A 115,343-nucleotide genomic window follows, 5' to 3' on the forward strand; every position below is an offset into this window, starting at 1 on the left:
AACTGATGTGATATATGGCCCCATATTTGATCGACCCTCCTCTCCCAGCCGTAGTATCCAATACCCGTTCTGCACACATTTTCATCATCTTTTGTGTAGCGCTGATTTTGCGCTACATGGATGGCTAACGGGTGCGTTAGTTGAACTAGAAATAAGTGGTTTTTAAGAACGAAGATAAATCTAAGTTATTCCATTAAAGGACGCTTTAATGGAATAACTTAGATTTTTTTATTTTAGGTCTTAATAATGTTTGGCTTCCTGTTTTTATTTGCGTGTTCTTGATCAAACTGAGTAACGTGCCAGAAAGCTGATTAACGCGCTGAGAAACTGAGTAACACACCAGGAAATCGGAGTAGTACTTAACAAAAAACGGGCTTAATTCCGTCTGCGATCGCCCGGGCACATGTTTGCCGATACTGACTGGTTTTTAACAATGCAGCTTCTTCCCGGTTGGTCATAAAGCCGGCTTCAATTAAAATCGCGGGCATGTTTGTTTTACGTAATACGTAAAAATTAGATGCTTTGACACCTCGATCCCGTCTGCCTGTAGCGGCTACGAGCTCGTGTTGAACAGACTGTGCGATTTTCAGTGCAGCAGCAGGACGAGATGTGTACACATATGTTTCGATGCCGTGAGCGCTCGTCCATCCTTCACCGTACGCATTCGCATGGATAGAAACATACAGATCGGCTCTTGCTTCATTTGCTTTTTGTACCCGCTTGGCAAGTGGAATATCATAGCTGTCGTGATGCACAAATAAAGTGTCCGCATTTATGTTTTCTCGCAAAAATAGTGCTGTTTCCCGGTTAAATTCATATTCACGCATTCCGTCTGGTGTCCTCTTGCCTGGCGTATTCCATCCATGTCCTGCATCGATGGCTATTTTCATCTTCAATCCATCCTCCTTTCACCGTCTATATACAGTGAAATCGCGAAAATCGAAACGGAAAGAATCGATTTTCTTAAAAACATGATACAATAATAACAATTCGTTTTGTGTGAAGAAGGAGGGGAACCACCAAATGGTAAAAGTGCGTACAGTGGATATAGTAGAAAAGTTTAATCTAGAATTAGTGAGCGGAGAAGAAGGTCTTCACCGTCCAATAAAAATGAGTGACCTGTCACGTCCGGGTTTAGAGATCGCTGGTTTTTTTGATTATTATCCAGCGGATCGTATTCAGCTGATCGGCATGACTGAACTGTCTTTTTTTCAGCGGCTTAGCTCGGAAGAAAAAAAGGAACGAATGGATAAGTTATGTGACTATGAAACTCCGGCCATTATTATCTCCCGTAATTTAAGCGTACCGATTGAATTGATTGAAGCATCTGAAATGTTTTCTGTTCCGGTGATGCGTACCAAAATGACGACGACAAAGTTTACTAGTCAATTGACGAATTATTTGGAGTCGATGCTCGCACCGACAACAGCCGTTCATGGGGTACTCGTTGATATTTATGGTATTGGAGTACTTATTACCGGCCAAAGTGGCGTCGGGAAAAGTGAGACAGCGCTTGAACTTATAAAACGGGGACACCGTCTTATTGCGGATGATTGTGTGGAGATTCGTCAGGAGGACATTGATACATTGATTGGCCAATCTCCGGAACTGATTGAGCATTTGTTGGAAATTCGCGGTCTTGGTATTATTAATGTGATGACATTGTTTGGTGCGGGAGCTGTTCTTTCGCATAAGCGCATTTCGCTCAACGTGTACCTTGAACAGTGGCACCCGAAAAAGCAATACGATCGTCTAGGTATTGAAGATGATAAGTTGAAAATTATTGATTCTGAAATTACGAAATTAACATTGCCCGTTCGTCCTGGCCGAAATTTAGCCGTTATCATTGAAGTAGCCGCGATGAACTTCCGTTTGAAGCGAATGGGTGTCAATGCAGCACAAGAATTTTCTGACAAACTGGCCGGCGTTATTAGCGAGGCCGGCATTGATGAAGAAAACTAAGGAGTGAAAAGATGGACGGGTATCCGTTAAATCCCATTGCGCTCGATCTCGGTCCGATTCAAGTACACTGGTATGGCATTATTATCGGTATCGGCATCGCGTTTGGTTTTTATTTAGCATCAAAGGAAGCTGATCGACTCGGTCTTCAGAAAGACACATTCGCTGACTTGTTAATATGGGCGATTCCCATTGCCCTTATATCAGCACGGCTTTATTATGTTTTTTTTCAATGGGAATACTATTCAGCAAACCCGGGCGCCATCATTCAAATTTGGAACGGCGGCATTGCCATTCACGGGGCACTTATCGGGTCAGTAATTACGACGATTATTTTTGCTCGAAAACGAAATATTTCATTTTGGAAAATTGTCGATATTGCGGCGCCGTCGATTATTCTTGGTCAAGCAATTGGTCGGTGGGGCAACTTTATGAATCAGGAAGCACATGGCGGTGAAGTGACAAGAAGTTTTCTTGAAAATATGCATTTGCCGGAATTTATTGTGAATCAAATGTACATTGACGGGTCTTACTATCATCCGACCTTTTTATATGAATCTGTTTGGAACATCATTGGTTTTGTGCTTCTCTTGCTTTTGCGAAAAGTGAATTTGAAACGCGGTGAACTGTTTTTAACATATGTCATCTGGTATTCAATCGGCCGCTTGTTTATTGAAGGACTGCGGACGGATAGCTTAATGCTGACGGACTTTTTACGTATTGCTCAAGTGCTCTCGCTTTCGTTAATTGTAATCGCAATAGTGCTGCTCATTTACCGCCGCTTTACATATAATCTTCCACGTTATAATGATCCATCGAATGAAGGGAAGATTGCATCTTGAAACAAACGATTATAAAAGGATTAATGACGGGATTAAAGACAACATGGACGCTCGGGAAAGTCATTTTTTCCGTTACATTGATCGTGACAATTTTACAATTTACACCGGTTTTGCCATGGATTATTCAATTAATTAGCCCGATTATGGGTATTTTTGGTTTGTCGGGCAATGCAGCCATTCCGCTCGTTCTCGGCAATGTGCTGAACTTATATGCAGCTATTGGTGCAATTTTATCGCTTGATTTAACTGTAAAAGAAGTCTTTATATTAGCGATGATGCTTTCATTTTCACACAATTTATTTATTGAATCGACGGTAGCATTAAAAGTCGGTGTGAAAATATGGATAGTACTGGCCGTTCGTCTTGGTCTCGCGTTCCTGGCAGGTGTGGTCATTAACTTTATCTGGCACGGCGGAAGTGAACTGGCCCAGTATGGCATGGTGCCAGCAGTAGAAAGTCAGCCTGAAACATGGAGTGCGATTTTTCTTCTTGGAGTGGAGAAAGCAAGCTTCGGCGTCTTGCAGCTGGCGATCATTGTTATTCCGTTGATGATCATGATACAAATGGCAAAAGATTTAAAATGGCTTGATTCGTTTTCAAGGGCAATGGCACCTGTTACACGTTTTCTTGGCATGAAAGAGAATACGTCGATGACACTCGCATCCGGCTTGTTGTTTGGACTTGCGATGGGGTCAGCAGTCATGATTCAAGCGGTGGAAGAAGATGGTGTCAGCCGGAAAGATGTAACGATTGCGTTTATTTTTCTTGTCGCTTGCCATGCTGTAATAGAAGATACTCTTATTTTTATTCCGCTCGGGATTCCGGTGCTGCCGCTCTTTTTCATCCGGATTGTGACGGCGGTTATGTTAACGCTTATCATCGCACGGCTTTGGGAGCGATCTGAAAATGTGCGGAGAAAGGAAGCTACTTATATATGAAAAATATTACAACGCTTTTGTTTGATTTAGATGGAACATTAATTAATACAAATGAATTAATCGTGGAGTCGTTTTTACATACGCTCAATCATTATTATCCAGGGCAGTACAAACGAGAAGATGTTTATCCGTTTATGGGTCCGCCGCTTATCGACACGTTTGAACAAATCGATAAAGAACGGACAATGGAAATGGTCGCACACTACCGAAAATTCAACTTGGATCAGCACGATATACTCGTTACGGAATTTCAAGGTGTATATGAAACGATTCGTATTCTTCATGAAAACAACTACAAACTGGCGATTGTGTCAACGAAAATACACGATACGATTATTAAAGGCTTAAAGCTAACGCATCTTGATCCGTTTTTTGATGTGATCATTGGACTTGATGATGTAGAAAACCCAAAACCACATCCAGAGCCTGTTGAAAAAGCGCTGGCTGCACTCGGATCAAAACCGGAAGAAGCAATCATGGTCGGTGACAACTATCACGATATTGAAGGCGGTCAAAATGCGGGTACGATGACGGCAGGTGTTGCCTGGTCATTAAAAGGACGCAACTTCTTAAACGAGTACAACCCGAATTTTATGCTTGAATCAATGACAGACTTGCTTCATATTTTGAAAGTTGGAGCAGAAAATAAATGAGACGAACGAAGCGGTACAGACTGGAAGGCGACAAAAATCCGCTGTTCCATATATACGAAACCGTTTCGTTCTGGAAAACGTTTAAAAACACAGTCGTGATTGAAATCGGCCGTTTTACGCCGACGGCACGTCTGAAAAACGAGTTGTACCGCTCCTTGCTCAGGATGAATATCGGTGAAGGCAGTGCGCTTGCTTATAAAGTGGTGCCAGATATTATGTTTCCAGAGCACATTGTGATTGGCAATAATACGATTATTGGCTATAACACGACGATTCTCGCGCATGAATATTTAACGAATGAATACCGGATTGGGCCGGTTGTCATCGGTGACAATGTGATGATCGGCGCCAATTGTACTGTATTGCCTGGTATCGAAATTGGCGACGGAGCGGTTGTGTCGGCGATGACACTTGTGAATCGTGATGTGCCAGCTGGTGCGTTTGTTGGTGGGAATCCGATGGTTATTAAACCCGTTTCAACGAAAAGTTGAAACGGGTTTTTTCATACGTTTATTGTGTGCTTTTGAAACTTATGATGATTGTATATCGTAATAAAAGGGATAATGAAAAGGGAGGAATGGATGTGGATGGAAATCTGATAGAAGAAAATGTGGCCATTTTGCGCAAAACAGCAGGGAAATGGATGGATAAACGTCTTGTTTTACTGACGGCTGCACAATTCGCCGCAAGACAAGAACAAATCGACGGACAGACGTTCACGTCTTTATCGAATAAAATTAGAAAAACAGGTTCTATTTTTTCACCGCTCAGAACGATTTATTTTCCAATGACAGGACTCCTCATGACAAAAGAGGGAGACCCGAATGAATCATTAGAAAAGCTGCTTATTTCTTATGAAACACTTCGATCAGCTGGTCTGCGATCCTCGGCCTACACGTACATTGCTGCTTTTTTGGTAGAGGATTCGATGAGACCTGAGCGCATAAAAGAGATTTTTGAGGAAATGAAACGATATCACCGTTTCTTGACTTCGTATGAAGATTATCCGGCGGCCGTTATTATGGCAAAGCGGCCAGAAAGCGCGGTGGAACTTGTTGATTCATCTGAAATGTATTACCGTTTTTTGAATGAAAAAGGTTTTTGGAAAGGAAATGACCTTCAGTTTTTGGCGAATATGCTTGTGATGGATGGCATGTTTCGCGACCAGTCGGCGGAAGCGGTCCTTCAGGCAAAAAGAGAACTGGAAATACACGGATTGAAGGTAAAAGCGATGCATTATCCGGCAATTGGCATAATCGCGCTCTCAGGGAAAATAGAGGAGACCGTGCAGATTGCCCAGGAATTAATCGACATGAAAATATTCAAATGGTCGAAGGAAATGGCGATTACTGTGGCGGCGATATTTGCTTCACAAGCATACATCGATTCTTCAGCGGGACTTACAGCAGCTGTTCAAGCGATGATTCAGGCACAACAGGCAGCGATGGCAGCTGCCACAGCTGGAGCTGTTGTGGCATCTACTTCCAGTAATTAGGATTGTAGAAATCCAATTTTTCGCCTTGACGTGAATTGTCAGAACCGTTAAAATACAGATAATGAATCTTTAGTGTATTAGCGAACTAAAGCGAAAAAATGGAAAATAATGATGGGTTGGGTGATAAAATGTCGAAGCTGTTAATGTTTGAAAAGCCTGTTGGAATGCGGGATACGTTGCCGCACATTTATGAAACGAGACGAAAATTAAAAGAAGCTGCGGAACAGGAAATGAGAAGCTGGGGCTATCGTTTTATTGAAACACCTGCGCTTGAATATCATGAAACAGTTGGCGATGCGTCAGCCATTTTAGACCGCCAGCTTTTTAAATTGCTTGATCAGCAAGGCAATACGCTCGTGCTGCGTCCAGATATGACAGCACCGATTGCGCGTGTTGCCGCGTCAAAACTGTTAAAAGAGCGTATTCCATTACGTCTTGCCTATTCAGCGAGTGTATACCGGGCGCAGCAGCGTGAAGGCGGCCGGGCAGCTGAATTTGAGCAAATTGGTGTGGAATTGATCGGTGACAATACGATTAGCGCGGATGCTGAAGTGATTGCGCTACTTGTATCCGTTATGAAAAAATCAGGCTTGGAAAATTTCCAAATTTCACTTGGACATATTCGTTTTATAGATGAATTATTCCGGCAAATTCTCGGCACAGAAGAGCGCTCTGAACAGCTGCGCCGCTTCCTTTATGAGAAAAATTATGTTGGCTATCGTGAGCACATCACAAGTTTGCCGCTTTCATCGATTGATAAACAGCGACTTTTGCAATTTTTAAACTTGTCCGGCGGCATTGATTGCCTAGATGAAGCAATAAAATTAGTCGAAGGAAGCGCAGGAAGCGAAGCGCTTAATGAATTAAAAACGGTGTATGACCGGTTAAAAGAATATAATGTTGATCAATATGTGACGTTTGATTTACCGCTCGTCAGTCATATGAGCTACTATACAGGACTTGTGTTTGAAGTATATGCAGACGGTGTAGGTGCCCCTGTCGGAAACGGCGGCCGCTACGATAATTTATTAGGGAAGTTTGGTCAACCAGCTGGTGCGACAGGATTCGGTCTTCGTGTAGACTTTTTGCTTGAGGCGTTGGAGCAATTGGAAGAAGAGGAAGGCGTTCATTGCATTTTGTTTAGCAATGAACGACGCGTTGAAGCCATTGAAGAAGCACAAAAACGCCGTGCAAATGGAGAATATGTCCTTTTACAGGATGTTGCTGGTGTGAAAGATGTGGATACATTCACACAAACGAGCAAAAATGTAACGTTTTTTGTCGGGAAATCAAGTAATGGAGGTAAAGTTTGATGTCAATGTTAACGATTGCGATGCCAAAAGGACGTATATTTGAAGAAGCAGCGGCGCTTTTACAGGAAGCAGGCTATCAGCTTCCCCCAGAACTTGATGAATCGCGAAAACTGATTATTGAAGTACCGGAAGAAAATATGCGTTTTTTCCTTGCAAAGCCAATGGATGTGGCAACCTATGTCGAACATGGCGTCGCGGATGTCGGCATTGCCGGTAAAGATGTGCTATTAGAAGAAGAACGTGATGTATATGAGTTGCTTGATTTGAAAATCAGTCCGTGCTACTTAGCTGTTGCCGGTCTTCCGAATACATCGTTAAACGAAGTCGCGCCGAAAATTGCGACGAAATATCCGAATGTAGCATCGACGTATTTTCGCGGAAAAGGTGAACAAGTCGAAATTATTAAGTTAAACGGTTCAATTGAATTAGCGCCATTAATTGGCCTATCAGACCGCATTGTCGATATTGTCTCAACGGGTCAAACGTTAAAAGAAAACGGTCTCGTTGAGTATGAAACGATCGTTGGCATTACGTCGCGTCTTATTGTGAATCCGGTCAGCTACCGGATGAAAAATGCCGACATTTCAAAGCTTGTCACCCGCTTAACGGATACGATTGCAGAAACGGCGGTGCAGTAATAGATGATTAAGCCAGAGCGGATCACAGCGGGATTGTCCATTAAACGTTCCGTCGATGCGGGAACAGAAGATCAGCAGCAGATCGTTCGTGCTATTATTAATGAGGTAAAAGAGAATGGCGACCGTGCACTTTTCGCGTATACAGAAAAATTTGACGGCGCAAAATTAACCGGCTTAAAAGTGACACAGGAAGAAATCAATGAAGCATACGAGACGCTTGATGATGAGATGATCAACATCATTCGTGAGGCAGCGGACAATATTGCGTCTTTTCATGCGAAGCAAAAACGGGAAACATGGCTATATACAAATGCGGACGGTTCTATTCTCGGACAGAAAATGACGCCGCTTGATTCAGCGGGTGTTTACGTTCCAGGCGGTACAGCAGCGTATCCATCTTCCGTTTTGATGAACGTCATGCCGGCGAAAACAGCCGGCGTTGAGCGAATTGTTATGGTGTCCCCACCAGGGCCAAACGGGAAACTTCCAGCAGGTGTGCTTGTGGCGGCTGACATTGCTGGCGTGAAAGAGATGTATAAAGTCGGCGGTGCGCAGGCGGTAGCTGCTCTTGCCTATGGAACGGAAACCATTAAAGCTGTTGACAAAATTACTGGGCCGGGCAACATATTCGTAGCACTTGCAAAACGGGAAGTGTTCGGCGATGTAGATATTGACATGATTGCGGGACCTAGTGAAATTGCGGTACTCGCTGATGAGACGGCTTCTGCGAAAGAAGTGGCAGCGGATATGCTGTCACAGGCGGAACATGACAAGAGAGCGTCTGCTGTACTCGTGACGACTTCACAAGAATTGGCGCAGGCTGTTGCGCGCGAGATTGATGAGCAGCTCGTGTCGTTGCCGCGTTCGGAAATAGCGCGTGCGTCGATTGAAGATTACGGAGCGATTTATGTAGCGGAAACAATGACAGAAGCGGTTCAAACGATTAATGAACTGGCACCGGAGCATCTTGAAATCATAACAGATGCTGCTCTTAATCTTGTGAAAGATATTAAACATGCCGGAGCGATCTTTATCGGTCGTTATTCATCGGAGCCGGTTGGCGATTATTTTGCGGGTCCGAATCATGTATTGCCAACGAACGGTACGGCTCGCTTTTCTGGTCCGTTGTCCGTCGATGACTTTATGAAAAAATCGAGTATTATTATGTACAGCAAGCAGGCATTTGATCAACATGGTGCGAAAATTGCTGCATTTGCCCGGCTTGAAGGGTTAGAAGCACATGCCCGCGCAATTGAAGCGCGTAACGATTAAAAAGAAAGAGGGTTCATAATGGGAAATCGCTATGCAGAACTGCAACGTTATACAGGTGAAACGAAAATTGACCTCGCATTTGAGGTGGACGGTGAAGGAAAGTCAACTATTGACACTGGTGTGCCATTTATGAACCATATGCTGGACCTTTTCACGAAGCACGGTCATTTTGATCTGACAGTGAAAGCAGACGGAGACGTTGATGTGGATGATCATCATACGACAGAAGATCTTGGCATTGTTCTCGGCACGGCACTTAAGAATGCGCTTGGAGATAAAAAAGGCATTAAGCGATATGGCAGCTTTTTTGTGCCGATGGATGATACGCTTGCACAGGTCGTTGTAGATCTGAGCAACCGTCCTCATTTTGAAATGCGCGGCGAATTTCCGGCGCAAAAAGTCGGCACATTTGATACGGAACTCGTGTATGAGTTTTTGTGGAAATTTGCTTTAGAAGCACGTATTAATTTACACGTCATTATTCATTATGGTCAAAATACGCACCATATGATTGAAGCGGTGTTTAAAGCGATGGCGCGCGCAATTGACGAAGCGACGACGATTGACCCGCGTGTGAAAGGTGTACCATCGACGAAAGGGCTCCTGCTGCCAGGTGTTGGTGCTTTTAAAGATGCGATGGCCAGTCTGCAGGAAAAAAAGCTCGATCAATTTATTCATAGTTATGTGGATAGCGGCCGTCCACTTCTTGGTATTTGTCTTGGCATGCAGCTTTTATTTGAAGAAAGCGAAGAAAATGGCCATTTTAAAGGGCTTGGATTGTTAAATGGGCGCGTTGTGCGTATTCCGGATCGGGATGTGGATGGTGAAAGGCTGAAAGTGCCGCATATGGGCTGGAATAAGCTTCATTTTCATCAAGAAGCACCCGTGCTGCAAGACATGGAAGAAGGGTTTGTTTACTTCGTCCACTCGTATTACGTAGACAGTATCGATGAGGCGTCACTGCTTGCGAGCGCTACTTACGGTGTTCAAGTACCTGCAGTTGTCGGCCGTGACAACGTATTTGGTATGCAGTTTCACCCGGAAAAAAGCAGTGAAACAGGCATGCAACTGCTTGCCAATTTTGCAAAAGCGATGGAACGATCGGAGGAAATGATATGAGTTTTACCATTTACCCGGCCATTGATATGCGCGGCGGCAAATGTGTCCGTCTCGTACAGGGCGATTATAATCAGGAAACGATATATGGTGATTCGCCGTTTGATATGGCAAAATCATTTGTGGAGCAGGGCGCAGAATGGATTCACATGGTAGATCTTGATGGCGCAAAAGATGGACAGCGTGTCAATGATAAGTTCGTCATTGAAGCGGCACAAAAACTCTCTGCCCGTGTTCAAATTGGCGGTGGTATCCGGACAGAGGAAGATGTCCGTCATTATCTTGATAACGGTGTCGATCGAGTCATTATTGGCAGCCTTGCTGTAAAAGAACCGGAACTCGTAAAGCAATGGCTCGGTACATATGGAGATAAAATTGCGATTGGTCTTGATGCGAAAAATGGCTATGTAGCAACACATGGCTGGTTGGAAACATCGTCTATGAAAGCAGTGGATCTTGCAAAAGAATTTGCGGATGCAGGTGCAGAAACGTTTATTTTCACCGACATTGCAAATGATGGGATGCTGTCTGGTCCAAATACAGAAGCAACAGCAGAACTTGCACGTGTGACAGGGAAAAGTGTTATTGCATCAGGCGGTGTTAGTTCTCTTGATGATTTGCGTGAACTAGCAAAATTTGAAGCAGATGGCTTATCCGGTGCCATTTGCGGAAAAGCCATTTACACGGGCCGTTTTAGTGTGAAAGAAGCGCTGGAGGTGGCGAAATGATGACAAAACGTATTATCCCATGTCTCGATGTAAAAGAAGGCCGCGTCGTAAAAGGCATTCAATTCGTTGAATTACGCGATGCAGGCGACCCGGTTGAACTGGCTCGTGTATATGATGAACAAGGAGCAGACGAACTTGTTTTCCTCGATATCTCCGCGTCAGTTGAAGGACGGAAGACGATGGTTGACGTTGTGCAGGCCGTGGCGTCGGAACTGGCGATTCCATTTACAGTCGGTGGCGGGATTAACGCACTCGATGATATGAAACGGATTTTACGTGCAGGAGCAGATAAAGTATCATTAAATACAGCCGCTGTGAACAATCCGGATCTGATCAACGAGGGAGCTGCTTTTTTCGGCTCACAATGTATCGTCATTGCGATCGATGCAAAATACGACGATGAAATGGGTACGTGGCGCGTGTATACGCACGGCGGCCGGACACCGACAGAACGAAATGTCATTGACTGGGCGAAAGAAGCGGTGGAACGGGGCGCTGGTGAAATTTTGCTGACGAGCATGGACGAAGATGGAAGCAAAAAAGGCTTTGATATTGAGCTCACAAAAGCCGTTGGCGATGCAGTTTCTGTTCCGGTCATTGCATCCGGCGGCGCCGGCAATGCGGAGCACTTCTTTGATGTATTTAAAGAAGCGAAGGCAGATGCGGCGCTGGCAGCATCGATTTTTCATTATAAAGAAACAGGTGTCGGAGAAGTTAAACAATTTTTAAGAAACATGGGGGTAAACGTCAGATGATTGAAGAAGTGAAATTTGATGAAAAAGGGCTCGTGCCTGCGATTGTGCAGGATGCGACAACGTACGAAGTATTGACGCTTGCCTATATGAATAAAGAGTCACTTGAGAAAACGATGGAAACAGGCGAAACGTGGTTTTACAGCCGTTCACGCGAGGAATTATGGAATAAAGGGGCAACAAGCGGCAATACGCAAAAAGTCGTATCAATGCAATTTGACTGCGATAAAGATGCGATCGTTGTCAAAGTAGAGCCTGCAGGGCCAGCTTGTCACCGCGGCACGACAAGCTGCTTTGATGAACCATTTTATGGCGATGAAAGCGGCTCGTTGCCCTATTCGATTTTGCAGCAGCTTGAGCAGGTAATTGCTGACCGTGAGCAAAATCGTCCAGAAGGCGCGTATACGACGTATTTATTTGAAAAAGGCGTCGATAAAATATTGAAAAAAGTTGGCGAAGAAGCATCGGAAGTCATTATTGCGGCGAAAAACCGTGATAAAGAAGAATTGCAGTGGGAAGCAGCCGATCTAATATATCACTTGCTTGTTCTGCTCCGTGAGCAAGATCTGGCGCTTGATGATGTATTATCTGTGCTGGCACGGCGACATGAAGGTAAAGGAAAAGAATAAGATCAAGCCGGCCCAGTTTAGGGGCCGGCTTTTTCTCTCTATTCTTTCAGCGTGTACCTATGATATAATGCATAAGTTAATCATATAGAACGTACGGAGGATTTTCATGGGAAATGACTCAATGAGCTGGAAAGAAAATAGGAATATTGTTCCTTTTTTTCCGACGGGAGAGTTTTACTATTCAAAAGGAATGAAAGCGCTCGAAAAACGGGAGCTGGCAAAAGCAAAAAAATACTTTTCACGGGCGATGGATTTAGAACCGCTTGAGCCGGTCATTGCCTGCCAGCTAGCCATTGTGGAAACAGAACTTGGTCATTATGAACAGTCGAATGGTCTGCTCCATTTCGTGCTCGATGATCTGGATCCGAATATGAGCGAGTGCCACTATTTTTTAGCCAATAATTATGTGCATATAGGATCGTTTAAAGACGCGTTTCGTCATGCACAAGCATATTTAGATATGAATGAAGACGGCGAGTATAGCGACGACGCAGAAGATTTGCTTGATATAATTACGCTAGACAGTGAAGAAGCTTTTGACGATTTGTACGAGCAGGATGAGATGATGGAGCTGCAAGAAGAAGCACGCTTTTTGCTTGAAAGCGGTCATTTTGCGAAAGCGGCTGCTCACCTTGAAGAATCGGTAAAAAAGTATCCTGATTTTTGGGCAGCATACAATAACTTGGCGCTCGCTTATTTTTATCTCGGACAAACTGAAAAAGCGCATCACATGTTGGATGATGTGCTAGAGAAAAATCCGGGCAACTTGCATGCGATCTGTAATAAAATCGTGTTTTATTTTTATGAAAAAAAGCAGGAACCACTTGATTATTTGGCTGATCAGCTGGCAAAAGTACAGCCGCTTATTCCCGATCAGCAGTTTAAAATCGGTGCGACGTTCGCACTTATTGGCCGTTATCAAGATGCCTACAGATGGCTGAAAAAGCTTTATAAAAATGGATTTGAAGGCGAAGCAGGCTTTTATTATTGGCTCGCCTATGCTGCACATTTTACTGGGCATCATGAAACAGCGCGCAAAATATGGAAAAAAGTCATCCGTGGCAATCCAGAAAAAGAAGGGCTCGAACCATGGAATGGCCCCCAAGAAGAAGGGGAAATACAGCGCAATCCGGAAGAGATTGTCCGTTATTTGAATGGAGAACGGGATGAAGAACGGTTATTTGGTATTTTCTTATTATCGCTTGCTGGTGATCAAAAAGAAGTCATGACTCATCCTGGATTTTGCGATATCGATCATTTGCAGCCGCATGAGAAAATTTATATGGCGGATGTGCTCGGGATGCCGGTGGACAGTTCGCTCTTTATTGAAATGAACACGCGTCTGGCGCATGATACAGCTCTTATATTATATCGCCATTTCCGACCGCTTAAGAAGGAGGAAGCGGGTCTGTTTATGATCTGGTTTTCGATCTTTTTAGAGCTTCAGTATCATAATGCAAAACTGTCGAAGCCTGACGCATTGGCAGCAGCTGTAGAATATGTCTGGCGAAAATTGCGAAGTGAATCCGTTAGCCAGTCGGATATGGCTAATCAGTATGGTGTCTCTGTTTCAACTGTACAGAAATACGCTAAATTTATTCGCGAGCACCTTCTGTGAGCATAATAATAGACGTAAATACTGAAATTCAGTACGATGAAAATATAATCTGAAAAATATGTTTATGAGTATAAATTAAAAAGCGAAGGAGAGTTGATTATGACTGCTACTGAAGAGAAAATTTATGACGTGATCATTATCGGTGCCGGTCCTGCGGGAATGACGGCGGCTGTTTATACATCACGTGCAAATCTTTCTACACTTATGATTGAGCGCGGCGTCCCTGGCGGACAGATGGCGAATACGGAAGATGTTGAAAACTACCCAGGCTATGAGCACATTCTTGGCCCTGAACTGTCAACAAAAATGTTCGATCATGCAAAGAAATTCGGTGCGGAATATGCATACGGTGATATTAAAAAAATTATCGATGGCAAAGAATATAAAACGGTTGATGCAGGCTCAAAACAATATAAAGCACGTACAATCATCATTACGACAGGTGCGCAGTACAAAAAAATTGGTGTACCTGGTGAAAATGAACTTGGCGGCCGAGGCGTATCATATTGTGCGGTGTGCGACGGTGCATTTTTTAAAGAAAAAGACCTTGTTGTGATCGGCGGCGGAGATTCTGCTGTTGAAGAAGGCGTTTATTTGACACGTTTTGCGAAAAAAGTGACAATCGTGCATCGCCGTGATGAACTGCGTGCACAAAAGATTTTGCAAGACCGTGCATTCGCAAATGAAAAAGTGGACTTCATCTGGAGTCATACGTTGAAAGAAATTCATGATAAAGACGGTAAAGTTGGCAGCGTGTCACTTGTTTCGACAGAAAATGGGGAAGAGCAAGAACTTCCAGTGGACGGTGTTTTCATTTATATTGGTATGCTGCCGCTCACGAAGCCATTCCTTGACCTCGGCATTACAAATGAAGAGGGCTACATCGTGACGAATGAAAAAATGGAAACGAATGTTCCTGGCATTTATGCAGCGGGAGATGTTCGTGAAAAAATGCTTCGTCAAATTGTGACAGCAACCGGTGATGGAAGCATCGCGGCACAAGCTGCTCAGCACTATATTGAAGAATTGAAAGAAGAAATAGGCGTTAAAGCGTAATCCGTTTTTTACACGAGCGTAATCCTTCTGAAATATGTAATTGATATAATGAACATGTAATTAGACTGCCCCCCCTGCAGATTTTTTTACATTGCGCCCGGCATTGCCCGGGCGCTTTTTGCATGTGTGAAATTACTCGCATGCAAGATCCAGTTGCTTGTCGCACCGGATCAGCCGCTCTCCGCTTTTCAAATAAACACCCGGCAGCGTTGAAGTTCTTAGAGTGTGCATATATAATAAAGGAAAGAAGTATTGGACTGACTTTGTGTGGGGGGTGTTATTGTGCAGCGTGTCACAAATTGTGTGTTAATGAAAGATGGACAAGTGCTCTTAATGCAAAAACCGCGCCGGGGCTGGTGGGTGGCACCCGGTGGGAAAATGGAGCCTGGCGAATCTGTCCGAGATGCGGTCATTCGTGAGTATCGTGAAGAAACGGGACTTTATTTACGTAATCCAAACGTAAAAGGTATATTCACCTTTATTATTAAAGACGAGGATAAAGTGCTGTCTGAGTGGATGATGTTTACCTTTTTTGCTGAGCAGGCGGATGGCTTCGCGCTGTCAGAAACGAGAGAAGGGACCCTTCACTGGAAGTCGGTTGAGGAATTGAAGGACCTTCCAATGGCAGAAGGAGATCGTCATTTGCTGGAGTATATGGTACATGGAACCGGACTGTTATATGGAGCGTTTACGTATACACCCGATTTCGAATTGATTTCATACCGTCTCGACCCAAGTTGATGAATAGAAAGGGGAATGACCATGGCAAATGATGTACAGCTTGTCATTATTACAGGAATGTCAGGTGCTGGTAAAACGGTTGCTGTCCAAAGTTTTGAAGACCTTGGTTTTTATTGCATGGATAACTTGCCGCCCACGCTTCTCCAGCCTTTTTTAACATTAATAAAAGATTCCGGACAGCAGTTGAAAAAAGTAGCCATTGTTATGGATATGCGCGGACGTGAATTTTTTGATCATTTATCGACGGCGCTTGATGAAGCAGCAGAAACACTCAATGCAGCACCAAAAGTGCTTTTTTTAGACGCTGAAGATGAAGTTCTTGTCAGCCGTTATAAAGAAACACGCCGGACACATCCACTTTCACGTGATGATCGCCCACTTGACGGCATTCATCAGGAGCGCGAACTGTTAAATGATTTGCGCGGCCGAGCACACATGATTTTGAATACATCAAAAATGAAACCAAAAGATTTACGCGAAACCATTATGCGTGAATTTTCGCCGGATAAGGAAGCATCATTTACAGTAAATGTGATGTCATTTGGATTTAAACATGGCTTGCCAATTGATGCGGATCTTGTTTTTGATGTGCGGTTTTTGCCGAATCCGCACTATATTGAGCATATGAGACCACGTACAGGGCTTGATGCAGATGTAGCAGAATACGTAATGAAATGGACGGATACGCAAAAGTTTCTTGAAAAAGTGTCCGATCTCCTCACGTTTATGATGCCACATTATAAAATAGAAGGAAAGTCACAGCTTGTCATTGCGATCGGCTGTACGGGCGGTCAGCATCGTTCAGTTGCTCTTTCTGAATACTTGGCAAACTATTTTGCGGATAATTACACGACACGGGTTACCCACCGCGATATTGATAAGCGAAAGGCTGCAAAGTCATGATGAACATGATGAACGATCCGCAGCCAAAAGTTGTTATTATTGGCGGTGGAACGGGACTGTCTGTACTACTCCGGGGACTGAAGCGCCATCCGATTGACTTGACAGCGATTGTCACAGTGGCGGATGATGGCGGCAGCTCCGGACGGCTGCGAAATGAGTTGAATATTCCGCCGCCAGGAGATATTCGTAATGTACTCGCCGCATTATCAGATGTGGAGCCGCTTGTCGAATCCCTTTTCCAGCATCGATTTTCAACAGAAAATGAACTGTACGGCCATGCGCTCGGCAATTTAATGATTGCGGCTCTTTCATCTATTACCGGTGACTTTGGCCATGCGATTCAAGAAATGAGCCGCGTATTAAATGTGCGGGGCAAAGTACTGCCAGCCGCGAATGAAAGTGTTATTCTTCATGCGGAAATGGATGATCAATCGATTGTATCAGGAGAATCGAAAATCCCTTATTCTGAAAAGAAAATCCATCGTGTATTTTTAACACCAGAGGAAATTAAACCACTCCCAGAAACGATTCGTGCGATTCAGGAAGCCGATTTAATTATCATTGGTCCAGGCAGTTTGTACACGAGTATATTGCCGAATTTATTAGTACCGGAAATCGGTGAAGAAGTATGTACCGCAAAGGCAAAAAAAGTGTATATTTGCAATTTGATGACCCAGGCGGGGGAAACGCTTGATTTTACAGCAGCCGATCATGTCAGAGCGATTTACGATCATATGAAATGTTCGTTTATTGACACGATTCTTGTTAATAAAGAACCAATCCCTGATCGTATTCAAGAGATTTATAAAGAGGAAATGGCTAAACCAGTCGTGTATGATGTGACTAAACTGGAATCAATGGGGCTTAATACCATCATTGATGACATTGTCACGTACGAAGACAGCATTATCCGACATGATACAGCGAAAGTAGCCGAAATATTAGTGCGTCTCATCCCGAAACGGTAAGTGGACATCACGAGAGGAGTGGTGATGTTGTCTTTTGCATCAGAAACGAAAAAAGAACTGACCACCATTGAAACGAGTGGATGTTGTGCGAAGGCAGAATTGTCTGCGCTCATTCGTATGAATGGCTCGCTGTCTTTTTCCAACAAACAGCTTGTCGTCAATATACAAACGGAAAATGCGGCGATTGCCCGTCGTATTTACGTGTTAATTAAACGAAACTATGAAGCGGTAGTAGAGCTTCTCGTCCGTAAAAAAATGAGATTGAAAAAAAATAATGTCTATATTGTCCGGTTAAAAGAAGCGTCAAAAGAAATACTCGATGATCTTGCCATTGTTGAAAAAGGTTTTTCATTTGTTCATCACATTTCTCATAAAATTATTGACAAAGATTGCTGCCGCCGTGCCTATTTGCGTGGTGCCTTTTTAGCAGGTGGATCCGTGAATAATCCGGAAACATCCTCTTATCATTTAGAAGTATTTTCTCTTTATCAGGAGCATAATGAAGCACTTTGTGAGTTGATGAATGCATTTCATTTAAATGCTAAACCGCTTGAACGAAAAAAGGGATTCATCACGTATTTGAAAGAGGCAGAAAAAATATCTGACTTCTTTAGTGTTATTGGGGCGCATAACGCATTAATGCGTTTTGAAGATGTACGTATTATCCGGGATATGCGCAATTCCGTAAACCGTCTTGTAAACTGTGAAACAGCAAATTTGAATAAAACGATAGGTGCTGCTTTGCGCCAGGTCGAAAATATAAAATATATTGATAAAACGGTCGGACTTGGTATATTGCCAGACCGGCTTCGCGAAATTGCAGAGCTGCGCGTTCTTCATCAAGATGTGACGTTAAAAGAGCTCGGAGAAATGGTGTCGGGAACGGCGATTAGTAAATCAGGTATCAATCATCGTCTGCGTAAAATAGATGAAATTGCCAATAAAATTCGAGCTGGAGAGCTTACATCAGCGGAAAAATAAAAAAAGGAGTGGATAAAATGGTTGATAAAAAAGTAAGCGTCCAGTTAAAATCCGGACTGCAAGCAAGACCGGCTGCCTTATTTGTACAGGAAGCGAATCGATTCAGTGCCGAAATTTTTCTTGAAAAAGACGGAAAAAAAATTAACGCCAAAAGTATTATGGGCATTATGAGCCTTGCGCTAGGACGTGGTGCAACTGTTACGATCAGCGCTGAAGGACGAGAAGAAGAAATAGCCGTCGAAACATTAGCATCTCTTGTTGAACGGGAAGAGTGGATATAAAAAAAGCTTAAAACCCTTCTGCACGGATGGATGAATGGAATAAAAGAATGGGCGCCTTGTAACACGCAAGGCGTCTTTTATCGTTCATTATTTGCAAATATAGAAAGAGCAAGCGTATACGCATGTTTCTAAAGGTTTTTGGTTAAATTAAAAACTATTCTTAATCAACAAGGAGGGAAAAATGATGGAAAAAGAGAGCACACATGATTTTGTAGAGAAATTAAATGATACAAAGCAAAAAGACGAACGGAATAAAAAGAGACAAGGTAACGGTCATCCTGATAAAAAGTTGCCGACCAAACAGCAATAACTAACTTCTGACAAATAGTAAAAACAACCACCCTATACAAAAATGAAGGGTGGTTGTTTTTGTTTAATTTTATTTGTTCCGGTATTTACTTGAATTCGTTCGCCCTCGTTCTTTTTTCAGGCTATCGAGTTCAGCTATTTCACGGGCATACTCTTCATTGACTGTATTTGATTTTGTTTTTAAATTTTTTGCTGTATGGGCTAAATGATTTCCATTGTTACTGCCTGTTTTATAATCGTTTCTTCTCATGGTCAAGCCTCCATTCAAATATTTCGTTCTTTTTAATTGAAGAAGAACTTTCTTTTACTTATGCGTCCGTTGTTCTTTGATTCGAAGCTCTCATGCGTTCTTGAGGATGTGTATTAATGGTGCCGTCTGCTCGTTTGGAAGCAAATTCTGGCTTAGCCCGTGCTTTTCCCGCTTCTCCTTTCATCGAGGTAATCGGGAAGTTTTTCGCTTTATTTCTCATTATTTCCCCTCCAGACACGTATTAGATGCACGCGTTTCCGCGTATGACTAGTATAGGTAAAAGAAATAGAATTATCATGGGACTCTTCATAAAAATCATGGGAAAAGTTCCGTGAACTAGCAGCACTTATTAAAAATGAACATAAAAAATCCCATTGTGTCGTAAAAACACAATGGGATTTGTAAACATTGACGCCCTCGGCAGGAATCGAACCTGCATTTCAAGCTTCGGAGGCTTGCGTGCTATCCGTTGACCACCGGTACATAACGATAGGAATTCGCCTACTGTCCGCAGGCCTCCACGTTGTTTTATCCACAGGCGTTTCGCGGTATTCGTTCCGAACGCCTTTTTTCCGTATCATAATAACTGATAAGGCGCATGCTGTCAATGAAGATATAAACGTTTGTTTTATACGCATATGTGCAAAATTGCGTGAAGTCAAGAAGACGTTGATGGCAGAACGTGAGCAGCGTGATCAGGCGGAAGCAAAATTAAAAGAAGCGCAGGACAAGCCGCCCAACAAAATTGAACGCAAACTCGACGCAATTACGCGGCATCCAACGTCAGCCACCGAGCCGAAAACACAGTATTGGCGCGGGTTCAAGGCGCGTTTACCATTTGCGTAAACCTTTTGCGGAATGATATTGTTACCGTATCAAAACGCGAGGGGAAGAACGCCATTATGAGTAAAAAGAAAAAACTCATCCAAAAAGAGCAGAAAACGCCAGAATCGATTCACGACATCCTAGAAAAGAAAGCCGCACGTCTTAAGCTAGAAGATACGCATGAGCGCTCCACATATCACACGGAGAAAATCTTTAGGCCGATCCTCGATCAGCTCGAAGCCAATTCGCCAGCACGCGGATTCAAGAAGGAGTTCATTAACAATGCGATCCGAAAGTCGCTGCGTGAGGATTACGGGATTGATGTTTGACGAAGGGGGCAGCCGTCAATACTCCGCATATGCCTACGTTATGGGATAGTAAGGAAAGTACATCGGCGAAACGCGCTGGCAGGACGACCGCTTAAAAAAGTTAGGAGTGCGCCATTTATCCGTAAATCCAGCTGTTAATGTACGAATTGATATATTTTCGTACATGTGAAACGTTGACATAACGCCATTGTTCGTTTGTGATTACATTAAATGTACGAAAACATATCGAATGATAATGAAATCATACTCGTAAAAGGGGCGGTTTAAATGACGAAAACTACATACAACGTTGAGCCATTACGGAAGGCCGAGGACATTGTGGAAATGAAGACGGCGCTGCTCGAAGTAGGAAATCGAAGTAAAGGCCATACAGGTGATCGTGATCGGTTTCTGTTTACTATCGGAATTAACACAGGGCTGCGCATCAGCGACATTGTAACGCTAAAGGTTGGTGACCTCCGAGGCAAGTCATACGCCACTATTATTGAGCAAAAGACCAGCAAGGCCCGCCGTCTCCCTCTAACGGCCATCAGCGCTGTTATTAACGAATACTGTGACGGCATGAACGATGATGACTGGTTGTTCCCTTCTAACCGTACAGGCGGCACGCATATCAGCACCACGCAGGCATACCGTATACTGACACGGGCAGGGAAATGGCTAGGCCTAGGCCGCGAGGACATCGGCACACATACGATGCGCAAGACGTTCGGCTACCACTATTACAAGCGCACTAAGGACGCAGCCACACTGACGGAGATATTCGGACACGCAGCGCCAAGCATAACGAAACGATACATCGGTATCAATGACGATGAGATTGCGGATTCATTAAAAGACTTCCGTTTATAATAAATATGAAGAAGCCGAACGGTTCATGCCGCTGGCTTTTTTGTGTAATTCGCTGACTCCCCAAGCTCGGCCAGCGATATGCCCTACAACTCCGTCACAAACTTAATAAATTTCAAAATTGAAGCGGGTAGTGTGGTTAGTTTCGGTGTACTTACCGCGGTAGCTGCCGGTCTCGGAGAATCGACCGCGGATGCATTACCGCATTATACAGCCGTTCAGTGGCGTTACAGCGACTATTATTACAATTGTTTAATACACGATAAAATTAAATTATTCCGTCGGGACTACTCTATGCGAGTTTCTGCTGCGTCGATGCAATTAGCCGGTGTTGCCTTATTAGCCTTCGCAATTAAGTTTATTAAATAGCCGCGATCAATGAGCTTAACGCTGGTTCTCTCCGCAAGGTTGCAGGCGTTTTTTGTGAACGTATTATTCGTTACGACCCAAGCTTCGTTTGTGCTATAGTAACCTCTGGCGCCGCTGACTTCTTGTATAGCTGAAACTCCAACCGTACTTTTGTATCGTTTAGCCTGGACAGCGATGGCCCTGACATCTTTCCGTATTATTAAATCAGTGCCGTAATCGCCACTTGCGGGGGTGTATTGAACCTTGTAGCCCATTTTCTCAAACAATACCCCTAAGTAATTCTCGAAATCGGTTCCTTTCATGACATCAATTTCTTTAATACCTAATTCAAGTATTTTTTCCCTTGCTAATTCTTTTGCGTACCAACGGAAACCAAAATACAATGCAGCAATGGCAAGGATAAACATTATAGGCTTGATAAAAACTTCTACATATTCCAGAAGCGCTAGCGCCATCACTATACCGATAATAGATATTGCAGTCTTATCGTTAAATCCGAATACCCGCCTTCTCCTAGCCAAATTGTCAGCTCCTTTGAAATTCGTTTAACCTGTATTCTTCACGCTTTTATACGGGTTTATTCTGAAAATCAAAGCAGGTAGTCCTGCTGTAGATGTCAAATATATACGATGTGTAGCAGAATGGGGGAGTTAGATAATGTTTGACATGTTGAATCTGGCAATAAATACCATGAGGAGGAGGCTGATAGACGAAGAAAGAATTTACTTTTACGAAACAGACGACGGAAAATACGAAGTACGTGACATAAGAGTGGTTCTTGGTGAAGTGCTTTCCGAACCAAGTCTAGTCAATCGTTACATGCGGTTTACAGTCGATGGTGGCCTTGTTTTTAAGTATCATCATAACGTGAAAAAATCTAATAATCTCCCTACCCAAATGACAGCACAAGAAGCTAGAAAAGTGATTGTAATGTACGCTCTGGCGGAAGTCGAATACATAGAGGAGACGAATAATATCACTTCTCATTTAGTCAGAACCAGGCCGCGAATCTAAAATAAAGACAAAAACGCCCCGCTCGAGTAGAGTAGGGGCTTTCGTTATGTATATAGTGTTTACTCGTTTTCCTTCTCATCTTCCACCAGTATCAACAAGTCGCCGATTCTGATACCCAACACCTTGCATATCTTGCCGATCGCGTCCCGATGGTACTGGACTGTTGTGTCATTATACAAGCGGCGGACAGTTTCAAATTGTAATAAGATCAGTCGCGAATATTTGCACGTACCGGCGCAACATATCAAGCGTTGAATGACCGGTTAAGCGCTGCAATAAGAAAAGATTCGTGCTGGCTTCGACTTTCAAGCGGCAAAATGTGCGACGGAAAGCGTGCGGGCTGACGCTGACATAGTTGCCAACGCCGCTGATCTTTCCGTAATACTTCAATTGATACTGAATCGAGCGCTCTGCAAATGGCGCATTATCCATACTAACGAACAAAATATCGGTATCGAGAGTCCCTCTTTCTTCTATATATAAGGCAAGCACACGGCGGAGCTGTTTTGTCATTGGAATACGGCGGGCATAACGATTCTTTGTGCGCGAACAGTAATCGCACCTATTCCGTCAAAGCTAATGTCAGGCAGTCGCAACGACGTTAATTCTTTCAGCCGGATACCTGTATGTGCCAGCGTTGTCATAATCGCAAGGTCACGCAGACCGGAAAAGGTATCCGTCTTAGGAGCGTCAAGTAAACGTTGTAATTGCTGACGGCTGAACGTGGCACCGACCTCATGACGTACCTTTAAGTTCGAGATATTCTGAACGGGATTAGTCACGGTGATGCCTTTACTTACGCAGTAGGCGAAAAACGTGCGCAATGCCCGCAGCCGAGAATTGATCGTCCGGGGCGCCCGGTGAATCCGCTGATAATATTAGATTAGCTGTTCGATGTGCTCCGCGGTCATGAGGCGTATGTTTTCAACTGGTGCGCCTAGTCCCGTGAAGGCTCGTCCGTTCTGTTTTAGTTCCTTCTCGTAATAACGGAGTGTATCGGGCGATAGCCCTTTAAGGCGGGAATGTTTATAAAACGACTCGGCAACGTCCCAATATTTCAACGGCTGCTTGGTCGTGCGGTTGGGTTTATGGAGTGCTGCGGTGGTCTTTTCATTGCGGGTGGCCTCCTCGCGGTTTTAGCGGAGGCGTAACGGGGGTAGTGGAATACCGTAATAAAATGCAAAAAGTCCCTACGTTTAAATAACGTAGAGACCGACTATCCTTATCGTATGACGCCCTCGGCAGGAATCGAACCTGCATTTCAAGCTTCGGAGGCTTGCGTGCTATCCGTTGCACCACGAGGGCATTAACAGTACATTTCAAAATTATAGAGGATGGCGGCATTAAATGCAATGATTAATTGAAAAAACATTCACAAATAGAAAAAAAACCTTGTTTAGCAGGAATTTCACAAGGAAAAGAAGAAAACGTACAAAATAGAAAAGCATTATGTTTGACCTTCATTGACCTTAAATTGTATGATGGTTGTATAGAACAGCAATTAAAAGGAGGAACCATTTATGAATTTAATTCCTACAGTTATTGAACAAACGAACCGTGGTGAGCGTGCGTACGACATTTATTCCCGTCTGTTAAAAGACCGTATCATTATGCTGGGCAGCGGAATTGATGATAACGTGGCAAACTCGATTGTCGCGCAGCTTCTTTTCCTTGAAGCCGAAAACCCTGAAAAGGACATTTCAATTTACATAAACAGCCCAGGCGGCAGCATTACAGCTGGTATGGCGATTTATGACACGATGCAATTTATTAAACCGGACGTACAGACGATCTGTATTGGTATGGCTGCATCAATGGGGGCATTCCTGCTTGCAGCGGGTACGAAAGGAAAACGTTATGCACTTCCGAACAGTGAAGTCATGATCCATCAGCCGCTCGGCGGTGCACAAGGTCAGGCGACGGAAATCGAAATCGCGGCAAAACGCATTTTGTTCCTTCGTGAAAAATTGAATGGTATTTTGTCAGAGCGTACAGGCCAACCGCTTGAAGTCATTTCGCGCGATACAGACCGCGATAACTTTATGACGGCAGAGCGTGCGAAAGAATACGGTCTCGTCGATCATATCGTGACACGCAGCGAAGCAGCATCTAAAAAAGATTAAGGAAGGAAGGCCTGCATCCCAGCAGGTCTTTTTTTTCTTCGCGGCTAGCTGTATAATAGCCATGAAGGGGGAGATACAGATGAAGACTGGATTGTGGCAGCAGCAGTCACTCAAGCTTGCCATGACACAGGAATTGACACAGGCGATTGCGCTGCTTCAATATTCAACGCAAGAACTGACTGAATTTTTGGAATCAAAAGTAGTGGAAAACCCATTTATTCAGCTTGAAGCGCCTGATTTGAAAGCGCTTAATAAAAAAGGCCAGCAGCGAAGTTCAAGAAGTCAAACAGAAGATAAAAATTGGATTGAACATATACCGGATTCATCTTATACGATAACCGATCATTTGAATACTCAATTTCAACTGATCAATTTAACAAAATCTCAAAAACGAATTCTTGATTTTTTACTTTATAATATAGATGAAAACGGATACATGAAAATTGACGGTGCGGATGCTGCTAAGCTTCTTGCTGTGGAAAAAAAAGAAATCACTCATATAATGAACATGATTAAGCGGATGGAACCGGCGGGTATTGGTGCGCGGGATTTACGGGAGTGTTTATTAATGCAAATTGAAAGCCGTCTTGATGCACCCTTTCTTGCTGAAGTCATTATTCGTGATCATTTTATTGAATTTGCTAATAAAACGTGGAAACCGCTTTCTAAAAAACTCAATGTCGAGATGAAAGAAATCCAGCAGGCAGCCGATTTTATCAAAACACTGAATCCAAAGCCAGGTGCCCGTTTTTACTACGATTCATCATCGTATGTTCGCCCAGATATGGCTGTTCTAGTGGCAGATGAAACGATTGAAGTGTATCTTCTAGATGATGATTTGCCGAAAGTGGTTTTTCAGCGGGACTATTTTGATAAAATGGCTGTCCACTCTGACATAGATGTGAAAAAGTTTATAAGAGAAAAAGAAAAGGACTACCAGTGGCTGTTAAAAAGCCTGAAGCAGCGCCAGCAGACAATTCAGCGTGTCGGACTGAAGATTGTTGAAAAACAGCGGGCTTTTTTCTTTGAAGGATCCGGTTCATTACAGCCGCTGACAATGAAAGAAGTGGCAGATGAGCTACAGATTCATGAGTCGACGGTCAGCCGGACGGTGCGAGAAAAATATATGCAGACGCCCTTTGGGACGTACGAATTGAAATTTTTCTTTCCATCCGGTTTGGCGGCTGCACAATCAGATGGAGAAATAACATCATCCAATCAAGTAAAGACGCGTATTGAAACGCTTGTATCAACTGAAGATAAAAGAAAACCAATGTCTGATCAAGCAATCTGTACTATACTAGAAGAAGATGGAATGACGGTTTCAAGACGGACGGTAGCCAAATACCGAGAACAGCTTCAAATCCCGTCGTCGACGAAGCGGAAACGATATGATTGAGGTGAAAGTTCGTGGATGTTTATTTTTATACGCGACCAGATTGTCATTTATGCGAAGAGGCAAAAGTGGTTATGCACATGGTGAAAGACGAAATTGACATCACATTGTATGAGCGGAACATTGATGAGTGTGATAAGTGGACAGAGCAGTATGGGTTAATGATTCCAGTCGTGGAATGCGACGGAGAAATGATCCAATATGGACGTGTTGACTATTTCACAATCTTCACAAAATTGAAACAAAACCTTAATAAACAATTAAAAAAATAAAATGGTATCTTTCGTTGATTTTTGAATAGTACCCTGCTACAATAATTTTGTAGGCAGGGAAATTTTTTTCGGGTAAGTGGGACACATTAAGTTTTTAATGGGACGAAACAAAACCCGAAAACCGAAGAGGAGCGTCGAATATGAAACCCATCTTAAGTATTCAACAGCAGCTCGTACCGGACCTGCTTGACATAATGCAAAAACGCTACCGACTTTTGCAAGCTGTCAGGATTGCGGGAACGGCGGGACGAAGAACATTGGCCCAGTCGCTTGGCATGACTGAGCGTGTTGTAAGGAGCGAAGCGGAGTTTTTAAAAGAACGTGGACTACTTGACTTTAGTGCAGCAGGCATGAAGATGACGGAAACAGGTATGGATATTGTGCGAGAGTTGGAAGAAATGATGCTTGAATTAAAGGGAATTGATTCAATGGCAAATGAACTAAGGAACCGCTACAACCTGTCGAACGTCGTCATACTTCCAGGCGACTGCGATGAATCAACCTTTGTGAAGAAAGCAATTGGTGATGCATGCGCAAGCCGCATAAAGAGTCATCTTAGTGGAAAAACTATCATTGCTGTAACAGGTGGCTCGACGATGGCGGAAGTAGCACGGACAATGAAACCGGATTTCGCAGAAGGGAAGCAAGTATTATTTGTGCCGGCACGAGGCGGTATTGGCGACGATGTCCGCAATGAAGCAAATACGGTTGCTGCTTTAATGGCACAAAATACGAACGGTTCGCACCGCGTCTTGTACGCACCAGAGCGAATTAGCCCAGATGTGCGAGAGTCACTTCTTCAAGAGCCAGCAATTAAAGAAGCAGTTAGCATGATTCAATCAGCGGACATTGTACTTCACGGTGTCGGTGATGCTCTTGCTATGGCTAAAAGGCGTAAAACACCAGATGCTGAATTAGCTATTTTAGAAGAGAAGGAAGCAGTTGCAGAAGCATTTGGCTACTATTTCAACAAAGATGGAGATGTAATTCAGAAATTGTCGACAATCGGGTTGAAGCTAGATGATTTGCAACATGCAACAGTCGTCATTGCAGCAGCAGGCGGCACTTCAAAGGGGAGTGCGATTCGTTCTTATTTAAACGGATCACCCAAACTGGATATACTCGTCACAGACGAAGCAGCAGCACGAGTGCTGCTGGAACAATCATAATTTAAACTAATACTAACAACCGGCAATTAAAAGTTGCTAACGGTTTGATAAACAAATTTTAGGAGGAACTCACTCATGACAGTAAAAATTGGTATTAATGGCTTTGGACGTATTGGACGTGTTGTTTTTCGCGCAGCTCTTAAAAACCCGGAAGTAGAAGTAGTAGCAATCAATGACCTTACAGATGCAAACATGCTTGCACATCTTTTAAAATACGATACAGTACATGGAACTCTTGATGCAGACGTAACAGTTGACGGCGACACAATCGTTGTAAACGGAGAACGTGTAAAAGTTACAGCTGAACGTGAACCTGCGAAAATTCCTTGGGGTGCAGCTGGAGCTGACATCGTTGTAGAATCAACTGGCCGTTTTACAAAACGTGCAGACGCTGCGAAACATCTTGAAGGCGGCGCTAAAAAAGTCATTATCTCTGCTCCGGCATCAGATGAAGATATTACAATTGTTATGGGTGTGAATGAAGATAAATACGATGCAGCAAACCATGATGTTGTTTCAAATGCATCTTGTACAACAAACGGCCTTGCTCCATTTGCAAAAGTATTAAATGACAAGTTTGGTATCGTACGCGGAATGATGACAACTGTTCACTCGTACACAAATGATCAACAAGTTCTAGACTTGCCACATGCTGACTACCGTCGTGCCCGCGGAGCAGCAGTAAATGTTATCCCAACGACAACGGGTGCAGCCAAAGCCGTTGCTCTTGTAATACCTGAATTGAAAGGTAAACTAAATGGTATGTCTATGCGTGTTCCAACACCAAACGTATCTGTTGTTGACCTTGTCGCTGAACTTAAAACAGACGTTACGGCTGAACAAATAAATGAAGCCCTTAAAGCGGCATCTGAAGGCGACTTGAAAGGTATTTTAGCATACAATGAACTTCCGCTTGTGTCTTCTGATTACAACGGCACTACTGCTTCTTCTACAATCGATGCTCTTTCTACTATGGTTATAGAAGGCAACATGGTGAAAGTTCTTTCTTGGTACGATAATGAGAATGGCTACTCTAACCGCGTAGTAGACCTTGCTCAATACATCGCTTCAAAAGGTCTTTAATGAAAAGAAACGCTGTTTTTTTTAGACTAATAGTTGGAAAATAACAGTTCGCCGTCTATAATGAAGAAGGGAAACGGGGAGAGGGGTACAATCCCTGCTCCCCGTTTTTATTTAAACAAACCCTTGCTTACGCTTTTAATTACAACTGGAGGTCTTTTTAATGAACAAGAAAACGATTAAAGATCTGGATCTGAAAGGAAAGCGTGTCTTTTGCCGCGTTGATTTTAATGTGCCGATGAAAGACGGCGAAGTGACGGATGATACACGTATTCGTGCTGCCCTTCCAACGATTCAATATTTGTCAGAGAAAGGCGCAAAAGTGATTTTAGCAAGCCACCTTGGCCGTCCAAAAGGTGAAGTAAATGAAGAAATGCGTCTTACAGCTGCTGGCAAACGTCTGGAAGAATTGCTCGGGCAACCGGTTACAAAAACAGATGAGGCATATGGCGACAGTGTAAAAGAAGCTATTTCAAGTTTGAACGAGGGCGATGTTCTTCTTCTTGAAAACGTCCGTTTCTACAAAGGAGAAGAAAAGAACGACGATGAGCTTGCGAAGCAGTTTGCTGAACTTGCTGATGTATATGTCAATGATGCATTTGGTGCGGCTCACCGCGCGCATGCATCAACAGAAGGAATCGCGAAATATTTGCCGTCTGCAACCGGTTTTTTAGTACAAAAAGAATTGGATGTCCTCGGTAAAGCGTTATCTAATCCGGAGCGTCCGTTCACAGCGATTATCGGCGGGGCGAAAGTAAAAGACAAAATCGGCGTCATCGATCATTTACTTGATAAAGTGGACAACTTGATTATTGGCGGCGGACTTGCGTATACATTCGTAAAAGCGCAAGGACATGAAGTTGGTAAATCACTTCTTGAAGAAGATAAACTGGATCTTGCGAGACAATTCATGAAAAAAGCTGAAGAAAAAGGCGTGAAATTCTTAATGCCTGTTGATGTCACAGTCGCGGATGATTTTGGCGAACACGCGAACACGAAAGTCGTTCCGATTAATGAAATTCCAGCGGACTGGGAGGCGCTTGATATCGGTCCGAAAACGATTGAACTTTACAAGGAAACAATTCAACAATCAAAACTTGTCATTTGGAATGGTCCAATGGGCGTATTTGAAATTGATAAGTTTGCAACAGGTACAAAAGGGGTTGCGCAGGCGCTTGCAGATTCGGATGCCTATTCAATCATCGGCGGCGGCGACTCAGCAGCAGCTGTTGAAAAGTTTGCTCTTGCAGACAGAATGAGTCATATTTCAACAGGTGGCGGGGCAAGCCTTGAGTTTATGGAAGGAAAAAAACTTCCAGGTGTAGAGGCAATTGACGAAAAATAATTCATAGAATTTAAGGGGGATTTTTTACATGCGTAAACCGATCATTGCAGGAAATTGGAAAATGAATAAAACATTGGAAGAGGCACTTGAATTTGCAAATAGTGTAAAAGAGAAAATACCAGCGTCTGCTTCTGTTGACAGTGTTATCGGTGCACCAGCACTTTTCTTAGGACAGCTCGTTGAAGCGGTCGAAGGAACAGATGTGAAAATCAGTGCGCAAAATGCACACTTTGAAGAAAGCGGTGCATTCACAGGCGAAACAAGCTTGAAAGCACTCGCAGATCTTGGTGTTTCTTATGTGATTATTGGGCACTCTGAGCGTCGTGAAATGTTCAATGAAACAGACGAGTCTGTAAATAAAAAAGCACGTGCTGCATTTAAACACGGTGTAGTTCCAATCGTATGTTGTGGTGAAACGCTTGACCAGCGTGAAGCAGGCGAAACGAACGATTTCGTAGCCGGCCAAATTAAAACGGCTCTTGAAGGCTTAACAGAAGAGCAAGTAAGCAATACGGTTATTGCATACGAGCCAATTTGGGCAATTGGTACAGGTAAATCTTCTTCGGCGCAAGATGCAAACGAAGTATGTGCACATATTCGTGAAACAGTCCGTGGTCTTTATTCAGAAAAGTCTGCTGATTCAGTCCGCATTCAATATGGTGGCAGCGTAAAACCAGAAAACATTGCTGAATACATGGCAGAGCCGGATATTGACGGAGCACTTGTTGGCGGTGCAAGCTTGGATGCAGCTTCTTACTTGGCACTATTGGAGGCTGTTAGCAATGGCTAAAGGACCGGTCGCGCTTATTATTCTCGACGGGTTTGCCTGCCGGGAAGAAACGAGCGGAAATGCGGTCGCACAGGCGAAAAAACCAAATTTCGACCGTTACTGGAATCAATTTCCGCATGCGCAATTAACAGCAAGCGGTGAAGCAGTCGGTCTTCCGGAAGGCCAGATGGGCAACTCGGAGGTCGGCCATCTGAATATCGGTGCTGGCCGTGTTGTATATCAAAGCTTAACACGCATTAACATTGCAATTCGCGATGGTGAGTTTTTTGATAATGAGCAGTTTTTACAAGCAGCGGCATATGCAAAAGAACATGGCACAGCTCTTCACTTATTCGGTTTGCTCTCAGATGGCGGCGTACATAGCCATATTGAACATTTAAAAGCATTGCTTGAATTTGCGAAGCGTCAAGACGTTGAAAAGGTATACGTTCATGCCTTTTTAGATGGCCGTGACGTTGGACCAAAAACAGCAAAAGGGTATATTAAAGATGTACAGGCGAAAATGGATGAACTCGGTGTCGGTCAGTTTGCAACGATTTCAGGCCGCTACTATGCGATGGACCGCGATAACCGCTGGGATCGTGTTGAAAAAGTATATCAGGCAATTGCCTACAATGAAGCGCCAATGTTTGAAGATCCAATTGAAGCGGTGGATGCTTCTTATGCGGCCGGTATAAACGATGAGTTTTTTGTACCTACTGTTATTAAAGGAAAGAGCGGGGAAACGGTTGCGAAAGTGAAAGACAATGATGCGATCATTTTCTTTAACTTCCGTCCAGACCGTGCGATTCAGCTTGCTAATGTATTTACAAACGAAACGTTCCATGATTTTAACCGGGGCGATAAACAGCCGAAAGATTTATTTTTTGTTTGCATGACACCGTACAGCGAATCAGTAAAAGGTGTTATTGCGTATAATAAAACGGATTTGTCGAATACAGTTGGTGAAGTTCTTTCAAAACATAACCTCCGCCAGCTTCGTATTGCGGAGACGGAAAAATATCCACACGTCACGTTCTTTATGAGCGGTGGCCGTGAAGATGAATTTCCAGGTGAAACACGCATTTTGATCAATTCGCCGAAAGTGGCAACGTACGATTTGAAACCAGAAATGAGCGCATATGAAGTGACGGACGCGTTGCTTGCGGAAATTGAAGGGGACAAACAGGACGCGATCATTTTAAACTTTGCGAACCCGGATATGGTTGGTCATTCCGGATTGCTTGAGCCAACAATTAAAGCAATTGAAACGGTTGATGAATGTTTAGGCCGGATAGTAGACTTAATCTTGTCAAAAGGCGGAACAGCGATTATTACAGCGGATCATGGAAATGCAGATGAAGTTATGACAATTGAAGGAAATCCAATGACAGCTCACACAACAAATCCAGTGCCAGTGATCGTCACGAAAGAAGGCGTCACTTTGCGAAGCGGTGGTATTTTAGGTGACTTAGCACCGACAATGCTTGATTTATTAAACATTAAACAACCGGCTGAAATGACCGGAAAAACTATTATTGAAAATTAAAGGAGAGAAAAAATAATGCCAGTAATTACAGACGTATATGCACGCGAAGTACTTGATTCACGTGGGAATCCAACAATCGAAGTAGAAGTATATACAGAGTCCGGTGCATTCGGACGTGCGCTCGTTCCATCAGGTGCATCAACAGGTGAATATGAAGCTGTTGAACTTCGTGATGGCGACAAAAGCCGTTACCTCGGAAAAGGCGTTGAGCAAGCTGTTAAAAACGTAAATGAAACGATCGCTCCTGAAATCGTAGGCAGCTTCGTCGTAACAGATCAAATCGGCATCGATAAAGCGATGATTGAACTTGATGGTACAGAAAACAAAGGGAAACTAGGCGCCAATGCCATTCTTGGTGTGTCTATGGCCGTTGCGCATGCAGCAGCAGACTATCATGGCGTATACCTTTATGAATACCTTGGCGGTGTAAACGGCAAGCAGCTTCCAGTTCCAATGATGAACATTGTTAACGGCGGAGAACATGCGGATAACAACGTGGACATTCAAGAATTCATGGTTATGCCTGTTGGTGCGCCAACATTTAAAGAAGCCCTTCGTATGGGTGCAGAAATTTTCCACAACTTGAAAGCTGTTTTACAGGAAAAAGGCTTGAACACAGCAGTAGGTGATGAAGGTGGATTCGCGCCAAACCTTGGTTCAAACGAAGAAGCTCTTCAAACCATTATCGAAGCAATTGAAAGAGCGGGCTACAAACCAGGCGAAGAAGTGAAACTCGCTATGGATGCTGCCTCTTCTGAGTTCTATAACAAAGAAGATGGTAAATACCATCTTTCAGGTGAAGGCGTTGTGAAAACATCTGCTGAAATGGTTGACTGGTATGAAGAAATGGCAAACAAATATCCAATTATTTCAATTGAAGATGGTTTGGATGAAAATGACTGGGAAGGCCACAAATTGCTGACTGAACGCCTTGGCGATCGCGTACAGCTTGTTGGGGATGATCTTTTCGTTACAAATACGAAAAAATTGTCTGAAGGGATTGAAAATGGTGTAGGTAACTCAATCCTCATTAAAGTAAACCAAATCGGTACATTGACTGAAACATTCGATGCAATCGAAATGGCAAAACGTGCAGGCTATACAGCAGTTATCTCTCACCGTTCTGGTGAAACAGAAGATGCAACGATTGCGGACATCGCTGTTGCAACGAATGCTGGACAAATTAAAACAGGTGCTCCGTCACGTACGGACCGTGTGGCGAAATACAATCAGCTTCTTCGTATTGAAGACAATCTAGCTGATCTTGCGGAGTACCTTGGAAACGACACATTCTACAATTTGAAAAAATAAGAGTAAACAGGAAGTCCGGGCGGCCGCCCGGACTTTTTTGCTTAGATATTTTCGATATTGTATAGGTACAAGTACCCACTAAACGCATCAGTGTTTAGTGGGGGTAGTTGACGAAGAACTATGTGTGATATAATACACTTATTATTAATACGTTCGTTAATGGAGGTAAGTAAATACATGCATACGTTGATTTTAGTGCTGCTCGTAATCGTTTCAATCGCACTCATTGCTGTTGTTCTTTTACAGTCAGGAAAAAGCGGAGGATTATCCGGTGCGATTTCTGGTGGTGCGGAGCAGTTATTTGGTAAACAAAAAGTGCGCGGAATTGATCTTGTGTTTCATCGTCTAACCGTTGTACTATCCGTGCTGTTTTTTGTTTTGACTATTGCGCTCTCTTATTTTGGTTTGTAATAAAAAAGGCGATTCAGCTGAATCGCCTTTTTTTTGCGGGCCCACACGATGTGGGTCACAAAGGCGTTGCGACAGGACGTCGTGTTCTTAGCCTTTGAACCATCTATTAAAGGAAAGAAAGGAAATCATTCACATGAAACTCTCCATACCAAAACCATTTACATTTAAATCAGGAAAGCGTGCGGTTCTTTTGCTACACGGATTTACGGGAAATTCTGCTGATGTGCGCATGATCGGGCGTTTTCTTGAGAAAAATGGATATACATCACACGCGCCACATTATAAAGGACACGCTGTGCCACCGGAAGAGTTAGTAAAAACAGGCCCTGAAGACTGGTGGAAGGACGTCGTTGATGGCTACAATCATCTGTTGGATATTGGTTGTGAAGAAATTGCCGTCTGCGGGCTGTCGCTCGGCGGTGTTTTTGCACTTAAACTCGGTTATACTAAACCTATAAAGGGTATTATTTCAATGTGTGCACCAATGTCGATGGAAGATGAGGCAACCATGTATAATGGTGTTGTCGAGTACGCGCGCGGATTTAAGAAATTTGAAGGGAAATCAGAGGGAGTCATTGAAGAAGAAATAGAGGTGTTTAAACAAACACCAATGACCACGCTGAATGCTTTACGTGATTTAGTTCAAGATGTCCGGAACCACATCGACCATATTTACGCACCCACATTTATCGTGCAGGCACGTCTGGATAAAATGATTGATACGAACAGTGCAAATATCATTTTTGACAGTGTGGAAACAGATGAAAAGCAAATAAAATGGTATGAACAATCGGGTCACGTCATTACGCTGGATAAAGAAAAAGAGCAGCTGCATGAAGACATACTCAGCTTTCTTAAACGTCTTGACTGGACCGTGTAAACCGAAACGGAGGGATTTCCCAAATGGATCAGCACATACAAGAAAATGTCGACCGCTTGTTGACATACATGAAAGAAGAATCTTACAAGCCGCTCACCGTGCAGGAACTGGAAGAAGTACTCGGTATTGAAGGATCAGACGGCTTCCGCGACTTTGTGAAGTCACTTGTGTATATGGAAGAACGCGGCCTCGTCGTCAGAACACGTGCGAACCGGTATGGGTTGCCAGAGAAAATGAATCTTGTGCGCGGGAAAATTTCCGGTCATGCGAAAGGTTTTGCTTTTTTGATTCCTGATGAGCAAGGTGTTGATGACGTCTTTATTCCACCGCATGAAATAAACGGGGCGTTAAATGGCGACATCGCACTTGTAAGAGTGACGAAAGAAGATCAAAGTGGAACGCGGCGTGAAGGAACAGTCATCCGTATTTTAGAGCGAGGCCAGACAGACATCGTCGGGACGTTCATCGACAAAAAAAGCTTTGGTTTTGTGGAAGCGGATGATAAAAAATTCTCCGTTGATATTTTTATTCCGAAAGAGAAAACAGCGGGTGCGATTGATGGACATAAAGTTGTTGTCCATATTACACGTTGGCCAGAAGGCAGACAATCGGCTGAAGGGGAAGTTACGGAAATTATCGGTCATAAAAATGATCCAGGTGTCGACATTATGTCGATTATTTATAAACATGGATTGCCTCAGGAATTTCCGGAGGATGTATTAGAACAGGCAAATAGCGTGCCAGAACAAATCGATGAAAAGGATTTAAAAGGGCGGCGCGATCTTCGAGATGAAGTCATCGTGACGATTGACGGCGCTGACGCGAAAGATCTCGATGATGCGGTAACTGTAACGAAACTAAACAATGGAAATTACAAGCTCGGTGTTCACATTGCCGACGTTAGTCATTACGTAACGGAAAATTCACCAATTGACCGTGAAGGATATGAACGAGGGACAAGTGTGTACTTAGTTGACCGCGTGATTCCGATGATCCCACATCGTCTTTCAAACGGGATCTGTTCATTAAATCCGCAAGTGGACCGATTGACGTTATCATGTGAAATGGAAATTAACGCAGCAGGCGAAGTCGTCAGCCATGAAATTTTCGACAGTGTAATCCGTACGACAGAGCGGATGACGTACTCGGATGTGAACTCGATTTTGGTAGACAAAGACGAAGAACTGCGTACAAAGTATGAGCCGCTCGTACCATTATTTGAACGAATGGAAGAGTTAGCAGCAATTTTGCGGCAAAAACGGACTGACCGTGGTGCGATTGACTTTGATTTTAAAGAAGCGAAAGTGATTGTAGAGGAAGACGGACATCCACTGGACGTTATTATACGTGAGCGTTCCGTCGGCGAAAAACTGATTGAAGAATTTATGCTGGCAGCCAATGAAACGGTCGCCGAGCATTTTCACTGGATGGACGTGCCGTTTATTTACCGTATTCATGAAGATCCGAAAGAAGATAAATTACAGCGCTTTTTTGAGTTTTTAACAAACTTCGGCTTGAATGTAAAAGGAACAGCTAATTCCGTTCACCCGCGTGCGCTTCAAGCAATTATTGAAGGTGTAAAAGGGACACCGGAAGAAACCGTTATTTCAACCGTTATGCTTCGTTCTATGCAACAGGCAAAATACAATCCGAACAGCCTTGGCCATTTCGGTCTGGCAACGGAATTTTACACACATTTCACATCGCCAATCCGCCGTTATCCGGATTTAATTGTTCATCGTCTCATCCGAACGTATTTAATTAACGGGGATCTCACGCAGCAAACGAAGGAGAAATGGGATGCAAGGCTCTCGGAAATTGCGGATCATACGTCAAGTATGGAACGCCGTGCGGTTGAAGCCGAGCGTGATACAGATGAGCTGAAAAAAGCGGAGTACATGCTTGATAAAATTGGCGAAGAATACGATGGCGTTATTAGTTCCGTAACGAATTTCGGGATGTTTGTGGCGCTTGAGAATACAATTGAAGGACTTGTTCATGTGTCCTACATGACGGATGATTATTATCGGTATGATGAACGTCATTTTGCGATGATCGGCGAGCGAACTGGGAATGTCTTCCGTATCGGTGATGAAATTACAGTACGTGTTCGTGACGTGAATAAAGAAGAACAGTCAGTTGATTTTGAAATTGCCGGTATGAAAAAACAGCGTCCGCGTCCGAAGGGTGAAGATATGGCCCGCTCGAAAAAAACGCGCGGCCGTGGCAAAAAAGAACAGCCTGAACGAAAAGAAATCAAACCAGAGAAAAAACCGGCGCGTCCTGATATGAAAGGCAGCGGCGGCGAATGGTCAACACAGTCATCAGTGAAAAAGAAGAAAAAACGTAAATTTTATGAAGGTGTACCGAAGAAAAAGAAACAGAAGTAAAAAGTGAGGGGAACGAACCAATGCCAAAAGGAGAAGGAAAAGTGATTGCGCAAAATAAAAAAGCGCGTCATGACTATTTTATTGAAGAAACATATGAAGCAGGCATGGTGCTGTTAGGGACTGAAATTAAAGCAATCCGTGCGGGACGAGTGAATTTAAAAGATTCATTCGCCCGCATCCGGAATGGCGAATTATTTGTTCACAACATGCACGTTAGCCCGTATGAGCAAGGAAACATTCATAACCATGACCCAATCCGTACACGGAAGCTACTTTTGCATCGGAAGCAGATTAATACGCTGATCGGTGAAACGAAAGAAGCAGGTTACTCAATCGTACCGCTTAAAATTTATTTGAAAGACGGCTATGCAAAAATGCTGATCGGCCTTGCAAAAGGGAAAAAGAAATACGACAAACGTGAAGACTTGAAGCAGAAAGAAGCGAAGCGAGATATTGAGCGTGTATTCCGTGATCGTCAAAAAGGTTGATTAGCCATTAATTCTATGTTAGAATAGATCATGTCACAAAAAAAGCAGAACAATCAGCTACAACTTTAATCCGGGGGACGTTACGGATTCGACAGGGGTAGTTCGAGCCTGGGCTGCGGGTCAGAGGGTCGGCTCTGTCAAAACGCACTTGCCTATAATAACTGGCAAACAACAAACACAACTACAAGCTGCCTAATTAAATTTAGGTTAGCCTGTGCTCCTCCCGCTGTTGTCCGTGCAGTCGGATCAGGGGCCCACTTTAAGCGGACTACGCTCGATTCCTCCGTCTGGGGATGACAGAAGAGAACAATCAGACTGGCTGATCCAAAGGCCTGCCGTTCGGCAAATGGATCAGCGAGACTCTAAATAGTACGGCTACACCCGTAGACGCTCAGGTGCCGTTATCTTTGGACGCGGGTTCGACTCCCGCCGTCTCCATAATTAAAATTTATGGAGTTTCAAACAGTGTCAAAACCCTTGATATTCAAGGGTTTTTTCATTTTCACTTTTTCATATCATATCAACGAGCATCAACCAATAGCATTTAGTAAGGCATTTAATTTATATGTTTTTCGTTTAAAAGTTCATGTAATCTGAAAACCTTTGTATAGCTTCTTCTTTTGCTTTTTCAGTAACATGGGCATAGATGTTCATGGTTGTTTGGATGTCACTATGTACAAGTCGCTCTTGCACTTCTTTAATGGTGGCACCAGCCTCAAAAAATAAACTGCAATGCGTATGGCGAAGACCCTGGGTTGTAATCAGTTCTAAATTGTATTTCTTTTGAATCTGTAGAATCCATTTTCTCGTTTTAGTTGGTTGTAACAATTCATTGTTTGCATTGCTAAATAAAAGTTGCTGGGGCTGCAGAGTGTTAAAACCAAGTTTGAAGTAGTCTATTTTTTGTTTTGCTCTCCATTCCAGCAAAATCTCCATGGTCTTCTCATCCATCTGAATTGTTCGTACAGAGGCTTTCGTTTTCGTCGTTTTAACATAAAGCCGATTATTTTCCCCACGAGCAAGTGCCTTATTAACACGGATCTCCTTTTCTTTAAAATTTACGTCATTCCATGTCAATGCCAATGCCAATGCTTCTCTTTTACGAATGCCAGAAAAAGCTAAGAGTCGAAAAAAAGAATATATCTTAAAATTATATTCTTGTTCTAAACACTTTAGAAAGTGGATAAGTTGATCCTTTGTATAAAAATTTAGGGTTTCATCTTCTTCAGGAGCATTCATCTTTTTCGGCATGGTGACAAGTGTCATCTCCGACGTTAAAAGGTTCTTACGTTAAGCTGGTGAAGGGCTTTTTCATTGCTAGACTGATATAATAAAGGAAAAGGAGTGCGTTCCGATGAACCATTTTTTATGGTCATCTCCTGACCCCATTTGGAACTTTTGCACGTAGATGATTCGCATGATGTGATGACCTTGACTGTTAAAAGTAGCCATGAATCCGTACTCTGTCCTTCCTGCTGTCAGCCAAGCACCCGACCTCATAGCCGATATACCCGTAAAGTACAAGATCTGCCGATTAGTAACCGTCCTGTCGACCTGGTTGTTAGGACGAGAAAATGGTTCTGCGACCAACGCTACCAACCAAAGTGTCCTGTAACTATCTTCACTGAGCGGCAGGAATGGCTGCTGCCTAACAGGCGCAGAACCGTCAGGGCAAATGAGGCGAGCCAACTATGGGAGCAAATGTTTTGAGAAAAATAAAAAGTGTCAAACCTGATGGAAGTCAAGGTTGACGCTTTTTTGTCTTTTTCTGAATTTGAAAAACCCAATGAAGAAAGATTAAGGCACACAGAAAACAAACCTCTGGAGATAAGATAATGTCTTAGGAGATAAGAGCAAACATTAGGAAACGAAAATGTTAAGAAGGGTGATAACCCCTTCTTTTTTTGACTAAATCTTCTCTTCCCTCATTGTTCGACAGCATTCGACAAATAGTCTTTGTTACTATAGAATCAAGAAAAAAATCATGATTTTTTTACATATGTACACAATATGTCCATCTAGTTGGCTATAATGTCTCTATACAGTATGAAAAAAGAGGAATAAAAATGAGTCAAATAGAACGTATTTTAAAAATGTACAGCCGTTTGCAAAAAGGTCATGTACTGAACAAAGCAGAGCAAGCGGTGCATTTCAATGTAACGGAAAAAACAATTCAGCGTGATTTCGATAGCATTCGCAGCTTCCTTGAAAAAGACGTGCCAAATGAATACCTGGACTACGACAGGGAACAAAAAGGCTACAAGCTCCAACAGGGAAACAATACCCATTTGCATAATGAGGAAGTTCTCGCTATCGTCAAGATCCTTATTGAATCGCGTGCGTTTCCAAAATCCGACATGCATCGCTTGATCGATAAGCTGACTGTACTCGCTTCGCCCGCTAACCAAGACTTTATCAAAAAGTTAATGAGAAACGAAAAACACCTGTATGTAGATCTGCAACACAGAAAACCACTGTTCTCACTCATCTGGAAGCTGTCCGAAGCCGTCCATACGAAAAGGATTATCAACATCTGCTATCAGAAAGAGAATGAACAAAATGCAGGCGAACGCACACTCAAGCCTGTCGGGATCTTATTTTCCGAATATTACTTTTATCTGCTCGCCTATCAGACTACGCGCGAGCTTAGCTTCCCAACTATTTATCGGATCGATCGTATCACCAGCTGCAACGTTACAAATGAACACTTCAAGACACCATATCGCTTTGAAGAAGGCGAATTCCGAAAACGTGTACAGTTTATGCATGCCGGTGAACTTATTAACGTCAAATTCCGCTTCACCGGAGCATCTTCCCAAGCCGTACTTGACCGGCTCCCGACTGCAAAAATTGTCGGGCGGGACGAAAATAGTGTCACATTCGAGGCTGAGGTGTTTGGGGCGGGGATTAAGATGTGGCTACAGAGTCAGGGGGAGAATGTAGAGGTGTTATCATCAGAACATTTAAAAAGGTGAATTTCAGAAACAGTAGTAAGTAGCATAAAGAATAAAAGTAGAAGACAATTGCAGTGAAATTTCTTACAGCCGTATATAGGCTTTTAAATTAGACTTCGCTTTTGGCCTATAACGTTGAGAGATATTGCAAAAGAAAAAGATGTAATTGAAAGAGTCGAATTTAAAATGGACAATCGTTAAGTGTTCGTTTGAATATGAAAAAAGAGAGGGTTGAAACAACCTTGTTAAATAAAATGAAGAAACGGATTTTAGTAACAGCGACAATGAGTGCGGGGAAGTCGACTCTTGTAAATGCACTAGTGGGAAATAAAATTATGGCTACTAGGAACGAATCCTGTACGGCTAAGCGATTTACCATCATTGAAGATCCGAATACAAAGAATCAAGTAATATTTGAGTATAAAAATATTAGAATGAAATTTCAAAAAAATATAGCTACTGTAATGCATGAAGTTAAATGTGATGATCTTAAATTACGTACAAGAATGTTCCATAGAGAAGATTCGTATTTATGGGAAATTATTGATACACCGGGAGTGAATTCATCAGCAGACCCTGATCATAAACAAGTGTCTGAATCACTTATTCGATCTAATGATTTTGATATTTTGTTATATGTAATGAATGGGAATCATCTAGGTACGAATGATGACTTAATGCATCTAAGGTATATTAAAGAACACGTTGATGACGATAAAATTATTTTTGTTATAAATAAAGTTGATCAGTACAGAAAGTCACAAGATTCTATTCCAGAAAGTTATAGGAAAACAAAACATCATTTAAAGGAACTAGGCTTTGCTAATCCAAGAATACAGCCAATATCTGCTTATGCAGCTTTTTTAATGAAACAAGAATTATTGAATAAAGAATTTAATGAAGAAGAGGAAGAAGAACTGCAACTGTTTAAAAGAAAGTTTAAGAGAGAACACTACGACTTATCTCATTATCAAGAGTGGTCAAAGGAAGTTTTTACTTCTCAGGATCAAGAGCTTTTAAAAAGATGTGGGATATTAGGGTTGGAAGAACTTATTGTGAGAAAGGAAGTTGAGCATGGCTAACGTTTTTATTAAATATAATCCATATAAGTTAGAAACAGCAGTGAGAATAGATGGAGAATCAGTAGCTGAAAATAGTATTTTGAATGTTGGACAAAAACGTTTGCAGGAATGGGTCGAACAAATACCTGTTTTTTTGCAAGAAGAATGCAATGAACAGTATTTTAAACTTGATTTTATGGGAACTGAAATGGATTTTGAAGATGTTCAAGAAGCTGTTCAAAAATCAAATGAAGAAATTCAAATAGAACTTACGCATTTACCAATCAAAGAAGTTGCCTATATGGAATTAGCCATTGAAGAAGTTTTTGACGAAATTATCAACGGGCCTATTGAAGAACTGAAAACGAAAGATTTACAAGATGCTTTCAACAAGGCGCTAAATGATGAATTTGAGATCACAGTCGTAGCTACGATGAGTGCTGGTAAATCGACATTAATTAATTCACTATTACAACGCAAGATTATGCCATCTAGCCAGGAGGCTTGTACAGCGACTATCTCACGTATTAAAGATACGGATGACGAAGAGTTTTTTGCTATAGCGTATGATGAATTTGAAAATAAGGTGACGAGTGTTACAGATGTAAAATTAGAAAATATGGCAAAGTTGAATGCAGATGAGAGTGTTTCAACTATTTGCTTAGAGGGCGATATTCCATTTACATCTACTGATGAAATGTCCTTAGTTTTAATTGACACACCAGGACCAAATAACTCAAGAGATGAAAACCATTTAAAAACTACATTTAAAAATTTAGATGAGTCGTCCAAAGCATTAGTACTCTACATATTAAATGCTACTCAATTGGCAGTGAATGACGATTCTAAGTTATTAGATGCTGTGGCCAACAGTATGAAAGTTGGAGGGAAACAGTCAAAAGATCGTTATCTATTTGTTGTGAATAAGTTAGATCAATTCCGCAAAGGTGACGATGATGTAGAGGTATCATTAGAAAAAGTGAGAAAGTATTTAGCGGATCGCGATATTCATGAACCGAATATATTACCGGCAGCAGCATTAGCAGCATTAGATATTCGAGAATTATTAAATAATCCAAATGAGATCGATGAGGATTTAGAAGATGAAATTTCAATGACTGCTCGTAAATTAAATCGTAATGAACAACTGCATCTAGAAAAATACGCTACACTAACGCCAAGTATTAGACGTAAAATTCAAGAGCAGTACGATAAAGCTGACAATGGAGACATTATGAACTTGGATACAGCTTTAATTCACAGTGGTATCCCAGCGATTGAAGAAACAATTAAATTATACGTAGAAAAGTATGCCAGGACTGCGAAGATTAAAAACGTTGTAGACACATTCCAAAAAAAATTAGAAAGCTCTAAAGCATTTGAACAAACTAAAAACGCAATAGCTGAAAATACTGAGCGACACGAGCAAATAAAGATGCAAATTCAGCAAATTGAAGAAAAATTGAATTCAGGTGATGAAGCAAAAAAATTTAAGAAGAAGATTGATACAATTGACGTTATGCCGCAAGTGAAAAAAGAGTCGAAGAAGCTTTTAGCTGAGCAGCAACAGTCAATGGATAAATTTTTAACGAATAATGTTGATGAAGTTTTTACACGTGGAGAAGCAGATACTTTTATTAATAATTTAACGAACCATTCTAAACAAACGAATGCAAAATTAAGCGCAGGTTTAGAGAAAGTTATGAATGAACAGCTTGTGGATACAGCGATGAAATTATTGAACGAATACAAAGAAAAGATTGTTAAGCTTGTTGAGGGTATGAATACTGAAGATTTAATTTTTGAACCTTTCGAATTAATTGCGGCAGAAATTGATTTGCACGGTGAGCGCAATCGAATTATAGAGGCAGCTAAATTTACCGAACGTGTCAAAGTAGGCACGGAAACATATGAAAATCCAGAGCGGGAGGGTTTCTTTGGGAGACTGAAATTTTGGAAACCTAAATACATTATAGAAGATGTATACGAAAACCAAGAAAAAATCAAAGCACAAGTGATTGCAGATGAATTTCAAGCGCTTTTAGAAGGATATTCCAGAAAAATAGTTAAACAAACAGAGAATGAAGTAAAAGATAAGATGAAAAAATTAAAATTTGACTATCATCGGAAATTTGAGGCGGTAGATCAAATGTTACGTGATAAATTACACGATTTAGAAACATTTACGGCCGATGCTGAAACAATTAAACAGCTGATTCAAGAATCTAAATTGAAATTTGCTTGGTTAGAGCGAATTGAACAAAAAGTAAATAATATTATTGAAATTGAGGAGGTTGTTCATTCGTGATTTCTGAACAATTTAAAGTAGCAGTCCAATCAAAAGAAATAGAAAAAGTTAAAATCATGTTAAAAAACAGTTTGACTATGGATTTAACATTCAATCAATTTAAGGAAATGTTAGATTATGCATTGAAATATTTTCCTAATATTATTGAAAAACATGAAGGTGAAAAATTCGAATCAAAAGATAATTGGGATAAGGAATATGCTAGTTCAATAAAAGTAGACTTAGTTGACAATTTTTCTGCGGAACGTATTGAACACATTAAAGAAGTACAAACATATGTATATGCGGATGAAATTGCTCGAAAAAAACAAGCAGCGTATTCGCAAGGTTCTATCTCTTCAGCTCCTAAAGGGAGTGTTCAAACAAGACGTGAATCGGCGACAAATGCAGATAGTCAATCTATGGCTACTTTAATAGCGAGCCTTGGCGTTGGAGCTGCATCTATCTTATTCGGAGTGATCAAAGGATTAAGCATTGTGACAGTTACAACAACGGCAGTCGTTGCTTCATGTGTAATCGGAGGAGTTACCTACTATTTGGTGAAAAAATCATAATTGAATCTGCATTCCTAAAGAGGTGCTATCATGGCAAATTTACAACGTCAGAGTAAGGAACAAAGTATAGTGATTCCTCAATATGAGGGCTTCGAACAGCAGTTTGAAACTGCTTTCGAAGTTGTTGATGATGTAGTACTGAAAAACTACATTACAAAACTGGAAAATATGAATGTTATTCCGTTAAACAGTCAAGCAATTGAGAAAAATCTAGCGAAGAATGTCCGGATGTTTAAAATCAATGAAATTGTCTATTCTCGTGATGAAGATGCTACGTATAAATTAGCCAGTGTATTAAATGCTGTAGCAGTAACAGACAGTTCGGTATTTATTATGATTGACAGTGATGGTACACGTGTGGATTTTTACATGGGAATTCGCTCTTTGAATGAATCGAATAGTACAAAAACATCATATGATACGTTAAAAAATGCAATGAACGGGCACTTTTCAGGCATTAAAACAAACAATATTTTAAAAGATGATATTGAAAAATTATTAAATAAAAAAGAGTCAAGTTCAGTATCAATTGTAACAGGTGTTGCTAATTACAAGGATGATAATTTAAAGAACAATGCATCCTTTATTCAAGGTCTTGAGAAATTAGCTTTTAGTATGCAAGGTGAGGTCTTTACAGGAGTTATTTTAGCCAACCCGGCTAATGCACAGCAATTAAATGAAGTTAGAAAGCAGTATGAAAATATTTATTCCATGTTAGCACCTCTAGCATCTACTCAGGTGTCATATGGTATTAATGATTCTATTAATGAGACAAAGACTTTTACTTTTGGGAATAGTACCGGGGAAACAGATACTACCAGTACTTCTTCAACTAAAACGGTTGGTGAGTCAAATACCAAGAATACTTCAAGTGCAACTTCAAAAAATACTGCAGGAAGTAGCGCAGGTAAGGTTGCAGCTGGAGGTTTAGCAGCAGCTGGTGCTATTTTAGGAAGCGTGGTACCGGGTGCAGGAACGATGTTGGGAATGGCAGTGGGCGGTGCTTTAGGAGGGGCTGTGGCTGCAGCCACCCATAAGACTGTATCTGAAACAGAAGGTGTATCTGCAAGTAATAATGTAAGTGAGGCAGAAACAAACGGCACATCTAATGCTAAAACAAAAACAATAACAGAAAGTAATTCAGATGCAAAAGGTTTTAGCAGAGGAAACTCTGAAACAATTCAGCTTACAAGTCAAAATAAAACAATTCAAAATTATTTGCAAAGAATTGATCAACAATTAATTCGTTTGCAAGAATGTGAAAGTTTGGGTATGTGGGAGTGTGCAGCCTATTTTATGTCAGACACACCGTATGCAGCAGATATTGCTGCTGCCACGTATAAATCGTTAATGCAGGGTGAAAATACGGGTGTTGAAATTTCTAATATTTCAAGCTGGTCCGATAAAGATCGTGATATAAAGGAAATCAATAAATATATACAGAACTTTATGCACCCTACATTTACTTATAAAAATAAAGGAATGGAACTGCCTATTATTCCGACTTCTTTAGTGAGCGGAAAAGAATTGGCTATTCATATGAGTTTGCCGCGAAAATCTGTTAGCGGGTTTCCAGTAATTGAGCATATTGAATTTGCTCAAGAAGTAATTAGTCATTTAGATGAAAGCAGCCGCTTTATTAATTTAGGCGCAATATTTAATATGGGGAAATCTTTAAATAATCGCGTGAAATTAGATTTGCAAAGTTTGAGTATGCATACATTAATTACAGGTTCCACTGGTTCAGGGAAATCTAATACTATTTACGAACTGTTAAGTCAATTAGAGATGCAAGGAATTAAGTTTCTAGTTATCGAGCCAGCTAAAGGCGAATATAAGCATATTTTTGGATCGAACAGTAATGTAACAGTTTTAGGAACAAACCCTAAAAAAAATCAGTTGTTAAAAATTAATCCGTTTAAATTTCCTGAGGACACACATGTTTTAGAGCATGTTGATCGTTTAGTAGAAATCTTTAATGTATGTTGGCCAATGTATGCGGCTATGCCAGCCATTTTAAAAGAAGCAATTATACATTGTTATAGTGAATGTGGTTGGGATTTAGATAATTCGATTAATTTATACTCAGCGGAAAACTATTATCCAACGTTTAAAGATTTACTAAACAGCTTATCTGTTGTAATTAATCAGACAGCATATGATGCTGAAACAAAAGGGAACTATATCGGTTCTTTGGTAACAAGGGTTAAGTCACTGACGAATGGAATCAACGGGCAAATCTTTTGTGGTGAAGAATTAGATAATAGTTTGTTATTTGACTCGAATGTAATTGTAGATTTAAGCCGTATTGGCTCATCAGAAACAAAATCGCTTATAATGGGCATTCTGGTAATGCGTTTAAATGAGCATAGAATGGCAAATAGCGAAGAATTAAATTCACCATTGAAGCATGTAACTGTATTAGAAGAAGCCCATAATATTTTGAAAAAAACTTCTACAGAGCAATCAACTGAAGGTGCTAATATGGTTGGGAAATCAGTTGAGATGCTTTCAAATGCAATAGCTGAGATGCGTACATACGGAGAAGGGTTTATCATTGTTGATCAATCTCCAAGTATGTTAGATATGTCAGCTATTCGTAATACAAATACAAAAATTATTATGCGGTTACCTGATGAGAGTGATCGTCGTCTTGTTGGTAAAGCGGCCGGCTTAAAAGATCAACAATTGGATGAAATAATTAAACTGCCAAAGGGCGTTGCTGCCGTCTATCAAAATGACTGGTTAGAACCTGTATTATGCAAAATTAATCATTTCATTCAAACTCCGAAGTTGTATGAGTATAATGAATCAAAAGAGTCATCAATTGTTAAAAAAGAAAATATATCTTTAGTTTGCAAGTATTTATTGCATGGTAGAATTAGAAACTTTGAAGCAATTGATCCTACAGATGTAAAACTAGTATTAGAACAATTAGTCATATCAACTAAAGTAAAACTGCAGATGAACCATTATTTACAAAACGAAAATGAATTAATCAGCAAGGATCATTTCGATGTTATTGCTAGTATAGTTGCAGAATTGTTAGAGGTTGAGGATAGTTTATCTCAGCGGCTCGCTAAATTAAATAACATTGAAACTGTGAATAAAGAACTTATGGAGCATGTCGATAAGTATACGAGAAATTTAGATGATGAAGTTAAGCTTGCGATTAGACAATGTGTGTTGAGAGACTGCTCTATAAAAGATAAAAAGAATATCGAAATTTATAAAGCTTGGATAGAGGCAGTAAGAGGAGGGAGGATTAGATGAGAGAAATTATTCAACCTGTCGAAATCCCGATAGATGAAAAAGCAGAAATCACTTTTGAGAATGAAATATTTGCCGACTTAGATGCACCGTTATATGACTTATCCTCTATAGAGAGTGAAAACAAGAAATATGTTTCACTTGAAGAAAGTTTAAGCGAAGTTTCTGATGCCGAAAAAGAGATTTATGAACAAGCAAATGTAGAAGCTAATGAAGTCAACGAAAGAGAGTGTTTGACTAGAACAGATATTAATTATGATGATATAGATGGGCGTGGACGAACAAATTTAGAAAGAATGTCTGATGGAAAGCCCCCCCTTATTGATGGGAACCCTGTCGAGCTTCATCATATTGGTCAAAAACATGATGCTCCATTAGCTGAGTTAACTCTAGCGGAACATCGTGGACCAGGTAATGATGGAATTTTACATGATAAAACACAGGATTCAGAAATTGATCGTAATGAGTTTAAAAAAGAAAGAGAACAACATTGGAAGGCTAGGGCTGAAGAGATTTTAGCGGAAAGAGGAGAAGTATAATGTCGTTTATTGAAAAGATTAAAGAAAGTGATGCAGAGGTTTTTAATGGCGCAAGTGAACAGGAAATAGTGACTGCGGAGCAAAAGTTGGGTGTTACATTTCCTGAAACTTACCGCACTATTTTAGCTGAGTTTGGTTCTCTAGAAAATGGATCAGACGAAATCTTTGGTTTAGGTGTTGAAGGGTATTTAAATGTTGTTGAATCAACACTTGAAGAGCGTAAGTTAGCTAAAGGTGATTTAGACAAGTATGTTGTGATCCAAAATTTAGGTATAGATGGTTTGCTAATCGTAATCGATGAAAATGATAACGTTTATGAATATGCAAATGGTAACTTTAAAAATTTGCTTAGTACGACTGCAGAATATATCGAAAGTCAACTCCTGTGAAATTAACATAATATAAAAATAAGGTGCTTAAATTAAATATCGAAAAATGCCCCAGCAAGCTTGTTTTTGAGCCAATGGCATTTAATAAGGCATTTAGTAAGAAATAAAAATAGCTGAGAACCATTAAAAGTCTTGATATTAAGCAACTTAATGCGAGGCTGGTTCGACACCCGCCGTCTCCACCAAATACATGCTACATATGTCCTGGTGAATGTTTTGTAAAAAAAAGCATAACTTGTCTGATAAGGACAAATTATGCTTTATTTTTTTATTCTTCATTTTGCAAAATAGTATCTTCTGTCTTGTTTGCAAGTTCCACATCCGAATGATATGCTGCCCGGCAAATAAGGTGACCTGCAACGGGTGCGGTTAAATATAAGAAGACAATACCGAGAACGAGCCGAACACTTATATAATGTTCAGAGGACCAGAAAAAAATGAATACGCCTGTTAACGTGAGTAACACAGATAGTGTCGAACTTTTCGTTCCAGCATGTGAACGAGTATACACATCGGGCAAAATCACAATGCCATAAGCGCTGATGACAGCGGCAATGCTTCCGAATAATACCATCAAAGCGGCAATCAATTCAACGATTTCGTTTCCGGTCAATGATGACCCCCCTCTCAATGTATTTAGAGAAGGCGATCGTGCTAATAAACGCGAGAATAGCTATAATCAAAATAACTTCCAAATACGCTTTCGTCATTAAAACAACACTTAATACGGCGACGATAGAAATAAGATTGACGCCGATCACATCGAACGCGACAATACGATCCGGCAGCGTTGGTCCTTTTAAAACGCGGAAAAGTACAATTAGAATAGCAATGCTAAACAGAACGATTGCCGTCACGAATATAAGGTTAATCATGGACGAGACACCTCCAAAATCACTTTTTCATACATACGAATCGATTTTAATAACATTGGTTTCGAATCTTTCACGTCCATTGCATGGATTGTAAGCACATTGCCTTCCGGTGAAATGCGCAGTACGACAGAGCCAGGCGTTAAGATGATGAGAAGAGCAAGTGCCGTCACTTCCCAATCACTCCGAAGCTTTGTTTCATACAATAAGACCCCTGGTTCAAACGTCGTGCTTGGAATTAAAATTTGTTTCATAATCAATAGGCTGGAAGATAGGAGCTCATAGTTGAAAATGAAGAGCAATTGTATCATGGAAAAGACACGCTTCAAATAAAATGGCGTTCCGAAAAATCGATGCATAATAAACATGACGAAAATGCCAACTAAAAAACCGGATAAAAGAGTAGGGACTCTGAGTGTATCTTCATCTTTTAAGAAGACCCACAAAACGGCAATTAACAAGTTTAAAAGAAATTGTAGATACATCTTACTCCACCTCCATTATGAACGAACCAATTAGTCATTGTTTAGCGCCCCCTCAATGTAAAGGTTCGGATTCGTTAACACGTTTGCTGCTTCTGCCACGTAAGGAGAAACGACACTCATGCCTAAACCGAGTCCTATTGTTAACATTGCTAAAATAAGACAGGACGCTAACATCCCTTTTGATAAGTAAATTTGGTTCTTTTTAAGAATAGATGTTTCGCCCCAGAACATATTCAAAAAGATGCGCAGTAGCGAATATAGTACGAACAAGCTTGATAAAAAGGCTACGGCAACCATCACATATTCACCGGCGACAAGTGCTCCTTTTCCAATTAACAGCTTACCAGCAAAACCACTGAACGGAGGGATACCACCTAAAGATAGAAGAGTGATGAGGAAAATCCATCCGAACAGCGGATAGTTAGTAATTAAACCGCTGACTTGATCAAATCTCGTTTTCCCGGTCAGATAAATCACTGTTCCGACCATGAGGAATAACAATCCTTTCACGAGAATATCATGTACGAGGTAATAGATGGATCCTTGAATCGACTCTACGTTATTGGAAGCCAGTCCAACTAAAATAAATCCAATGGCAATAATTACGTTGTACGCCACGATTTTTCGTACATCTTTATACGCAATTGCTCCAATGCTGCCCCCGATCATCGTGATCATCGCCATCACGCCGATGATCGTATGTGTAATCGATGGCTCATGGTAAAACAATAAAGTGAAAGAGCGGAACAACGCATACACGCCTACTTTTGTCAGCAACGCTGCAAATAGGGCGGAGATAGCTGTAGGCAATGCCTCGTAAGAACCAGGGAGCCAGAAATAAAGCACTAACCCTGCTTTGAGGGAAAAGACGATCAAAAACAAAATGCTGATTGTTGTAAGCAGCGGCGGCTGTCCGACTTCTGCAATCCGCTGGGATAAATGAGCCATATTCAACGTTCCGAGCGTACCATATAAGTAAGCAATACCGAGTAAGAAAAACCAGGAAGACAAAATGTTAATTAAAATGTATTTAATTCCTTCGGTCAGCTGCTTTTTCTCGCCTCCAAGTGTCATTAATACATACGAAGCAAGAAGCATCACTTCAAAACAAACAAATAAATTGAATAAGTCGCCTGTTAAAAATGCCCCATTTACGCCTGCGATCAGCAATAATAAAAATGGATATAAAAAGAATTTTTCTCTTTTTTCATCTTTTGCAAAAGCAGCATACAATAAGCAAAGAATGGTCACGAGTGAAGACGTTGTGACGAGCAGCATCGCAAATGCATCTGCTACGAAGGTGATACCAAATGGCGGCGCCCATTCTCCAAAATCAAGACGTAAGATGCCTTCATCCATCACTTTCTCTAAAATCCAAAGACTGATCAGAAAGACGACAACCATTGTCAGAATGCTGCCCCATCGTTGAACTTTCGGATTTGAACGAAAGAAAAGTAATAAAACACCGGCAATGATCGGGAGGACCATAGGAAATACTAAAATATTATTCATCGTTCGTCCCTCTCATTTCATGCAAATTATCAGTTCCAACGCTTTGGTACGTGCGATACATAAGAACAAGGAAAAACGCAGTTACGGCAAAACTGATGACAATGGCCGTTAAGATGAGCGCTTGTGGAAGTGCGTCCACATAGGTTTCAACTTTACCCCCTAAAATAGGCACGCCCCCTTTTTTTAATCCGCCCATCGTTATGAGCAGCAGGTGGATAGCATGAGAAAGAATTGCACTGCCTAATACGACCCGAATCACATTTTTTGAGAGCAGCAAGTAAGTGGCAACAGATACAAGTACACCGATTAAAAGAGTAATTATCGTCTCCATCTTACACATCCTCACTTATGCTGACCATGATCGTTATGACAACACCAACCACACCTAAAGCGACACCTGATTCAAATAATGTGACGGTTGCAAACCCTGTCTTCCCAAAAACGGGAAGATTGAAGTAGGCAGAGGATTGGCTTAGAAAAGCACTTCCGAATAGAAGAGAACCCATTCCAGTGCATATCGCGATCAAAACACCTACAGCAGCTACCATTTTATAATTGAGTGGAATCCCTGCGTTAACAGACTCCACATCAAAGGCTATATACAAAAGGACGAAAGCAGATGATAAAGTAAGTCCACCGATAAATCCGCCGCCTGGATTGTGATGTCCTGATAAAAATAAATAAACACCAAATGTTAAAATAATGAACACAGCGACTTTTGATACGGTTTGTAAAATGATATCATTTTCTCTCAATCTTATCCCCTCCTTGTGGTGCTTTTAATTTGACGAGAGTGTAGACACCGATGCCTGCTATAAATAGAACGACTACTTCTAGCATCGTATCGAAGGCACGGAAATCCCCTAAAATAGAATTGACAATATTTCGTCCACCAGCAAGTTCATATGAATCCTCAAAATAGCTAGAGATCGATTCAAATAATTTGTTCCCTTGCACAGATAACGCAATTAATACCGTTAGCGCACCCATGCCGATGGAAATGATGATTTTAGGAAAACGGACTTTCCATGAACGATCTTCTTTTGACCACTCAGGCAAATGATAGAAGCAAAGGAGAAATAAGACGGTTGTAACGGTTTCAACGACAAGCTGCGTCAGTGCAAGGTCTGGTGCTCTAAATAGTACAAAGAACACGGCAATCGAATAACCAAGAAGACCGTTTAATAACGTAGCGGTCATGCGAGACTTCGCAAAAAGAATGCCGACTACTGCGATGCTCATGATCCCGACAAAGACCCCCTCATATAAACTGACTGACGCATCGTTAGAAGGATCAAAGGCGATGCTGCCTGATAAAAAGAGTGTACCGCCTACCATGAGCAAGAGAAAACCAAAGATATAATAGAGATAGTTCGGCAAAAAACCTGTCATATAACGATCTGTTGCTTTTTTTGATCCGCTTTCGCTTGCTGCCAATATCCACTGGTACCCGCGATCAAGACTTAGCTTCTCAGGGAACAAGTCATAAATGACATTCCAGAAACGATAGGTGTTCATTAAAACTATCCCAAGAATCACGACACCTGCAGTCATTAATAATTCTAAATTAAATCCATGCCAGGCAGAGATTTTAGGAATGAACCCTTCCATGTTTTGATAGGTAGGAAGAATCCCGTTCATTGCAGGTGCAAGCAAGTATTTACTTAACAGATTCGGGAAGAAAAACAAGAGAATGACGAACGTACATAGGACAATCGGAGATAGTAACATCCCAATTGGTGCTTCATGAGGATCTTTCTCCAGTCGTTCACGGCGATACGGTCCCAGGAATGTTCGAAAGACAATGATCATGGAATAAATGAAGGTGAAAATGCTTCCTATCCAGGCAATGATCGGAAATAAGAGACCCCACGTATCCATAGAAAAAATCGACATTTCAGGGGCATTTAATACAGCTGTAAAAAACATTTCTTTACTTAAAAAACCATTAAATGGCGGCAGTCCGGCCATTGAGAAGCTGCCAATGACCGATAATGTGAACGTAATTGGCATGAGGGAAAGTAAACCACCTAGTTTACGGACATCCCTTGTCCCTACTCCATGATCGACAATCCCGACAATCATGAAAAGTGCTCCTTTAAACGTGGCGTGATTGACAAGGTGAAAGAGAGCGGCAAAGATCGCTTGTGTATAAATGATGGAATTGGTGGAAGCGCCTCCTTGCAGCGCTGCAGATCCGAGGCCGAATAAAGACATCATTAACCCTAATTGGCTAATCGTCGAATAAGCGAGCAACGCCTTTAAATCATTTTGTCTAACGGCTGTAAAGGAGCCCCAAAACATCGTGAAAATTCCTACACCGCTCACAAGCCAGAACCAGGTCGCTTCGCCGCCAAAAACAGGTGTAAAGCGGGCAACTAAAAATAATCCTGCTTTGACCATCGTTGCAGAGTGCAAATAGGCACTGACTGGCGTTGGTGCTTCCATTGCATCCGGCAGCCAGATATGGAATGGAAATTGGGCCGATTTCGTAAAGGCGCCAAGTAAGATTAACACTAAAGAAGGAACAAATAATTCGTGATCTTGAATCGAATCTCGCATTGCAATGATTTCTTGCACACTGTTTGTCGCGGTCATCACTTGCAGCATGATGAACCCGACAAGCATGGCAATACCGCCCCCGACCGTAATTAAAAAGGATTTTTGAGCACCATAACGGGATTTTTTACGGCGGAACCAAAATGCAATGAGTAAGAAGGAAGAAATACTTGTTAATTCCCAGAATAGGTAGAGTACCATTAAGTTATCAGATAACACAACTCCGAGCATCGCTCCCATGAAGAGCAATAAGTAGGTATAGAAATGGGAAAGTGATTCCTTTTCTTTCGATAAATAAAAAATGGAATACAGAACGACTAAGCTTCCAATCCCTGTAATTAATAAGGTGAAAATGAGGCTGAGACCATCTAAATAAACAGCAAAATGGAGGTCTAATGCTCGAATCCAGGCGACAGAGCCTGTGATCGCTTTATTGGCGGAAATCACTGGGATTTTTGAAACGAAAAAACTAAATAATAAGATGGGGACCGGAAGTACTACCCACCCGAGATGCAGTTTTGGGAATTGTCTCCCGAAGATGGGGATCAGAAAAGCTGTTAAAATAGGGATGAGAATAAAAGCATGAATAGAAATCAAGCAAGTTCCTCCTTACTTTTTTTGATGTAGTTTATGTCGTGAAAGAATGTATTCAATTTTAAAAATGGGCTTGATTAAAAAACAATTATTTCTTTGTAAGCAATGTCAAATAGGGGAATATAAATAAAGTGAAACATCATTAAAAAATTTAGGGGTTGAAATTTCGACAACTCCCCTATAATCTAGTCATTTGGGGCAAGAAAAATATCTTTGTCGTATTTGTATTAATTTCTAGATTTAAACAGATGTAAAATGAACAAAATCATCAAAAAATTATATATAGAGGTGTAGTCGTTATGAAAAGATTGAGAGCTCGTATGGATGAAAGCATTTTAGTCTGTACGTATTATGGTCCAAATGGCGAGCGGCTGATCAAGCGCGGATGCAAAATTGCGAACATGCTGGATTGCCCGCTTTATATTTTGACTGTTGATTCACTTCCCCAAGAAGAACTAAGTGCGGACAAAGCCGCCTACATCGATCGATGGAAAGCCCTGGCAGAAGAGCATGGTGCGGAAGAGTTAATCATTCGCGATAATGAAAAGAGACCACCTGTGAAAGTGATTGCCGAAGTTGCCCGTGAATTAAATATCACCCAAATTATTTTGGGGCAGTCCCCTCAAAGTCGTTGGGAAGAAATTAAAAAGGGATCCTTTGTGAACACTCTATTACGTGAAATCTCGTTTGTGGATTTTCATATCGTGTCGATCGACCGCTCCGTTGAGGACGAGGACAATCTCTTTGATAACGGGACAAGAGCTTATTTAGTAAAATCCGATGAAGAATATCGTATTAGTTTTACCTACTCTGATGAAGTCATTCATGAAGGAATCTTTTACAAAGAAACCGGAACTGATTTTAATAACGGCGTCTTTAAATTTATTAAAGACAATAAAACGTGTCAACTCCATGTAACCGACGATAAGATTACGAAGCCTACTTCTATTCATGCTTCCATTAAAGAAGAGACGTTTAAACATGATCAATAGAAGAACCATTTTGTTTTAAAAGCCTGTAGAGAAAGAATCTGTTTCTCTGCAGGCTTTTTTGTACGCGTTGATAGAAGAAAGACTATAAATTCACGTCTATTTTTTGATCAGTGGCATCCATTCCAATATATCGAAATGTTTCTGATGGACTAGCGTGATGAAACCGGGCTTGAATAAGGGAAATAGCAATCCCTTTTATATAGGCATGATAGCCAAACGTTTTTCTCAGCGTATGAGTGCCAATCTGATCGCTTATCCCCGCTTTTCGTGCAGCATCATTGATGACACGATAGGCATGTTGACGCGAAATAGGTAATTCACTCTTTGGTGATTTGAACAGATAATCATCGATCGTCGTCGTATTTTGTTTCAAATGAAAAGTTAAGGCTGATTTAACTTGATCATTCAAATAAATCGTTTGATTGTCTACATGAAGAAATGAAAGGATTGTTCCGGACTCGTCCACCAATTGATTGATTTTTAAAGACAGAAGAGTGTTAATTTTAAGTCCAGTATTAATGCCTAATACAAATAAGACAAAGTCTCGACTCGATTGTTTTTTTAAAATTTCCTTGATTAATTGTATTTCATGCAGGTTTTTTATTGGGTTAACATATTCCACTGTCTTCTCTCCTTGATGTTACTTAATATAATGATATCATCCCTTTAAGTAACATTCAAATGATAAGGGTGCATACAGCCTTATCATTCCGGGGCTAGCTATCTTATTTTGTGGCTTTTTGATTTTTCGACTTGGCGCAGCTACTTGGATTCGTTTTGCTATATGGTTAGCAATCGGAGTTGTTATTTATTTTTCATACTCACAAAAACAATCAAAATTAAATAATGATAAATAAAAAAACAAAAAATCCGTGCTATTTTACGACGGGCATGGATTTTTTGAATGTACTTAAACAATTTTGACACCTGCTGTAAGGTTCGCTATATTAATAATAACTTTCGAGTAGAATAAATCACTGTGAACGATATAAAGGGGGGAAGTCCTATGGTAGGACCTGGAGGGATCATATTAATTGGTGCCGCTGCTTTATTAATATTCGGGCCTAAAAAGTTGCCGGAGATTGGACGTGCAGCCGGTAAGACATTAACGGAATTTAAAAATTCTACAAAAGGCCTTATGGAAGACGATGACAAGGAAACGAAAAAACAATCTCAAGAAAAATCGGACGATGAAGTAAAATAATCAAAAGAAAGGAGCGTTCTCCATTTATGAGGACGCTCCTTTCTTTTGATTATTTATGATTTTATTAATCGAATTCGAGTAAGCAAGGGATAAAGAATAACACCTAACAAAAACAGACCAATCCCTAAAGTAAGCGTCGTCCAATCGGCTGTCCCTGATTTGATGACCCATACTGAATATATGAAGGCAAGTGCTGCAATGATGCCATTCGATATACGTGATTTTTCTCCCGGATTGTAAGTATCGCCTTTTATGACAAGTTTTAAAAGGAAAGTTGCAGATACTAAATAAGGGATTAAGTAAGCAAGCGTAGCAGATGTTGTCAAAAACGTATAGGCTTCACTGATGGTGCCAGAAATGGTTGAGAATATAAAAATTTGTGACATCGTATTCGTGACGGTTAATGCTCTAACAGGGCTTCCTTTTTTATTTAACTTTGCAAAATAAGCAGGGAAGATGCCGGACTTAGCAGCATTATAAGGAACCTCTGAACTTAATAATATCCATCCAATGGTAGAGCCGAATAAGGAGATGGTAGCTAAAAGGGCCATAATGGTTGCGCCAGTGTCTCCAATTAAAGCAGAAAGAGCATCTACAAACGGTTTATCAGACGACTTTAATACTTCCTGAGGCAGTACACCCATAATCAGCAACGTGATCGCCATATAAATGACGAGTGCAATTAAAAGACCTGCAACAGTGGCACGGCTGACATCGCGTTGGGATTTAGCGCGTCCAGATAGGATGACGGCGGATTCAATACCTACAAATGCCCAAAGCGTTGATATTGCAGCAAGGTTTATTTGGCTGAGCAGGCCGTGGGATGTTCCCTCATTATCTATAATAGGCGTATATAAATCTCCTAAAGTAGACAGTTCAAAAACAAAAAGAGTAGCAACGATAAATAACATAAATCCAATGACTTTTGAAACGGTTGCGATAAAGTTTAATTTACCTGCACTTTTAATACTCGTGATTAAGATAAGGTGAGTGCCCCACAATAAAAGACTGCAGACGATAAACGTGACGATTCTTCCCAAAGCAATTTCTTGAGATCCCATTGAGAAAAGAATATATTCGCTTCTCATGACAGGGAAGAAGGTGGACAAGTATCCAGCAAAGCTTGTAATGATGGCTACATTGCTAATCCAATTGGCCACCCAATATCCCCAAACCATTGAAAAACCAGCTGTTTTTCCATACGCCTGTGAGGTGAACAGGGCTCGAGCGTAACTTTGAGGGCCTCCCGTTAATTCAGGTTGACGATTAGATAATGTGCTGAATACTAAAGCGATCATTAATACACCAAAACCAGTCAACAGCCAAGCAATTGTGACGCCGAGTGGACTGGCCATTTGAGCTAACGTGCTTGGCAGCATGAAAATACCTGAACCTACCATGTTTCCGACAACGATAGCGGTCAATAACCAAAACCCCCATTTTTTATCCATTAAAAATCCTCCTAAATAAAAAAAGCAAAGGAATACACCTTTGCGTTTTTAAATGATTAATTGAAACCCGCAACCTATCTCATCGTAGCTCTCCACAGAAAATATCTGTGACAGTTTTACACCTATTTGATGTAAACCCAGTAAGAAAGATGAAATGGATCTCTCGTACTTCGGCAACAATTCCTTTCAACATACCATCAACAACCCCATTAGGTTTCAAGTACATTACTATTAATTATTGCAACCTCTACCTCATCGAGATAGCGATGAGGATTTATCTATTCTATTTGCCTAGTCATGAGAGTAACAAATAAGAATTAGGCCTGTCAACACTATCATTATTTTAATTTATTATATTAAGTATATAACCTATCAGTAGAATGAAAACGAAAACAGACTTGCCAGTGCCGACAAGTCTGTTTTCGTTATTTCAATCCTTTTTGTATACCAAATTGTGCGTTCAGTTGTCCTTTAATCATACTTCGTTTCAATTTATCTTCATCTGGTTTCTTTTTCATTTCTTGCCTAATTTCAAATGTGCGTACACCATCCTCCATTTGATTAGCAATATCCATCAATGTTTCTACGTCGACAAATGAGTATTTGCGTGTGCCGCGGTCTGACCGCTCGGGGAAAATGAGCTTCCGTTCTTCGTAGTAGCGTATTTGCCGTTCGGACAACCCTGTTAGCTCGCTGACAATCCCGATCGTAATGACCTTTTTCGTTTTGTACGTTTTTTCTTCATCTGTCATACACTCACCTCGAAATGGGTTGTAAATATATTATATCGTATTCAATTAAGAAATATAATAATTACATGTTATATGATATAACTTTATGAAAAATGATGTTAGATTATATAACATTAATCATGACGATCCCTTTTTCCTTATCTATAATCAATCGTATCAACAGCCACTGAGGAGGATGTTTTTATGAATCAAGAAAAAATCGTCATGGTTGGAAATGGAATGGCCGGTGTCCGTTCGATCGAAGAAATTTTAAACGTTCGACCGGATCACTTTCATATAACAATTTTCGGAACAGAACCGTATCCAAACTACAACCGGATTCAACTGTCAAAGGTGTTGCAGGGAGATACAACCATCTCAGATATTACATTGAATGACTGGAATTGGTATGAAGATCATGATATTAAGCTTTATTCAGGTGAAACAGTCGTTCACATTAATACGAAAGAGCAATTTGTCCAAACAAACAAAGAACGCAGCGTTTCATATGATAAATTAATTATCGCGACGGGCTCGCTACCGTTTATCATTCCGGTGCCGGGATCAGATAAAGAAGGCGTGACTGCATTTCGTGATATTCAGGACTGTGAAAAAATGATTGATTGTTCAAAAGTATATAAAAAAGCAGCGGTTATAGGTGGGGGGCTGCTTGGTCTCGAAGCGGCACGTGGACTATTAAATCTTGGAATGACTGTTGATGTTATTCATCTTACTGATTGTCTAATGGATCGGCAGTTGGATGAAACAGCCAGCAAAATGCTGAAAAAAGAGCTCGAAAAACAAGGGATGAAATTCTTAATGAATAAACAGACCGCAGAAATTATTGGCGGTGACCGTGTCGAAGCAATCCGTTTTGGTGATGGGGAAGTCATTGATGCAGATCTTGTTGTGATGGCAGCCGGCATTCGTCCAAACACAGGCCTTGCGAAAGAAAGTGGTATTGAAGTAAATCGAGGAATTCTCGTTAACGATTATATGGAAACAAGTATTCCAGGTGTATATGCAGTCGGCGAATGTGCAGAACACAGAGAAGTCGTGTACGGCCTCGTTGCACCGCTCTATGAGCAAGGAAAAGCAATGGCTGCCCACATTTGTAGTGAACAGGCGCCGGGATATGAAGGTTCTGTATTATCTACTCAATTAAAAGTATCCGGTGTCGATGTGTTTTCTGCCGGTGAAATTGTAGAAGACGAAGAGACAAAAACGATTAAAATGTTCGATGACTGGAAAGGTGTTTATAAAAAAATCATCATTCGTGACGGGAAAATGACCGGCGCTGTGTTATTTGGTGATACGAGTGAAGGGTCAAAGCTGCTGCGGCTTATTAACAAGCGGGCGAATGTAGAGGAATATATGGGCACTGAAGAAGCAGCAGAAAGCATGGTGGCGACGATGGCAGACAGTGAGCTTGTCTGCGGCTGTAATGGTGTAACGAAAGGGACGATTACAGAGGCGATCAAGAAGATCGGCTTGACGACATTTGAAGAAGTGAAAGCATGTACGGGTGCATCCCGTTCATGCGGCGGCTGTAAATCACTTGTTGTCGATATTCTGGCGCATACACTCGGTGACGAGTTTGAAAAAGAGGATCAAAAAGAACCGGTTTGTGGTTGTACAACGTTGTCCCGTGATGATGTCGTAGAAGCAATTCGCGAAAAAGGGCTGACATATACGCGCGAAGTGATGAATGTACTTGGCTGGAAAACAGAAGACGGCTGTTCGAAATGCCGGCCGGCGCTCAATTATTATCTTGGCATGATCAACCCGGTTGAATATGAAGATGAGAAAGAATCGCGTTTCGTCAATGAAAGAATGCATGCAAATATTCAAAAAGACGGTACTTATTCAGTCGTTCCCCGTATGTACGGCGGTGTCACGTCAGCGGACGATCTTCGGAAGATTGCGGATGTAGCCGACAAGTATGAAGTACCGCTTATTAAAGTAACCGGCGGACAGCGGATTGATTTGTTCGGTGTGAAAAAAGAAGACTTGCCGGACGTATGGGCCGATCTCGGCATGCCATCGGGTTACGCGTATGGAAAAACATTGCGTACGGTGAAAACGTGTGTCGGTGAAAGCTTCTGCCGGTTTGGGACACAGGATTCAATCGGAATGGGTATCGCCATGGAGAAAAAATTTGAACGAATCGGTACACCGCATAAAGTGAAAATGGCCGTTTCAGCCTGCCCGCGTAACTGTGCAGAATCGGGTATTAAAGACATTGGTGTTGTTGGTGTAGACGGCGCTTGGGAAATTTATGTCGGTGGCAACGGCGGTACGCATTTGCGGGCAGCAGATTTATTTTGCAAAGTCACGACAAATGAAGAAGTAATGGAAATGATTGGCGCATTTTTGCAATATTACCGTGAAGATGCTGCCTACCTTGAGCGTACATCGGTCTGGGTGGAGCGTGTCGGACTTGACCATATTAAAGAAGTGCTTGCCGATAAAGCGACGCGCGATGCCCTAAATGCTCGCATAGCTGAAGCGTTGTCCGTTACAAAAGAGCCGTGGAAAGAAGTGATTGAGAGTGAGAAAATTCGCAAGGAACTATATGAGACAGTCCGTGTGACAAAATAAGGGACAGGGAGCAATCAAAATGGAAAAAACAAATGAGCGGATAAAGGTAGCTGTTTTGGATGAAATGCCGGAAAAAATTGGGCGGACTGTTCGAATTGGTTCACTTGAAATTGCTTTGTTTAAGCTAGCGGATGGCAATGTTCGTGCCATTGAAAACCGCTGTCCACATAAAGGCGGTGTGCTTGCAGAAGGAATCATCAGCGGCGAGCACGTTTTTTGCCCAATGCATGATTGGAAAATCTGTACGACAGATGGAAAAGTTCAGTCACCCGATGTCGGCTGTGTGAAAACATTTGCTGTGAAAATTGAAGATGGCAATGTGTTTATTTTAATTTAAATAAAGAAGGGGGCGGAATGGATGGGTAAAGTGTATCTCGTTGGGGCGGGACCAGGAGACCCGGACTTAATCACGGTAAAAGCACTAAAAGCGATTCAAGAAGCAATCAATCGGCAACCCAGCGATCATTATTGTTGGTGATATGGTGAAATGCCAAGAACTTTTACACCGACAAGAAGTAATAGAAGTGGGCTATTAATAGTGAATAATGACCTCGGCAAAGTGAATTTGTCGGGGTTTTTTTGTCTGAACGCACATACAATTGACGGATCAGCATTCATCCTGTAGAATTATCTTTAATTCGAGATAATAAAAACGGAGGAATTTAAATGAAACATATTTTTCAACAAGGAAAAAATGAGAACGTATTACTCATGCTGCATGGCACAGGCGGTACAGAGCAGGATTTACTGCCGCTTGCACAGGCCGTTGATCCGGAAGCATCTGTATTAAGCGTGCGCGGTAATGTACTGGAAAACGGAATGCCCCGGTTTTTCCGCCGTCTCGCTGAAGGTATTTTTGATGAAGAGGATTTAATTTTTCGTACGAAAGAACTGAATGAATTTCTTGATGATGCGTCAAAACAATATGGATTTAGCCGTGATTCAGTTATTGCGATCGGTTATTCAAATGGTGCGAACATTGCAGCAAGCCTGCTTTTCCATTATGAAAAATCATTAAAAGGGGCTATTTTGCATCATCCGATGGTGCCGCGCCGTGGAATAGAGCTGCCTGATTTAACGGGCACACCCGTCTTTATGGCGGCTGGAAAAAATGATCCTTTATGTTCGCCGCAGGAAACAGAAGAGCTGCAGCAACTGCTTGATCATGCAGGGGCAATGACGGCTGTCCATTGGGAACAAAATGGACATATACTGACAGGAACTGAAGTACAAGCAGCTACAGATTGGTACAAAAAGAATGCGTAATATACGCATTCTTTTTATTTTGACACAAATGAAAAATAATGTAATATTAATAGTACATATGGATCATTGGAGGCGGATGATGAAAGAAATAATTTTAAGACGAGTTGTCGATAAAGAAGGAAGAATCACCATTCCAAAATCAATGCGTACACAGTTGAGCATTCAAGGATCAGACCAGGTTGCGATGGTTTATGAACAGGAAAGCATTATCATGAGAAAATATGACTCTCATTTTGATGTGAAAGAAGAAAGAACGTGTTTTATGACAGGCATCGTATCAAAAGATCATAGGCATTTCAGTGGGGATATTGTGCTTAGTAAAGAAGGAGCGATCTGGCTGCTGGACGAAATCCAGTCTTATTGGATAAAAGTTGGCATATAATTCAAAACATGCTATTTTAAAGAGTGGAAATCAATAGAAGGAGCTATCATATGGACTTTATTACTCTTTTAAAAGCAGTTATTCTTGGCCTGGTTGAAGGATTGACAGAATTTGCGCCGGTATCATCAACTGGGCATATGATTATCGTGGATGATATGTGGCTGCAGTCACAAGCGTTTTTAGGGAAATATGCAGCAAACACGTTTAAAATCGTTATTCAACTCGGTTCCATATTAGCGGTTGTCGTCGTGTTTAGAAATCGATTTATTGATTTACTCGGGTTAAACAAAGAAACACGAGGACAAGGCGGACGGCTTCGGTTAACACATGTCATCGTCGGCTTGCTTCCAGCGGGTATTCTTGGTGTTTTGTTTGAAGACTATATTGATGAATATTTATTTTCAACCGAAACGGTGTTAATCGGCCTTGTTGTCGGTGCATTTTTAATGATTGCGGCAGATTTAATTGGTGGCCGTAAACGAGAAATAGAAACAGTCGACCAAATTACGTATGGACAAGCATTATCCGTCGGACTCATTCAATGTTTATCACTCTGGCCGGGCTTTTCCCGCTCAGGCTCGACGATTTCAGGCGGTGTTTTGCTCGGCATGAGCCATAGAGCCGCAGCTGATTTTACATTTATTATGGCTGTGCCGATTATGTTCGGCGCAAGCTTTTTGTCACTTTTGAAAAACTGGCAGTATTTCACGATGGATGCGATGCCGTTTTTCGTTGTCGGCTTTATTAGTGCATTTGTTTTCGCGCTTATATCCATTAAATTTTTCTTGAAATTAATTAACCATATTAAGCTTATTCCGTTTGCTATTTACCGGATTGTGCTGGCCGCTGTTATTTATTTCGTTTTTCTTTAAGCGGCGCTGTTTGATTTGCGCCATTAGGGCATGATAAGATAATAGAACGAATCAAAACCGCAGGCAGCCGTCTGCGGTTTTTTTACAACGGAGGAAAATAGATGAATGAAACGAAGCTGGATCAGCTAAAAGGGATCGTCGCCGGTGTGAATCTAGACAACGGGGATGATTTTGCCTATTCGATGGAAGAATTGAAAAACCTTGCAGAAGCGTGCGGTATTGATGTACGTGGTGAACTGACGCAAAACTTGCCGCGTATTCATTCGGCGCTTTACATGGGGACTGGCAAAGTAGAAGAACTGAAATCGCTTGCTGAATATGAGGAAGCAGACGTCGTCATTTTTGATGGGGAATTGTCTCCGTCGCAAATTCGGAACTTGGAAAAAGAACTCGATTGTGAAGTAATTGACCGGACGATGCTCATTCTTGATATTTTCGGACGGCGGGCAAAAACGAAAGAAGCGCAGCTGCAAGTAGAGATGGCACGTCTTCAATACATGTTGCCACGTCTTGTCGGTACGTACATTGCGCTCGGACGCCAAGGCGGCGGATCTGGTTTTAAAAACCGTGGGGCGGGTGAAACGAAGCTTGAGCTTGATCGGCGGAAAATTGAAACGAAAATTGCCTATCTCCGCAAAGAACTTGCGAAAATATCTGAACAGCGTACTGTGCAAAGGAAGCAGCGCAAGAAAAACAATATGCCGGTTGCCGCGCTTGTCGGGTATACGAATGCGGGCAAATCGACTGTCATGAATGCGATGCTGCAAACGTATGAGGGGGGCGGGTCAGAAGTATTTGAAAAAGACATGCTGTTCGCCACACTCGATACGTCTGTCCGGAGCATTACATTGCCGGATAAAAAAGAGTTTTTACTGGCGGATACAGTCGGATTCGTTAATAAACTCCCCCATCATTTAGTAAAAGCATTTCGCTCGACGCTAGAAGAAGCAGCGGCTGCGGATTTGCTTATTCATGTTATTGATGTGTCTAGCCCGCAGTACCAAACGATGATTGATATTACGGAAAAAACACTTGTTGATATCGGTGCAAAAGATATGCCAGTTATTTATGCATACAATAAAGCGGATCTTGCGGGCATTGATTACCCGGGAGCAGCCGGTAATTCGGTGTATTTATCCGCAAAAGAACGCGCAGGTATTTTGGAATTGACGGAAGTGATGAAAAGTCATTTGTTTAAAGACTACGTCCGCTGTGAATTGTTGATTCCATATGATGAAGGAGAAGTCGTCTCTTATTTCAACGAACAGGCCACGATTTTTGAAACGGCTTATGAGGAAGAAGGAACGAAACTGACCATTGAATGTCATCGATCAGATTATGAAAAATATAAGTCGTTTGTCGTAAAATAGTTGATTGTTTTGAGGAGGAAGCACTCCTGGGAAAAACGAAGTGTTTGCACTAGTCGCAGTTATCATTCCTGTTGATGGTGAAGAAGAACTTTCTGGTATTGGCCGTTATTACGGCGAGTGGGTGATTGGTGAATTTACAACTGTAAAATGGCTGTCTGTTCAAAAAAAGCCGCGTGAGTACCTATTCTCTTAATCTTAAAATAGGGAAACAGCCCGTCCATATCAGGAAGGGCTGTTTTTGTTTCGGTGACTAAAAGGCATCCACCAATTCGCTGCTCCGAGCAACTTCATTAAACTAGGGACAAGTAAAAGGCGGACAATTGTTGCGTCGATCGCAATGGCAATAGCAATGCCAATCCCGATTTGCTTAACAGGGGCTACGCCTGTAAAAGCAAATGCGCCGGTAATGACAATCATAATAAGTGCCGCAGACGTGATGATTTTACTTGTACTTGCCAATCCTTCAACGGTTGAATAGTTATTATCCCGCGTTTCTAGGTAAAACTCTCGAATGCGGGAAATAAGAAATACTTCATAGTCCATACTCAAGCCAAAGACGAGAGTAAAGACCAAGACCGGCATAATGAGTGAAATGTCCGTCGGCTCTAAGCCGAGATGTCCGCCCTGGAACAGCCAGACGAGAATCCCAAACGTGGAAGCCAGGCTGATCACATTCATTAAAATGGCCTTTAATGGAATGATAACGGAACGGAAAGCAGCCATTAAAATAAAAAACGTCGATATTAAAATGACAGCGAGCACCGGTATCACTTTATTATAAATTTCATCATACAGTTCCTGGTTAAACTTTGGATGACCACCGAATAAAACATCTATATCCCAATCAACTGAACTCCAATCTCTTACAATGGTTTGTGCAGCATCAGATGAAGCTTTTACATCAAGAGAAACAGGAATCAATAATTGATTACCTTTTATAAATTCATCGATAGCCGGCTGAAGTTGAACCGCTGTCTGGGAGTGTTCAAGCATTGCAGCAAGCTGTGAAGGGTCATCTACACCGCTTACTGAAAAAAGCGTCTCTGCGCCAGTTACATGGTGTTCCTTTTCAAAATCTCTCTGAAGTTGTTTCATTTCCTGTAAACCCTTTTCATTCAGCCATCCGCCATCGCGTTCAGCAATTGCAAAAATGGTAGAGGCGACATCCTGTCTAAATTCTTCTTCAATCGTATCGTATGCAGTGCGTGATTCAAAGGATGTGGGGAGTGCCCCGGCTTCAGGGATTGCGAGATTCATATTTTTGACCGGGATTATGCCGGCTCCGAGAAGCGCAAGTGCGGCAATGGCTATAAAAACAGGGCGCTTCATCACAAAACCGGCAAATGTTCGCCAACGGTTTGAAGCGTCCGTATTGATGCGGATAATTTTCCATTTATACACCCGGTCACCAAGCACCTTCAGCAATGCGGGCAACAATGTCATCGAACTGATAACCGCAATCGTAATAACAGTCATCCCACCGATTGCGATATTTTTGAAAATATCAATATCGATTAGTAAGACAGAACCGAGCCCAATAAACACGCATAAAGCTGAGAATAAAATTGAGTGCCCAGCTTTGGCAATGGTGACTGTCAAAGCGTCATCAATCGTTTTGCCATTCGAACGTTCTTCTTTATAGCGATTAATGAACAAAAGAGAAAAATCTATCGATAAAGCCAGACCGAGCATCGGGGTAATGTTTAAAATGAAAATGGCTAAATCAACCGAATCCGCTATAAGAGACAGGATACCAAATCCGATGACAATGGTCACTCCGCCGACGATGAGCGGCAAAATCGATGAAACAACTGTGCCTAGTGCCAGCAATAGCACAACGAGTGCAACAGGCAGACCGATTAATTCAGCACGCTTTAAGTCATCTTGGCTCGCTTTATTAATGTCTTTAGAAATAACAGGACCACCCGTTATTGAAACGCCTTCTTCATCTTTAATGATCAACTGAACTTCATCAATAATGGGATCCATCTCTAACGATTCGTCGTCATAATGAATGGCAGCATAAGCAACGTGTTCCTTCATGAATTCTTTATTTTCAAGAGGTGAATCGATTGCTGATGGGTCACCTGTTGCTTCAATATTGGATAATACTGACAAGATTTGATTTTGATATGATTCTGAAGACTCGTTTTCTGCCTTTTCAAACAAGACAAGCAACGTGTTTTCAGGGAAGTTGAATGTATCGTGCAATTCCCGTTGAACAACTTCATAGTCTCCGTCAGTCCGGAATCCGTCACCTTCGAGTTTTGATGGCAATTTTGATGCGAAAAACCCGAAAATAACAGCTGCCATAAGCCAAAATACTAGAATCAGTCGCCAGGAACGGACAATGATGGATGGTTGTTTATTCACGAATACAGCTCCTTTTTTCATCTATTTATCCATCATAACGGAAAGGAGTATTATGTGAAAATAATTAGAATAGAAATGTGTTGAAATGAAAATCATTATCATTTATAATGAAGTTTGCGAAAATTAATCTCATTTTAAAAAAAGAGGAGGATAATAAATTGAAAAAATCATTTTAACGATTTGCAGGGAATTAAGAGGCTCGTCCATATTTCTGGTTATGGGAATAAAAGGGAAGAGGTTGCACGAATAATTGGGTCAATAAACGAAACCTTTAGTTTGAAATGACTGACAAATACTTGTGCCAACAAGTTCTTTCCTTTACAATAAATATTGAGAGAAGCTGTCAAAGGAGAATGGTGATGTATAAGCTGGATGACTCGCTTGGATATAAGCTGTTTCAAAGCTCACGGGTTATGACGAATCGCCTGAACCATTATTTTCGCTTGAAAGGGTATCCGATTACGCATGAGCAGTGGCAGGTGTTAAGCCGGCTTTATGACCGTGATGGGCAGACGCAGCAATCGCTTGCAGTGTTAAACGAGAGGGATGAACCGAGCGTTTCACGGCTTGTGGCGAATATGGAACGGAACGGACTTATTGTCAGAAAGTCTCATAAAACGGATAAGCGGATAAATCTTGTTTATTTATCGGAAGAGAGCAAGCAGAGAAAGGACGTTTATACGGAAATCGCCCGCCGGACAATTGCCGATGCCTCTGCCGGCATTGATCCTGAAGAATTTGAAAGAACACTGAGGATATTGGATCAAATTCGTCGAAACTTATCTTGAAAGTACATTGCCGGTTTGCAATCGGCAACTATATTTTTTCTTTCAATTGATAATGAATCTCTCTATCACTATTTCATTGACGGCAATACGAAGGTTAGGAAATGCCATGAAAAAACGTTATTTAGTTGTAATGCTCATATTATTATCATTTGCATCGTTATTCGTCGGTGTCACAAACATTTCGCCATTTGATTTGTTCCGGTTTGATGATCACCAGACGCAAATCTTCTGGCAAAGCCGTGTACCAAGGCTGATCAGTATTTTAATTGCGGGTGTAACGCTTAGTATTAGCGGATTTATTATGCAGCAGTTAAGCCGCAATAAATTCGTGTCACCGACAACCGCAGGGACGATGGATTCAGCCCGATTCGGAATCTTAGTTTCGCTTGTTATCTTCACTTCTGCGAGTCCGATTGAAAAAATGATTGTCGCCTTTGTTTTTTCGCTTGCCGGTACATTTTTATTTATGAAAATTCTTGACCGGATCAAAATGAAAGATCCGATCTTTATCCCGCTCGTCGGATTAATGTTTGGGAATATTATCAGCTCGATTACGACATTTTTTGCGTATCAGCGTGATTTAATTCAAAATATGTCCGCATGGCTGCAGGGAGACTTTTCGATGATTACAGCTGGGCGCTACGAAATGCTTTATATTAGCATCCCGCTTGTAGTTATCGCGTACATATTTGCAGATCGGTTTACGATCGCTGGCATGGGAGAAGATTTTGCGCGCAACCTCGGCTTAAATTATAAGCAGGCGGTTAACGTTGGCCTTGTTATTGTGGCTTTATCAACAACATTGGTCGTGTTAACAGTTGGGCTCATTCCGTTCCTTGGGCTTGTCGTCCCGAATATTGTTTCGATTTATAGAGGAGACAATTTGAAAAACAGTCTATCTGACACGGCATTGCTCGGTGCGGTATTCATTTTGTTTTGTGATATTCTTGGCCGTATTCTCATCTATCCGTATGAAATTCCGATCGGCCTCACAGTCGGCGTCATCGGAAGCGGATTATTCATTTACTTGTTGATGAGGAGACGGGATTATGCGTGAAAAAAGCAAACTGATATTCTTATTGATTTTGGCAGGAGCTTCGATTGCTGGGTACATGTTCGTTGAACTAGGACCTAATTGGGATTATGCGCTGCCGCGCCGCGCGGAAAAGATTGCTGCCATTGTATTGACCGGAACGGTTATTGCGATTGCGACATTGTTATTTCAAACCGTCACGAACAACCGGATTTTAACACCGAGTATTATTGGTCTTGACTCGCTTTATATGCTTGTCCAGACAACACTTGTATTCTTTCTCGGTTCAACTAGTTTGACGGTCATGAACAAACAAATAAACTTTGCGATTTCGATCGGTTTTATGGTCGTTTTCGCACTCATACTATACCGGCTGTTATTTCGCCGTGAAGGGCAAAACATTTACTTTTTGCTGCTCTTAGGGTTAATTTTCGGTACGTTTTTTGGCAGCTTCACATCATTTATGCAAGTACTCATTGATCCGAATGAATTTCAAATTATTCAAGACCGCATGTTTGCGAGTTTTAATAATATTCAGACGGAAGTACTCATTATGGCCACTATTTTAACAGGTGCGACGCTGCTTTATTTAACGAAGTTCGTGAAATATTTGGATGTGTTGTCACTAGGAAAAGAAACAGCGATCAACCTTGGCGTTGATTACGATTACACGGTGAAACGTCTGCTCGTTATCATTGCGATTCTCATTTCTGTGGCCACTGCACTTGTCGGTCCGATCACATTTCTCGGACTGCTCGTTGTTAATGTCGCTTACGAGATGTTTAAAACATACAAGCATTCCACATTAATTGTTGCATCAGCGCTCGTGTCGATTGTTGCACTCGCTGCCGGACAGCTGCTCGTTGAACATGTGTTTACATTTTCTACACAGCTCAGCGTCATTATTAACTTTATCGGTGGCATCTATTTTATATATTTATTACTAAGGGAGAGTCGAACATAATGGTTGAAGTACAAGCGGTCTCGAAATCATACGGATTGAAAGCAGTCGTTGATAATGTGTCAGTCAATATTGAAAAAGGCAAAATTACGTCTTTTATCGGTCCGAATGGTGCCGGGAAGAGTACGCTACTCTCCATTATTAGTCGTCTCCTTTCTGCCGATACAGGGGAAGTGCTGATCGACGGGCAAAAAGTGAACGAAACGAAAAACCGTGATCTCGCGAAAAAAATAGCTATTTTAAAACAGTCGAATCATTTAAGTTTACGCCTGTCTGTCCGCGATCTCGTTTCATTCGGCCGTTTCCCATATTCACAAGGTAAGCTGACGAAAGAAGATCAAGTGTACATTGATGAAGCAATCCGCTACATGGAGCTTGAAGATATGCAGGACAAATATTTAGACCAACTATCTGGCGGGCAAAAGCAGCGTGCGTTTATCGCGATGACGATTGCCCAGGATACTGAATATATTTTGCTTGATGAACCACTTAACAATTTGGATATGAAACACTCTGTTCAAATTATGAAAGTGCTCCGCCGTCTTGCAGATGAGCTTGGCAAAACGATTTTGATCGTCATTCATGATATTAATTTTGCGTCTGTGTATTCTGATTACATCGTTGCACTGAAAGATGGCAAAATCGAAGCACAAGGAACAGTTAATGAAATTATTACAAGCCTTACATTAAAGCAAATTTACGGCATGGATATGCCGATTAAAGAAATTAATAATCAAAAAATTTGTGTTTATTTTAGCTAACAAGGAGACGAATTAAAAATGAAAAAGTATTTACTCTTGATTGTTATGGCGTTGTTCGCAATGATCGCGGCAGCCTGTAACTCCTCTACATCTAATGAAGAAAATGCAGAACCAGCTGAAAGTAATGAAAAACCGACAGAAATAACGGTTACCCATGAACTTGGTGAGACGACAGTTCCTGTTAATCCTGAAAAAGTAGTCGTGTTTGACTTTGGTTCACTGGATACGATGGCTGAGCTAGGTATTGAGCCAGTTGGTCTTCCGAAAGAAAACATTCCAGAGTACTTGTCAAAATTTGAAGATGAAACGTACGCAAATACAGGCAGCTTGAAAGAGCCTGACTTTGAAAAAATTAACGAATTGGCACCGGATTTAATCATCATTTCCGGCCGTCAAATGGACCTTTATGATCAATTTGCAGAAATCGCTCCGACGGTTTACCTCGCAGTGGATACAGCGAACTACATGAAGTCCTTTAAATCAAATGCTACGACAATTGGCGAGATCTTTGGCAAAGAAACAGAAGTAGAAGAGAAGTTAGCAGCAATCGATGAAAAAGTAGCAGCGTTGAACGAAAAAGCGTCAACGATGGAAGGAAACGGCCTTGTCATTCTGGCAAATGAAGGGAAAATCAGTGCATACGGTCCAGCATCACGTTTTGGCATCATTCATGATGTATTCGGCGTAAAACCAGCAGATGAAAACATTGAAGTATCGACTCATGGACAAAGTATCTCTTTTGAATACCTTGTTGAAACAGATCCGGATTACTTGTTCGTTGTTGACCGCGGTGCTGTTGTAACAGAAGGCGAGTCTTCTGTGAAGCAAGTGGTTGAAAATGATCTTGTGAAAAATACGAAAGCAGTAGCGAACGATAATGTGATCTATCTTGATCCTAACGTATGGTACTTGTCAGGCGGCGGACTTCAATCCGTTCTCGCGCAGGCTGATGAAATCGAAAAAGGAATTACAAAATAATGAAAACAGCGATGACATTGCCGTCATCGCTGTTTTTTTGCGGTTAATGTAAAGGTTGTGCCTAGTTGTGATGTTTCTTTCAGCATTAAGTCGCCATCCATCGCCCGTGCGAGAAGCTGGCTGAATGGGAGGCCAAGTCCAAGCCCACGCACTTTGAATTTTTTGTTTTCACCACGATAAAACCGTTCGAAAATGAGTGTTTGCTCAGATAAAGGGATCCCGATTCCAGTATCGATCACATCAATGGAAGCAAACTCTTCGTTATCATGCACTCGTATCGTCATTCCTCCAGTACCTTCAAGCGCATGAGCTGCGTTGTTCAATAAATTCATCATAATTTGCCGAAAACGAACGGGATCGGTCAAAATGTACATGTCACGGTCAGACGGATAAAAATGAACAGGAATGCCGTCCGAATTCCGCGCCAAATTCCATTCATGTACGATGTCGCGCGTTAATGTGTTTGCTTCATGAGGAGCAGTTGAAACAGGAAGAGCATTGGCTGCAAATGTATTAAATTCGAGCAGGTCGTTAATCATTGTTTGCATCCGCTCTGTTTCATTTAATGAAATGGTAATAAACTCTTGTGCCTCATCGCCGGTGACGACGCCGTCTTTCACTGCCTGTAAAAGCCCGCTTATGGATGTGACAGGTGTTTTTAGTTCATGTGTGACACCGGCAAGCAGTTCTGCTCTTATCGATTCAAGCTGTTCAAGGCGGATAGCCATATCGTTAAAGGATGTAACAAGATCGTATACTTCCTGCTCTTTCGCTTTAGATGGCATAAGTGACACGCCGTAATTGCCGTCGCGAATTTCTTTCGCAGCAGCTGCGGCTTCACTGATTGGGCGTGCGAGGCGGCGTGATAAAATGTAAATTGCTGCCCAGCCAAGCAATCCGCTTCCTAAAATAAGCAAAGCAAGAAGCCGGTATTCGTCGTTTAAATCCGCAAATTCATCTTCGGGCTGAAGCATCACGACCCATCCGAATGTGACCTCATTAACGGTAATTGGCTTTTTAATTAAATAAACAAGTGTATGGTTGTCATCGATACCGGGAAATGTCTGCACATCGTGTTTCTTTTTTAAAATAACATCTGGAAAAGCGTCTTTGCTGTATAAGTCATGATCGCTTGCCGACAAAATAGCTCCGGTTGCATCGGTAATATAGATAGAAGGCGGGGCTTTCATGTTCATCAGTTCATCACGCGCATCGATCATATTGTCATCAATGTACGTTTTGGATTTATTGCCCTCCTGCTGGCTTCCAGCAATCCTGCTGGCGAGTTCGGCGGCGAGAAATTCTGACACATCGAGCCTGTTTTCAATCGTCGTATGCCGGATCCAGACGACAGACAGCATGGCGAGTATGAGCAAGCCAAGTGCAAGCGTGATGGCATAGCGTGTCGTCCAGTAGCGGAGAAGCGAAATGCGCCGCTCTTTACTCTTCCACAACAAACTGGTACCCCAATCCACGCAGCGTTTTAATTTCCCCTTCAGTGGATGGCCATTTCGCCAGCACTTTCCGAATCCGCTTCACCGATAAATCAACGGCCCGGTCACTGCCGTCGTAATCGTGTCCCCACACTTCATCGAGCAGCTGCTCCCGCGTAAATGTCCGGTTTGGTGCAGCTGCTAAAAATAAAAATAACGATAAATCACGCGGTGTGAATGCAACTTCATTGTCGAATAACGTGATACGATGCGCCTTAAAATCAATCGTCAAGTTTCCATATGTATGGGCCGTTTCTGCTGGCTTTCCATCGTCAGACCGGCGTAAAACAGCCCGTACGCGCGCGATCATTTCATCAGCGATAAATGGCTTTGCAATGTAATCATCCGCACCGCCATCAAGACCATCCAACCGGTAATTCACGTCATTCAGCGCTGTCAGCATAATAACTGGACACGCACTCTCTGCACGAATTTCTTTTAAAACAGCCCAGCCGTCCTTTCCTGGCATCATGACGTCAAGCAGGACGAGAGACGGTGAGTTGGCATGAAATTTTTCGATCGCTTCTGTGCCGCTGTACGCCTGTATAACGTGAAAGCCCGCTTTCACGAGATATACTTTTAACACTTGGCTGATCGCCGGTTCATCTTCTGCAACTAAAATCGTTGGCATCTTTAACACCTCATTTTGATTAAATTATATAATGAAAGTCATCTGAACGTGAACAAATAAGTACAAGCGTGATGAAATCTACTTAATCGTGAGCCATTTCACTCGTACAAATAAAAAACCCGGCCATTAGCCGCCGGGTTTAATAAAATCCATTCAATTGTGCAGCCGCTTCGGGATTGATGTCTGAGATGGATGCGATAATATCTTTCAAGCGCTTTCCATCTGTCTCAACACCAAGATTGTCTGCTGCATTGTAAACATTTATTTCATGTGCTTTTTTTACTTCGAGACGGATTGTTTTTTCATCCTTTCCATCTGTTTCAATATTCAGTGCGGCCGCCTGGTTTTGCAATTTGGCAAGTCGTACTTTTTTCGCCGCTTTCTCTAGATCATCGCCTTCAATATTAATACCGAGTGCCAATGCTTGTTTCTCAATGACATCTGCAAAATTTTTCGTTCCGGTTCGTGTTACGGACGGTGCCACCTGTTCTTTTATAAGTTGTGGAGAAGCCGCTTGAGCTGGAGAAGAGGGAACACCACTTAAAATCGTAATCGATAGGGCGCCGGTCATAACATATGACATTGTCTTCTTCTTCATGATCATTCCTCCTGATTTATATGTACGCTTTCTTTGATATTCTCATTGTATTAGAGAAATGTGTCAGGTGAATGTCAAATAGGCAAATTTTATATGTTTTTTTCAACAAAAGTGTGAATGTTTCGTTTTGGAATCAAATCATACACAATGAAGGCATCGTGACGCGCAAAGTATGTGCAGAAGCGCCCATTAGGATTGAATATAGATTGATAGGAAAAGGTTGTGAATGGCAATCGATGATCGGTAAAATGGACCACTCCGGCACAGGATTAAATAGATTTGGAGAAGGAAGTTCAAAAAAATGCATCCTTTGGCTCGTTTTTCCATGTCATTAACCGGGAATAAGTCTAGTAAGAAATGATGAATGACTCATATACATAAATTCCTTTACATGTATATAATAGAATTATATACATGTAAAGGAATTTTATCTCAGAAAAGGAGAGTTCATTGAACCTATGTCCCAGGAACAGTACATATTACTTGAAATAATGCAAGAAGCATGTTCACATGGCGAGCGGAAAGATATGGACCTTACAGTATTACTCAACATGATTATCGAAAAGCTAGCGCCGGTTATGAAGCCGGAATGAAGCGGGAGACTTGTTCTCCTGCTTTTTATTTTGGTTTCTACAGGCGGTGTCTTTACGTTAAAATAAAGAATAGGATTAGATGATCAAATCGTAAATAGTGCAATTTGTGAAAGGTGTGGCGAAATGAAAACGGATTTATATATTATCGGCGGGTTTCTCGGAAGCGGAAAAACGACGCTGCTCTTGCAGTTGCTAGATAAGGAGAAAAAAGCAGGACGGAAAGTCGCAGTTTTAATGAATGAAATTGGCTCCATGTCTGTTGATTCAGCGATGCTTGGAGAAGACACTGCTGTGCGCGATATGCTGAATGGCTGCATTTGCTGCACGATCAAAGATGAAATTGAAGTAGAACTGCTGACACTTTATAAAGAGCATCATCCGGATGTGATCTATATCGAGACGACAGGTGCTGCTCATCCGATGGAAGTACTAGATGCCTGCACGTCGCCAGTCATTGCGATGCAGATTGATGTGAAGGGGATCATTACACTTGTTGACTGCGCGCGCTGGATGGAACGAAATCGTCTGCCCATTGCGCACCGGAAGCTGATGGAAGACCAGGCACGATGGAGTGATGTGGTCGCACTGACGAAAGCAGATTTAGTGTCGATTGAAGCGCTCACTAAAATAAAAGAAGAGATCCGGTCATTGAATGAAAAAGTGGTCTTGCAGGAAATGATGTTTGGAAAAATGGACGGAGAGATCGCATTTGGCGGTGGCAGCAGTGAATCAGATAGCGGCCATCATGCTCATCATCATTTGCATGTCCGGACGATGGCATATGAATTTACAAATCATGTGCCGCGCGCTGAATTCACAAAATGGGTAGCAGGTTTACCGGATTCTGTTCTAAGAATAAAAGGATTTGTGAAATTTGAAGATTCAGGTGATCGTCCGGAACTGTTTCAATATGCATACGGTGTGCCTTTTTTTCAGCCGCAGCCGCTTAAACGACCGTCTGTTATCGTCGTGATCGGTGATGAACTAAATACAGAACAGTTGCAGCAAGAGCTCGAACGGTTAGACGGCAAGCTTTTTTAAATCGGGATTGGCAACGAAAACAAGAAACTCGCGCATAAAATAAAACAAGCCAGCCCTCAAGTGGGACCGGCTTGTTTATTCTTTACGTTAGGCAGGCAAACTCTTTAAATAATCGCGTACTTCTTCGGGTGATTTTGCATTGGCGCTGTGGAGATGAGCCAATTTTTCGCCGTCTTGGAACAGCAAAAGACTCGGGATGCCCATCACATCGTACTTTTCAGCAATGTCTGAGAAATCGTCCCGGTTGATTTTCACCCATTTGTATTTTCCGTAGTCTGCGATAATATCGTCAATAAACATGTCCATGCGTGTGCAGTCCGGGCACCAGCCGGCATAAAATTTAACGATAACCGGTTCGCTGCTGGCAATCAGCTGCTCAAATTGATCGCTTGTTTTAATCTCATCCACTTAAAAACATCCTTTCTATTATGCGATATGGTTATTGTAGCACGCCTATGTCCATTTCATGTAGATTTTTGCTTTTGAACCGTTTGACTGTTGTACAATGCCGCAATAACGGTATAATAATAGTTGGTCTATTTCCAGAAGAAAGAGGAATTTATATGAATACTGAACAACAATCAAGCCGCATTGATTACGGTTTGTTTTTAATATTGTTTATGCTGTTCGTTGTTAGCTGCGTCGCGATTTACAGTGCACAGACGACCGGACAATATGATACAAACTTTGTCGTCCGGCAAGTTGTCTGGTATGTGGTCGGCCTCGGGATTATTACGTTGTTTATCCGCTTTGACTCGGATCAATATCATGGCATGTCATGGTATTTATATGGTATCGGGATTTTTCTATTAGTCTTCTTAATTATTGCACCGTCATCGATTGCACCGACGATTAACGGAGCCAAAAGCTGGTATCGGTTTCCAGGGATTGGGCAAATTCAGCCATCCGAATTTTTTAAAATATTTCTCATTTTGACGTTATCGCGTGTTATGGTGAATCATCATGTGAAAAATCCGATTAAGACCATGCAAAGTGATTTTATGCTGCTCGTAAAGCTCGGCGCGACGACAGCTGTACCGCTCCTGCTTATTATGCAGCAGCCCGATCTAGGGACGTCGCTCGTGTTGATTGCCATTTTACTCGGGATGATTTTCGTCTCTGGCATTACGTGGCGTATTTTAGTACCGCTTTTTGGCAGTGCTACGGCATTGATCACACTTATTTTTTATTTGATGCTTTGGCATCCGGCTATTTTAGAAAAATACCTCGGTGTCAAGCAATATCAGTTCGGGCGCATTTATGCGTGGCTTGACCCGTATAACTATGAAAGTTCAACCGGCTTCCATTTAACAAGGTCATTGCTTGCGATTGGATCGGGTCAGACAATGGGAAAAGGATTTGGTTTCCGTGAAGTCTATTTACCGGAAAGCCATACGGATTTTATTTTCAGTATTATCGGGGAAGAGTACGGTTTTATCGGTGCGTCGCTCGTTGTCAGCTTATTTTTCGTGCTCATTTACCACATTACGAAACTCGCACTGGCGACGAAAGTGCCGTATTATTCGTATATGTGTGCCGGCGTGATCGCGATGATTACGTTCCATGCGTTTCAAAACATCGGCATGACGATTGGTTTACTGCCCATTACCGGTATCCCATTGCCATTTATTAGCTACGGAGGCAGTTCGCTTATGGGAAATATGTTTGCACTTGCGCTCGTTTTTTCCATTACCTTTAATGAACGTCATTACATGTTTTCATCAGATAATTCGTAACCCGCCATCTGTGCGGGTTTTTTTTGCTTTCCGGGGATGCAGTAGAGGATTATAATGGAAAGAAGAAATGCGAATGGGGGAGCTAGGATGGAAGTTTTGTCGAATTCAGGCATTCGACGTCGTTATTTGCGCGTGGCGTTGTCGCTGCTTTTCGTTTTCGTTCTTGTTGGAACGGGAGCCTATTTTTATATGCAAAATAGGCAAGATGAAATGATAGAAAAGCGTGAGCAACTCTATAACAAACAGATTGTTTTAGAAGATTTACGCGATACTTTGAATGATCTGTTTTTCCGGGCACGCGGTTATTACGCTTTTCAGAATGAGCGTGAACGAACGCGCGTTTATGAGGATATAGAACAAGTAAAAGAAACACTAAAACAGTTAGAAGAATGGAAACTTACATCGCAGGAAAAGCAGCTGACAAAGGAATTGGCTGATTTTTTTGTCACGTTCGAAAATGAGACGTTTCCGGCGGGTATTGCGTTTGTTGAAGCGAATAATTACGAAGGGCTGCGCGAGCTTTCAAACAGCGGAGTGACGGATTCGGTCAATCAGTATATGGCTTATGTAAAAGAATATAAAGTAAATATTGATAATGAACTTGAGCAGCTGTCAGCAGACATGCTGAGGCAATCCAATCAGTTTACCGTTGCCATGATGGGCTTTGTTGTCCTATTGTTTGCCCTTATATCTTTCATTATTTGGCGTACGATCAATGACATTGTCAAGCCACTTGAACACATGCGACGTGTGGCGGATAATTTTGCTGATGGAAAAAGTTTCTCACTGCTCCCACTAAATCGGAACGATGAGATTGGGGTTTTAGCTTCTTCCTTTGCGACGATGATTTATACGATTCAAGATAAAGAAGAAGAGCTCACCGCCCAAAACGAAGAATTAATGATGCAGCAAGATGAGCTGCAGGAGCGGCAGTTGAAAATGGAGGAATCACTTAAGGAGACAGAGCAAACAAAAGAGCGGCTCGAACGTTACAACGAGCTTAATCATGTACTGTCTTTTTCACTTGATAAGCAAGAACTGACCGATTCCGTCCTTCGTTATTTTGATGAGGTGTATGAGATCGATCTCGGGCTGTTCTGGCTGCGAGAAAGCGGCGAGCACGCATTAAAAGGCTTTACGGCTGTTATGTTCAATGACTTTATGGAGAACCGTATCGACTATGTAGATCGACGATTGGAAGAAACACCTTATTTTACAGTGAAAAGGGAAGCTGTACATGAAAAAGGACTTGCGGAGGAGAATGTGTATGTACACGATTATTTCTCAAGTATAAGAAATCCAGCTGGCGGAGTTATCGCTTTATTTGGATGCTCAAGAATTGGCCGTTATTTTTCCGATAAGGAGCAGGAAGATTTATATGGGCTGTTAAACCGTGTTTATTTGGCGATTGAACGTATTCAGCTTTATGAACAGGCGGTACGAGAGCGGACATTGAATGAAAGTATCGTCAATAATATTCATGAAGGCATTCAGTTTATTTCCTACGAAGGAGACATGGTGCAGCATAACAAAGCTCTTTATGAATTAATTGACTTCGGTGTGATGACGGAAGAGACGCTCGTTTTAAGAGAGGAATGGCTGGATACTTTTACGAAGAAAACAGAAAATCCGGAAGAGCTCCGGGCATTCTTTGAAGGTTGTTTGGCAGATCAATCAGATGAATTGCGTCACTTTTCTTATGTTATTCATGGGAGTAAAGAGCGTGTGATTGATGTATACAGTACATCTACTATGTTAGATGGAGAGAAGACGGGAACTATTTTCGTACACCGGGACATTACGCAAGAACATGAAGTGGATAAGATGAAGACAGAGCTTGTCAGCACAGTAAGCCATGAACTGCGTACGCCGTTATCGAGTGTGCTAGGGTTTACGGAATTACTGATGACAAAGGAACTAAAGCCGCTAAAGCAAAAGCGTTATTTGGAGACGATATATAAAGAAGCGCAACGATTGACGAACTTAATTAATGATTTTCTAGATTTGCAGCGGATGGAAGCAGGCAGCCAAGTGTATAGCATGTCTGCGGTTAAAATGAATGAAGTGGCTGTTGAAACAACAGCACAGTTCCGATCAAAAACAGCCCACGATTTTACGATTGTAGATGAAGCTGCTGATGTAACGGTTTATGCAGACCGGGAACGGATCATCCAAGTGATGACAAATGTCATGAGCAACGCGGTGAAATTTTCACCAGAAGGCGGGCAAGTGACCATTTTGCTGAAAAATGAACAAGACCATTTAGCGGTATTTGTCCGCGATCAGGGGATTGGCATTCCCGCAGAGGAAGTCTCGAAGTTATTCACAAAATTTCAGCGTATTGACAATAGTGCTAGCCGAAAAATTGGCGGAACGGGCCTCGGGCTTGCCATTTGTCGTGAAATTGTTGAAAAGCATGGCGGGAAAATATCAATCGAATCGGATGAAGGGAAAGGAACAACAGTCAAGTTTACTATACCGCTCGCTCATCCGAATAAAAATGAAGCCATTGCACAGGAAACACCGGAAGGACGCAATATAGTGATGCTTGTAGAAGACGATACGAGTCTTGCGATGCTTCTTTCAGAAGAATTAAAAATGAAAGGATTCGCAGTTATCTATCATTCAAGTCCCAAATCAGCATTTGAAGAAGCGAAGCAGAGACCGCTTATCGGAATTGTGATTGATATTATGCTTGGAGAAGAACTGGATGGCTGGGATCTTGTTAACATGTTGAAAAAAGATGACCGAACGAGGAATCTTCCGATTATCATCTCATCGGCGCTTGATCGGGCGGATGAAAAAATGCACACATACGGCATTGAACATTATTTGACGAAACCGTATCCGCCTAATCGACTTTCAGAAACGGTGTTAGGCTTTTTACATACACCGGTTCAAGACGGGAGAATTTTGTATCCAGACGAGGAACAAGGTGGTGCCGATCATTAAAAAATATGTTTTGATACTGATTGGGCTGCTTGTCATCGTGCTAATCCCATGCATCATTTGGGGTTTTATTCCAAAACATGAAGGAGACATCGTCATACTTGATAAAACAGTCCCGACAGTAGACCGCCGGGAGCATCGCGGTCTATCGTGGCTTCTGAATCATTACCGGTACACGGGTGCAGGCGATGAAAATGATTATTACGGTTATGTACCTGAAAAAAAAGAAGCAAGGCCGCTGCCAGATGATCTAGGCGATACAAAATACATTTATGTGGCAGATACGTATGGTGTTTATGACGAAAGTGGAGAGCGGCCGAGGTTAGTTTATGGCGGTCTGCAAGCAGAAGAATGGAATACGATTAAACAGCATATATCAAAAAAAGAGACGACTCTTATCATGGAGTTTAATACGCTTGCCTCGCCGACTTCAAAAGATGTGCAGAAAGATGCCGCAGCATTCCTTCATGTGCAGCCGACTGGGTGGACAGGCCGTTGGTTTGATCATTTAAAAAAAGACAATCCAGAAATAAATGCGTCACTTGTCGATCAATATGAAGCGAGTGGACACGAGTGGACATTTGAAGGAAGCGGATTTGTTCTCGTTCATGAAGAGGATGCGAGAGTCATTGTTTTATCAGATGAAGCGGGTGATGTATTAGGAGAAGGTATTTCACTTTCCTTTACAGAGAACGGAGAAGCTATGACCGGTTTAAAAGAAAGTGCTGCGTACAGGTACTGGTTTGATATTACGGCACCTGTTTATCCGGAAGAAGTAATAGCAAATTACGAATGGGCTTTGTCAACAGCCGGACGTGAGAAGCTGAATGAGACGGGAATACCAGTCTCATTTCCAGCAGCTGTACATCATACGAATGGGTCTTCTCATATTTTTTATTTTGCTGGTGATTATGCAGATATTCAAAGTGTCTCATCTGTTCACCGGTACGCTGGTTTTGCAAAAATGCGTGCCGCTTTGACACCGGCTTCTGTTTATCCGGATGAAGCGTTTTATTGGAAAACATATGTGCCAATGATGAAGGCCATTATGGAACTTCAAGCACCAGAGGCACCAGATAAACAGGAAATGGCCAAAGAAAATGGACTTTCATATATATCAAAAGTCAATGGAGATCGATTCGAGGTGTACCGTGATGGGAAATGGGTATCCCTCCCGATTAAAGGTGTGAATCTTGGCATGGGCAAACCGGGGGCATTCCCTGGAGAAGCAGCAATTACGGAAGAAGAATATTATCGCTGGCTTACGAAAATCGGCGAAATGAACGCGAATACGATTCGTATTTATACGATTCACCCGCCTGGTTTTTATAACGCATTAAAGCGTTATAATGAAGAGCACTCTGACAAGCCTATTTATCTTTTTCATGGCGTCTGGATTGATGAAGGGCCGCTTGAAGAAACACTTGATGCCTTTACGCCTGAGATTACCGAAACATTCCAAAAGGAAATGAAAACCATTGCTGATGTAATCCATGGCCGGGCTAATCTCCCTAAAAAGGTTGGACATTCATCAGGCACTTACCGATCCAATGTATCCCCATATGTCATTGGCTGGATTATTGGAATCGAGTGGTATCCATATATGGTAGACAATATGGACAAAAAGCATACCGGTATGGCTGATTATAATGGCCGATTTATGAAAACGGAAAACGCGAATCCAATGGAAATTTGGCTCGCCCGTCAAATGGATCTTTTAATGGGGTATGAAGCGGATACATATGGATGGACACGACCGATGAGCTTTACAAACTGGGTCACGACGGACTTGCTTGATCATCCAGCAGAGCCGAGTGAACAAGAAGACCTTGCCTCAGTTGATCCGAATAAAATAATAGAAAAGCAAGGACCAGGCATGTATGCGTCGTACCATGTATATCCGTATTATCCTGATTTCTTAAATTTAGATGAAAAATATACAAAATATAAAGATCATCGAGGCGAGAATAACAACTATGCAGGATATTTGCATGACTTACGAGCAGCACACGATATGCCGGTTTTAATTGCCGAGTTTGGTATTCCAGGCTCGCGCGGTATGGCACATCGAAATACATATGGCTGGAATCAAGGGTTTATAAGCGAAAAGCAGCAAGGGAATATGCTCGTTCGTCTGTACGATGATATTCTTGAAGAAGGGATGATGGGCGGGCTTGTATTCACGTGGCAAGATGAATGGTTTAAACGGACTTGGAATACGATGGAACTTGATGACCCCGACCGGCGCCCGTATTGGTCAAACACGGAGACAAATGAACAACAGTTCGGATTGATGAGTTTCGATCGATTAAAGGTTAAAACAGATGGCAAAACAGAGGACTGGAAAGACGAGACACCACTGTATGAAGAAGAAAATCAGTCATTGAACAAATTGTTTGTCACGCATGATGAACGGCATTTATATGTACGGATGGATGTAAAGGATGCGTTCAACGGGCGGACGCCGATGCTTTTCTTCGACGTAAATCCACTGATCGGCAGCAAAAATCCACGTGTTGCGAACGGTGTGTCATTTAATGAATCAAATGCAGATTATGTTGTAAAGTTTGATGGCAAAGAAAGTGGTCAATTGCTCGTAGATGCCTATTATGACATTTTCTTGTATCAATATGGATTTAAACTTCATATGATGGAGCCCAAACCTGCGCAGCCCGTTAATAACGGTGGTGTGTTTAATCCGATCCGGTTTGCATTGAACAAAGAAATGATCCGGCCAGATACGAATGAAACTCTTCCATTTGAGTACTATGAAACAGGTAAACTGCGTTTTGGTAACAGTAATCCGGAAGCGAAGGAGTATGACTCACTCGCAGATTACTATTACGATGAACAGAATGGCGTGTTTGAAATTCGGATTCCATGGCTACTATTGAACGTGAAAGATCCAAGTACGCTGCTTGCAGCCGGCGACTTATTCAAAGTCGGGATGAATGCAGAAGAAACGATAAAAGGGATTGGAGTCTCGGCTGCCTTAATTGAAGACGATGGAACGATTCAAACATTGCCAAAGTCCTCTAACGGTGTCATTAAAAATGTGGAAACGTACATGTGGACGAAATGGAACGAACCGCAGTATATAGAGCGGCTGAAACAATCCTATAACATGATAAAAAAACGATTTGGGATTGAAGATAAATAAAAAAGAGGTTATCTTAGAAGAAAAAAGAATGGCGGGATTCGCATGTCTGTCGGCGAGATGTGTCATTAATTAGGGATTATCCTGCCACTAGACGTTATGTTTTAAAAAAGGGAAAGGAGCTGTCTCAACATACATACTGTTGAGACAGCTCCTTCTTTATGATTCAAGTATACTTTCAACGAGGTTTAGCAAATCCATCGGGCTGAATGGTTTTGACATAAAGTATTCAGCACCATTTTGCATCGCTCGCTCGCGATCAGTTTCCTGCGCTTTCGCTGTCAGCATTAAGACAGGGATATGAAAGGATGCAAGCTGCAGTTGTTCAAGTACTTCCATGCCGGTTAAATGAGGCATCATGTAATCAAGAATCACGAGATCGTACGAACCATTCAATATTTTATCCAGTGCTTCACGTCCGTCTTCTGCTTCATCGATTTCAAACCCCAAATCGGAATCTTCGAGCGTATCCTCAATAAGCATCCGCAGTATGTCTTCATCATCCGCAATTAAAATCTTTTTCATCTAATACCGCCCCTTTCTTTATTAGCTTGAAATTCCTTTCCGTTTCATGTCGCCCCAGTGCTGCTTTTTACGCACGGTTGCAAATAATCCTTCCACACGCCAAATAATCATTAACGGCCGGTACCAGAAAGTTTCCGATAGTGCCCATAAATAAAGTGTAATCAAATCTGAGACATTTGGATATTTGCCAAGTGTTAATTCTTCAAGTAAAACGGCAAGTGCTGAAATGAGCGACCCATAGGAAATCGTGACGAGAAACATAATACCGGCAATTTTCGGATCGACAAGTGAAAAGAACAACCCGCCGACAATGATAAAATAACCGGCCAATTCAAACACTGCACCTAAAAGTTCGACAAATAAAAAATATGGCATAGAGAGAAGTCCGATCGACCGATATGTTGGATTGAACAACATTTTTTTATGAAGGAACAGTGTCTCTGTCAAGCCGCGCTGCCAGCGAATCCGCTGTGAGCGCAGCACGGAGAGAGAATCGGGAGCTTCTGTCCAGCATACAGGATCCGGAATATATTCAATTCGCTCATTTGACTTTTCTTCCTGTAAAATGCGATGAAGGCGGACAACGAGTTCCATATCTTCACCGACTGTTTTTTTATTGTACCCGCCGGCTTGGATGACTCTTTCTTTGTTAAAGAGGCCAAATGCACCCGAGACAATGAGTAAAATATTCATTCGGCTGAAGCCGATGCGTCCAATTAAGAACGCCCGAAAATACTCAATGATTTGCATGAGCACAACCGGACTGCGCGGCAGAATAATTTGCTCTACTTTACTGCGAGAAATAACGGAACCATTCGCAATACGGACAGAGCCGCCAGTTACGATCACCTCGCCATTTGAGTCGATAATAGGCTTCATTGATTTTAAAAGTGCATCTTGTTCAAGGATGGAGTCGCCATCAATTGCACAAAAGTAAGGATAAGTGGACAAATTAATACCCGCATTCAGTGCATCTGCTTTGCCGCCATTTGCTTTTTTAATAAGACGAATGTATGGAAATAAATCAGATTGGTAGCTTGCTAAAACTTGTTCGGTCTCCAAATATTTTCTAAGTGCGAAAGGCACTTCTTTCATTTGAAATTCTTGGATCATTTTTTCCGCTGTCGCATCTTTTGATCCGTCATCGATGACGATGATTTCGAACTGGGGATATTCAAGCGCAAGCAGCGACCGTACGGTGCTGACAACACCAACTTCCTCGTTATAAGCGGGAACGAGCACAGAAACAGGAAAAGTATGTTCATTAACAGCTAAATTCTTAACCGATTCTCGTTTATCAATTTGGCCTTCATACCATACTTTGCGCAGAGCAATTAAAAAAAGAATAACGTAACTTAAACTGGAGAAAACCATATAAGCTATAACGAGCCATGATAGCAGAAGAAAAAAAGAAAGGCCAGAATCCATCACGCTTGTCCCCCCGACTTAAGTGTGATCCACTGTTTTGCCATGTCGCGTGCATACCGGTCCTCATGGTTTTCTGAAAAATAAGTGAGCAGCAGTTCACCATCTCCAAAATAAGAAAATGCTTCAGCAGCTGAATATCGTACCCACCAAACTTGATCACTGAGCAAGTTACGAAGCTTCGGTTGAAAGCGCTCAAAGGTCATCACGCCGGCAATCCGTGCAGCAAACATCCTTTCCGTCCAGTTGTCAGAATGAAAAAACGGTTCTAGAACATCCGGATTGTTCATATAATGTAGACGGAATAATGTTTTTAACGACTGAATACGTATTTCTGTTGTCGTACTTTTCAGTTCTTGTTCTACATGAGGGATGAAGGAAAAAAGTCTGGCCGTGCCGATAAACGCAATAGCGGAAGACTTGATCGGAATAAAATCTTCCGCTAATGCCTTTTCTATTTCCTGTTCTGTCAGCTTTCGATCTAGACGGCTAAATGAATCAAGGTAAAGGCGCATAGGCGCATCTGGATATTTTTTTAAGCAGTCAAGCGCACTTGTTTCATTTAATGAAGCAAGTGTACGAATCAGTTGCTGCGCTTCTACATCCAGCTTTTTGACTTTACGCAAACGTTCCAGAAGCAGCGGAGACAATGAATGCATCTTAAAATCTTCAATAAAATGAAGAGTGTTGACACGCTTTGCCCAGTTGTTTTTTTTCAATATGGCTGTGTATGGACCGCTTAAATATTTTTCGGATAACAGGTTTACTTCCTGTGAAAAAGAACTGCCTTTGATCACGGTTACATAATAAGTTAATAATTTTTCAACAAGAATAGAACGATAGCGGATCGTCTCTACTTGATCTATAAATAGATGTTGATCAATTCCAATCATATAGGAAGTAAAAGAATCAAGAAGACTGTTGTACAAATGATTGATTTCTTTTTCATCTGTATTATTTCTCCATTTACGAATAGATAAAAAAGCGAGCAGGACCATCTGAAAAAAAATTAAACTTAAGATGATATAGACAATGATTGATAAAATCATTTAATCAGTCTCTCTGTCAGCCGTTGCACACGGGCAAGCACTTCCTGAGGATGAAATGGTTTAACGATGTAGTCGTCTGCTCCTTTTTTTAGCGCTAGAATGATATCGGATTCGCTCGTTCTCCCGGTCAACATGGAGACGATGATATTGTCATCAGGATACCGTTTGCGCAAAGTGGATAGTACTTCAATTCCGTCCATTTTTGGCATAATGCCGTCAAGCAGAATCATATAGTTTTCATCTGGCTTGTACCAGTCAGATTCAAGGAAAGAATAACCATCCGGGTATTCGTGAACAACGATATCCATATCATCAGATGTCCAGTTTGAAAACTGCTTGACAAGCATTGTTCGGACGAGGAGGTCATCATCAATAATGATCACGTTGAGATGACGTTTTACATCGCCGTTATTCAACTGGTAAATAACGGTTTGATTTCGTCCATTCCGCTTCGCTTGATAAAGCGCCTGATCCGCTTCATTTAAAAATGCCTCTTGATTCACACGATATTCGGAAGCACCGGCCGAAAAAGTCACGAAAAAAGGTTCGCCAGACGGTGCAGTAAAGGTTGTATTCGCCATTTTTTCATGAATTCGTTCCAGCAAAACGATCGCTTCATTCGGCGTTGTGTCTATCAACAATAGCGCAAATTCTTCTCCGCCATAGCGGAAAAAGAAATCCGTTTCCCGCTTCATATTTAATACGATCTGGCTGAACGAACGCAGTACATCATCACCCGTTGGATGTCCATAGCGGTCATTCACCTTTTTGAAATGATCAAGATCCATCATAACGAGTGTAAATGAACGTCGTGTCCGCTCAACAAGGGCAGAAAATTGTGCGAATGTATCATTAAATTGGCGCCGGTTTCCTGCTCCCGTTAATTCGTCAATGGAGGCAGACTGCCAAATGGCTTTTTTATAATGAATCCGGTTATGGGTATAGGGAATAAAGACATTCATGTCAATAGGTTTAATGACAAAGTCCATCGCACCCATCTCATAGGCACGAATGATATTTTCCTTTGAATTGTCTACACTGACCATCGCGATCGGCACGTAGCGTGAACGGGCAATATCGCCAATTTGTGCAAGAATATCAAAGCCATTCATATCAGGAAGCTGAATATCAACAATCAACATATTGGGCAGGAGTGTGTAAAATAACTCCAATCCTTTTTTACCATCAAGTGCGACAACAACCTGTATGCCGTTTTTTTCTAAATTTTCTTTTACGTAAGAAACAAATTCCAGATCATCATCAATAATAAGTACGAATGAATCGTTGTCTTCAGCAGGTGTCAAATTGGCTGGAGCATGGACTTGAATGGGTGTGCTGTCCCGATCGAAAAAATTACGCATGAGCGAAATGAAGTTTTTTAAGGAACGGACAGGGATCGACGCATCGCTCGTTTCCGTTAATGTTTTCATTTGTTCAGAACAAAAATTAGCTAAATCTGTCATGCCGATCGTACCGGAAGTCCCTTTCATCGTATGCAAAAAACGGTATAGTTCCTGTTCCTTGATATGTTCATTGTCAGACCAAGTGGAAAACGCTTTTTCCATACGCTGAAAGAGCATGGAGCGGTAATCGTTTCGGGCCATTTTTATCTAACTCCTTGAAAGTGAAATAGTAAAAAAGTACATATTATTCTCATAATTGTCATTATACTATATCATTCATGTGAAATTGAACTAGTTTTATAATGTCATGTCTATTTTAAAAAAAGGAGGGAATGACCAGTATGAAATCAATAAAAATAGGGTTAATTGGCTACGGCTTTTCAGGGTTCACGTTCCATGCACCATTCATGAAAACAATGGACGAGTTTTCAGTTGTGAAGATTATGTCTTCGAATGAAGAAAAGGTGAAAAAAGATTTTCCGGATAAGGAAGTGACAAATGACTTCGAATCGGTCATCCGTGATGCGGACGTGGAACTTGTCATTATTACGACTCCAAATGAATTTCATTTTGACATGGCAAAACGCAGTATTGAAGCGGGCAAACATGTCATTATTGAAAAGCCGATGGTCATTGAAGCGGCTAAAGGGGACGAACTTGTGCAGCTTGCAGAGGACCACGGTGTGATGCTGAGCGTATATCAAAACCGCCGTTATGATGGGAATTTCTTGACAGTGAAAAAGTTAATAGACGACGGTGTACTTGGCGATATAAACACATATGAAGCGCGATATGAGCGATTCTGTCCAGTGCTTGTCGGCGGCTGGCGCGAGAAAGCCGAGCCGGGGGCTGGGATGTTGTATGATCTTGGTTCTCATTTAATTGACCAGGCTCTCTATTTATTTGGTATGCCAGATTCAGTGACAGCGGATGTGCAAGTGCAGCGCGAAGGTGGGGAAACGGATGATTATTTCCATATTATTTTGGCGTATGGGGAAAAGCGCGCCATTTTACATTGCGGGTTGCTGGCCTTTGAACAGGGGCCAAAGTATAAAGTACATGGTGATAAGGGGACGTTTATTAAATACGGAGAAGACGGTCAGGAAAGTGAGTTGAAAGAAGGCAAGCTGCCAGAAGGTGCGGACTGGGGCAGGGACCGGATAGAATTGTATGGAACGCTTTATACAGAAAGCGGTGAAGAAAAGATTGTTACAGTACCGGGGGCATATGCAAACTATTATAAAGGTGTTTACGACTGCATACGAAACGGAGCGGACTGCCCGGTGTCAGGAGAAGATGGTGTGAACACGATCTGTGTCATTGAAGCAGCGATAAAAAGCAGTGAAGAGCAGCGGACGGTGAATTTGTAGGGCATAATACAATGCGCCGGCAGTTGTTGTAGCCGGCGTTTTATTATGCTTTTGGAAAATCGAGATCCCAGATAACGCCGAACCTGTCCTGTACTTTGGCGAATTTCGAGTTCCAGAATGTATCTTGCAGTTCCATATGGGCGATTCCGCCTTCTCTAAGCGCGTTATACACCGATTGAATGTCTTCTTCGCTTTCAAACGTGACAGCAAGTGATACATTATTGCCGGTATTCACAGGCTGTCCTAAAAATGCATCTGATACCATGATAAGGAAATCGCCTTTACCAAAGCGGGCGTGCATAATACGGTCTGCTGCTTCAGGCGGTGTCGGAAAATCAGCTTCACCGAATTTTTGGACTCCTTGAACCTCGGCTCCAAATGCTTTTGCATAAAAATCAATGGCTTCTTTCGCGTTGCCGTCAAATGTTAAATAAGGGGTTACTTGACCTTTCAAAGAAATCACTCCTTCCTGTATATACACTCACTATAATGTACTGTTCCTTCCTGCGTCAAAATCCAAATGGAAAATCGATTGCGAAAAGTGTGCAATCGTTTGCTCATATATGCACAATTTTTGTTATGCATATATGCAAATTAAACATTGTTAAAAGGAATTAGAAAGCGCTTTAAAGATGTGCAAACGATTTCATGAAAAGTATTGACGCTTTCATAAATAGAATGGTATAGTAGTCCATAAGTTGAAAGCGATTACTAGTTTTTAACAAAGACAATTGTAAAGGGGTAGATAAGATGTTTAAGAAAAAAGCATTTATACTTTCATCCGCATTACTTCTCGGTCTCGCTGGCTGTTCAACAGCTGAAAAAGAAGAAGGATCATCAAGTGGTTCCGGCGGTGGGAGCGGGGATCAAGTAACAGTAGATATATTCCAGTTTAAAGTGGAATTTAAAGAGCAGTTTGAGGAACTCGCTGCACAATATGAAGAGGAAAATCCAGATGTTAACGTGGAGGTTCAAACGCTCGGCGGCGGAAATGACTATTCGCAAGCGTTGAAGACGAAATTTTCTTCAGGTGAAGAACCAACTATTTTTAATATTGGCGGTCCTGTCGACGTCGAGCAGTATCAAGAACGCCTTGTGAATTTGAAAGACTCCGAAGCAGCATCAAAAGCACTTAAAGGAACATTGGCAGGTGTGACAAAAGGGGAAGAAGTACTTGGTCTTCCATTCAATCAGGAAGGCTATGGCCTCATATACAACAAAGAATTGTTTAAACAGGCCGGAGTGGATCCTACATCTATTAAAACGATGGAAGATTTAACAAAAGCAGTTGAAACATTAGATAGTAAAAAAGAAGAATTGCAAATTGATGCAGTATTTGCTCTTGCGGGGAAAGAAAAATGGGTAACAGGCAATCATGCATCAAACCTCTTTCTGGCACCGGAATTTAACAATGATGTAATGGCTGCTTATGAAGGGAAAACGGTCAACTTTGACAACAGTGACGCGTTTAAGGAATATCTTGATCTTCAAAACAAGTATTCTGTTCAGCCGACTGTAAGCCTTGATTATTCACAGCAAGTAGAAGAATTATTTTCTACTGGCCGTGTGGCTATGATTCAGCAAGGGAACTGGATTTATTCAACTGTCGAACAAATGGATCCGGAATTAGCAGAGAAGGGAATGGGTATTTTACCGATTCCAGTAGGTAAAGAAATGAAAATGCCAGTGGGTGTACCATACTACTGGGCAGTCAATAAAAATGCGGATGAAGAAGTTCAACAGGCTGCAAAAGAATTTTTAGACTGGATGTATACATCTGATACTGGAAAAGAAGCAGTTTTGACTCAATTCAAATTTATCCCAGCCTATGAAGGGTATGATACAGAAAAAATCTCTGATCCCATTTCAAAAGAAATCTACAAATATGCAAAAGAAGGCAATACAACAGGATGGGTCTTCCAAAGTTATCCGGTTGGCTGGGGAGAAGGTGTTCTCGGGGCCAACATTCAAAAATACCTTGCTGGAGAAGCAAGTTGGGAAGAAATTGTGAAAGCATCCCAGGATGAATGGGCAAAAGCGCGTCAATGAGCCATTGACTGAAAACGAAAAAGATAACAGGCTCGTTTATGCTGTTATCTTTTTTTACTCAATTTATACGGAAGTGAGGTTAAACTAAATATCATGAAAAACAAAGACTTTTCGTTCTGGCTCTTTCTTTCACCCGTCATTATTGGATTAGGTCTCGTCGTTCTGATTCCCTTAATTTATGGCTTTTATTATTCCTTCACAAACTGGAATGGCGTTAATCAGGCCGAATTTATCGGGTTGAAAAACTATGTCGATATATTCAGTGATCAGGAATTCCGGCACTCGCTCTGGTTTACATTTAAATTTTCATTCGTATCGGTTATCGTCATCAATATAATGGGACTGGGGCTTGCGATGCTCGTGACCTCTTACATAAAATCAAAAAACATACTGCGGACGGTTTTCTTTATGCCAAACTTGATCGGCGGCTTGATTCTTGGTTTTATCTGGCAGTTCGTTTTCACAAAAGTATTTGATGCAATCGGTCGTATGACGGGTATTGAATGGATGCAAGGCTGGCTTTCCGACACTCAAACCGGTTTCTGGGGTTTAGTCATCTTAATGTCATGGCAAATGGCTGGCTACATTATGATCATCTATATCGCTTACCTTGAAAATGTGCCGAAAGATTTACTCGAAGCAGCTGAAATTGATGGAGCGAATGCAATGCAGCGTTTTCGCCATATCACATTCCCGCTTGTTGCACCAGCTTTTACGGTTAGTTTGTTTTTGACACTTTCACATGCATTTAAAATTTATGATCAAAATTTGTCGCTGACAAACGGTGGTCCCTTTAACTCGACAACAATGGTTTCGATGGACATTGTCAACACAGCATTCCAGATGAACCAAATGGCGTCCGCCCAGGCAAAAGCGGTTATTTTCTTCATTATTGTAGCCGTCATTTCATTGACTCAAGTTTATATTAATAAGAAAAGGGAGGTTGAGATGTAATGCAAAAGACAAGAAAGAGATATATTCTCGAAATTCTCGGGATTGTGCTGGCGCTTTTATGGGTCTCTCCTTTTTACTTAATGATTGTCAATGCATTTAAAACGAAACGCGAAATTTTCACTAATACATTAAAGCTGCCTGAAGAGCTTACATTTGAAAATTTCACTCAAGCATTTGAAGAGTTGAGCTTTTTACAGACGTTTTTCAACTCGATACTTGTGACGGTTCTTAGTGTCGCGGTTATTCTCTTTTTCTCTGCGCTTGCGGCCTACGCCTTGTCGCGAAACGGGAGCAAACTGAGCGGATTTATTTTCTTCATATTTGTTGCCGCGATGCTCATTCCATTTCAATCGGTTATGATTCCGCTTATCTCATTGTTCGGAAAAGCAGATATGCTCAACTTTTATGGGCTCATCTTCATGTATCTCGGCTTCGGGTGCAGTCTTTCCATTTTCCTTTATCACGGCGCTTTAAAAGGGATTTCGAAATCGCTCGATGAAGCAGCGACAATTGATGGATGCAATAGGCTGCAAGTGTTCTGGTACATTATTTTTCCGTTGCTTAAACCAATCTCGGTTACAGTCGGTATTTTGAATGTAATTTGGATCTGGAACGATTATCTATTGCCTTCTCTCGTTATCGGCGGAGCTGGCACAGAAACGATTCCATTAAAATTATTCGATTTCTTTGGACAATATACGAAGCAATGGCACCTTGCACTGGCAGGCCTGACCATTTCGATTATTCCGGTCATCATCGCTTATTTCTTTGCACAGAAACAAATTATTAAAGGAGTTTCTGATGGTGCAGTAAAATAATTAAGTAAGAGGAGGAATGGGGTCATGGCTGTAACCATTAAAGATGTAGCGAAAAAAGCACAGGTTGCACCGTCGACCGTCTCACGTGTTCTTTCAGATCATCCGAAAATTACGCAGGAAACGAAAGAAAAAGTACGAAAAGTGATGGAAGAGCTCGGTTATCATCCGAATCTGCTCGCCCGCAATCTCGTTCGCCAATCTTCACAGACGGTTGGTATTATCATGAAAGAATCATCTGAGCACTCGCTTTTTGATCCGTTTTTTCCAGCGGTGCTTAAAGGAATGAGTGATCTTCTTCATGATAGGGAATACAGTATATTGATGACAACGGGTGAGACGAACGAAGAAATTTATCAGGATGTCGTCAAAATGGTGCAGGGGAAAAACGTAGATGGATTAATTATGCTTTATTCTCGAGATGAGGATCCAATTCTGGAGCATTTACTTAAAAGAAAGTTCCCTTTTGTCATGATTGGCAAACCGGCTACGCACATTGATGAAATTATGTACGTCGACAATGATAACGTGAAAGCAGCGCGCGATATGACCCAATATTTACTATCAATCGGGCATAAACGTATTGCATATGTAGGTGGCAATCCAAAATTTGAAGTGCATAAAGACCGTGAGCAAGGATATAGAGAAGCGTTGCAAATATCGGGTATACAGGAAACAATCATTTTCCAGACGAGTGCTACAAGAGAAAGCGGCAAAGAACTGGTTGATAAGCTGTTAAAGATGGAAAAACGACCGACAGCGATTTTGACGACTGACGAACTTAAATGCATGAGTATTTTATCCGCACTATATGCGGAGAGTCTCCGTGTACCGGATGATATTTCAATAACGACATTTATGGATTCGCTTATTTCGGAATTGTCGAGCCCGCCTCTCACTACGATGGATATTCACCCGTTTCAGCTTGGCTATGAAGCGGCTAAGACATTAGTGGAACTGCTGGAAAATCCAAATATGATGAGAAGAAATATACTTGTCCCAACATCGCTCGTTAAAAGACAATCATGCAAAAAATTAACAATGAATGAGGAGACCTTATGAACATTACAGTATGGAATGAATACCGTCATGAAAAGAATAATCTAATTGTTGCCGAAGTTTATCCTGACGGCATCCATCAAGCCATTGCGAACTTTTTAATAGAAGACGGCATAACAGTTAAAACAGCCACATTGGACGAAGCAGAACATGGGTTAACGGAAGACGTTCTAAATAAAACGGATGTATTAATTTGGTGGGGACATAAGGCACACGATGAAGTGAGTGATGATGTTGTTCAAAAAGTGCAGCAGCGTGTCCTGGATGGAATGGGCCTTATCGTACTTCACTCCGGTCACTTTTCAAAAATTTTCAAGGTGTTAATGGGAACATCGTGTGATTTAAAATGGCGTGAAGCTGGCGAAAAAGAACGGATTTGGGTAGTGGACCCGGCGCATCCGATTGCAGAAGGCATTGGTGAATATTTTGAACTTGATCAGGAAGAAATGTACGGTGAACATTTCGATATTCCGGTGCCGGACGAGCTTCTGTTCATGAGCTGGTTTGAAGGAGGAGAAGTATTTAGAAGCGGCGTGACGTACAAGCGGGGCAACGGCAAAATCTTTTATTTCCGTCCGGGACATGAAACATACCCTACATACTATAACGAAAACGTCCAGAAGATCATTAAAAATGCGGTGAAATGGGCGGCGCCGCTAAAACGGAAGCGTGCGGTTTACGGAAATGCACAACCAATTGAAAAGTTAAAAGGGGGAATGAAGATATGACAAAGATTAAAGTAGGTGTAATCGGATGTGGAAGTATTGCAAAATACCGACACATTCCAGAGTATGCGATGAACGAAAACGTTGAGCTCGTTGCCTTTTGTGACATTGTGACAGAACGTGCCCAAGGATTTGCGGATGAATACAATGCAAAAGCATACACAGACTATAAAGAAATGCTGCAGAAAGCCGATGTGGACGCAGTCAGTGTCTGCACACCGAATTCGCTTCATGCTCCGATTTCCATTGCAGCACTTGAAGCCTTCAAACATGTTCTTTGTGAAAAACCGATGGCAACATCCGCTGAAGAAGCAGATGCGATGATTGCAGCTGCTGCATCGAGCGGTAAGAAATTGATGATCGGGCACAATCAGCGCTTCGTCCCGTCTCATTCAAAAGCGCGCAGCATAATTGAAAGCGGGAATCTCGGCAAAATTTATAGTTTCCGCACAGCATTTGGCCATGGGGGTCCAGAAAGTTGGAGTGCGGACGGATCAAACAGCTGGTTCTTTGATAAAGAACGTGCATTTATCGGTGCTATGGGCGATTTAGGCGTTCATAAAACAGACTTACTCCGCTATTTGCTCGGTGAAGAATTTGTGGAAGCGGCAGCGTTTGTTGAAACATCTGCAAAACAAAACTCAACCGTCGATGACAATGCGGTCTGCATTTTGAAAACAGAAAGTGGCATTATCGGTACACTTGCGGCAAGCTGGGCGTATAACGGTTCGGAAGACAACTCGACGGTATTTTATGCAGAAAACGGCATCATGCGTCTAGAAGATGATCCGGATTATTCGCTTATTATCGAATATAAAAATGGCAACAGCGAGCGTCACAGTTTAGGCGCCATTCAATCAAACGCCGAAGGCAAACAGACGAGTACACAAGTTATTGGACATTTCGTTGAAAGTATTTTAAATGACAGCGAGCCGCTAGTGAACGGAGAGGAAGGGAAAAAATCGTTAGCTGTCATTCTTGCCGCATTAGACTCACATGAGAAAAAACAAATTGTGCCCATTTAAGTAGAGGTGTAGAACATGACAAAGTTAAAAATTGGTATTTTAGGAACCGGTGAAATTGCGAAAGGACGACATATTCCAGCGTTCCATCATGTGAAAGAAGCGTCAATCATAGCTGTCATGGATATAAACGAAGAGCGGGCACGAGACGTAGCCAATACGTTCAATATTGAACATGTGTGCACGGATCTCGATGACATGCTGGAGAAAATTGATGCGCTTCTCATCACAACGCCGAATAAGTTTCATGCACCAGCAGCGATTCAAGCACTGAATGCCGGTGTTCATGTCATGTGTGAAAAACCAATGGCACTGAATACAAAAGAGTGTGAAGACATGATTGCAGCGGCGGAAAAGTCGTGCAAAGTGCTTACAATCGCTTACCATTACCGTTTTATGAAAGAAGCACGTGCGGCAAAACGAATTGTAGAAAGCGGTGAAATCGGCGAACCGCTCGTCATTCGTATTAAAGCAATGCGCCGCCGGAAAGTGCCAGGATGGGGCGTATTTACAAACCGAGACTTGCAAGGCGGCGGCGCATTAATTGACTACGGCTGTCACTTGCTTGACTTGGCCCTCTGGCTGACTGGCGGTTCAAAACCGACGGAAGTAAGCGGTACAACATACAATCATTTAAGTATGCAAAAAGATTTGGTGAACGAGTGGGGCACGATTAACCCGGCAACATTTGAAGTGGAAGACCATGCGACAGCATTTATTCGTCTCGAAAGCGGCGCAACGGTTATGCTCGAAACATCATGGGCCGCAAATATTTTGCAGGATGAGGAGACAATCAGTATTTCCGGAACGAAAGGTGGACTGGATGTGTTTCCGTTGCGTGTCAATAAAGCTGAAAATGGCGTTTTGCTGAACTCGGACGTCACGTGGATGCCGGAAGACAGGCCATTTGAAATTTTGCAGGCGGAGCATTTTGTACAGTGCTGCCTTGGTGACTGTGTTCCGCTCTTTGATGCGTATGAGTCGATGTTCGTTTCAAGCATCATGGAATCGGTTTATGAAAGTGCAAAAATCGGCCGTAGTATTCAAATAAAGCGATAAATGAAGGAGCGATGGACGTGAGACTTGGTGTATTTACTGTATTATTTGGAAACAAATCGTTTGAAGAGATGCTCAATCATGTAAAAGCGTCAGGCCTTGATGCTGTTGAAATTGGTACAGGCTGCTATCCAGGCAATGCACATTGTCCGCTTGATGAACTGTTAGAAGATGAACAAAAACGTCACGACTACTTAGAATCAGTCACATCACGCGGACTGTCGATCAGTGCATTTAGCTGCCATGGTAATCCGCTCACACCGGATAAAGCATTTGCAGAAGAGTCTGACACGGTGCTCCGCAAAACGATTAAGCTAGCCTCTCTTCTTGGCGTACCGGTCGTCAATGCATTTTCCGGCACAGCTGGTGATTCAGACGAAGCGAAGCAGCCGAATTGGCCGGTAGTACCGTGGCCGGCGGAATACAATGATGTATTAACGTGGCAGTGGGAAAATAAACTAATTCCATACTGGAAAGAGATCGGGGAACTGGCTAAACAGCATAATGTGAAAATCGGTTTAGAATTGCATGGCGGCTTCCTCGTACATACACCGTATACGATGTTAAAACTGCGGGAAGCGACGAATGACGCGATCGGTGCGAACCTTGACCCGAGCCATATGTGGTGGCAAGGAATTGATCCGGTTGCCGCGATTAAAATTCTTGGCGCAGCGGGTGCGATCCATCATTTTCACGCAAAAGATACGTATATCGATCAAGATAATGTCAACATGTACGGGTTGACCGACATGCAGCCCTATGGAAATGTACGAACACGCGCATGGACGTTCCGCAGCGTTGGATGCGGGCATGGTTTGCAAGAATGGTCGGATATGATGAGCACTCTTCGCATGTACAATTATGACTACGTCGTCAGCATTGAACATGAAGATCCGCTTATGTCGATTGAAGAAGGGTTTGCCCGTGCTGTGAAAAACTTAAATGACGTTTTGATCCATAATTCTGCAGGCGAGATGTGGTGGGCCTAAACGAATAAGCAAGAATAAAAAAGTCACTTGCAAGTTGCAGGTGACTTTTAGTGTTTGAAAAGAGGTGGCTGAATGGATGAATTGCAGACGATTTATAAGAGGGCATCTAGTTCTAGTACATTGGAGCGAAAAGAGAACCATCTTTATTTTTATGACAAGACCCGTAATTTATATATATCTATCCCGGAAGAAGATGTATCTGAAAAAGAACGTCAGTTACTGTCTCACTTTTATGATCAGGTGAAAAAGGGAGTCGACATCCGGCAACCATCAAATTTGGAACGGAAATGGAACGACTTTTTACATAACGATGGCTACTGTCCAAATGTGAAAACAGAACGCATTCGCGTTATGTATGTTCAATTGTCGGGAGAGGATCGGAATGGATTTTTTGAAGCGGTGGATACGTTTTTTGATCATACATTGCTTGTTGTTTGGACGGCAGGAAACAGCTGTATTTTAATAGAAGAAGAAACAGATCATATACTTGAGAAAGAGGATATATGTACGTTTCTCGATGTGCTGGCCAGTGATTTTTATATGATAGGAAGGCTTTTTATCGGCCGGTTTATAGAGGTGAATGAGCATTTGCGGGATCATTATGAACGGGAGCGCGACGTTGCGGGAAAAGCTATTGTTTTTATTCCGCAAGAGCGGATGACGACGGTGGAAAAGGTGCTCCCACATCTTTTATTAGCAGAATCAAAAACGGTGCTTTCCAACCTGTTTGCTGACGAAGTGACGATGTTTGAAGTGGACGATGATTTGCGAAAAACACTCCAGTTATTTATCCAAAACAATTCAAATGTGAGCCAGACGGCAAAGCAGCTCCATCTGCACCGCAATAGTTTGCAGTATCGGATTGATAAGTTTATGGAGCGAACCGGAATAGATGTGAAGTCGTATGAAGGGGCGCTTCTTGTGTATATGCTTTGCTTGCTGGCAGGGCAAAAAAATGAGGACAATGTGCATAAACAGGGCTGAGGATGTTTGTGCATGTTGTCCATTTTCATTTTAAGTGCAAGTGGATACAATCAAAGTAAGAAAACGTTTGCAGGAGGCAATACAAAATGGCAGAACTTCAATTAAATAATATTTATAAAATTTATGATGGCAAAGTAACAGCGGTTGAGAATTTCAACCTTCATATTCATGATAAAGAGTTTATCGTTTTTGTTGGTCCGTCGGGCTGTGGTAAATCAACGACACTTCGTATGATTGCAGGCCTTGAAGAAATTTCAAAAGGGGATTTTTACATTGATGACCGCCGTGTCAATGACGTAGCACCGAAAGACCGCGACATCGCGATGGTATTCCAGAACTACGCACTTTATCCGCATATGACAGTATATGATAACATGGCGTTCGCTTTGAAGCTTCGCAAAACGCCGAAAGATGAAATTAAGCGGCGCGTGGAAAATGCGGCACAAATTCTCGGACTTACAGATTATTTGAAACGGAAACCGAAAGCATTGTCAGGCGGGCAGCGGCAGCGTGTGGCACTTGGCCGTGCAATTGTTCGGGATGCTAAAGTATTTTTAATGGATGAGCCGCTTTCTAACCTCGATGCAAAACTTCGCGTTCAGATGCGCTCAGAAATTATTAAGCTTCATCAGCGTTTGCAGACGACAACGATTTACGTAACACATGATCAGACAGAAGCACTCACGATGGCGACCCGGATCGTGGTCATGAAAGATGGGAAAATTATGCAGGTTGGTTCGCCGAAAGAAGTATATGAAAATCCGGAAAATGCATTCGTTGCCGGTTTTATTGGCTCGCCTCCGATGAACTTTTTCAACGGAGAACTGGATGAAGGCCTTATTAAAGTTGGATCAAAATCATTTGCTGTGCCGGAAGGGAAAATGAGCTACTTGCGTGATCAAGGCTATGTAGGGAAGCAAATTATACTCGGTGTTCGTCCAGAAGATATTCATGATGAATTGATTTTTATCGAAACATCTCAACATACAGCGTTTCCGGCGAAAGTAGCGGTATCAGAGCTTCTTGGCGCTGAAATCATGGTATACTCGGACATCGAGGGCCAGACGTTTGTGGCGCGGATTGACTCCCGCTTGGATATTAAGGCCGGTGAAGAATTGCAGCTCGCCTTTGATATGAACAAAGCACATTTCTTTGATGCAACATCTGAAGTGCGGATTAAAAAAGACGCGGAGTAATCAAAAAATGATCCGCGTTTATTTTAAAAATGGAAAAAATTCTTTTATCATGGAAGCCTGACGGAGTCGTTTTTTAACGATTGATCGTTATAGCCTATTCATTATGGGGTATATTATAAAAAAATGAAGGGGTGTTAACGTGGAAAATAAAAGGGATTATAAAGAGTTATCGAACGTAGAAAAACAAAGAAATTTCTTAACGGCTGAGGAATTACCTGAAGGAGCATATGGTGCCCCACAGGGTAAAAACGAACCGGTTGAAAATAAGAGCACTCCATGGAAGGATGGCCAACAATATGTGAGTGCTTTTACGTATGAATACCGAAATCTTCATGAAAACCTCCCGAGGAAATACCCTGGAGCACATCCGACACACGATGAAAAAGATAAAGATGAAGAAAAGCGTAATACCAGCTCAAAAGAAAAGCCCTGGATTTAACGAATTCCAGGGCTTTTACTTCGACTCCTAGTGCTATTTACAAGTACTGTTTCGCCATTACTGTTGATCCATTTATACGTATTCACGCCAGAGCTCTGCATCCGGCGATATTTTCTCGTTATAATTGGTTTTTCCCATTTATCCCCTTACTCTTGTCTTTTCGGGCTGCATCTGCTTTTTTAAATTCATGATTATACAAAACCTCTTGTGTATCAGTCAGTGTATTATTTTTGCCAGTCATCCGATCTTTCGGCGCTTTTTTTTCATCCATTTTCCCATTCTCCTTTCCAAATTCAATCATAACGTACTTGTTTTTCTTTCTTTTGTTCGGTATTACTATTTGTCTTAGGAAAAGTATTAATTCAAAAAAACCGATAGCAAATGCTGTTGGTACTGGCGTAAGTTACCTTGAAAATTATTTTCTCTGTTAGAGAACAATACTTTGAAAGGGGAGTTGAAGAATCCTTTGAAAGAGGTATTTCTATGTTGAAAGAAGCGATCTACCACCGACCGAAGAATAATTTTGCCTATTTGTATGATGAGGAGGCCGTGCACATTCGAATAAGGTCCAAAAAGAATGATCTTAGGCATGTTATTTTACTATATGGGGATCCTTATAATTGGAAAGATGAAGCGTGGCAGTATAAAACAAAAGAGATGAAACACGCGGGATCAGATGAGCTTTTTGATTATTGGTTCGCAGCATTTAAGCCATCTTGCCGGCGTATTCGTTACGGTTTTAAATGTGTAGACGATGAGAGATCGGTCTTCTATACAGAAAGAGGATTTTACAATGAAGCGCCTAAAGATTGCGCCATTTATTTCAGTTTTCCATTTTTGCATGCTGTCGATATATTTAGGGCGCCAGATTGGGTGAAAAAAACAGTCTGGTATCAAATTTTCCCGGAGCGTTTTGAAGATGGTGAGCCAAGCATAAATCACCGAGATACACAGCCATGGGGAGCAGATCCGAAAAAGGAAAGCTATTTCGGCGGTGACTTTCAAGGTATTATCAAACGCCTCGACTACTTAGAAAATCTAGGGATAAATGGTATTTATTTTACACCTATTTTCAGGGCGGAAACAAATCATAAATATGATACAACGAATTATTTAGAAATTGATCCTCAGTTTGGTGATAAGAGGCTGTTGAAGAAACTCGTTCAAGAATGTCATAAAAGAGGAATAAGGGTAATGCTCGATGCTGTATTTAATCATAGCGGCTACTGTTTTGCACCATTTCAAGATGTTGTAAAAAATCAAGAAAAGTCTTCTTATAAAGATTGGTTTCACATTCGTAAATTTCCACTTAAAGAAGATGGGAATTTGAATTATGATGCCTTTGGTTTTGAGGAAGCAATGCCGAAGCTAAATACAGAACACCCTGAGGTGAAAAAGTACTTGCTCAATGTAGCCAAGTATTGGATAGAAGAATTTGATATCGATGCATGGCGTCTTGACGTTGCGAATGAAGTGAGTCACCATTTTTGGCGGGAATTCAGGCAGACGGTAAAAACGTTGAAGCCCGATGTCTATCTAGTAGGCGAAATTTGGCATGATTCAATGCCATGGCTTCAAGGAGATCAATTTGATGCGGTGATGAATTATCGCTTTTCCGATACGATGATTGATTTTTTTGCAAGAGAAAAACGGACAGTCGATCAATTTAAACATGAAGTCGTACATATAATGCAGTCTTATCCATTGTCCGTTAATGAAGTTGCATTCAATTTATTAGGCAGTCATGACACACCAAGGATTCTTACAATTGCAAATGAAAGTAAGGAACGATTGAAATTAACGTACCTATTCCAATTTTCCGTTTTAGGAACACCGTGTATTTACTACGGAGATGAAATTGGGATGACGGGAGAACAAGATCCTGATTGCCGTAAATGCATGATTTGGAATGAGGAAGAGCAAGACCTTGATTTATTTAACTTTGTAAAAAAGCTAATCGCGTTCCGGAAAGAAATACGTGCGTTTGGCAATGAAGGGGATTTTACTTTCATCAATATTCATCCATCTGTTATTAGTTATGTAAGAAAAAACGAAAATGAGCAGCTGTTATTTATGATTAACCCTATAGATCAACCGGTTGAAGTGCATATTCCTATAGAATTCCGGGGAGCGACTGAAATCTGGACAAATTCATTCCTAACAGAATATACATCAACGATCAATCAAAAAGGCTTCATCATTCTTTATTCCAGCTCACGCAACTAGATTCGATTCATCATTCGTTGAATATAGTATTTAGTCACTGTATTTTTTCGGCATGATCGGAAAAATAGTTAAACAATATTCATAAAAGCGGTTTCATCGTTTACATAGCGGGTAAATAGTAAATACAGACATACAAAAAAGAAATGAGTGATCATTTCAACATTGTATGAACTGTACAGGAAGAACGATTTGCTTGAACGAACGAAGAACATTGTCGTCGATCGGTATATTTGGCGGTGGCTGCTGAGTAAAGCAGCGTAAGACTGCTGGATATAAAGAACAGATCTTCTCCACGAAGTCCCGCAATATGTGGGAATGAGAGAAGCCTATACCGAAGCCGGTGCAGGCCTTTTTCATGTGTTCTTTTAAAAATAAAATGGCTGTGCAATTTCAATTCATATGAGATAATAGTCACAGAATCTTATATGGGAGGGTACGATGCGTGTATTCTTATAAGAAGATCGGTGCTGTTGTTCTTTTTCTCTTCTTCGCTGTACTCGGTGTTAATCTGTATGCGACACAGGATAAAAAAATTCAAATTGTACAAGTAGCAGAGGGAGAGAAGAAAGAACCGGAACAAAAACTGGAAGCTGTTCAAATGAGAAAGAAAGAACAAGCACTTTTGGACGTTCCGCTGATCGAGCAGCTACCGGAGCTTCCAAGAGGATGTGAAGTGACCGGCCTGGCAATGCTTTTGCAGCATGCGGGTGTTTCAACGGATAAAATGGAACTTGCCAAGCGGATCAAACGAGATCCGACTGTGTATGAAGAGCAAAATGGAGTAATTTATTTCGGCCATCCGAATACGGGGTTTGTTGGTGATATGTATAGTTTTGACAATCCGGGTTTAGGCGTGTATCATGCTCCGATTAAAGAGTTAGCTGAACAATATTTACCAGGCCGGATCATTGATATGACCGGTGGAGAGTTTAGTGAAATTGAAACATCCATCTCAAACGGGAAGCCAGTCTGGATCATTACGAACTCACGATACAAGACATTGCCAGCGGAAGAATTCGAAACGTGGCAAACCCCGTCAGGAGAAGTTGATATTACGTACCGGGAACATTCTGTCGTTGTGACGGGTTATGATGCGGACTATGTTTTCTTTAATGATCCATTAACCGGAGCGAAAAATAAAAAAGTAGCGAAACAAGATTTCATCGACGCCTGGGTACAAATGGGCAGGCAAGCGATTACGTATGTGCAATGAATAAAACAGGTTATTTTTAATTTAGACAGGTATGTATAAGGCATTCACGGGAATATTTTTGAAAGGAAATATCATAAAAAGCCTATTTTTGAACAATTCGTTCAAAAATAGGCTTTTTTTATCCACTTTACAAACCGTTTATTCAGACCGTCTATGGAAGGGTGATATGATGGACAAAATGTGAAAATGGATATGAAAATCGGAAAATCCGCTCCTTAGAATGAGTATTTTTCAATCGTATCTATTATAATAAATAGAGATTGTGAAGTTATTCACTATTATTAATAACAATAAGGTGGGAGCATTTACATGGATATGCTTCGGAAATGGGCATTTGAGCAAAGGGCGATGACGGCCTTTTTATTCGTTTCATCTGTTTTAACAGGTGCGATGATGATTGGTCAAGCTTACTTTTTTGTAACGATCGTCGATGGCGTGTTTTTAAAAGAACAGTCATTTGAGGATATTAAGCCGCTTTTATGGGGCTTGCTTGCGGTCATGCTGCTGCGTGCAGTGCTCTCCTATTTAAACGGACGGACCGGGGTGAAAATGGCCTCGAACGTAAAGCGGAAAGTGCGAAGAATGCTTCTGGAAAAGATGACGCGAAATCCGATTCAATCGGCACTTGCGGGACAGTCGGGCGGCAAAGTGAGTGTTATGATGGATGCGGTTGATGAGATCGATAGCTATTACAGCAAATACATTCCGCAAGTCATTCAAACATCCATTGTGCCGCTCATGATTTTGGCTGTCGTGTTGTACGAGCATGTGTACAGCGGATTAATTATGATCATTACAGCACCGTTTATTCCACTGTTTTTTATCATTGTGGGTATGAAAACGAAGGCAAAATCAGAAGAACAGCTCGATAAATTAGCTGCGTTTTCAGGCCGCTTTTTAGATACATTGCAAGGACTGACGACGTTGAAATTGTTTGGCCGCGCCGCAAAACAGCGCGACTTAATTGAACAGAGCAGCCTTGATTTTCGTGATGCAACGATGACCATTTTAAAAATTGCATTCGTTTCGACGTTAATGCTTGAGTTTATTTCTACACTAAGCATCGGCTTAATTGCGCTTGAAGTAGGGCTCCGGCTCGTTGTTTTTGAAAGCATAGCTTTTTCAACCGCCTTTTTTGTGCTTGTGCTGGCGCCGGAGTTTTATTTGTCGCTGAAAGAACTAGGCAGTGCGTTTCATACAGGACGAGGCAGCATGGGTGCGGCGAAAAAAGTGATGGATGAGCTAGAGGAAACGGAACAGCCGGTCAAATGGGGCACAGCGGAAGTATCCATTCCTTCGATTGAACTGCGTAATGCTTCTTTTCAATATAGAGATGGTTTTTCATTGAAAAATATAAAAGCCACGATTCCACCAAATGCGCAAATGGCGATTGTCGGGCAGACTGGTTCAGGGAAAACGACACTTCTTCATTTAATTGCGGGTTTGTTTGATCCATCTGAAGGCGATGTTCTCGTGAATGGGCGGCCGCGGTCAGATTACAGCGAAACAGCATGGTTCGATCAGCTAAGCTACATTTCGCAGCACCCGTATTTATTTTCCGGAACGATCGCGGATAATATTGCGATCGGCGGTGCCAAGGGAGCATCACGAGCAGATATTGAAATGGCTGCGAAAAAAGCAGGCATTTCCGATTTAATTAAATCACTTGAAAACGGCTATGACACGCCAATTGGTGAAGCGGGACGCGGCCTTTCTGGCGGGGAAAAACAGAGGATAGCGCTGGCACGTGCTTTTTTAAAACAGCCGTCCATCATTTTATTTGATGAGCCGACGACTGGTTTGGATTTGAAAACGGAGCGCATCCTGCAGCAGTCAATGGCCGAACTGGCCAAACATTCGACCGTCATCACTGTGGCGCATAGGCTGCATACAATCAAGAATGCAGATCAGATTCTTTTCTTGAAAAAGGGAGAGATCGTCGCTTCAGGACCACATACTGAATTGATGAAGACGAGCATGGAGTATCGAGAAATGGTATTGCAGCAAGGGGGTACGGTTATATGAAGGATGTAATGGTCGTTATCAAGCTGATGATGGCAGAGAAACGAGATATTCTATATTCGATCTTGTTTGGCGTTCTTGCTGGGCTAACATCTGTCGGGTTGTTCGCGATGAGCGGGTATATGATATCTAAATCAGCCCTTGCCCCGCCGCTTTATATCATTACGATCATGACGGCGACGCTGAAAATGTTCGGAGTGGCGAAATCAATTAGCCGCTACGCGGAGCGCTATTTTTCCCATCGGGCGACATTTACGATTTTAAGTAATTTGCGAGTGTCGTTTTATGAAAAATTGGTGCCCCTTGCACCGGGTATTTTTCAGAAATACCGGAGCGGCGACTTGCTGGCGCGAATTGTCGGTGACGTGGAGAGTTTGCAAAATTTCTTTTTACGTGTCTTTTATCCGCCGATTGTACTTGTTATCGTCTTTTTAAGTACGATTTTCTTTACGACGTATTATTCCATTTACGTAGCGTTGACGTTGTTTGCAGGACTCATTTTAACCGGTTTTATTGTGCCGGCTCTCTTTGCGTTAAGACAGGGGAAAATAGATAGCCAGGTACGTGAAGAGCGAGGTGCCTTATCAACAGACGTTACGGAGCTTTTGTACGGGTTTCGTGATTTGAAAATTTACCAGAAGCTTGATGGGAAAGAAAAGCAATTGGGGAAGTCAGCCGATTTGTATGTGGACGGGCAGGAGAGAGAAGGAATTCATGCAGTGTTTAACCAGTCGGTCAATGCACTGGTGGCACTCATGATTTCTTGGTTTGTGCTCGCTCTCGGCGCCTATCTTGTCACAGAAGGGGAGCTTGCCGGACTGTTTTTGGCGATGCTTGTAATGATTTCGCTCACTGTGTTTGAAAATGCGACGCCAATGGCTTTATTTCCAGCCCATTTAGAAGAGAGCAGACATGCGGCGGCCCGATTGTTTTCGATAGTAGAAGGCAAATCCGAAGAAGAAGGATCTTCTGATCAGCTTTCTAAGGAAAAAGCGTATTCAATGGAAATGGACGGTGTGTCCTATACGTTTCTAGGGGAAAAAAGGCTGACGCTTGAAAACATTCAGCTGAACATTGTGGCCGGATCGAAAACAGCGATTGTCGGGCCAAGTGGGTCAGGAAAATCGACGGTGCTACAGCTTTTGTTAAACATGTATTTGGCTGATCAAGGGGACATTCGTTTGGATGGCAGCCCAATTGATTCATTGGCGCAGGAAAGTATTTGGGAACGCACGAATGTCGTTTTGCAGGAAAACCACTTTTTCTTCGGTACAATCAGGGAAAATTTGATGATCGCAAAAGATGGACTAACCGATCAAGAAATGGAAACAGCGCTTTTAAATGTAAGGCTTGACTCGTTTTCATTAGAGGATCCGGTCTTTGAAAAAGGAGAGAATCTATCTGGCGGGGAGAAGCAGCGGATGGCCATTGCTCGGGCTATGTTGAAAGGCGCTCATGTCTGGCTGCTTGATGAACCGACGTCTTCCATTGATGCAGTAACAGAGAAACAAATATATGATCAGCTTTTCGAGGCTGCCAAAGATGATACACTCATTCTCGTCAGCCATCGATTGACAGGGCTTGAGACAATGGATCAAATCATTGTCATGGAAAAAGGATCTGTTATTGAATCGGGAACGTTTGATGAATTAATGAATAAAAAAGGCTATTTTTATGAGATGAAGCAAATTGAAAAAAGTGTGCTTCTGTAACATCTTTTATAAAAGGCAGAACTGGGTCGTATTGCAGCGATCTAGTTGTGACTTTTAGGGGTATCAACGGCATGAAATTTTTGAAAAAAGAAGGGATATGTACACCATGACGAGGTGCTTTGAATAAGGTATGAGGGAAGTGAAAAATCTTAGGGAGGCTTTTATCTTGAACGATCATCATGTACATCCTGAAGACGAGTTCGCGCTGCCAGCCCAACAGGACTATCCGGATTATGGAGATTTTGAAGAACAGGCAATTGAAACACAACAGCCGTATTATTATCCTTATCGATACCCGAGAACACCCTATTATCCGTACTTTCCATTTTTCCCTTATCCGCCGTACTATCCATATTACCCGAGATATAGGGATCACAGACGGGACGATCGACATGATCGACATGATGACAGAGACAGATATTGGGGTAACGATTAATTAAAAATAGCTTTAATGGAAGGACTGCCGGCATTTTCCTGGCAGTCTTTTTTGCATGCGAGAAAATCTTCGTCACAATAAGTAAAATATTGATATAATTATTCTGACTGATCAGAATAATTCATTATCATCAACGTACAGCGAAAAAAGGGGATGTTCAAATGAGTAAACCGTTTAACGCATTAATGGTCGATAAAACGGAAAATAATTTTTCGGTTAACGTCAAAAAACTGATGGTAGATGAGTTGCCACATGGGGAAGTACTCATTAAAGTAGCGTATTCCGGTGTTAATTACAAAGATGGACTAGCCAGCATTCCAAATGGAAAAATCGTTCAATCCTATCCAATGGTCCCGGGAATTGATTTAGCGGGTGTCGTTGTCTCATCGGAAGATCCTCGTTTTCATAAAGGCGACGAAGTGATTGCCACAAGCTATGAAATTGGCGTATCTCATTTTGGGGGATATAGTGAATACGCTCGAATCCCTGCTGACTGGGTCGTTCCTTTGCCAAAAGGGTTGTCATTAAAAGAGGCAATGATTTTTGGTACAGCCGGGTTTACAGCGGCTTTATCTGTGCAGCGGTTAGAAGATAACGGACTATCACCTGATCAAGGAAAGGTGCTTGTGACGGGTGCAACTGGTGGAGTAGGCAGCTTTGCCGTATCCATGTTGGCAGGCCGGGGCTATGAAGTTGTAGCAAGTACGGGAAAAGAAGCGGAAAAAGAGTACTTGATTAAACTTGGCGCAAAAGAAATCATCTCCCGCGATGACGTGTATAACGGAAATGTGAAAGCGCTGGATAAAAAACAATGGGCGGGTGCGGTCGATCCGGTTGGCGGCGATACGCTAGCGGCTATTTTAAGCAAAATAAGTGAACAAGGGTCTGTTGCTGTGAGTGGGTTAACAGGCGGAACGAGTGTCCCAACGAGCGTATTTCCTTTTATTCTTCGCGGTGTTAATTTACTCGGAATTGATTCAGTGCATTGCCCGATGGATACGCGGCAGGCAATTTGGAGCCGTCTGGCGACAGATTTAAAGCCGGATGATCTTTCAACGTTTATTCAGAAAGAGGCTTCACTCGAAGAATTGCCTGACATTTTGCCGATTATATTAAAAGGCAAAATGCGGGGCCGGGTTATTGTTCAGTTATAAAATTAGCTATAAAGGGTTGTCCGGGTCATGTATTCTCTGACTTTTGGACGGCCCTTTTTTACATAAAAACAGTTGATTGTTCTCATAATTTATATTATTATTATAAATGATAATAATGAAGTGAAGAGGTGATTTGGATGAAACATTCGAAGATGAAACTTATTTTACATCCGGTGCGGATGAAGATTATTCAGTCACTTGTAAATGGCCGGAAATTAACCGTCCAGCAATTAACAGAACGGATAAAAGATGTTCCACAGGCGACGCTTTACCGGCATATGAACACGCTGCTTGAAGCGGAATTCATTGAAGTTGTGCAGGAAAATCAAATTCGGGGAACGGTGGAAAAAGTATTTGCGTTAAAAGAACAGAAGCCTGAGGCACAGGAAGAATTTTTGAATTGGTCGAAAGAAGAACATATCGAATTGTTTTTTATGTTCACAACACAGCTTCTCGGATTATATGAAAACTATTTAAATAAAGGCGATGTGGATTTAGTGAAAGACGGAGCGGGGTACAGAGTCGCAAATGTGCACGTGACGGACGAAGAATATGTAGAACTCGTTCAAAAAATCGGTGCGCTTATTCAAGAAGCTTCATTGAATGAACCATCTTCTGAGCGAAAAGTGAAAAATTTGGCCACGATTATCATTCCAGAATAGGAGGTTTTCGTATGATTGAAAGAGAGATTTTGATCCATCCATCTATTTCCGGTACACTTGCCATTCCAGAAGGTGAAGGAACCTGTCCAGCTGTTCTTCTATTGGCCGGATCAGGGCCGATTGATCGCGACGGGAACGATCGAAAAGGGAAATATCAAACGAATTTGTATAAAGAACTTGCTCATTTTATGACGGGGTTAGGGTTTGTAACATTGCGGTATGACAAACGGGGCACCGGCAAACGAGACGGCGATTGGATGGCAGCGGGATTGTCTAATTTAGCGGACGATGCGAAAACAGCGATGCTATTTTTATGTGAACACCCGAATGTCGATCCGGAAAAAGTAATTGTATGCGGTCATAGTGAAGGGACGATTTTAGCAACCATTCTGGCTGAAACGATGAATCCGGCTGGCTGTATGTTTCTCTCCGGCGGTGTGGATAACTTAATGGAAGCGCTTCACCATCAGCGCCAGCTCGCCTACAAAGAATTGCTTGCGCAGCCCGGGTTGAAAGGGTGGATCAACCGGATATTAAAAGTAGACGTGAAAAATGAAAAGCAGTACGTGAAATTGCTGGAGAAAATGAAGCAGTCAGACCGCGACACGATTAAAATCCAGTTGTTTTTTAAACAGCCGGCAAAATGGTTTCGCGAGCATGACGCTTACGATACGAGGTGTGCATTAAAAAATGTCACGTGTCCCGTGTTTGCGCTGCACGGCGATAAAGATCCCCTTTTAGAAAGTCACGTGCTTGAGGAGCTTGACGGCCTTGTTCGAGGAAAAAGTGAATACCACATTATTCACAACATGGAACACGGTCTGCGCGTGCAAACCGAGCCGAGAAGCATTTTAAGCGTGAAAAAGAATTTCAAAGACATACTAAAGCGCACTCTTCATGAAGAGGGGCTTGAGAAAATCGAGGCATGGCTCATCGCTCATTTTAAAACAGACCATTCACTGGAGGAATAAAACGTCATGAAAAAGATGGAGAAGTTATTTTTCTCCATCTTTCATGAAACTAAAATTTACCGTGAAAAGCGCATGTTACTCATTCCCGGAATAGCCGTTTTTCCGATCAGCCGCTTCATCCTGGATTTCACTGCGGAAATTTTCAATACTTTTTTGACGCCGCTCGTTTTTCGCTTTAATCGCCGCTCGTTCTTTCCCCTCGGCAAACACCATTGTTTCTTCAGCCGCTTCGATATTTCCAATCGTGTTTTGCACCATGTCCCGAAGCTTTTCTACGTTATCTGACCGATCATCTGGTTTTGGGGTCTTATGCGTCATTGTCGTTCCTCCTTCATTTTTTAATGACATACAAGTCATAACTTCTCCATTTAAAATAATCTTATTCGTTCATTTTTGGAGGAATGAAGAATGATCGTCTGGATGATACCCATTCTTTTTTTACTGCATAATGTCTAGGAGTCATTCGAAATGACGGATTATTTACGTGCGCAATTCCAGGGGGGGAGGCCCGTTTATCGCAGATTAACGGACAGTAAGATTATACTTCCATTTAATTGCTTATGGTTGCGCTAACAACGTGTGTGCATTAAAGTTAAAGCAATACATATTGGAGGAAAATTGATGCAATTATTGGAGTATGCGCTTGTGTTTATTGCGGCAGCGATTCCGTGGATGGAGATCGCGCTTGTTATCCCAGTCGGGATTGTGCGAGGCCTGTCGCCGTACTGGGTTATGTTTCTCGGGTTCACGGGCAATATGTTAACGGTGCTTATGCTCATTGTCGGTTATAAGAAAGTGGAAGAATGGGTAAAAAATAAGCTTCAAAAAACCGGAAAAGCACAGTTGAAGCAGACGGACCGGGCGAGGGCCATTATGAATAAATACGGGTTCCCGGGACTAGCGTTGCTCGGACCGATTTTTATTGGCACGCACATCGCGGCCTTTATCGGTCTGTCATTCGGAGCGGATAAGAAGTGGACGGCGCTCTGGCTGACGATCAGCATCGGCCTTTGGACGCTTGTTTTTGGTATTGGGACGATGCTTGGATTTGATTTTTTCTTAAAACAAACGGAAGGATGACGTTATATGCTTCATTTACTCGCATCTCATGCGTCTGTACGCAAATATAAAGATGAACCCATTTCAGATGAAACACTTCACGATTTAATAAGAGCAGCACAACATGCGGCCACATCCCATTTTGTGCAGGCGTATTCGATTGTCGACGTGACCGATCAGGACAAAAGGGACAAGCTGGCAGAGCTTTCAAGAAATCCGGTCCAAATTATAGGAGCAGCACGCGCACTCGTTTTTTGTGCGGACTTAAAACGTCTTGATTACGCAGCGAAAAAACATGGAAAAACCATTGAAGCGGGCACGACGGAAAATTTCATGGTTTCGGTCATTGATACGGCGCTTCTTGCCCAAAATTTTGTCATCGCAGCGGAGTCAAAAGGCTATGGCATTTGCTACATTGGCGGCGTGCGGAACAATCCAGAGCCGATCAGCGAACTGTTAGGGCTGCCCGATCATGTCATTCCATTGTTCGGTTTAACGCTCGGGGTGCCGGATGAAGCAAACGAAGTGAAACCGCGTCTTCCAGTTGAAGCAATTTTGCATACGAATGAATATGATGAAGTGAAATACGAACAGATTCTGTCGGAGTACGACGATGTCATTCGCGCCTATTATGCGAACCGTTCGACAAACAACAAGTCAGGGGGCTGGACGGAAGGTATGGCGGATTACTTATCTAAACCGCGCCGCGCGTACATGATGGACTTTGTGAAATCAAAAGGCTTTTTGCAAAAGTGACCGGAGGAATGGATATGAATGAACAAATTCAGCAGTGGATTGATATGGTGCAAGATAAATTTGGTCTAGGGTTGTTTACCCGTTATACAACGACGACAGGATATGAGAAAAATGATCTAAACGAGACAGATTACACGCTTACGATGGAATGGCTTCCGCCGGGTTTTGAAGACCGGACGGAAGAAGACTTAAATCCGGAAGGCACTGCGGTGATTGAAATAGATGTGAAAACAGGCCGGCTCAAAACAGCGATTTTCTCCGGTGGAAAAGCGCCGCAGCGGGGTCTTTCTTTTTTAACGGGTGACAAGGATGAAATCGTCCGCTGGATTGAGCAGGAAACGGGCTGGACGTACGGCGAACAGTTTATTGATGCTGAATCGACGCACACCTTTTCATTTCGAACAGCGTATAAAGGGACGCCCCTTTCTCCAGAAGGCTCGATTCATGTGTCGCTTGATGACGAGAAAAAACTCACATTTTATTCCACACAATTTTTCGCGCCAAGACAGGTACAGGAAGAAGAATTCACATTGATACTTGGAGATGTGGAAACAATCGCATTTAACCGTTTGATCTTCTGTGAGGTACCGTCAAAAGACGAAGAAAAATGGTTGCCGGTGTACATCATCGACGAGCAGTTTATTTCAAACACGACCGGCGAACCGATGGAGGATGAGAGGGAAGCGTTCGAATGGAAAACGAAGAAGAACATGAAAGTAAAGCGAAAACTTATTCAATTTGCGCCCGCACCGATTGACGAAGAGACCATTTTTCACTTTCCGCCTCATCCGGACACAAAACCGATCACGAAAAAAGGACGCAGCAAAGTGATCGAGAACAGCGTGCGCTTTCTTCAAAGCTATTCGCCGAAAGAAAGCGGACAGTGGGTAATGACGGATATGAAGCGGAAAAACGGAATGATCGAAGTGGGACTGATGAACAAAACGGATATAACCGTTATTCCGCGGACGTGGAAGCTCTTTTTCAATAAAGATTCATATGA

At 41.9% G+C, this 115,343-nt stretch carries 120 protein-coding genes, 1 tRNA gene, 1 other RNA gene, 1 pseudogene and 1 riboswitch (1 of these 124 running past the window's edge); of the genes and pseudogenes, 92 read left to right on the forward strand and 31 right to left on the reverse strand.

Going from position 1 to position 115,343, the window contains the following annotated elements; all coding sequences use genetic code 11:
* Positions 1-359 precede the first annotated feature (359 nt).
* Positions 360-890: an N-acetylmuramoyl-L-alanine amidase family protein gene (locus tag AWH49_RS07265; protein ID WP_063965159.1), complete on the reverse strand. Its 531-nt coding sequence runs from the start codon at positions 888-890 to the stop codon at positions 360-362.
* 133 nt (positions 891-1,023) lie between these two features.
* Here AWH49_RS07265 and hprK point away from each other — a divergent pair, with 133 nt between their 5' ends.
* The 21 genes from hprK (at position 1,024) to AWH49_RS19030 (ending at position 19,193) form a co-directional block, all read left to right on the forward strand.
* Positions 1,024-1,962 carry an HPr(Ser) kinase/phosphatase gene (gene hprK / locus AWH49_RS07270; protein ID WP_063965160.1) on the forward strand — a complete coding sequence of 313 codons (939 nt, stop codon included), beginning with the start codon at positions 1,024-1,026 and terminating at the stop codon, positions 1,960-1,962.
* A gap of 11 nt (positions 1,963-1,973) precedes the next feature.
* Positions 1,974-2,801: a prolipoprotein diacylglyceryl transferase gene (gene lgt / locus AWH49_RS07275; RefSeq protein WP_063965161.1), complete on the forward strand. Its 828-nt coding sequence runs from the start codon at positions 1,974-1,976 to the stop codon at positions 2,799-2,801.
* Entirely contained in the window at positions 2,795-3,739 is a 945-nt protein-coding gene (locus AWH49_RS07280) for a nucleoside recognition domain-containing protein (protein WP_026221748.1), read from the forward strand. The genes lgt and AWH49_RS07280 overlap by 7 nt, the downstream gene beginning before the upstream one ends.
* A complete protein-coding gene (ppaX, locus tag AWH49_RS07285) occupies positions 3,736-4,392 on the forward strand; it encodes a pyrophosphatase PpaX (protein WP_063965162.1) in 657 nt (218 codons plus the stop codon). The genes AWH49_RS07280 and ppaX overlap by 4 nt, the downstream gene beginning before the upstream one ends.
* The gene (locus tag AWH49_RS07290) at positions 4,389-4,883 is read left to right on the forward strand and encodes an acyltransferase (RefSeq protein ID WP_063965163.1); all 495 of its coding nucleotides are present in this window, start codon (positions 4,389-4,391) and stop codon (positions 4,881-4,883) included. The genes ppaX and AWH49_RS07290 overlap by 4 nt, the downstream gene beginning before the upstream one ends.
* Positions 4,884-4,975: 92 nt before the next feature.
* On the forward strand, positions 4,976-5,887 hold the full coding sequence (locus AWH49_RS07295; protein WP_063965164.1) for a DUF4003 family protein: 912 nt from the start codon (positions 4,976-4,978) through the stop codon (positions 5,885-5,887).
* 128 nt (positions 5,888-6,015) lie between these two features.
* Entirely contained in the window at positions 6,016-7,200 is a 1,185-nt protein-coding gene (locus AWH49_RS07300) for an ATP phosphoribosyltransferase regulatory subunit (RefSeq protein ID WP_063965260.1), read from the forward strand.
* Positions 7,200-7,838 (forward strand): ATP phosphoribosyltransferase, encoded by a 639-nt coding sequence (gene hisG / locus AWH49_RS07305; protein WP_018394568.1) that lies wholly within the window; start codon positions 7,200-7,202, stop codon positions 7,836-7,838. The genes AWH49_RS07300 and hisG overlap by 1 nt, the downstream gene beginning before the upstream one ends.
* Positions 7,839-7,841: 3 nt before the next feature.
* On the forward strand, positions 7,842-9,110 hold the full coding sequence (gene hisD / locus AWH49_RS07310) for a histidinol dehydrogenase (RefSeq protein WP_094777151.1): 1,269 nt from the start codon (positions 7,842-7,844) through the stop codon (positions 9,108-9,110).
* A gap of 18 nt (positions 9,111-9,128) precedes the next feature.
* Positions 9,129-10,229, forward strand: coding sequence for an imidazoleglycerol-phosphate dehydratase HisB (gene hisB, locus AWH49_RS20670; protein WP_082862710.1), 1,101 nt, complete (start codon positions 9,129-9,131; stop codon positions 10,227-10,229).
* Complete coding sequence (gene hisA, locus AWH49_RS07325; protein ID WP_018394564.1) at positions 10,226-10,954, forward strand: 1-(5-phosphoribosyl)-5-[(5-phosphoribosylamino)methylideneamino]imidazole-4-carboxamide isomerase; 729 nt, start codon at positions 10,226-10,228, stop codon at positions 10,952-10,954. Before hisB ends, hisA begins: the two co-directional genes overlap by 4 nt.
* Positions 10,951-11,709, forward strand: a complete 759-nt coding sequence (gene hisF, locus AWH49_RS07330; RefSeq protein WP_018394563.1) for an imidazole glycerol phosphate synthase subunit HisF — start codon at positions 10,951-10,953, stop codon at positions 11,707-11,709. The genes hisA and hisF overlap by 4 nt, the downstream gene beginning before the upstream one ends.
* A complete protein-coding gene (gene hisIE, locus AWH49_RS07335; protein ID WP_018394562.1) occupies positions 11,706-12,335 on the forward strand; it encodes a bifunctional phosphoribosyl-AMP cyclohydrolase/phosphoribosyl-ATP diphosphatase HisIE in 630 nt (209 codons plus the stop codon). The genes hisF and hisIE overlap by 4 nt, the downstream gene beginning before the upstream one ends.
* Before the next feature lie 106 nt (positions 12,336-12,441).
* Positions 12,442-13,953, forward strand: a complete 1,512-nt coding sequence (locus tag AWH49_RS07340) for a tetratricopeptide repeat protein (protein WP_063965165.1) — start codon at positions 12,442-12,444, stop codon at positions 13,951-13,953.
* 99 nt (positions 13,954-14,052) lie between these two features.
* Positions 14,053-15,009: a thioredoxin-disulfide reductase gene (gene trxB, locus AWH49_RS07345; RefSeq protein WP_063965166.1), complete on the forward strand. Its 957-nt coding sequence runs from the start codon at positions 14,053-14,055 to the stop codon at positions 15,007-15,009.
* Positions 15,010-15,291: 282 nt separating this feature from the next.
* On the forward strand, positions 15,292-15,750 hold the full coding sequence (locus tag AWH49_RS07350; RefSeq protein WP_034286588.1) for an NUDIX hydrolase: 459 nt from the start codon (positions 15,292-15,294) through the stop codon (positions 15,748-15,750).
* 21 nt (positions 15,751-15,771) lie between these two features.
* Positions 15,772-16,653 (forward strand): RNase adapter RapZ, encoded by an 882-nt coding sequence (gene rapZ / locus AWH49_RS07355; protein ID WP_051927837.1) that lies wholly within the window; start codon positions 15,772-15,774, stop codon positions 16,651-16,653.
* Positions 16,654-16,658: 5 nt separating this feature from the next.
* The gene (locus tag AWH49_RS07360; RefSeq protein WP_193568172.1) at positions 16,659-17,621 is read left to right on the forward strand and encodes a gluconeogenesis factor YvcK family protein; all 963 of its coding nucleotides are present in this window, start codon (positions 16,659-16,661) and stop codon (positions 17,619-17,621) included.
* 27 nt (positions 17,622-17,648) lie between these two features.
* Entirely contained in the window at positions 17,649-18,602 is a 954-nt protein-coding gene (gene whiA, locus AWH49_RS07365; RefSeq protein ID WP_063965167.1) for a DNA-binding protein WhiA, read from the forward strand.
* A 17-nt stretch (positions 18,603-18,619) separates the two neighbouring features.
* On the forward strand, positions 18,620-18,883 hold the full coding sequence (locus tag AWH49_RS07370) for an HPr family phosphocarrier protein (RefSeq protein ID WP_034286585.1): 264 nt from the start codon (positions 18,620-18,622) through the stop codon (positions 18,881-18,883).
* Positions 18,884-19,067: 184 nt separating this feature from the next.
* A complete protein-coding gene (locus AWH49_RS19030) occupies positions 19,068-19,193 on the forward strand; it encodes a DUF4023 domain-containing protein (RefSeq protein ID WP_018394554.1) in 126 nt (41 codons plus the stop codon).
* Positions 19,194-19,262: 69 nt separating this feature from the next.
* On the opposite strand, the gene AWH49_RS07375 is transcribed toward AWH49_RS19030, so the two are convergent.
* Both AWH49_RS07375 and sspK read right to left on the reverse strand, forming a co-directional pair.
* Positions 19,263-19,442, reverse strand: coding sequence for a hypothetical protein (locus tag AWH49_RS07375; RefSeq protein ID WP_063965168.1), 180 nt, complete (start codon positions 19,440-19,442; stop codon positions 19,263-19,265).
* Positions 19,443-19,500: 58 nt separating this feature from the next.
* The gene (gene sspK, locus AWH49_RS07380; RefSeq protein ID WP_063965169.1) at positions 19,501-19,662 is read right to left on the reverse strand and encodes a small, acid-soluble spore protein K; all 162 of its coding nucleotides are present in this window, start codon (positions 19,660-19,662) and stop codon (positions 19,501-19,503) included.
* Between the two features lie 452 nt (positions 19,663-20,114).
* Between sspK and AWH49_RS19925 the strand changes: the two genes are divergently transcribed.
* The 3 genes from AWH49_RS19925 to AWH49_RS07390 all read left to right on the forward strand — a co-directional run bounded on the left by AWH49_RS19925 (position 20,115) and on the right by AWH49_RS07390 (position 21,448).
* Complete coding sequence (locus AWH49_RS19925) at positions 20,115-20,288, forward strand: hypothetical protein (protein ID WP_157723681.1); 174 nt, start codon at positions 20,115-20,117, stop codon at positions 20,286-20,288.
* A gap of 56 nt (positions 20,289-20,344) precedes the next feature.
* Positions 20,345-20,596 carry a hypothetical protein gene (locus tag AWH49_RS07385; RefSeq protein WP_063965170.1) on the forward strand — a complete coding sequence of 84 codons (252 nt, stop codon included), beginning with the start codon at positions 20,345-20,347 and terminating at the stop codon, positions 20,594-20,596.
* 267 nt (positions 20,597-20,863) lie between these two features.
* Positions 20,864-21,448, forward strand: a complete 585-nt coding sequence (locus AWH49_RS07390) for a site-specific integrase (RefSeq protein ID WP_063965171.1) — start codon at positions 20,864-20,866, stop codon at positions 21,446-21,448.
* Positions 21,449-21,732: 284 nt separating this feature from the next.
* Here AWH49_RS07390 and AWH49_RS07395 read toward each other — a convergent pair whose 3' ends face one another.
* Positions 21,733-22,335 carry a restriction endonuclease gene (locus tag AWH49_RS07395; protein WP_063965172.1) on the reverse strand — a complete coding sequence of 201 codons (603 nt, stop codon included), beginning with the start codon at positions 22,333-22,335 and terminating at the stop codon, positions 21,733-21,735.
* Between the two features lie 136 nt (positions 22,336-22,471).
* Here AWH49_RS07395 and AWH49_RS07400 point away from each other — a divergent pair, with 136 nt between their 5' ends.
* Positions 22,472-22,828, forward strand: a complete 357-nt coding sequence (locus AWH49_RS07400; RefSeq protein ID WP_063965173.1) for a hypothetical protein — start codon at positions 22,472-22,474, stop codon at positions 22,826-22,828.
* 59 nt (positions 22,829-22,887) lie between these two features.
* Here the strand turns inward: AWH49_RS07400 and AWH49_RS21210 are convergent, their stop codons facing one another.
* The 4 genes from AWH49_RS21210 to AWH49_RS07415 form a co-directional block, all read right to left on the reverse strand.
* Positions 22,888-23,076 (reverse strand): helix-turn-helix domain-containing protein, encoded by a 189-nt coding sequence (locus AWH49_RS21210; RefSeq protein ID WP_425305699.1) that lies wholly within the window; start codon positions 23,074-23,076, stop codon positions 22,888-22,890.
* A complete protein-coding gene (locus AWH49_RS20940) occupies positions 23,021-23,341 on the reverse strand; it encodes a site-specific integrase (RefSeq protein WP_063965174.1) in 321 nt (106 codons plus the stop codon). Before AWH49_RS20940 ends, AWH49_RS21210 begins: the two co-directional genes overlap by 56 nt.
* Positions 23,338-23,610 (reverse strand): tyrosine-type recombinase/integrase, encoded by a 273-nt coding sequence (locus tag AWH49_RS20945; RefSeq protein WP_063965175.1) that lies wholly within the window; start codon positions 23,608-23,610, stop codon positions 23,338-23,340. The genes AWH49_RS20940 and AWH49_RS20945 overlap by 4 nt, the downstream gene beginning before the upstream one ends.
* A 451-nt stretch (positions 23,611-24,061) precedes the next feature.
* Positions 24,062-24,133 (reverse strand) — tRNA-Arg (locus tag AWH49_RS07415).
* A gap of 215 nt (positions 24,134-24,348) precedes the next feature.
* Here AWH49_RS07415 and clpP point away from each other — a divergent pair.
* The 14 genes from clpP to ssrA all read left to right on the forward strand — a co-directional run bounded on the left by clpP (position 24,349) and on the right by ssrA (position 38,452).
* Positions 24,349-24,951: an ATP-dependent Clp endopeptidase proteolytic subunit ClpP gene (clpP, locus tag AWH49_RS07425; RefSeq protein WP_018394526.1), complete on the forward strand. Its 603-nt coding sequence runs from the start codon at positions 24,349-24,351 to the stop codon at positions 24,949-24,951.
* A 79-nt stretch (positions 24,952-25,030) separates the two neighbouring features.
* Entirely contained in the window at positions 25,031-26,350 is a 1,320-nt protein-coding gene (gene rpoN, locus AWH49_RS07430; protein ID WP_082862713.1) for an RNA polymerase factor sigma-54, read from the forward strand.
* 11 nt (positions 26,351-26,361) lie between these two features.
* Positions 26,362-26,619 (forward strand): glutaredoxin family protein, encoded by a 258-nt coding sequence (locus tag AWH49_RS07435; protein ID WP_018394524.1) that lies wholly within the window; start codon positions 26,362-26,364, stop codon positions 26,617-26,619.
* A 140-nt stretch (positions 26,620-26,759) separates the two neighbouring features.
* The gene (locus tag AWH49_RS07440; protein WP_063965176.1) at positions 26,760-27,788 is read left to right on the forward strand and encodes a sugar-binding transcriptional regulator; all 1,029 of its coding nucleotides are present in this window, start codon (positions 26,760-26,762) and stop codon (positions 27,786-27,788) included.
* Between the two features lie 75 nt (positions 27,789-27,863).
* A complete protein-coding gene (gap, locus tag AWH49_RS07445) occupies positions 27,864-28,871 on the forward strand; it encodes a type I glyceraldehyde-3-phosphate dehydrogenase (protein ID WP_018394522.1) in 1,008 nt (335 codons plus the stop codon).
* A 160-nt stretch (positions 28,872-29,031) separates the two neighbouring features.
* Positions 29,032-30,213: a phosphoglycerate kinase gene (locus AWH49_RS07450; protein WP_063965177.1), complete on the forward strand. Its 1,182-nt coding sequence runs from the start codon at positions 29,032-29,034 to the stop codon at positions 30,211-30,213.
* Between the two features lie 28 nt (positions 30,214-30,241).
* The gene (gene tpiA / locus AWH49_RS07455; protein WP_063965178.1) at positions 30,242-31,003 is read left to right on the forward strand and encodes a triose-phosphate isomerase; all 762 of its coding nucleotides are present in this window, start codon (positions 30,242-30,244) and stop codon (positions 31,001-31,003) included.
* The gene (gene gpmI / locus AWH49_RS07460; RefSeq protein WP_063965179.1) at positions 30,996-32,531 is read left to right on the forward strand and encodes a 2,3-bisphosphoglycerate-independent phosphoglycerate mutase; all 1,536 of its coding nucleotides are present in this window, start codon (positions 30,996-30,998) and stop codon (positions 32,529-32,531) included. The genes tpiA and gpmI overlap by 8 nt, the downstream gene beginning before the upstream one ends.
* Before the next feature lie 15 nt (positions 32,532-32,546).
* A complete protein-coding gene (gene eno / locus AWH49_RS07465; protein ID WP_034286578.1) occupies positions 32,547-33,842 on the forward strand; it encodes a phosphopyruvate hydratase in 1,296 nt (431 codons plus the stop codon).
* A gap of 177 nt (positions 33,843-34,019) precedes the next feature.
* Complete coding sequence (gene secG, locus AWH49_RS07470; RefSeq protein WP_018394517.1) at positions 34,020-34,253, forward strand: preprotein translocase subunit SecG; 234 nt, start codon at positions 34,020-34,022, stop codon at positions 34,251-34,253.
* Positions 34,254-34,386: 133 nt separating this feature from the next.
* Complete coding sequence (locus AWH49_RS07475; RefSeq protein WP_063965180.1) at positions 34,387-35,133, forward strand: alpha/beta hydrolase; 747 nt, start codon at positions 34,387-34,389, stop codon at positions 35,131-35,133.
* Positions 35,134-35,156: 23 nt separating this feature from the next.
* Positions 35,157-37,523, forward strand: coding sequence for a ribonuclease R (gene rnr, locus AWH49_RS07480; protein ID WP_063965181.1), 2,367 nt, complete (start codon positions 35,157-35,159; stop codon positions 37,521-37,523).
* Between the two features lie 20 nt (positions 37,524-37,543).
* Positions 37,544-38,011 (forward strand): SsrA-binding protein SmpB, encoded by a 468-nt coding sequence (gene smpB / locus AWH49_RS07485; protein ID WP_018394513.1) that lies wholly within the window; start codon positions 37,544-37,546, stop codon positions 38,009-38,011.
* Between the two features lie 73 nt (positions 38,012-38,084).
* Positions 38,085-38,452: a transfer-messenger RNA gene (gene ssrA, locus AWH49_RS07490) on the forward strand.
* A 135-nt stretch (positions 38,453-38,587) separates the two neighbouring features.
* Here the strand turns inward: ssrA and AWH49_RS07495 are convergent.
* Positions 38,588-39,262: a site-specific integrase gene (locus AWH49_RS07495; protein ID WP_063965182.1), complete on the reverse strand. Its 675-nt coding sequence runs from the start codon at positions 39,260-39,262 to the stop codon at positions 38,588-38,590.
* 174 nt (positions 39,263-39,436) lie between these two features.
* On the opposite strand from AWH49_RS07495, the gene AWH49_RS21215 reads away from it, so the two are divergent.
* The 8 genes from AWH49_RS21215 (at position 39,437) to AWH49_RS07530 (ending at position 49,086) form a co-directional block, all read left to right on the forward strand.
* Positions 39,437-39,721 carry a transposase family protein gene (locus AWH49_RS21215; protein ID WP_169815981.1) on the forward strand — a complete coding sequence of 95 codons (285 nt, stop codon included), beginning with the start codon at positions 39,437-39,439 and terminating at the stop codon, positions 39,719-39,721.
* Between the two features lie 356 nt (positions 39,722-40,077).
* Complete coding sequence (locus AWH49_RS07500) at positions 40,078-40,986, forward strand: helix-turn-helix transcriptional regulator (RefSeq protein ID WP_063965183.1); 909 nt, start codon at positions 40,078-40,080, stop codon at positions 40,984-40,986.
* Between the two features lie 194 nt (positions 40,987-41,180).
* On the forward strand, positions 41,181-42,047 hold the full coding sequence (locus tag AWH49_RS07505; RefSeq protein WP_063965184.1) for a dynamin family protein: 867 nt from the start codon (positions 41,181-41,183) through the stop codon (positions 42,045-42,047).
* Positions 42,040-44,334: a dynamin family protein gene (locus tag AWH49_RS07510; protein WP_063965185.1), complete on the forward strand. Its 2,295-nt coding sequence runs from the start codon at positions 42,040-42,042 to the stop codon at positions 44,332-44,334. Before AWH49_RS07505 ends, AWH49_RS07510 begins: the two co-directional genes overlap by 8 nt.
* Positions 44,331-44,888, forward strand: coding sequence for a hypothetical protein (locus AWH49_RS07515; RefSeq protein WP_063965186.1), 558 nt, complete (start codon positions 44,331-44,333; stop codon positions 44,886-44,888). The genes AWH49_RS07510 and AWH49_RS07515 overlap by 4 nt, the downstream gene beginning before the upstream one ends.
* 30 nt (positions 44,889-44,918) lie before the next feature.
* A complete protein-coding gene (locus AWH49_RS07520; protein WP_082862716.1) occupies positions 44,919-48,161 on the forward strand; it encodes an ATP-binding protein in 3,243 nt (1,080 codons plus the stop codon).
* Positions 48,158-48,697: an HNH/ENDO VII family nuclease gene (locus AWH49_RS07525; RefSeq protein WP_063965187.1), complete on the forward strand. Its 540-nt coding sequence runs from the start codon at positions 48,158-48,160 to the stop codon at positions 48,695-48,697. The genes AWH49_RS07520 and AWH49_RS07525 overlap by 4 nt, the downstream gene beginning before the upstream one ends.
* Positions 48,697-49,086 carry an SMI1/KNR4 family protein gene (locus AWH49_RS07530; protein WP_063965188.1) on the forward strand — a complete coding sequence of 130 codons (390 nt, stop codon included), beginning with the start codon at positions 48,697-48,699 and terminating at the stop codon, positions 49,084-49,086. Before AWH49_RS07525 ends, AWH49_RS07530 begins: the two co-directional genes overlap by 1 nt.
* 268 nt (positions 49,087-49,354) lie before the next feature.
* Here AWH49_RS07530 and AWH49_RS07535 read toward each other — a convergent pair whose 3' ends face one another.
* Genes AWH49_RS07535 through AWH49_RS07565 form a run of 7 tightly spaced genes read right to left on the reverse strand, consistent with a single transcriptional unit; the run spans position 49,355 to position 55,111 of the window.
* Positions 49,355-49,699 (reverse strand): Na+/H+ antiporter subunit G, encoded by a 345-nt coding sequence (locus AWH49_RS07535; RefSeq protein ID WP_082862717.1) that lies wholly within the window; start codon positions 49,697-49,699, stop codon positions 49,355-49,357.
* Positions 49,677-49,961 carry a Na(+)/H(+) antiporter subunit F1 gene (locus AWH49_RS07540; RefSeq protein ID WP_063965189.1) on the reverse strand — a complete coding sequence of 95 codons (285 nt, stop codon included), beginning with the start codon at positions 49,959-49,961 and terminating at the stop codon, positions 49,677-49,679. The genes AWH49_RS07535 and AWH49_RS07540 overlap by 23 nt, the downstream gene beginning before the upstream one ends.
* Positions 49,958-50,443 carry a Na+/H+ antiporter subunit E gene (locus AWH49_RS07545; protein ID WP_063965190.1) on the reverse strand — a complete coding sequence of 162 codons (486 nt, stop codon included), beginning with the start codon at positions 50,441-50,443 and terminating at the stop codon, positions 49,958-49,960. Before AWH49_RS07545 ends, AWH49_RS07540 begins: the two co-directional genes overlap by 4 nt.
* A gap of 30 nt (positions 50,444-50,473) precedes the next feature.
* On the reverse strand, positions 50,474-51,955 hold the full coding sequence (locus tag AWH49_RS07550; protein ID WP_063965191.1) for a Na+/H+ antiporter subunit D: 1,482 nt from the start codon (positions 51,953-51,955) through the stop codon (positions 50,474-50,476).
* Positions 51,948-52,286 (reverse strand): Na(+)/H(+) antiporter subunit C, encoded by a 339-nt coding sequence (locus tag AWH49_RS07555; protein ID WP_018394508.1) that lies wholly within the window; start codon positions 52,284-52,286, stop codon positions 51,948-51,950. The genes AWH49_RS07550 and AWH49_RS07555 overlap by 8 nt, the downstream gene beginning before the upstream one ends.
* 1 nt (position 52,287) lies before the next feature.
* A complete protein-coding gene (locus tag AWH49_RS07560; RefSeq protein WP_063965192.1) occupies positions 52,288-52,710 on the reverse strand; it encodes a Na(+)/H(+) antiporter subunit B in 423 nt (140 codons plus the stop codon).
* Positions 52,697-55,111, reverse strand: a complete 2,415-nt coding sequence (locus AWH49_RS07565) for a Na+/H+ antiporter subunit A (protein WP_063965193.1) — start codon at positions 55,109-55,111, stop codon at positions 52,697-52,699. Before AWH49_RS07565 ends, AWH49_RS07560 begins: the two co-directional genes overlap by 14 nt.
* Before the next feature lie 296 nt (positions 55,112-55,407).
* On the opposite strand from AWH49_RS07565, the gene AWH49_RS07570 reads away from it, so the two are divergent.
* A complete protein-coding gene (locus tag AWH49_RS07570; protein WP_063965194.1) occupies positions 55,408-56,100 on the forward strand; it encodes a universal stress protein in 693 nt (230 codons plus the stop codon).
* 82 nt (positions 56,101-56,182) lie between these two features.
* Here AWH49_RS07570 and AWH49_RS07575 read toward each other — a convergent pair whose 3' ends face one another.
* Entirely contained in the window at positions 56,183-56,722 is a 540-nt protein-coding gene (locus tag AWH49_RS07575) for a tyrosine-type recombinase/integrase (protein ID WP_063965195.1), read from the reverse strand.
* Positions 56,723-56,807: 85 nt separating this feature from the next.
* Here AWH49_RS07575 and AWH49_RS19045 point away from each other — a divergent pair, with 85 nt between their 5' ends.
* Together AWH49_RS19045 and AWH49_RS07580 are read left to right on the forward strand one after the other, a co-directional pair.
* Positions 56,808-56,957 (forward strand): amino acid permease C-terminal domain-containing protein, encoded by a 150-nt coding sequence (locus AWH49_RS19045; RefSeq protein WP_425305700.1) that lies wholly within the window; start codon positions 56,808-56,810, stop codon positions 56,955-56,957.
* A 149-nt stretch (positions 56,958-57,106) separates the two neighbouring features.
* Positions 57,107-57,304, forward strand: coding sequence for a twin-arginine translocase TatA/TatE family subunit (locus tag AWH49_RS07580; RefSeq protein ID WP_018394502.1), 198 nt, complete (start codon positions 57,107-57,109; stop codon positions 57,302-57,304).
* Between the two features lie 53 nt (positions 57,305-57,357).
* Here AWH49_RS07580 and AWH49_RS07585 read toward each other — a convergent pair whose 3' ends face one another.
* Both AWH49_RS07585 and AWH49_RS07590 read right to left on the reverse strand, forming a co-directional pair.
* Positions 57,358-58,755, reverse strand: coding sequence for an amino acid permease (locus AWH49_RS07585; RefSeq protein WP_063965196.1), 1,398 nt, complete (start codon positions 58,753-58,755; stop codon positions 57,358-57,360).
* A 77-nt stretch (positions 58,756-58,832) separates the two neighbouring features.
* Positions 58,833-59,013: riboswitch (Lysine riboswitch) on the reverse strand.
* 167 nt (positions 59,014-59,180) lie between these two features.
* Positions 59,181-59,507, reverse strand: coding sequence for a MerR family transcriptional regulator (locus AWH49_RS07590; protein ID WP_018394500.1), 327 nt, complete (start codon positions 59,505-59,507; stop codon positions 59,181-59,183).
* A gap of 183 nt (positions 59,508-59,690) precedes the next feature.
* On the opposite strand from AWH49_RS07590, the gene nirB reads away from it, so the two are divergent.
* From nirB to AWH49_RS19055, 8 genes and pseudogenes are all read left to right on the forward strand, one after another.
* The gene (nirB, locus tag AWH49_RS07595; RefSeq protein WP_063965197.1) at positions 59,691-62,087 is read left to right on the forward strand and encodes a nitrite reductase large subunit NirB; all 2,397 of its coding nucleotides are present in this window, start codon (positions 59,691-59,693) and stop codon (positions 62,085-62,087) included.
* 19 nt (positions 62,088-62,106) lie between these two features.
* On the forward strand, positions 62,107-62,424 hold the full coding sequence (nirD, locus tag AWH49_RS07600) for a nitrite reductase small subunit NirD (RefSeq protein WP_063965198.1): 318 nt from the start codon (positions 62,107-62,109) through the stop codon (positions 62,422-62,424).
* Positions 62,425-62,445: 21 nt separating this feature from the next.
* A pseudogene (locus tag AWH49_RS19935) lies at positions 62,446-62,529 on the forward strand (SAM-dependent methyltransferase); the annotation flags it as partial.
* A 224-nt stretch (positions 62,530-62,753) separates the two neighbouring features.
* Entirely contained in the window at positions 62,754-63,353 is a 600-nt protein-coding gene (locus AWH49_RS07605) for an alpha/beta hydrolase (protein ID WP_063965199.1), read from the forward strand.
* Between the two features lie 79 nt (positions 63,354-63,432).
* Positions 63,433-63,735 carry an AbrB/MazE/SpoVT family DNA-binding domain-containing protein gene (locus AWH49_RS07610; protein ID WP_063965200.1) on the forward strand — a complete coding sequence of 101 codons (303 nt, stop codon included), beginning with the start codon at positions 63,433-63,435 and terminating at the stop codon, positions 63,733-63,735.
* Between the two features lie 50 nt (positions 63,736-63,785).
* On the forward strand, positions 63,786-64,607 hold the full coding sequence (locus AWH49_RS07615) for an undecaprenyl-diphosphate phosphatase (RefSeq protein WP_063965201.1): 822 nt from the start codon (positions 63,786-63,788) through the stop codon (positions 64,605-64,607).
* Between the two features lie 101 nt (positions 64,608-64,708).
* Positions 64,709-65,977 carry a GTPase HflX gene (gene hflX / locus AWH49_RS07620; RefSeq protein WP_018394493.1) on the forward strand — a complete coding sequence of 423 codons (1,269 nt, stop codon included), beginning with the start codon at positions 64,709-64,711 and terminating at the stop codon, positions 65,975-65,977.
* Between the two features lie 40 nt (positions 65,978-66,017).
* Entirely contained in the window at positions 66,018-66,170 is a 153-nt protein-coding gene (locus AWH49_RS19055) for a hypothetical protein (protein WP_342341783.1), read from the forward strand.
* A gap of 29 nt (positions 66,171-66,199) precedes the next feature.
* On the opposite strand, the gene AWH49_RS07625 is transcribed toward AWH49_RS19055, so the two are convergent.
* On the reverse strand, positions 66,200-68,371 hold the full coding sequence (locus AWH49_RS07625) for an MMPL family transporter (RefSeq protein ID WP_063965202.1): 2,172 nt from the start codon (positions 68,369-68,371) through the stop codon (positions 66,200-66,202).
* A 338-nt stretch (positions 68,372-68,709) separates the two neighbouring features.
* On the opposite strand from AWH49_RS07625, the gene AWH49_RS07630 reads away from it, so the two are divergent.
* The 5 genes from AWH49_RS07630 to AWH49_RS07650 all read left to right on the forward strand — a co-directional run bounded on the left by AWH49_RS07630 (position 68,710) and on the right by AWH49_RS07650 (position 72,871).
* Positions 68,710-69,138 (forward strand): MarR family winged helix-turn-helix transcriptional regulator, encoded by a 429-nt coding sequence (locus AWH49_RS07630; RefSeq protein WP_018394490.1) that lies wholly within the window; start codon positions 68,710-68,712, stop codon positions 69,136-69,138.
* A gap of 106 nt (positions 69,139-69,244) precedes the next feature.
* Positions 69,245-70,195 carry an ABC transporter permease gene (locus tag AWH49_RS07635; protein ID WP_063965203.1) on the forward strand — a complete coding sequence of 317 codons (951 nt, stop codon included), beginning with the start codon at positions 69,245-69,247 and terminating at the stop codon, positions 70,193-70,195.
* On the forward strand, positions 70,188-71,135 hold the full coding sequence (locus AWH49_RS07640; RefSeq protein WP_063965204.1) for an iron chelate uptake ABC transporter family permease subunit: 948 nt from the start codon (positions 70,188-70,190) through the stop codon (positions 71,133-71,135). Before AWH49_RS07635 ends, AWH49_RS07640 begins: the two co-directional genes overlap by 8 nt.
* Entirely contained in the window at positions 71,135-71,893 is a 759-nt protein-coding gene (locus AWH49_RS07645) for an iron ABC transporter ATP-binding protein (protein WP_063965205.1), read from the forward strand. The genes AWH49_RS07640 and AWH49_RS07645 overlap by 1 nt, the downstream gene beginning before the upstream one ends.
* 18 nt (positions 71,894-71,911) lie before the next feature.
* On the forward strand, positions 71,912-72,871 hold the full coding sequence (locus AWH49_RS07650) for a siderophore ABC transporter substrate-binding protein (RefSeq protein WP_063965206.1): 960 nt from the start codon (positions 71,912-71,914) through the stop codon (positions 72,869-72,871).
* 23 nt (positions 72,872-72,894) lie between these two features.
* On the opposite strand, the gene AWH49_RS07655 is transcribed toward AWH49_RS07650, so the two are convergent.
* From AWH49_RS07655 to AWH49_RS07665, 3 genes are all read right to left on the reverse strand, one after another.
* Positions 72,895-74,325: a HAMP domain-containing sensor histidine kinase gene (locus AWH49_RS07655; RefSeq protein ID WP_063965207.1), complete on the reverse strand. Its 1,431-nt coding sequence runs from the start codon at positions 74,323-74,325 to the stop codon at positions 72,895-72,897.
* The gene (locus tag AWH49_RS07660; protein ID WP_063965208.1) at positions 74,312-74,995 is read right to left on the reverse strand and encodes a response regulator transcription factor; all 684 of its coding nucleotides are present in this window, start codon (positions 74,993-74,995) and stop codon (positions 74,312-74,314) included. Before AWH49_RS07660 ends, AWH49_RS07655 begins: the two co-directional genes overlap by 14 nt.
* A 139-nt stretch (positions 74,996-75,134) precedes the next feature.
* On the reverse strand, positions 75,135-75,593 hold the full coding sequence (locus AWH49_RS07665) for a hypothetical protein (RefSeq protein WP_063965209.1): 459 nt from the start codon (positions 75,591-75,593) through the stop codon (positions 75,135-75,137).
* 71 nt (positions 75,594-75,664) lie between these two features.
* Between AWH49_RS07665 and AWH49_RS21220 the strand changes: the two genes are divergently transcribed.
* From AWH49_RS21220 to AWH49_RS07675, 3 genes are all read left to right on the forward strand, one after another.
* A complete protein-coding gene (locus AWH49_RS21220) occupies positions 75,665-75,928 on the forward strand; it encodes a winged helix-turn-helix transcriptional regulator (RefSeq protein WP_063965210.1) in 264 nt (87 codons plus the stop codon).
* A 123-nt stretch (positions 75,929-76,051) separates the two neighbouring features.
* Positions 76,052-76,186: a hypothetical protein gene (locus AWH49_RS20950; RefSeq protein WP_018394482.1), complete on the forward strand. Its 135-nt coding sequence runs from the start codon at positions 76,052-76,054 to the stop codon at positions 76,184-76,186.
* 123 nt (positions 76,187-76,309) lie between these two features.
* On the forward strand, positions 76,310-77,227 hold the full coding sequence (locus tag AWH49_RS07675) for a CobW family GTP-binding protein (protein ID WP_063965211.1): 918 nt from the start codon (positions 76,310-76,312) through the stop codon (positions 77,225-77,227).
* Between the two features lie 87 nt (positions 77,228-77,314).
* On the opposite strand, the gene AWH49_RS07680 is transcribed toward AWH49_RS07675, so the two are convergent.
* On the reverse strand, positions 77,315-77,635 hold the full coding sequence (locus tag AWH49_RS07680) for a thioredoxin family protein (protein WP_018394480.1): 321 nt from the start codon (positions 77,633-77,635) through the stop codon (positions 77,315-77,317).
* Between the two features lie 155 nt (positions 77,636-77,790).
* On the opposite strand from AWH49_RS07680, the gene AWH49_RS07685 reads away from it, so the two are divergent.
* The 3 genes from AWH49_RS07685 (at position 77,791) to AWH49_RS07695 (ending at position 85,072) form a co-directional block, all read left to right on the forward strand.
* Positions 77,791-78,963: an FtsW/RodA/SpoVE family cell cycle protein gene (locus AWH49_RS07685; protein ID WP_063965212.1), complete on the forward strand. Its 1,173-nt coding sequence runs from the start codon at positions 77,791-77,793 to the stop codon at positions 78,961-78,963.
* A gap of 87 nt (positions 78,964-79,050) precedes the next feature.
* Entirely contained in the window at positions 79,051-81,915 is a 2,865-nt protein-coding gene (locus AWH49_RS07690) for an ATP-binding protein (protein WP_063965213.1), read from the forward strand.
* Positions 81,902-85,072, forward strand: coding sequence for a hypothetical protein (locus tag AWH49_RS07695; protein WP_082862724.1), 3,171 nt, complete (start codon positions 81,902-81,904; stop codon positions 85,070-85,072). Before AWH49_RS07690 ends, AWH49_RS07695 begins: the two co-directional genes overlap by 14 nt.
* A gap of 156 nt (positions 85,073-85,228) precedes the next feature.
* Here the strand turns inward: AWH49_RS07695 and AWH49_RS07700 are convergent, their stop codons facing one another.
* The 4 genes from AWH49_RS07700 to AWH49_RS07715 are packed head-to-tail and all read right to left on the reverse strand — an operon-like array spanning position 85,229 to position 89,672.
* The gene (locus AWH49_RS07700; RefSeq protein WP_018394476.1) at positions 85,229-85,594 is read right to left on the reverse strand and encodes a response regulator transcription factor; all 366 of its coding nucleotides are present in this window, start codon (positions 85,592-85,594) and stop codon (positions 85,229-85,231) included.
* A 21-nt stretch (positions 85,595-85,615) separates the two neighbouring features.
* A complete protein-coding gene (locus AWH49_RS07705; protein ID WP_034286550.1) occupies positions 85,616-87,022 on the reverse strand; it encodes a glycosyltransferase family 2 protein in 1,407 nt (468 codons plus the stop codon).
* Positions 87,022-88,068 carry a HEAT repeat domain-containing protein gene (locus AWH49_RS07710; protein WP_063965214.1) on the reverse strand — a complete coding sequence of 349 codons (1,047 nt, stop codon included), beginning with the start codon at positions 88,066-88,068 and terminating at the stop codon, positions 87,022-87,024. Before AWH49_RS07710 ends, AWH49_RS07705 begins: the two co-directional genes overlap by 1 nt.
* Positions 88,065-89,672 (reverse strand): diguanylate cyclase, encoded by a 1,608-nt coding sequence (locus tag AWH49_RS07715; RefSeq protein WP_063965215.1) that lies wholly within the window; start codon positions 89,670-89,672, stop codon positions 88,065-88,067. The genes AWH49_RS07710 and AWH49_RS07715 overlap by 4 nt, the downstream gene beginning before the upstream one ends.
* Positions 89,673-89,812: 140 nt before the next feature.
* Between AWH49_RS07715 and AWH49_RS07720 the strand changes: the two genes are divergently transcribed.
* Positions 89,813-90,841: an oxidoreductase gene (locus tag AWH49_RS07720; RefSeq protein WP_063965216.1), complete on the forward strand. Its 1,029-nt coding sequence runs from the start codon at positions 89,813-89,815 to the stop codon at positions 90,839-90,841.
* Between the two features lie 43 nt (positions 90,842-90,884).
* Here AWH49_RS07720 and AWH49_RS07725 read toward each other — a convergent pair whose 3' ends face one another.
* A complete protein-coding gene (locus AWH49_RS07725) occupies positions 90,885-91,295 on the reverse strand; it encodes a VOC family protein (RefSeq protein WP_063965217.1) in 411 nt (136 codons plus the stop codon).
* A gap of 296 nt (positions 91,296-91,591) precedes the next feature.
* Here AWH49_RS07725 and AWH49_RS07730 point away from each other — a divergent pair, with 296 nt between their 5' ends.
* The 11 genes from AWH49_RS07730 to AWH49_RS07780 all read left to right on the forward strand — a co-directional run bounded on the left by AWH49_RS07730 (position 91,592) and on the right by AWH49_RS07780 (position 102,129).
* A complete protein-coding gene (locus tag AWH49_RS07730; protein WP_063965218.1) occupies positions 91,592-92,890 on the forward strand; it encodes an ABC transporter substrate-binding protein in 1,299 nt (432 codons plus the stop codon).
* 93 nt (positions 92,891-92,983) lie between these two features.
* On the forward strand, positions 92,984-93,844 hold the full coding sequence (locus AWH49_RS07735; protein ID WP_063965219.1) for a carbohydrate ABC transporter permease: 861 nt from the start codon (positions 92,984-92,986) through the stop codon (positions 93,842-93,844).
* Positions 93,844-94,662 carry a carbohydrate ABC transporter permease gene (locus AWH49_RS07740; protein ID WP_063965220.1) on the forward strand — a complete coding sequence of 273 codons (819 nt, stop codon included), beginning with the start codon at positions 93,844-93,846 and terminating at the stop codon, positions 94,660-94,662. The genes AWH49_RS07735 and AWH49_RS07740 overlap by 1 nt, the downstream gene beginning before the upstream one ends.
* A 24-nt stretch (positions 94,663-94,686) precedes the next feature.
* Positions 94,687-95,721, forward strand: a complete 1,035-nt coding sequence (locus AWH49_RS07745; RefSeq protein WP_063965221.1) for a LacI family DNA-binding transcriptional regulator — start codon at positions 94,687-94,689, stop codon at positions 95,719-95,721.
* Positions 95,718-96,446: a ThuA domain-containing protein gene (locus tag AWH49_RS07750; RefSeq protein WP_063965222.1), complete on the forward strand. Its 729-nt coding sequence runs from the start codon at positions 95,718-95,720 to the stop codon at positions 96,444-96,446. The genes AWH49_RS07745 and AWH49_RS07750 overlap by 4 nt, the downstream gene beginning before the upstream one ends.
* Positions 96,443-97,468: a Gfo/Idh/MocA family protein gene (locus AWH49_RS07755; protein WP_063965223.1), complete on the forward strand. Its 1,026-nt coding sequence runs from the start codon at positions 96,443-96,445 to the stop codon at positions 97,466-97,468. Before AWH49_RS07750 ends, AWH49_RS07755 begins: the two co-directional genes overlap by 4 nt.
* Positions 97,469-97,483: 15 nt before the next feature.
* Entirely contained in the window at positions 97,484-98,524 is a 1,041-nt protein-coding gene (locus AWH49_RS07760) for a Gfo/Idh/MocA family protein (protein ID WP_063965224.1), read from the forward strand.
* A 17-nt stretch (positions 98,525-98,541) separates the two neighbouring features.
* Complete coding sequence (locus AWH49_RS07765; RefSeq protein ID WP_063965225.1) at positions 98,542-99,510, forward strand: sugar phosphate isomerase/epimerase family protein; 969 nt, start codon at positions 98,542-98,544, stop codon at positions 99,508-99,510.
* 72 nt (positions 99,511-99,582) lie between these two features.
* Positions 99,583-100,494 (forward strand): PucR family transcriptional regulator, encoded by a 912-nt coding sequence (locus AWH49_RS07770; RefSeq protein ID WP_063965226.1) that lies wholly within the window; start codon positions 99,583-99,585, stop codon positions 100,492-100,494.
* A gap of 86 nt (positions 100,495-100,580) precedes the next feature.
* Positions 100,581-101,690: an ABC transporter ATP-binding protein gene (locus AWH49_RS07775; protein ID WP_063965227.1), complete on the forward strand. Its 1,110-nt coding sequence runs from the start codon at positions 100,581-100,583 to the stop codon at positions 101,688-101,690.
* Positions 101,691-101,829: 139 nt separating this feature from the next.
* Complete coding sequence (locus AWH49_RS07780; protein ID WP_018394466.1) at positions 101,830-102,129, forward strand: hypothetical protein; 300 nt, start codon at positions 101,830-101,832, stop codon at positions 102,127-102,129.
* Between the two features lie 118 nt (positions 102,130-102,247).
* Here the strand turns inward: AWH49_RS07780 and AWH49_RS19060 are convergent, their stop codons facing one another.
* Positions 102,248-102,400 (reverse strand): YfhE family protein, encoded by a 153-nt coding sequence (locus AWH49_RS19060; RefSeq protein ID WP_157723685.1) that lies wholly within the window; start codon positions 102,398-102,400, stop codon positions 102,248-102,250.
* Between the two features lie 212 nt (positions 102,401-102,612).
* Between AWH49_RS19060 and AWH49_RS07785 the strand changes: the two genes are divergently transcribed.
* The 8 genes from AWH49_RS07785 to AWH49_RS07820 all read left to right on the forward strand — a co-directional run bounded on the left by AWH49_RS07785 (position 102,613) and on the right by AWH49_RS07820 (position 112,525).
* Positions 102,613-104,355 carry an alpha-glycosidase gene (locus AWH49_RS07785; RefSeq protein ID WP_063965228.1) on the forward strand — a complete coding sequence of 581 codons (1,743 nt, stop codon included), beginning with the start codon at positions 102,613-102,615 and terminating at the stop codon, positions 104,353-104,355.
* Positions 104,356-104,797: 442 nt separating this feature from the next.
* On the forward strand, positions 104,798-105,568 hold the full coding sequence (locus AWH49_RS07790) for a C39 family peptidase (RefSeq protein WP_094777153.1): 771 nt from the start codon (positions 104,798-104,800) through the stop codon (positions 105,566-105,568).
* Between the two features lie 309 nt (positions 105,569-105,877).
* A complete protein-coding gene (gene cydD, locus AWH49_RS07795; protein WP_063965230.1) occupies positions 105,878-107,593 on the forward strand; it encodes a thiol reductant ABC exporter subunit CydD in 1,716 nt (571 codons plus the stop codon).
* Complete coding sequence (gene cydC, locus AWH49_RS07800; RefSeq protein WP_063965231.1) at positions 107,590-109,302, forward strand: thiol reductant ABC exporter subunit CydC; 1,713 nt, start codon at positions 107,590-107,592, stop codon at positions 109,300-109,302. The genes cydD and cydC overlap by 4 nt, the downstream gene beginning before the upstream one ends.
* Before the next feature lie 166 nt (positions 109,303-109,468).
* Positions 109,469-109,738, forward strand: a complete 270-nt coding sequence (locus AWH49_RS19945) for a hypothetical protein (protein ID WP_082862720.1) — start codon at positions 109,469-109,471, stop codon at positions 109,736-109,738.
* Between the two features lie 161 nt (positions 109,739-109,899).
* The gene (locus AWH49_RS07810; protein ID WP_063965233.1) at positions 109,900-110,892 is read left to right on the forward strand and encodes an NADPH:quinone oxidoreductase family protein; all 993 of its coding nucleotides are present in this window, start codon (positions 109,900-109,902) and stop codon (positions 110,890-110,892) included.
* Positions 110,893-111,029: 137 nt separating this feature from the next.
* Positions 111,030-111,554, forward strand: coding sequence for a helix-turn-helix domain-containing protein (locus tag AWH49_RS07815; protein ID WP_063965234.1), 525 nt, complete (start codon positions 111,030-111,032; stop codon positions 111,552-111,554).
* Between the two features lie 11 nt (positions 111,555-111,565).
* Entirely contained in the window at positions 111,566-112,525 is a 960-nt protein-coding gene (locus AWH49_RS07820) for an alpha/beta hydrolase family protein (RefSeq protein WP_082862721.1), read from the forward strand.
* A 75-nt stretch (positions 112,526-112,600) separates the two neighbouring features.
* Here the strand turns inward: AWH49_RS07820 and tlp are convergent, their stop codons facing one another.
* Positions 112,601-112,843, reverse strand: a complete 243-nt coding sequence (gene tlp / locus AWH49_RS07825; protein WP_063965235.1) for a small acid-soluble spore protein Tlp — start codon at positions 112,841-112,843, stop codon at positions 112,601-112,603.
* 303 nt (positions 112,844-113,146) lie between these two features.
* On the opposite strand from tlp, the gene AWH49_RS07830 reads away from it, so the two are divergent.
* The 3 genes in view from AWH49_RS07830 to AWH49_RS07840 are tightly spaced (at most 14 nt apart) and all read left to right on the forward strand, a layout consistent with a single transcriptional unit that may run on beyond the window.
* Positions 113,147-113,605 carry a small multi-drug export protein gene (locus AWH49_RS07830; RefSeq protein WP_063965236.1) on the forward strand — a complete coding sequence of 153 codons (459 nt, stop codon included), beginning with the start codon at positions 113,147-113,149 and terminating at the stop codon, positions 113,603-113,605.
* Between the two features lie 6 nt (positions 113,606-113,611).
* Complete coding sequence (gene nfsA, locus AWH49_RS07835) at positions 113,612-114,340, forward strand: oxygen-insensitive NADPH nitroreductase (RefSeq protein WP_063965237.1); 729 nt, start codon at positions 113,612-113,614, stop codon at positions 114,338-114,340.
* A gap of 14 nt (positions 114,341-114,354) precedes the next feature.
* Positions 114,355-115,343: the 5' portion of a hypothetical protein gene (locus AWH49_RS07840; protein WP_063965238.1), read on the forward strand. It continues 226 nt past the right edge of the window; the window shows 989 of its 1,215 coding nt (coding positions 1-989); the start codon lies at positions 114,355-114,357; its stop codon lies off the right edge, out of view.

Origin of the sequence: Domibacillus aminovorans (assembly GCF_001643235.1) — a bacterium.
GTDB classification, from domain to species: Bacteria; Bacillota; Bacilli; order Bacillales; family Domibacillaceae; genus Domibacillus; species Domibacillus aminovorans.

Excerpts from the sequence above, each read along its gene's own strand:
- AWH49_RS07265 (WP_063965159.1), bottom strand. The coding sequence starts at position 890 with ATGAAAATAGCCATCGATGCAGGACATGGATGGAATACGCCAGGCAAG.
- hprK (WP_063965160.1), top strand. The coding sequence starts at position 1,024 with ATGGTAAAAGTGCGTACAGTGGATATAGTAGAAAAGTTTAATCTAGAA.
- lgt (WP_063965161.1), top strand. The coding sequence starts at position 1,974 with ATGGACGGGTATCCGTTAAATCCCATTGCGCTCGATCTCGGTCCGATT.
- ppaX (WP_063965162.1), top strand. The coding sequence starts at position 3,736 with ATGAAAAATATTACAACGCTTTTGTTTGATTTAGATGGAACATTAATT.
- AWH49_RS07290 (WP_063965163.1), top strand. The coding sequence starts at position 4,389 with ATGAGACGAACGAAGCGGTACAGACTGGAAGGCGACAAAAATCCGCTG.
- AWH49_RS07300 (WP_063965260.1), top strand. The coding sequence starts at position 6,016 with ATGTCGAAGCTGTTAATGTTTGAAAAGCCTGTTGGAATGCGGGATACG.
- hisG (WP_018394568.1), top strand. The coding sequence starts at position 7,200 with ATGTCAATGTTAACGATTGCGATGCCAAAAGGACGTATATTTGAAGAA.
- hisD (WP_094777151.1), top strand. The coding sequence starts at position 7,842 with ATGATTAAGCCAGAGCGGATCACAGCGGGATTGTCCATTAAACGTTCC.
- hisB (WP_082862710.1), top strand. The coding sequence starts at position 9,129 with ATGGGAAATCGCTATGCAGAACTGCAACGTTATACAGGTGAAACGAAA.
- hisA (WP_018394564.1), top strand. The coding sequence starts at position 10,226 with ATGAGTTTTACCATTTACCCGGCCATTGATATGCGCGGCGGCAAATGT.
- hisF (WP_018394563.1), top strand. The coding sequence starts at position 10,951 with ATGATGACAAAACGTATTATCCCATGTCTCGATGTAAAAGAAGGCCGC.
- hisIE (WP_018394562.1), top strand. The coding sequence starts at position 11,706 with ATGATTGAAGAAGTGAAATTTGATGAAAAAGGGCTCGTGCCTGCGATT.
- AWH49_RS07340 (WP_063965165.1), top strand. The coding sequence starts at position 12,442 with ATGGGAAATGACTCAATGAGCTGGAAAGAAAATAGGAATATTGTTCCT.
- trxB (WP_063965166.1), top strand. The coding sequence starts at position 14,053 with ATGACTGCTACTGAAGAGAAAATTTATGACGTGATCATTATCGGTGCC.
- rapZ (WP_051927837.1), top strand. The coding sequence starts at position 15,772 with ATGGCAAATGATGTACAGCTTGTCATTATTACAGGAATGTCAGGTGCT.
- AWH49_RS07360 (WP_193568172.1), top strand. The coding sequence starts at position 16,659 with ATGATGAACGATCCGCAGCCAAAAGTTGTTATTATTGGCGGTGGAACG.
- AWH49_RS07370 (WP_034286585.1), top strand. The coding sequence starts at position 18,620 with ATGGTTGATAAAAAAGTAAGCGTCCAGTTAAAATCCGGACTGCAAGCA.
- AWH49_RS19030 (WP_018394554.1), top strand. The coding sequence starts at position 19,068 with ATGGAAAAAGAGAGCACACATGATTTTGTAGAGAAATTAAATGATACA.
- AWH49_RS07375 (WP_063965168.1), bottom strand. The coding sequence starts at position 19,442 with ATGAGAAGAAACGATTATAAAACAGGCAGTAACAATGGAAATCATTTA.
- sspK (WP_063965169.1), bottom strand. The coding sequence starts at position 19,662 with ATGAGAAATAAAGCGAAAAACTTCCCGATTACCTCGATGAAAGGAGAA.
- AWH49_RS19925 (WP_157723681.1), top strand. The coding sequence starts at position 20,115 with ATGGCAGAACGTGAGCAGCGTGATCAGGCGGAAGCAAAATTAAAAGAA.
- AWH49_RS07385 (WP_063965170.1), top strand. The coding sequence starts at position 20,345 with ATGAGTAAAAAGAAAAAACTCATCCAAAAAGAGCAGAAAACGCCAGAA.
- AWH49_RS07390 (WP_063965171.1), top strand. The coding sequence starts at position 20,864 with ATGACGAAAACTACATACAACGTTGAGCCATTACGGAAGGCCGAGGAC.
- AWH49_RS07400 (WP_063965173.1), top strand. The coding sequence starts at position 22,472 with ATGTTTGACATGTTGAATCTGGCAATAAATACCATGAGGAGGAGGCTG.
- AWH49_RS20940 (WP_063965174.1), bottom strand. The coding sequence starts at position 23,341 with ATGACAAAACAGCTCCGCCGTGTGCTTGCCTTATATATAGAAGAAAGA.
- clpP (WP_018394526.1), top strand. The coding sequence starts at position 24,349 with ATGAATTTAATTCCTACAGTTATTGAACAAACGAACCGTGGTGAGCGT.
- rpoN (WP_082862713.1), top strand. The coding sequence starts at position 25,031 with ATGAAGACTGGATTGTGGCAGCAGCAGTCACTCAAGCTTGCCATGACA.
- AWH49_RS07440 (WP_063965176.1), top strand. The coding sequence starts at position 26,760 with ATGAAACCCATCTTAAGTATTCAACAGCAGCTCGTACCGGACCTGCTT.
- gap (WP_018394522.1), top strand. The coding sequence starts at position 27,864 with ATGACAGTAAAAATTGGTATTAATGGCTTTGGACGTATTGGACGTGTT.
- AWH49_RS07450 (WP_063965177.1), top strand. The coding sequence starts at position 29,032 with ATGAACAAGAAAACGATTAAAGATCTGGATCTGAAAGGAAAGCGTGTC.
- tpiA (WP_063965178.1), top strand. The coding sequence starts at position 30,242 with ATGCGTAAACCGATCATTGCAGGAAATTGGAAAATGAATAAAACATTG.
- gpmI (WP_063965179.1), top strand. The coding sequence starts at position 30,996 with ATGGCTAAAGGACCGGTCGCGCTTATTATTCTCGACGGGTTTGCCTGC.
- eno (WP_034286578.1), top strand. The coding sequence starts at position 32,547 with ATGCCAGTAATTACAGACGTATATGCACGCGAAGTACTTGATTCACGT.
- secG (WP_018394517.1), top strand. The coding sequence starts at position 34,020 with ATGCATACGTTGATTTTAGTGCTGCTCGTAATCGTTTCAATCGCACTC.
- AWH49_RS07475 (WP_063965180.1), top strand. The coding sequence starts at position 34,387 with ATGAAACTCTCCATACCAAAACCATTTACATTTAAATCAGGAAAGCGT.
- rnr (WP_063965181.1), top strand. The coding sequence starts at position 35,157 with ATGGATCAGCACATACAAGAAAATGTCGACCGCTTGTTGACATACATG.
- smpB (WP_018394513.1), top strand. The coding sequence starts at position 37,544 with ATGCCAAAAGGAGAAGGAAAAGTGATTGCGCAAAATAAAAAAGCGCGT.
- AWH49_RS07495 (WP_063965182.1), bottom strand. The coding sequence starts at position 39,262 with ATGCCGAAAAAGATGAATGCTCCTGAAGAAGATGAAACCCTAAATTTT.
- AWH49_RS21215 (WP_169815981.1), top strand. The coding sequence starts at position 39,437 with ATGACCTTGACTGTTAAAAGTAGCCATGAATCCGTACTCTGTCCTTCC.
- AWH49_RS07500 (WP_063965183.1), top strand. The coding sequence starts at position 40,078 with ATGAGTCAAATAGAACGTATTTTAAAAATGTACAGCCGTTTGCAAAAA.
- AWH49_RS07505 (WP_063965184.1), top strand. The coding sequence starts at position 41,181 with ATGAAAAAAGAGAGGGTTGAAACAACCTTGTTAAATAAAATGAAGAAA.
- AWH49_RS07510 (WP_063965185.1), top strand. The coding sequence starts at position 42,040 with ATGGCTAACGTTTTTATTAAATATAATCCATATAAGTTAGAAACAGCA.
- AWH49_RS07520 (WP_082862716.1), top strand. The coding sequence starts at position 44,919 with ATGGCAAATTTACAACGTCAGAGTAAGGAACAAAGTATAGTGATTCCT.
- AWH49_RS07525 (WP_063965187.1), top strand. The coding sequence starts at position 48,158 with ATGAGAGAAATTATTCAACCTGTCGAAATCCCGATAGATGAAAAAGCA.
- AWH49_RS07530 (WP_063965188.1), top strand. The coding sequence starts at position 48,697 with ATGTCGTTTATTGAAAAGATTAAAGAAAGTGATGCAGAGGTTTTTAAT.
- AWH49_RS07540 (WP_063965189.1), bottom strand. The coding sequence starts at position 49,961 with ATGATTAACCTTATATTCGTGACGGCAATCGTTCTGTTTAGCATTGCT.
- AWH49_RS07545 (WP_063965190.1), bottom strand. The coding sequence starts at position 50,443 with ATGTATCTACAATTTCTTTTAAACTTGTTAATTGCCGTTTTGTGGGTC.
- AWH49_RS07550 (WP_063965191.1), bottom strand. The coding sequence starts at position 51,955 with ATGAATAATATTTTAGTATTTCCTATGGTCCTCCCGATCATTGCCGGT.
- AWH49_RS07555 (WP_018394508.1), bottom strand. The coding sequence starts at position 52,286 with ATGGAGACGATAATTACTCTTTTAATCGGTGTACTTGTATCTGTTGCC.
- AWH49_RS07570 (WP_063965194.1), top strand. The coding sequence starts at position 55,408 with ATGAAAAGATTGAGAGCTCGTATGGATGAAAGCATTTTAGTCTGTACG.
- AWH49_RS07580 (WP_018394502.1), top strand. The coding sequence starts at position 57,107 with ATGGTAGGACCTGGAGGGATCATATTAATTGGTGCCGCTGCTTTATTA.
- AWH49_RS07585 (WP_063965196.1), bottom strand. The coding sequence starts at position 58,755 with ATGGATAAAAAATGGGGGTTTTGGTTATTGACCGCTATCGTTGTCGGA.
- AWH49_RS07590 (WP_018394500.1), bottom strand. The coding sequence starts at position 59,507 with ATGACAGATGAAGAAAAAACGTACAAAACGAAAAAGGTCATTACGATC.
- nirB (WP_063965197.1), top strand. The coding sequence starts at position 59,691 with ATGAATCAAGAAAAAATCGTCATGGTTGGAAATGGAATGGCCGGTGTC.
- nirD (WP_063965198.1), top strand. The coding sequence starts at position 62,107 with ATGGAAAAAACAAATGAGCGGATAAAGGTAGCTGTTTTGGATGAAATG.
- AWH49_RS07605 (WP_063965199.1), top strand. The coding sequence starts at position 62,754 with ATGAAACATATTTTTCAACAAGGAAAAAATGAGAACGTATTACTCATG.
- AWH49_RS07610 (WP_063965200.1), top strand. The coding sequence starts at position 63,433 with ATGAAAGAAATAATTTTAAGACGAGTTGTCGATAAAGAAGGAAGAATC.
- AWH49_RS07615 (WP_063965201.1), top strand. The coding sequence starts at position 63,786 with ATGGACTTTATTACTCTTTTAAAAGCAGTTATTCTTGGCCTGGTTGAA.
- hflX (WP_018394493.1), top strand. The coding sequence starts at position 64,709 with ATGAATGAAACGAAGCTGGATCAGCTAAAAGGGATCGTCGCCGGTGTG.
- AWH49_RS07625 (WP_063965202.1), bottom strand. The coding sequence starts at position 68,371 with ATGAAAAAAGGAGCTGTATTCGTGAATAAACAACCATCCATCATTGTC.
- AWH49_RS07630 (WP_018394490.1), top strand. The coding sequence starts at position 68,710 with ATGTATAAGCTGGATGACTCGCTTGGATATAAGCTGTTTCAAAGCTCA.
- AWH49_RS07635 (WP_063965203.1), top strand. The coding sequence starts at position 69,245 with ATGAAAAAACGTTATTTAGTTGTAATGCTCATATTATTATCATTTGCA.
- AWH49_RS07640 (WP_063965204.1), top strand. The coding sequence starts at position 70,188 with ATGCGTGAAAAAAGCAAACTGATATTCTTATTGATTTTGGCAGGAGCT.
- AWH49_RS07645 (WP_063965205.1), top strand. The coding sequence starts at position 71,135 with ATGGTTGAAGTACAAGCGGTCTCGAAATCATACGGATTGAAAGCAGTC.
- AWH49_RS07650 (WP_063965206.1), top strand. The coding sequence starts at position 71,912 with ATGAAAAAGTATTTACTCTTGATTGTTATGGCGTTGTTCGCAATGATC.
- AWH49_RS07660 (WP_063965208.1), bottom strand. The coding sequence starts at position 74,995 with ATGCCAACGATTTTAGTTGCAGAAGATGAACCGGCGATCAGCCAAGTG.
- AWH49_RS07665 (WP_063965209.1), bottom strand. The coding sequence starts at position 75,593 with ATGAAGAAGAAGACAATGTCATATGTTATGACCGGCGCCCTATCGATT.
- AWH49_RS21220 (WP_063965210.1), top strand. The coding sequence starts at position 75,665 with ATGTCAAATAGGCAAATTTTATATGTTTTTTTCAACAAAAGTGTGAAT.
- AWH49_RS20950 (WP_018394482.1), top strand. The coding sequence starts at position 76,052 with ATGTCCCAGGAACAGTACATATTACTTGAAATAATGCAAGAAGCATGT.
- AWH49_RS07675 (WP_063965211.1), top strand. The coding sequence starts at position 76,310 with ATGAAAACGGATTTATATATTATCGGCGGGTTTCTCGGAAGCGGAAAA.
- AWH49_RS07685 (WP_063965212.1), top strand. The coding sequence starts at position 77,791 with ATGAATACTGAACAACAATCAAGCCGCATTGATTACGGTTTGTTTTTA.
- AWH49_RS07690 (WP_063965213.1), top strand. The coding sequence starts at position 79,051 with ATGGAAGTTTTGTCGAATTCAGGCATTCGACGTCGTTATTTGCGCGTG.
- AWH49_RS07700 (WP_018394476.1), bottom strand. The coding sequence starts at position 85,594 with ATGAAAAAGATTTTAATTGCGGATGATGAAGACATACTGCGGATGCTT.
- AWH49_RS07705 (WP_034286550.1), bottom strand. The coding sequence starts at position 87,022 with ATGGATTCTGGCCTTTCTTTTTTTCTTCTGCTATCATGGCTCGTTATA.
- AWH49_RS07710 (WP_063965214.1), bottom strand. The coding sequence starts at position 88,068 with ATGATTTTATCAATCATTGTCTATATCATCTTAAGTTTAATTTTTTTT.
- AWH49_RS07715 (WP_063965215.1), bottom strand. The coding sequence starts at position 89,672 with ATGGCCCGAAACGATTACCGCTCCATGCTCTTTCAGCGTATGGAAAAA.
- AWH49_RS07720 (WP_063965216.1), top strand. The coding sequence starts at position 89,813 with ATGAAATCAATAAAAATAGGGTTAATTGGCTACGGCTTTTCAGGGTTC.
- AWH49_RS07730 (WP_063965218.1), top strand. The coding sequence starts at position 91,592 with ATGTTTAAGAAAAAAGCATTTATACTTTCATCCGCATTACTTCTCGGT.
- AWH49_RS07735 (WP_063965219.1), top strand. The coding sequence starts at position 92,984 with ATGAAAAACAAAGACTTTTCGTTCTGGCTCTTTCTTTCACCCGTCATT.
- AWH49_RS07740 (WP_063965220.1), top strand. The coding sequence starts at position 93,844 with ATGCAAAAGACAAGAAAGAGATATATTCTCGAAATTCTCGGGATTGTG.
- AWH49_RS07745 (WP_063965221.1), top strand. The coding sequence starts at position 94,687 with ATGGCTGTAACCATTAAAGATGTAGCGAAAAAAGCACAGGTTGCACCG.
- AWH49_RS07750 (WP_063965222.1), top strand. The coding sequence starts at position 95,718 with ATGAACATTACAGTATGGAATGAATACCGTCATGAAAAGAATAATCTA.
- AWH49_RS07755 (WP_063965223.1), top strand. The coding sequence starts at position 96,443 with ATGACAAAGATTAAAGTAGGTGTAATCGGATGTGGAAGTATTGCAAAA.
- AWH49_RS07760 (WP_063965224.1), top strand. The coding sequence starts at position 97,484 with ATGACAAAGTTAAAAATTGGTATTTTAGGAACCGGTGAAATTGCGAAA.
- AWH49_RS07770 (WP_063965226.1), top strand. The coding sequence starts at position 99,583 with ATGGATGAATTGCAGACGATTTATAAGAGGGCATCTAGTTCTAGTACA.
- AWH49_RS07775 (WP_063965227.1), top strand. The coding sequence starts at position 100,581 with ATGGCAGAACTTCAATTAAATAATATTTATAAAATTTATGATGGCAAA.
- AWH49_RS19060 (WP_157723685.1), bottom strand. The coding sequence starts at position 102,400 with ATGGATGAAAAAAAAGCGCCGAAAGATCGGATGACTGGCAAAAATAAT.
- AWH49_RS07785 (WP_063965228.1), top strand. The coding sequence starts at position 102,613 with ATGTTGAAAGAAGCGATCTACCACCGACCGAAGAATAATTTTGCCTAT.
- cydD (WP_063965230.1), top strand. The coding sequence starts at position 105,878 with ATGGATATGCTTCGGAAATGGGCATTTGAGCAAAGGGCGATGACGGCC.
- cydC (WP_063965231.1), top strand. The coding sequence starts at position 107,590 with ATGAAGGATGTAATGGTCGTTATCAAGCTGATGATGGCAGAGAAACGA.
- AWH49_RS07810 (WP_063965233.1), top strand. The coding sequence starts at position 109,900 with ATGAGTAAACCGTTTAACGCATTAATGGTCGATAAAACGGAAAATAAT.
- AWH49_RS07815 (WP_063965234.1), top strand. The coding sequence starts at position 111,030 with ATGAAACATTCGAAGATGAAACTTATTTTACATCCGGTGCGGATGAAG.
- AWH49_RS07820 (WP_082862721.1), top strand. The coding sequence starts at position 111,566 with ATGATTGAAAGAGAGATTTTGATCCATCCATCTATTTCCGGTACACTT.
- tlp (WP_063965235.1), bottom strand. The coding sequence starts at position 112,843 with ATGACGCATAAGACCCCAAAACCAGATGATCGGTCAGATAACGTAGAA.
- AWH49_RS07830 (WP_063965236.1), top strand. The coding sequence starts at position 113,147 with ATGCAATTATTGGAGTATGCGCTTGTGTTTATTGCGGCAGCGATTCCG.
- nfsA (WP_063965237.1), top strand. The coding sequence starts at position 113,612 with ATGCTTCATTTACTCGCATCTCATGCGTCTGTACGCAAATATAAAGAT.